Annotated in this window: 95 protein-coding genes, 1 pseudogene and 1 riboswitch; of the genes and pseudogenes, 57 read left to right on the top strand and 39 right to left on the bottom strand. The window is 64.7% G+C overall.

Annotation, left to right across the window (positions count from 1 at the left end):
• Positions 1–96: 96 nt before the first annotated feature.
• Positions 97–10,293, bottom strand: a complete 10,197-nt coding sequence (locus KHN93_RS10940; protein ID WP_211920098.1) for an autotransporter-associated beta strand repeat-containing protein — start codon at positions 10,291–10,293, stop codon at positions 97–99.
• 730 nt (positions 10,294–11,023) lie between these two features.
• Here KHN93_RS10940 and KHN93_RS10935 point away from each other — a divergent pair.
• The gene (locus KHN93_RS10935) at positions 11,024–12,835 is read left to right on the top strand and encodes an EAL domain-containing protein (RefSeq protein WP_104559775.1); all 1,812 of its coding nucleotides are present in this window, start codon (positions 11,024–11,026) and stop codon (positions 12,833–12,835) included.
• 118 nt (positions 12,836–12,953) lie between these two features.
• Here KHN93_RS10935 and KHN93_RS10930 read toward each other — a convergent pair whose 3' ends face one another.
• From KHN93_RS10930 to KHN93_RS10915, 4 genes and pseudogenes are all read right to left on the bottom strand, one after another.
• A complete protein-coding gene (locus KHN93_RS10930) occupies positions 12,954–13,652 on the bottom strand; it encodes a DUF1349 domain-containing protein (protein WP_104559662.1) in 699 nt (232 codons plus the stop codon).
• 134 nt (positions 13,653–13,786) lie between these two features.
• Positions 13,787–14,707, bottom strand: coding sequence for a M14 family metallopeptidase (locus KHN93_RS10925; RefSeq protein ID WP_104559663.1), 921 nt, complete (start codon positions 14,705–14,707; stop codon positions 13,787–13,789).
• A 672-nt stretch (positions 14,708–15,379) separates the two neighbouring features.
• Entirely contained in the window at positions 15,380–15,637 is a 258-nt protein-coding gene (locus KHN93_RS10920) for a KGG domain-containing protein (protein ID WP_104559664.1), read from the bottom strand.
• Positions 15,638–15,964: 327 nt separating this feature from the next.
• Positions 15,965–17,095: pseudogene (locus tag KHN93_RS10915) on the bottom strand (NAD(P)/FAD-dependent oxidoreductase).
• Positions 17,096–17,328: 233 nt separating this feature from the next.
• On the opposite strand from KHN93_RS10915, the gene KHN93_RS10910 reads away from it, so the two are divergent.
• From KHN93_RS10910 to KHN93_RS10885, 6 genes are read left to right on the top strand one after another with little or no spacing between them, the layout of a single operon-like run.
• Positions 17,329–18,513, top strand: coding sequence for a glycosyltransferase family protein (locus tag KHN93_RS10910; protein ID WP_211920097.1), 1,185 nt, complete (start codon positions 17,329–17,331; stop codon positions 18,511–18,513).
• Positions 18,514–18,564: 51 nt separating this feature from the next.
• Entirely contained in the window at positions 18,565–19,338 is a 774-nt protein-coding gene (gene rfbF, locus KHN93_RS10905) for a glucose-1-phosphate cytidylyltransferase (protein ID WP_039527250.1), read from the top strand.
• A gap of 4 nt (positions 19,339–19,342) precedes the next feature.
• Positions 19,343–20,392: an NAD-dependent epimerase/dehydratase family protein gene (locus KHN93_RS10900; RefSeq protein ID WP_212579562.1), complete on the top strand. Its 1,050-nt coding sequence runs from the start codon at positions 19,343–19,345 to the stop codon at positions 20,390–20,392.
• Positions 20,389–20,970, top strand: coding sequence for a dTDP-4-dehydrorhamnose 3,5-epimerase (gene rfbC, locus KHN93_RS10895; protein ID WP_102584521.1), 582 nt, complete (start codon positions 20,389–20,391; stop codon positions 20,968–20,970). Before KHN93_RS10900 ends, rfbC begins: the two co-directional genes overlap by 4 nt.
• Entirely contained in the window at positions 20,967–22,268 is a 1,302-nt protein-coding gene (locus KHN93_RS10890; protein WP_212579561.1) for an NAD(P)H-dependent oxidoreductase, read from the top strand. The genes rfbC and KHN93_RS10890 overlap by 4 nt, the downstream gene beginning before the upstream one ends.
• A 44-nt stretch (positions 22,269–22,312) precedes the next feature.
• On the top strand, positions 22,313–23,356 hold the full coding sequence (locus tag KHN93_RS10885) for an acyltransferase family protein (protein WP_047126609.1): 1,044 nt from the start codon (positions 22,313–22,315) through the stop codon (positions 23,354–23,356).
• A gap of 56 nt (positions 23,357–23,412) precedes the next feature.
• Here KHN93_RS10885 and cobA read toward each other — a convergent pair whose 3' ends face one another.
• From cobA to KHN93_RS10850, 7 genes are all read right to left on the bottom strand, one after another.
• Positions 23,413–24,159, bottom strand: coding sequence for a uroporphyrinogen-III C-methyltransferase (gene cobA / locus KHN93_RS10880; protein ID WP_181142231.1), 747 nt, complete (start codon positions 24,157–24,159; stop codon positions 23,413–23,415).
• A 68-nt stretch (positions 24,160–24,227) separates the two neighbouring features.
• Positions 24,228–27,026: a nitrate reductase gene (locus KHN93_RS10875; RefSeq protein WP_212579560.1), complete on the bottom strand. Its 2,799-nt coding sequence runs from the start codon at positions 27,024–27,026 to the stop codon at positions 24,228–24,230.
• Complete coding sequence (nirD, locus tag KHN93_RS10870) at positions 27,023–27,388, bottom strand: nitrite reductase small subunit NirD (protein WP_039521569.1); 366 nt, start codon at positions 27,386–27,388, stop codon at positions 27,023–27,025. Before nirD ends, KHN93_RS10875 begins: the two co-directional genes overlap by 4 nt.
• Positions 27,385–29,802, bottom strand: coding sequence for a nitrite reductase large subunit NirB (nirB, locus tag KHN93_RS10865; protein WP_244812249.1), 2,418 nt, complete (start codon positions 29,800–29,802; stop codon positions 27,385–27,387). The genes nirD and nirB overlap by 4 nt, the downstream gene beginning before the upstream one ends.
• Positions 29,803–29,860: 58 nt before the next feature.
• Positions 29,861–31,030, bottom strand: a complete 1,170-nt coding sequence (locus KHN93_RS10860) for a nitrate/nitrite transporter (protein ID WP_172837845.1) — start codon at positions 31,028–31,030, stop codon at positions 29,861–29,863.
• Between the two features lie 841 nt (positions 31,031–31,871).
• Positions 31,872–32,942, bottom strand: a complete 1,071-nt coding sequence (locus tag KHN93_RS10855) for a CmpA/NrtA family ABC transporter substrate-binding protein (RefSeq protein WP_047128698.1) — start codon at positions 32,940–32,942, stop codon at positions 31,872–31,874.
• Between the two features lie 4 nt (positions 32,943–32,946).
• Positions 32,947–33,519, bottom strand: coding sequence for an ANTAR domain-containing response regulator (locus KHN93_RS10850; protein ID WP_024940396.1), 573 nt, complete (start codon positions 33,517–33,519; stop codon positions 32,947–32,949).
• 82 nt (positions 33,520–33,601) lie between these two features.
• Here KHN93_RS10850 and KHN93_RS10845 point away from each other — a divergent pair, with 82 nt between their 5' ends.
• Positions 33,602–34,600 (top strand): NAD(P)-dependent oxidoreductase, encoded by a 999-nt coding sequence (locus KHN93_RS10845; protein WP_047128697.1) that lies wholly within the window; start codon positions 33,602–33,604, stop codon positions 34,598–34,600.
• A gap of 27 nt (positions 34,601–34,627) precedes the next feature.
• On the opposite strand, the gene KHN93_RS10840 is transcribed toward KHN93_RS10845, so the two are convergent.
• Genes KHN93_RS10840 through KHN93_RS10830 form a run of 3 tightly spaced genes read right to left on the bottom strand, consistent with a single transcriptional unit; the run spans position 34,628 to position 36,840 of the window.
• Positions 34,628–34,990, bottom strand: coding sequence for a hypothetical protein (locus KHN93_RS10840; protein WP_047128696.1), 363 nt, complete (start codon positions 34,988–34,990; stop codon positions 34,628–34,630).
• Positions 34,974–35,564, bottom strand: a complete 591-nt coding sequence (locus KHN93_RS10835; protein ID WP_212579559.1) for a molybdenum cofactor guanylyltransferase — start codon at positions 35,562–35,564, stop codon at positions 34,974–34,976. The genes KHN93_RS10840 and KHN93_RS10835 overlap by 17 nt, the downstream gene beginning before the upstream one ends.
• Positions 35,565–35,586: 22 nt before the next feature.
• On the bottom strand, positions 35,587–36,840 hold the full coding sequence (locus KHN93_RS10830) for a molybdopterin molybdotransferase MoeA (RefSeq protein ID WP_212579558.1): 1,254 nt from the start codon (positions 36,838–36,840) through the stop codon (positions 35,587–35,589).
• A gap of 211 nt (positions 36,841–37,051) precedes the next feature.
• Between KHN93_RS10830 and KHN93_RS10825 the strand changes: the two genes are divergently transcribed.
• Entirely contained in the window at positions 37,052–37,339 is a 288-nt protein-coding gene (locus KHN93_RS10825) for a PQ-loop domain-containing transporter (protein ID WP_024940800.1), read from the top strand.
• A 10-nt stretch (positions 37,340–37,349) separates the two neighbouring features.
• Here KHN93_RS10825 and xth read toward each other — a convergent pair whose 3' ends face one another.
• Entirely contained in the window at positions 37,350–38,342 is a 993-nt protein-coding gene (gene xth / locus KHN93_RS10820; protein ID WP_104559672.1) for an exodeoxyribonuclease III, read from the bottom strand.
• Between the two features lie 161 nt (positions 38,343–38,503).
• On the opposite strand from xth, the gene KHN93_RS10815 reads away from it, so the two are divergent.
• Positions 38,504–39,256, top strand: coding sequence for an OBAP family protein (locus KHN93_RS10815; RefSeq protein ID WP_102254442.1), 753 nt, complete (start codon positions 38,504–38,506; stop codon positions 39,254–39,256).
• Positions 39,257–39,346: 90 nt separating this feature from the next.
• Here KHN93_RS10815 and KHN93_RS10810 read toward each other — a convergent pair whose 3' ends face one another.
• From KHN93_RS10810 to KHN93_RS10800, 3 genes are all read right to left on the bottom strand, one after another.
• Entirely contained in the window at positions 39,347–39,772 is a 426-nt protein-coding gene (locus tag KHN93_RS10810; protein ID WP_104559673.1) for a hypothetical protein, read from the bottom strand.
• Positions 39,773–39,820: 48 nt separating this feature from the next.
• A complete protein-coding gene (locus tag KHN93_RS10805; RefSeq protein ID WP_104559674.1) occupies positions 39,821–40,399 on the bottom strand; it encodes a DUF4142 domain-containing protein in 579 nt (192 codons plus the stop codon).
• A 549-nt stretch (positions 40,400–40,948) separates the two neighbouring features.
• Positions 40,949–41,164, bottom strand: a complete 216-nt coding sequence (locus KHN93_RS10800) for a hypothetical protein (protein WP_016904861.1) — start codon at positions 41,162–41,164, stop codon at positions 40,949–40,951.
• A gap of 104 nt (positions 41,165–41,268) precedes the next feature.
• Here KHN93_RS10800 and moeB point away from each other — a divergent pair, with 104 nt between their 5' ends.
• Positions 41,269–42,411 carry a molybdopterin-synthase adenylyltransferase MoeB gene (gene moeB, locus KHN93_RS10795; protein WP_104559778.1) on the top strand — a complete coding sequence of 381 codons (1,143 nt, stop codon included), beginning with the start codon at positions 41,269–41,271 and terminating at the stop codon, positions 42,409–42,411.
• Between the two features lie 231 nt (positions 42,412–42,642).
• Here the strand turns inward: moeB and KHN93_RS10790 are convergent, their stop codons facing one another.
• The 8 genes from KHN93_RS10790 to ndk all read right to left on the bottom strand — a co-directional run bounded on the left by KHN93_RS10790 (position 42,643) and on the right by ndk (position 50,679).
• Entirely contained in the window at positions 42,643–43,863 is a 1,221-nt protein-coding gene (locus KHN93_RS10790; protein WP_104559675.1) for a molybdopterin molybdotransferase MoeA, read from the bottom strand.
• Between the two features lie 176 nt (positions 43,864–44,039).
• Positions 44,040–45,437, bottom strand: a complete 1,398-nt coding sequence (gene der, locus KHN93_RS10785; protein ID WP_016904421.1) for a ribosome biogenesis GTPase Der — start codon at positions 45,435–45,437, stop codon at positions 44,040–44,042.
• Between the two features lie 10 nt (positions 45,438–45,447).
• The gene (bamB, locus tag KHN93_RS10780; RefSeq protein WP_212579557.1) at positions 45,448–46,665 is read right to left on the bottom strand and encodes an outer membrane protein assembly factor BamB; all 1,218 of its coding nucleotides are present in this window, start codon (positions 46,663–46,665) and stop codon (positions 45,448–45,450) included.
• Entirely contained in the window at positions 46,665–47,303 is a 639-nt protein-coding gene (locus tag KHN93_RS10775; RefSeq protein WP_212579556.1) for a YfgM family protein, read from the bottom strand. Before KHN93_RS10775 ends, bamB begins: the two co-directional genes overlap by 1 nt.
• A gap of 70 nt (positions 47,304–47,373) precedes the next feature.
• A complete protein-coding gene (locus KHN93_RS10770) occupies positions 47,374–48,234 on the bottom strand; it encodes a RodZ domain-containing protein (protein WP_212579555.1) in 861 nt (286 codons plus the stop codon).
• Entirely contained in the window at positions 48,231–49,019 is a 789-nt protein-coding gene (pilW, locus tag KHN93_RS10765; protein WP_212579634.1) for a type IV pilus biogenesis/stability protein PilW, read from the bottom strand. Before pilW ends, KHN93_RS10770 begins: the two co-directional genes overlap by 4 nt.
• A 10-nt stretch (positions 49,020–49,029) precedes the next feature.
• The gene (gene rlmN / locus KHN93_RS10760; protein ID WP_047125382.1) at positions 49,030–50,235 is read right to left on the bottom strand and encodes a dual-specificity RNA methyltransferase RlmN; all 1,206 of its coding nucleotides are present in this window, start codon (positions 50,233–50,235) and stop codon (positions 49,030–49,032) included.
• An 18-nt stretch (positions 50,236–50,253) separates the two neighbouring features.
• On the bottom strand, positions 50,254–50,679 hold the full coding sequence (ndk, locus tag KHN93_RS10755; RefSeq protein ID WP_024940120.1) for a nucleoside-diphosphate kinase: 426 nt from the start codon (positions 50,677–50,679) through the stop codon (positions 50,254–50,256).
• 217 nt (positions 50,680–50,896) lie between these two features.
• On the opposite strand from ndk, the gene KHN93_RS10750 reads away from it, so the two are divergent.
• From KHN93_RS10750 to KHN93_RS10735, 4 genes are all read left to right on the top strand, one after another.
• Positions 50,897–51,529: a TetR/AcrR family transcriptional regulator gene (locus KHN93_RS10750; protein WP_024940119.1), complete on the top strand. Its 633-nt coding sequence runs from the start codon at positions 50,897–50,899 to the stop codon at positions 51,527–51,529.
• A gap of 25 nt (positions 51,530–51,554) precedes the next feature.
• The gene (locus KHN93_RS10745) at positions 51,555–53,927 is read left to right on the top strand and encodes a 3-hydroxyacyl-CoA dehydrogenase/enoyl-CoA hydratase family protein (RefSeq protein ID WP_039527317.1); all 2,373 of its coding nucleotides are present in this window, start codon (positions 51,555–51,557) and stop codon (positions 53,925–53,927) included.
• Between the two features lie 155 nt (positions 53,928–54,082).
• Positions 54,083–55,288 carry an acetyl-CoA C-acyltransferase gene (locus KHN93_RS10740; protein ID WP_024940117.1) on the top strand — a complete coding sequence of 402 codons (1,206 nt, stop codon included), beginning with the start codon at positions 54,083–54,085 and terminating at the stop codon, positions 55,286–55,288.
• 39 nt (positions 55,289–55,327) lie between these two features.
• Complete coding sequence (locus tag KHN93_RS10735; RefSeq protein WP_155413002.1) at positions 55,328–55,483, top strand: hypothetical protein; 156 nt, start codon at positions 55,328–55,330, stop codon at positions 55,481–55,483.
• Between the two features lie 130 nt (positions 55,484–55,613).
• Here the strand turns inward: KHN93_RS10735 and crcB are convergent, their stop codons facing one another.
• From crcB to KHN93_RS10710, 5 genes are all read right to left on the bottom strand, one after another.
• On the bottom strand, positions 55,614–56,015 hold the full coding sequence (gene crcB, locus KHN93_RS10730; RefSeq protein ID WP_039527322.1) for a fluoride efflux transporter CrcB: 402 nt from the start codon (positions 56,013–56,015) through the stop codon (positions 55,614–55,616).
• A 114-nt stretch (positions 56,016–56,129) separates the two neighbouring features.
• Positions 56,130–56,198, bottom strand: a riboswitch (Fluoride riboswitch).
• A gap of 2 nt (positions 56,199–56,200) precedes the next feature.
• Positions 56,201–57,490 (bottom strand): replication-associated recombination protein A, encoded by a 1,290-nt coding sequence (locus KHN93_RS10725; RefSeq protein ID WP_230582134.1) that lies wholly within the window; start codon positions 57,488–57,490, stop codon positions 56,201–56,203.
• Positions 57,491–57,649: 159 nt separating this feature from the next.
• The gene (gene lolA, locus KHN93_RS10720) at positions 57,650–58,279 is read right to left on the bottom strand and encodes an outer membrane lipoprotein periplasmic chaperone LolA (RefSeq protein ID WP_016901760.1); all 630 of its coding nucleotides are present in this window, start codon (positions 58,277–58,279) and stop codon (positions 57,650–57,652) included.
• 107 nt (positions 58,280–58,386) lie between these two features.
• Complete coding sequence (locus tag KHN93_RS10715) at positions 58,387–60,312, bottom strand: DUF3857 domain-containing transglutaminase family protein (protein ID WP_212579554.1); 1,926 nt, start codon at positions 60,310–60,312, stop codon at positions 58,387–58,389.
• Positions 60,313–60,490: 178 nt separating this feature from the next.
• Positions 60,491–62,848: a DNA translocase FtsK gene (locus tag KHN93_RS10710; protein WP_039521532.1), complete on the bottom strand. Its 2,358-nt coding sequence runs from the start codon at positions 62,846–62,848 to the stop codon at positions 60,491–60,493.
• A gap of 283 nt (positions 62,849–63,131) precedes the next feature.
• Between KHN93_RS10710 and trxB the strand changes: the two genes are divergently transcribed.
• From trxB to infA, 4 genes are all read left to right on the top strand, one after another.
• On the top strand, positions 63,132–64,100 hold the full coding sequence (trxB, locus tag KHN93_RS10705) for a thioredoxin-disulfide reductase (RefSeq protein WP_212579553.1): 969 nt from the start codon (positions 63,132–63,134) through the stop codon (positions 64,098–64,100).
• A gap of 60 nt (positions 64,101–64,160) precedes the next feature.
• Entirely contained in the window at positions 64,161–65,279 is a 1,119-nt protein-coding gene (locus KHN93_RS10700; protein ID WP_212579552.1) for a GNAT family N-acetyltransferase, read from the top strand.
• A gap of 245 nt (positions 65,280–65,524) precedes the next feature.
• Positions 65,525–66,274: a leucyl/phenylalanyl-tRNA--protein transferase gene (gene aat, locus KHN93_RS10695; protein ID WP_212579551.1), complete on the top strand. Its 750-nt coding sequence runs from the start codon at positions 65,525–65,527 to the stop codon at positions 66,272–66,274.
• 80 nt (positions 66,275–66,354) lie between these two features.
• On the top strand, positions 66,355–66,573 hold the full coding sequence (infA, locus tag KHN93_RS10690) for a translation initiation factor IF-1 (RefSeq protein WP_002813418.1): 219 nt from the start codon (positions 66,355–66,357) through the stop codon (positions 66,571–66,573).
• Positions 66,574–66,872: 299 nt separating this feature from the next.
• Here the strand turns inward: infA and clpA are convergent, their stop codons facing one another.
• Positions 66,873–69,155, bottom strand: coding sequence for an ATP-dependent Clp protease ATP-binding subunit ClpA (gene clpA, locus KHN93_RS10685; RefSeq protein WP_016901749.1), 2,283 nt, complete (start codon positions 69,153–69,155; stop codon positions 66,873–66,875).
• Positions 69,156–69,297: 142 nt separating this feature from the next.
• Entirely contained in the window at positions 69,298–69,618 is a 321-nt protein-coding gene (clpS, locus tag KHN93_RS10680; RefSeq protein WP_016901748.1) for an ATP-dependent Clp protease adapter ClpS, read from the bottom strand.
• A 250-nt stretch (positions 69,619–69,868) separates the two neighbouring features.
• Here clpS and KHN93_RS10675 point away from each other — a divergent pair, with 250 nt between their 5' ends.
• The 5 genes from KHN93_RS10675 (at position 69,869) to KHN93_RS10655 (ending at position 73,781) form a co-directional block, all read left to right on the top strand.
• Positions 69,869–70,327 carry an NUDIX hydrolase gene (locus KHN93_RS10675; RefSeq protein WP_104559687.1) on the top strand — a complete coding sequence of 153 codons (459 nt, stop codon included), beginning with the start codon at positions 69,869–69,871 and terminating at the stop codon, positions 70,325–70,327.
• Positions 70,324–71,460, top strand: coding sequence for a tRNA 2-thiouridine(34) synthase MnmA (gene mnmA, locus KHN93_RS10670; RefSeq protein WP_024940109.1), 1,137 nt, complete (start codon positions 70,324–70,326; stop codon positions 71,458–71,460). Before KHN93_RS10675 ends, mnmA begins: the two co-directional genes overlap by 4 nt.
• Complete coding sequence (gene hflD, locus KHN93_RS10665; protein ID WP_024940108.1) at positions 71,460–72,074, top strand: high frequency lysogenization protein HflD; 615 nt, start codon at positions 71,460–71,462, stop codon at positions 72,072–72,074. The genes mnmA and hflD overlap by 1 nt, the downstream gene beginning before the upstream one ends.
• Before the next feature lie 60 nt (positions 72,075–72,134).
• Positions 72,135–73,412: a methyl-accepting chemotaxis protein gene (locus tag KHN93_RS10660; RefSeq protein ID WP_172454375.1), complete on the top strand. Its 1,278-nt coding sequence runs from the start codon at positions 72,135–72,137 to the stop codon at positions 73,410–73,412.
• Between the two features lie 84 nt (positions 73,413–73,496).
• Positions 73,497–73,781 (top strand): hypothetical protein, encoded by a 285-nt coding sequence (locus KHN93_RS10655; protein ID WP_104622660.1) that lies wholly within the window; start codon positions 73,497–73,499, stop codon positions 73,779–73,781.
• Positions 73,782–74,699: 918 nt separating this feature from the next.
• Here the strand turns inward: KHN93_RS10655 and KHN93_RS10650 are convergent.
• Positions 74,700–77,486, bottom strand: a complete 2,787-nt coding sequence (locus tag KHN93_RS10650; RefSeq protein ID WP_181109587.1) for a sensor domain-containing protein — start codon at positions 77,484–77,486, stop codon at positions 74,700–74,702.
• A 120-nt stretch (positions 77,487–77,606) separates the two neighbouring features.
• On the opposite strand from KHN93_RS10650, the gene KHN93_RS10645 reads away from it, so the two are divergent.
• Both KHN93_RS10645 and KHN93_RS10640 read left to right on the top strand, forming a co-directional pair.
• Positions 77,607–79,739 carry a sensor histidine kinase gene (locus KHN93_RS10645; RefSeq protein ID WP_039521515.1) on the top strand — a complete coding sequence of 711 codons (2,133 nt, stop codon included), beginning with the start codon at positions 77,607–77,609 and terminating at the stop codon, positions 79,737–79,739.
• Positions 79,740–79,742: 3 nt separating this feature from the next.
• Positions 79,743–81,464, top strand: coding sequence for an EAL domain-containing protein (locus tag KHN93_RS10640; RefSeq protein ID WP_039521514.1), 1,722 nt, complete (start codon positions 79,743–79,745; stop codon positions 81,462–81,464).
• Between the two features lie 134 nt (positions 81,465–81,598).
• Here the strand turns inward: KHN93_RS10640 and KHN93_RS10635 are convergent, their stop codons facing one another.
• From KHN93_RS10635 to flgA, 4 genes are all read right to left on the bottom strand, one after another.
• A complete protein-coding gene (locus tag KHN93_RS10635; protein ID WP_039527359.1) occupies positions 81,599–82,825 on the bottom strand; it encodes an ATP-binding protein in 1,227 nt (408 codons plus the stop codon).
• Between the two features lie 152 nt (positions 82,826–82,977).
• On the bottom strand, positions 82,978–83,310 hold the full coding sequence (locus tag KHN93_RS10630) for a hypothetical protein (RefSeq protein WP_024939614.1): 333 nt from the start codon (positions 83,308–83,310) through the stop codon (positions 82,978–82,980).
• 15 nt (positions 83,311–83,325) lie between these two features.
• Positions 83,326–83,637, bottom strand: a complete 312-nt coding sequence (gene flgM / locus KHN93_RS10625; RefSeq protein WP_016901729.1) for a flagellar biosynthesis anti-sigma factor FlgM — start codon at positions 83,635–83,637, stop codon at positions 83,326–83,328.
• A 66-nt stretch (positions 83,638–83,703) separates the two neighbouring features.
• A complete protein-coding gene (gene flgA / locus KHN93_RS10620; protein ID WP_039527362.1) occupies positions 83,704–84,348 on the bottom strand; it encodes a flagellar basal body P-ring formation chaperone FlgA in 645 nt (214 codons plus the stop codon).
• 299 nt (positions 84,349–84,647) lie between these two features.
• On the opposite strand from flgA, the gene KHN93_RS10615 reads away from it, so the two are divergent.
• The 31 genes from KHN93_RS10615 to KHN93_RS10465 all read left to right on the top strand — a co-directional run bounded on the left by KHN93_RS10615 (position 84,648) and on the right by KHN93_RS10465 (position 115,302).
• On the top strand, positions 84,648–85,592 hold the full coding sequence (locus KHN93_RS10615; RefSeq protein ID WP_016901727.1) for a chemotaxis protein CheV: 945 nt from the start codon (positions 84,648–84,650) through the stop codon (positions 85,590–85,592).
• 350 nt (positions 85,593–85,942) lie between these two features.
• On the top strand, positions 85,943–86,344 hold the full coding sequence (gene flgB / locus KHN93_RS10610) for a flagellar basal body rod protein FlgB (protein ID WP_024939612.1): 402 nt from the start codon (positions 85,943–85,945) through the stop codon (positions 86,342–86,344).
• Between the two features lie 3 nt (positions 86,345–86,347).
• Positions 86,348–86,755, top strand: a complete 408-nt coding sequence (flgC, locus tag KHN93_RS10605; RefSeq protein ID WP_005914451.1) for a flagellar basal body rod protein FlgC — start codon at positions 86,348–86,350, stop codon at positions 86,753–86,755.
• A 37-nt stretch (positions 86,756–86,792) separates the two neighbouring features.
• A complete protein-coding gene (locus KHN93_RS10600) occupies positions 86,793–87,464 on the top strand; it encodes a flagellar hook assembly protein FlgD (RefSeq protein WP_016901725.1) in 672 nt (223 codons plus the stop codon).
• Between the two features lie 31 nt (positions 87,465–87,495).
• Entirely contained in the window at positions 87,496–88,719 is a 1,224-nt protein-coding gene (gene flgE / locus KHN93_RS10595) for a flagellar hook protein FlgE (RefSeq protein ID WP_104590925.1), read from the top strand.
• Between the two features lie 157 nt (positions 88,720–88,876).
• Positions 88,877–89,632 carry a flagellar basal-body rod protein FlgF gene (flgF, locus tag KHN93_RS10590; protein WP_005921307.1) on the top strand — a complete coding sequence of 252 codons (756 nt, stop codon included), beginning with the start codon at positions 88,877–88,879 and terminating at the stop codon, positions 89,630–89,632.
• Between the two features lie 913 nt (positions 89,633–90,545).
• The gene (gene flgG, locus KHN93_RS10585) at positions 90,546–91,331 is read left to right on the top strand and encodes a flagellar basal-body rod protein FlgG (protein ID WP_016901723.1); all 786 of its coding nucleotides are present in this window, start codon (positions 90,546–90,548) and stop codon (positions 91,329–91,331) included.
• A gap of 38 nt (positions 91,332–91,369) precedes the next feature.
• Positions 91,370–92,062 (top strand): flagellar basal body L-ring protein FlgH, encoded by a 693-nt coding sequence (gene flgH / locus KHN93_RS10580; RefSeq protein ID WP_016901722.1) that lies wholly within the window; start codon positions 91,370–91,372, stop codon positions 92,060–92,062.
• A 10-nt stretch (positions 92,063–92,072) separates the two neighbouring features.
• On the top strand, positions 92,073–93,191 hold the full coding sequence (locus KHN93_RS10575) for a flagellar basal body P-ring protein FlgI (protein WP_039521506.1): 1,119 nt from the start codon (positions 92,073–92,075) through the stop codon (positions 93,189–93,191).
• A 1-nt stretch (position 93,192) separates the two neighbouring features.
• The gene (gene flgJ, locus KHN93_RS10570; RefSeq protein ID WP_212579550.1) at positions 93,193–94,383 is read left to right on the top strand and encodes a flagellar assembly peptidoglycan hydrolase FlgJ; all 1,191 of its coding nucleotides are present in this window, start codon (positions 93,193–93,195) and stop codon (positions 94,381–94,383) included.
• Positions 94,384–94,394: 11 nt separating this feature from the next.
• Complete coding sequence (flgK, locus tag KHN93_RS10565) at positions 94,395–96,269, top strand: flagellar hook-associated protein FlgK (RefSeq protein WP_212579549.1); 1,875 nt, start codon at positions 94,395–94,397, stop codon at positions 96,267–96,269.
• On the top strand, positions 96,269–97,474 hold the full coding sequence (gene flgL, locus KHN93_RS10560) for a flagellar hook-associated protein FlgL (RefSeq protein WP_102254461.1): 1,206 nt from the start codon (positions 96,269–96,271) through the stop codon (positions 97,472–97,474). The genes flgK and flgL overlap by 1 nt, the downstream gene beginning before the upstream one ends.
• Before the next feature lie 317 nt (positions 97,475–97,791).
• Positions 97,792–98,991, top strand: a complete 1,200-nt coding sequence (locus tag KHN93_RS10555) for a flagellin (RefSeq protein ID WP_212579548.1) — start codon at positions 97,792–97,794, stop codon at positions 98,989–98,991.
• 270 nt (positions 98,992–99,261) lie between these two features.
• The gene (fliD, locus tag KHN93_RS10550; protein ID WP_065049301.1) at positions 99,262–100,587 is read left to right on the top strand and encodes a flagellar filament capping protein FliD; all 1,326 of its coding nucleotides are present in this window, start codon (positions 99,262–99,264) and stop codon (positions 100,585–100,587) included.
• A 150-nt stretch (positions 100,588–100,737) separates the two neighbouring features.
• Complete coding sequence (gene fliS, locus KHN93_RS10545) at positions 100,738–101,151, top strand: flagellar export chaperone FliS (protein ID WP_024939606.1); 414 nt, start codon at positions 100,738–100,740, stop codon at positions 101,149–101,151.
• Positions 101,152–101,159: 8 nt separating this feature from the next.
• Positions 101,160–101,453 (top strand): hypothetical protein, encoded by a 294-nt coding sequence (locus tag KHN93_RS10540; RefSeq protein ID WP_039521493.1) that lies wholly within the window; start codon positions 101,160–101,162, stop codon positions 101,451–101,453.
• The gene (locus KHN93_RS10535; RefSeq protein ID WP_212579547.1) at positions 101,453–102,019 is read left to right on the top strand and encodes a PilZ domain-containing protein; all 567 of its coding nucleotides are present in this window, start codon (positions 101,453–101,455) and stop codon (positions 102,017–102,019) included. Before KHN93_RS10540 ends, KHN93_RS10535 begins: the two co-directional genes overlap by 1 nt.
• A gap of 70 nt (positions 102,020–102,089) precedes the next feature.
• Positions 102,090–102,722, top strand: a complete 633-nt coding sequence (locus KHN93_RS10530; RefSeq protein WP_003482986.1) for a response regulator transcription factor — start codon at positions 102,090–102,092, stop codon at positions 102,720–102,722.
• 220 nt (positions 102,723–102,942) lie between these two features.
• Complete coding sequence (gene rpoN, locus KHN93_RS10525) at positions 102,943–104,343, top strand: RNA polymerase factor sigma-54 (RefSeq protein ID WP_212579546.1); 1,401 nt, start codon at positions 102,943–102,945, stop codon at positions 104,341–104,343.
• Between the two features lie 8 nt (positions 104,344–104,351).
• The gene (locus KHN93_RS10520) at positions 104,352–104,735 is read left to right on the top strand and encodes a response regulator (protein WP_016904817.1); all 384 of its coding nucleotides are present in this window, start codon (positions 104,352–104,354) and stop codon (positions 104,733–104,735) included.
• Positions 104,728–106,212, top strand: a complete 1,485-nt coding sequence (locus KHN93_RS10515; protein WP_039515098.1) for a sigma-54 dependent transcriptional regulator — start codon at positions 104,728–104,730, stop codon at positions 106,210–106,212. The genes KHN93_RS10520 and KHN93_RS10515 overlap by 8 nt, the downstream gene beginning before the upstream one ends.
• 118 nt (positions 106,213–106,330) lie before the next feature.
• Positions 106,331–107,440 (top strand): DegT/DnrJ/EryC1/StrS family aminotransferase, encoded by a 1,110-nt coding sequence (locus KHN93_RS10510; protein ID WP_212579545.1) that lies wholly within the window; start codon positions 106,331–106,333, stop codon positions 107,438–107,440.
• Between the two features lie 64 nt (positions 107,441–107,504).
• Positions 107,505–107,726: an acyl carrier protein gene (locus tag KHN93_RS10505; RefSeq protein WP_008575943.1), complete on the top strand. Its 222-nt coding sequence runs from the start codon at positions 107,505–107,507 to the stop codon at positions 107,724–107,726.
• Between the two features lie 4 nt (positions 107,727–107,730).
• Positions 107,731–108,768, top strand: a complete 1,038-nt coding sequence (locus KHN93_RS10500) for a ketoacyl-ACP synthase III (RefSeq protein WP_212579544.1) — start codon at positions 107,731–107,733, stop codon at positions 108,766–108,768.
• A complete protein-coding gene (locus tag KHN93_RS10495; protein ID WP_055826828.1) occupies positions 108,765–109,529 on the top strand; it encodes an SDR family NAD(P)-dependent oxidoreductase in 765 nt (254 codons plus the stop codon). The genes KHN93_RS10500 and KHN93_RS10495 overlap by 4 nt, the downstream gene beginning before the upstream one ends.
• Complete coding sequence (locus KHN93_RS10490; protein WP_104553486.1) at positions 109,526–110,260, top strand: SDR family NAD(P)-dependent oxidoreductase; 735 nt, start codon at positions 109,526–109,528, stop codon at positions 110,258–110,260. Before KHN93_RS10495 ends, KHN93_RS10490 begins: the two co-directional genes overlap by 4 nt.
• Positions 110,257–110,910 (top strand): NeuD/PglB/VioB family sugar acetyltransferase, encoded by a 654-nt coding sequence (locus tag KHN93_RS10485; RefSeq protein WP_008575938.1) that lies wholly within the window; start codon positions 110,257–110,259, stop codon positions 110,908–110,910. Before KHN93_RS10490 ends, KHN93_RS10485 begins: the two co-directional genes overlap by 4 nt.
• A 3-nt stretch (positions 110,911–110,913) precedes the next feature.
• The gene (locus tag KHN93_RS10480; RefSeq protein WP_104559332.1) at positions 110,914–112,059 is read left to right on the top strand and encodes an aromatic ring-hydroxylating oxygenase subunit alpha; all 1,146 of its coding nucleotides are present in this window, start codon (positions 110,914–110,916) and stop codon (positions 112,057–112,059) included.
• A complete protein-coding gene (locus KHN93_RS10475; protein WP_212579543.1) occupies positions 112,049–112,672 on the top strand; it encodes an LbetaH domain-containing protein in 624 nt (207 codons plus the stop codon). Before KHN93_RS10480 ends, KHN93_RS10475 begins: the two co-directional genes overlap by 11 nt.
• Before the next feature lie 14 nt (positions 112,673–112,686).
• Positions 112,687–113,904, top strand: coding sequence for an FkbM family methyltransferase (locus KHN93_RS10470; protein ID WP_104559330.1), 1,218 nt, complete (start codon positions 112,687–112,689; stop codon positions 113,902–113,904).
• A 27-nt stretch (positions 113,905–113,931) separates the two neighbouring features.
• Positions 113,932–115,302 (top strand): polysaccharide pyruvyl transferase family protein, encoded by a 1,371-nt coding sequence (locus KHN93_RS10465; protein WP_104559722.1) that lies wholly within the window; start codon positions 113,932–113,934, stop codon positions 115,300–115,302.
• Positions 115,303–115,343 lie beyond the last annotated feature (41 nt).

Here is a 115,343-nt window from a genome sequence, read left to right as displayed (position 1 = left end):
CCGCACTTGGTCACCACAACCACTGATGCCATGCAGCACTACGCATCAGGCAAAAAAAAGCCCCGGCAATGCCGGGGCTTTTTGGTCTGCGGTGAATCAGAAGCTCCAGCCCCAGGTGACCTGGCCGCCGTACGCGGTCTGGCCATCGCCGTTGAGTCCCTGCAACGACAACGCCATGCGGCTGTTGGGCGAGGTGATCAGGCTGACGCCCAGTTCGCCGACCACCGCGTTCTTCGCCAGTGTGACGCTCTGCACCGAGAACTGCGAGCCGGTGCCGATGAAACCGGCCGACCGCTCCACAGCGCGGTCACCGAACGCATGCCGCCAACCCACCGAGGCGTACACCCCGGCCGCCGCACCCAACTGCCAACGCCCGCGTATGCCCACCGTGCTGGTGGTGTACTCGTCCTTGGCACTGTCCACCGACAGCCCGGCTATGCCGCCGCGCTCGTTGAAGCCATCGGTCTTCAGGTGCGTGTAGTCCGCCGCAACAAACGGGCTGTACACCGCATTGCCGGTGCGCAGATTCCAGGCCGCTTCCAGCGACACGGTGACGGCCTTCGCATCGTAATTGCTGGTCAGCCGCTCTTCGAGCACGCCGGGCAACATCACCCGACGGCTGCTGTCCACGCTGTAATCCGCGTAGTCAACCGCAGCCTGCACAGCGAACGCGGACCAATCGGCCTGGGCATAGACGCCGGCATGGGTGCCATCGATATCGGAACGATCCAAGGATTCGCGCGAGCGGGTTTCGATATCCTGATTACCGACCGCGACACCGACCACGCTGCGCTCGCCGATGCGCCGTTCTGCACCGGCCATGATGCCGTTGTCCTCGCGTCGCACCGAGGCGGTGTTGGCATCTCCATCGACACGATTGGGCAGGCTACGGCCGGTGATCCAGACCGTGGTGTCGCCCACCCGCGCATCCTGGCTGTCGCCACGCAGATGATTGCCGACGCCGCTCAGCAGGAAGCGGCTATCCAGCAAAGCGGTCGCCGTGCTGGCATGGCTTTCGCCCGACAGCGAGGCAAACGCCGTGCTGATCGCTTGCGGTTCGTCGGGCAGACGCACTACCGCTTGGTAGACCGGGCTGGTGGTCGGCAAGCCATCCACCGCAGCTGCGGCGGCCTGCTGGTTGGGCGCGGTGACCGCATCGACCATGGCCACGGTGTTGCGGCCAAACGACACCGACAACGCTGTGGCACTGGCGCTGACATTCGGCGTGACGAAGGCGTAGTCGGAAATGACGTTGGTAAACTGCCCGGTGAGCCCGCCAGCGGCGCTGATGACCGGGATCTCGGTGAACAACGGCAGATCAGTCGCACGCACCAGTTGCAGGGTGCTGCCCGGTGCCAGCGTGGCCGCCCCGCCCACGCTGATCGGTGTCACCGTGCCGCCCGCGCCCGGCGTGACCTGCAGGGTGGAACCATTTGCAAGCGCGGCATTGCCGCCGACGCTGATCGTGCCGGTGGTACCACCGATCGCCACGGTGCCACCGGAGGTCAGGCCGCCGATGCTGCCGCTGCCGGTGAGCGTGCCGCCCGGACCCACCGTGACCGGCCCGCCCAACGCGGCGCCTGGATTGGCAGCATTACCCACACTCAAGGTTCCTGCGGCAATCGTGGTCGGCCCGGTGAAGCCACTGCTGTTGGCGGTGACCAGCAAGGTGCCCACACCATCCTTGAGCAAACTGCCGGTACCCGACAGGATCCCTGCGTAGGTGCCATTGGCGGTTTGCTGGAACACCAGCGCGCTGGCATTGGCGATATTGCCCTGCAGGCTGTCGGTATCGCCAATCAATGTGCCTGCATTGATCGTGGTGCCGCCGAGATAGGCATTGACGCCATCCAGCGTCAACGCGCCCGCGCCGTTCTTGATCAACGTACCGCTGCCGGTGACGTTGCCGGCAAACGTGCCATCGCCGGCCTGGTCGAACACCAGTGTCGCGTTGTCGACGATGTTGCCCTGCAGGCTGGTGGTGTTGCCGATCAGGCTGCCGCTGGCAATGGTGGTGCCACCGCTATAGGTATTGGGCGCAACCAGCGTCAGCGCCCCCGCTCCCTGCTTGACCACACTGCCGGTACCGCTGACTGCACCGGCGAACACACCATCGCTGGCCTGATCGAACACCAACGTGGCGTTGTCGACGATATTGCCCTGCAGGCTGGTGGTGTTGCCGATCAGGCTGCCGGCGCTGATCACGGTGCCGCCGGTATAGGTATTGGGCCCGAGCAATTGCAGCGCGCCGGTGCCGGCCTTCTGCAGCGAGCCGGTGCCGCTGAGCGTGCCGGCATAGACGCCACCGGTGTTCTGGTTGAACACCAGTGCCGCGTTGTTGGCGATATCGCCCTGCAGGCTGCTGGTGTCGCCGATCAAGGTACCGGCCGTGATCGTGGTGCCGCCGGTGTAGCCGTTCGCACCGTTGAGCAATAGTGCGCCGGCGCCATCCTTGATCACGCTGCCGGTGCCGGTGATCGAACCGGTGAACACGCCATCGGCCACCTGGTTGAACGCCAGCGCCGCATTGTCGACGATGGCTCCCTGCAGGCTGGCGCTGTCGCCAACCAGGGTGCCGGCATTGACCGTCGTGCCACCGGTGTAGCTGTTGCTGCCGTCCAGTGTCAGCGTGCCGGTGTTGGTCTTGATCAAGGCGCCACTGCCGCTGATATCGCCAGCAAGCGAGAGGTCTGCCGGGGTGTCGACGCTCAGCGCAGCGCCGAGGACGACCGCATTGCCCACGGTTGCGGCAACAGGGTTGGTCAGCACCGCAGCGCCGACCACCGACAAGCTGCCGGTGCCCAGCGCGTTGTTGCTGCCGATCGACAAGGTGCCATCGCTCAGCGCGGTCCCTCCGGCATAGCTGTTGTTGCCACTGAGCGTGAGCGTGGATGCACCGGTCTTGATCACGCTGCCGGCACCGCTGATGGCGCCAGTCAGGGCGAGATCGTTGCTGCCTAGCAGCGTCATCGCACCGTCGAGCACCACCGCATTGCCCACGGCCAATGCCTGATCGGTATCGAGGCTGGTGCCGGCTGCCGCGGTCAGCGTGCCGGTGCCCAATGCCTGCGCATCGCCCAGCACCAGCGTGCCGCCGCCGAGCGCGGTGCCGCCGGTATAGGTGTTGGCGGCGCTCAGCACCAGCGTACCGGTATCGAGTTTCTGCAGCGTGCCGGTGCCGCCGATGCCGACGTCGATGGTGCCGGTGACGCCAGGGTCGACACGGATGATGGTGGTGGCCGCATTGGCGCTCAATGCACCGGCGCCGGCATCGCCCAGCACATACCCGTCGCTGACGAACTGCATGCCGGTGATGCCTTGCGTGCCCTGCACGCCTACATTGCCCGCGGTGCCGGCGAACACGGCAAAACTGTTCTGCCAGTCGCTGTTGCTCAGCCCATCGATCGAGGTCCAGTTGGTGGGGCCTGCGGCCCAGACGCCTGCGCCGCCATCGATGCTGCCATTGGCAATGGTCTGCGCACCATCCCAGAACTGTACGTTGCTGCCGGGCGCCAGCAGCACCACGTTGACCTGCTGGGCCAGCGCGGTCTGCAGCGTCAGCTGGGTGGGATCGATCGTACCGGGCAATGTGCCGATGCCCAGGCCGTTGTCGGTCAAGCCACCGCTGTAGTCGATCAGGCGATACACGCCGGTGCCGAACCCGCCGATGTCGGTGATGTTGAGCGTGCCGTCCAGGGTGAGATCGCCATTGACCGCCAACACGCCGGTCTGGCTGGGGATGCCCAGGAACGCGTCCAGCGTGGCAGTGGGAGCCAGGCTCAGGCTGCCGGTGGTCAACACTGCGCCACTGGTCACCACCAGACGGCCGCCGTCATTCACCGTGACCGCCGCATCGACCACGCCGCTGCCGCTCAAGCTGGCACCGCTGCCCACGGTCAGGCCGCCTGCACTGGCCAGCGTGCCATCCACGTCCAGCGTGCCGGCGGTGACCTGGGTGGTGCCGCCGAGCGCGCTGGTGCCGGTGAGCTGCAAGGTGCCGGTGCCGACCTTGTCCAGATTGCCTGCATCGCTCAGGCTGCCGGCAAAAGTACTGCCGACGTTGTTGGCGCCAAGCTGTAGCGTGGTGCCGCCCAGCACCGCGACATTGCCCTGCCCGGTCACTGCACCCAGGGCCGCATTGCTGCCGAGCGAGAGCCCGGCACCTGCAGCGACGTCCACGGCACTGGTGTTGCCCAACGCGCCGGGGGCAGCGGTGGCGAGCACGCCGGCCTGCACTGACACCGGGCCGGTGAACGTGTTGCCGCCGGACAAGGTCAAGGTGCCCAGGCCCGTCTTGGTCAAGGCACCCGCGCCACTCAGCACTCCGGTCAGGGCCAGATCGTCCGCGCTGGCAATGGTCAGATCGGCACCGAGATTGACCGCATTGCCCAGTGCCAGCGCAATCGCGTTGCTCAAGGTGGCATTGCCCAGCACCGACAGGCTGCCGACACCGAGCGCGGTGTTGCTGCCAACCGCCAGGGTGCCTGCGTTCAACACGCTGCCGCCGACGTAGCTGTTGGCGCCGTCGAGCGTGAGCGTGGACGCGCCGTTCTTGATCAGACTGCCCGCGCCGCTGATCGGGCCTGACAGGCGCAGGTCGTTGCTGCCGACCAGGTTGAGCGCGCCATCGAGTACCACTGCATTGCCGACCGCCAATGCCTGGTTGCTATCGAGGTTGGTGCCGGTTGCTGCGGTCAGGGTGCCGGTGCCCAGTGCCTGCGCGTCGCCCAGCACCAGGGTGCCGCCGCTGAGGGCGGTGCCGCCGCTATAGCTGTTGGCCGCATCGAGCACCAGCGTGCCGGTGTCGAGCTTTTCCACGCCACCGCTGCCGGAAATGGCGACATCGATGCTGGCGGTTGCACCCGGATCCACACGGATCGCGGTCAACGGCGCAGTCACAGCCAGTCCACCCGCGCCGGCATCGGTCAGCTGATAGCCATCGGTGACGAACTGCAGGCCGCCGATGCTCTGCGTGCCCACCACGCCGACGGCGGCTGCGTTGCCGGCAAAGACCGCAAAATCGCCTTGCCAGGTGCTGTTGGCGCTGCCGTCCTGGCTGGTCCAGTTGGTCGCCGCACCCCAGGTTCCTGCACCGCCGTCGACGGTGCCGTTGGCGGTGGTTTGCACACCATCCCAGAACTGCACGATGCTGCCCGGCGCCGTCACCACCAGGTTGAGTTGCTGGCCGATGGCGGTCTGCAGCGCAAGCTGGCTGATATCTACGCTGCCCGGAAACAGGCCGATCGCCAGACCGTTGTTGGTGAGCAGGCCGGTGTAATCGATCAGCCGGTACACACCCGTGCCGAACCCACCGATGTCGGTGATGTTGAGCGTGCCGTCCAGGGTGAGGTCGCCATTGACCGCGAGCAGCCGCGTATTGCTCGGCGCTGCCAGTGCGACATCCAAAAACGCACCCGGTGCCATGGTCAGACCACCCACGCTGAGCGAGGAGCCACTGGTCAATGCAAGCCGGCCGCCGTCGGCGATGGTCACATTGCTTCCCACGTTGCCGGTGGTGCCGGTGCCGGTCAGCGTGCCGCCCAGCGCCACGTTCAATGCACTGGTGCCCAGGGTGCCGATCACATCCAGGGTACCGCCGCTGACCTGGGTGGCACCGCCGATCGCGCTGTTGCCGAGCAGGCGCACCGTGCCGGCGCCGACCTTGTCCAGATTGCCGCCACCGCCAAGGCTGCCGCCAAAATCGCCACCGCCCAACTGCAGCGTGCCGCCGGCATCGGTGTTGACATTGCCGGCGCCGCTGAGCGCGCTGATCAGACCACCGTTGCTGAGATTCAGCACCGCACCTGCAGCGACATCGACGTTGCTGGCGTTGCCAAGCGAGGCGGCGGTGCTGGCCACCAGCGTGCCGGCCTGGATTGCCAGCGGGCCGGTGTAGCTGTTGCTGCCAGTCAAAGTCAGTGTGCCGGCACCGGTCTTGATCAAGTCGCCTGTACCGCTGATGCTGCCGCTGACCAGCATGTCCGCACCGTTGTCCACGGTGAGCGCTGCGCCAAGTGCGATGTCGTTGCCCAACGCCACCGCAATCGCATTGCTCAGCGTCGCATTGCCGACCACCGACAGGCTGCCGGTGCCGAGTGCATCGTTGGCGCCGACCGCAATGGTGCCGGCCGTCAACGTGGTGCCACCGCTATAGCTGTTGCCCGCGTTGAGCGACAACGTGCTGGCGCCATTCTTGATCAGGCTGCCGGTGCCGGTGATGGCAGCGTTCAAGCCGAGATCGTTGCTGCCGACCAGCGTGAGCTGATCGTTCAACTGCACCGCATTGCCCAGCGTCAGCGCGGCAGCGGCATCCAGTTCGGCAGGGCCGCCGACCAGCAGCGCACCCACGCCCAGCGCAGCGTCGTTGCCGAGCACCACACGCCCCGCATTCAGCGCAACGCCGCCGCTGAAGGTATTGTCATTGGCCAAGGTCAGCGTGGCAGCGCCTTGCTTGTCGAGACTGCCGATACCGCTGACCACGCCGTTGAGCGTGATGTCCTGCGTGCCAGGCAAGGTGAGTGCGCCATTCAAGGCAAGCGCATTGCCCAGCGTCACCGCGGTGCTGGCATCCAGTGTGGTGCCCGCGGCGGCGCTCAGCGTGCCCAAGCCCAGTGCCGTGTCGCTGCCGACCACCACTGCGCCACCCTGCAATTGCAGTCCGCCCGCCCAGGTGTTGTTGCCATTGAGCGTGAGCGTTTGCGTGCCGTTCTTGATCAGGCGACCGGCGCCGTCGACCACGCCATCAAGGGTGAGGTCCTGGCCATCGATGGCGAGTTGACCGGCGACATTGACCGCGTTCTGCAAGGTCACCGCAGTGCTGGCAGTGAGCTGTGTGCCATCAGCAGCGGTGAGCGCGCCGATGCCGAGTGCGCTGTCGCTGCCGACCGACAGGATGCCGGTGTCGAGCAAGGTGCCGCCGGTATAGACATTGTTGCCGGTGAGGGTCAGCGCACCGGCGCCCTGCTTGATCAGGCTGCCTGCGCCACTGACGATGCCGGTGACGCCCAGATCGTTGTTGCCGGTAAGCGAAAGCGCACCGTTGAGCACCACAGCGTTGCCGATCGTGGTCGCGGCGGTGGCCTGCAGCTGCGTGCCATCGGCAGCGGTCAGCGCCCCGGTGCCCAGGGCTGCGCCGTCGCCGATCAGCAGCGCGCCTGCATTGAGATCCACGCCACCTGCAAAACTGTTGGGTCCAGCCAGCGTCAATGCAGCATTGCCGTCCTTGACCACGCCACCCACGCCACTGACCGCACCGGTGAGAGTGAGATCCTGGCTGCCGCCGAGCTGCAGGTCCACTTCCAGCGCAACGTTGTTGGCGAGCACGCGTGCGGCGGTGCTGTCGAGCAGTCCGCCGCCGACGGTCAGGGTGCCAAGACCCAAGGCGGTGTCGCTGCCCAGGATCAGGCTGCCTGCACTCAGGCGCGTGCCGCCGGTGTAGCTGTTGTTGCCGGCCAGGGTCAGGCTGGCGGGGCCCAGCTTGTCCAGGCTGCCCACGCCGGTGATGGCGCCGGTAAGCGTGAGCGCGTTGCTGCCACCCACGTTGACCAGGCCTGCCAACGCAATGGCATTGGCCAGCGTGCTGACAGTTGCATTGTCCAGGGTGGTACCGGCTGCTGCGCTGAGCGCGCCAACACCGAGCGCGGTGTCGCTGCCTACCGTCAGCTTGCCGGCGCTGAGCGTGGTGCCACCGCTGTACAGATTGTTGCCGCTCAGCGTGAGGTCGCCGGTGCCGGATTTGATCAGGCTCCCGGTGCCGCTGATCGCGCCACTCAGTGTCAGTGCTTGCGCCCCGCTGAGTGTCAGCGCACCTGGAGTCAACGCGATCGCGTTGCTCAACGAGGTGGCCGCCGTGTTTTGCAGGGCCGCATTGCCGGTGACGTTCAACGCACCCGTGCCCAGCGCGGTGCCGCTGGCCACCTGCAAGATGCCGGCATTGAGGTTGGTGCCGCCGGCATAGGTGTTCAGGCCACTCAGGGTCAAGCTGCCGGTGCCGAGCTTGTTCAACGCACCGGTGCCGCCAATGGCGCCGGTCAGGTTCAAGGCATTGCCGCTGCTGCCCACGCCCAAGCTACCGGTGAGTGCAATCGTGTTGCCCAGGGTTGCCGCAGCGGTGGCATCCAGCTCGCCGCCGCTTGCGGTCAGGGTGCCGGTGCCCAGTGCCGCGTTCGAGCCCACCACCAGGCGCCCGGTACTCAAGCTGGTGCCACCGGTGTAGGCGTTGTTACCGGTCAGGGTGAGGTCGCCCGCACCGCTCTTGATCAGGCTGCCGCCACCGTTGATGGCACCGCTCAATGTCAGCGCCTGCGCGCCGGTCCAGTTCAAGGGTCCGCCAAGGCTGATGCCGTTGGCCACCGTCAGTGGCGCACTGCTGCTGAGGTTGGACGCGCCGGTGACGTTCAGGCCGCCGCTTCCCAGTGCCAAGGCACTGCCCAATTGCAAGGTGCCCGATGCCAGTGTGGTTCCGCCAGTGAAGGTGTTGGTGCCGTTGAGTGCGAGCGTGCCGGTGCCGGTCTTGTTGACACCACCCGCACCGGCAAGCGTACCGGTCAGGGTCAGCGCATTGCCGCTGGCACCCAGGCCCAGCGTATTGGTCAAGGCAACATTGTTGGCCAGGGTCAGTGGAGCGCTGGTATCCAGCTGCCCACCGGCGGCCGTCACCGTGCCCGCTCCGAGCGCGGTGCTGGTTTCGATCAGCAGCGTCCCCGCACCCAGCGTCGTGCCGCCTGCGTAGGTATTGCTGCCGCCCAGGGTGAGCGTGCCGGTGCCGATCTTGTTCAGCGCGCCGGCGCCGCTGATGCCGCCGCCAAGTCGCAGGTTATTGGCACCGCCGATGCCGATGAAATCGTTGAGCACGAACGCGTTCGGCAAGTCGACTGCCGCACTGGAAAGCACGCTGCCGGCAGATACGTTGACGGTGCCTGTTCCCAGTGCGCCATTGGTGCCAACTGTCACTGAGCCGCCGAGCAGGTTGACGCCACCGCTGAAGGTATTGCTGCCGGTCAGGCCCAACGCACCGGTCCCGGTCTTGGTCAGCGCACCGGTGCCGACGATGGGGCCGGCAACAGTCAGGGCATTGGCGCCCTGCAAGGTCAAGCCACCTGTTCCCAACGTGATGCCGCCGGCAGGCGACAGGCTCAGGCCGGCGGCCGTCGCCTCCAGCGCACCGCCGTTGGCGGTGATGGCAGTGCCTAGCTGCGCAGGATTGGCAAACTGCAGTACGCCGCCATTGAGCGCGCTGCTGCCGAAGTTGCTTCCGCCCCCCACCGACCAGGTGCCGCTGTTGACGCGCAGGCTGCCGAAATTGATGTATTGCGCGGTGCTGAGTGTTCCGACGCCGGTGCTGCCGCTGCCAGTGCCGGTGGCCGAATTCTGCAGGATCAGCGTATTGGTGCCGCCTGCGCCGCCGTCCACCACACCGGTCTGCGCAAAGCTCAGCAAGCCGCCCGGCCCGAGCAGTTCGAGCGCGAGCCCGCCGCCGCTGTTGACGCTGCCGCCAGTCACCGCCGTGAAGCTGTTGGTGCTGCCCGCCCCCATCGACACGCTGCCGTTGATGGTGCCGGCGTTGACGAAGCTGTTGCCGGTGGCCGAACTCTGGAAGCCCACACGCCCGTTGATGGTGCCGGTGTTGACCGCATTGACGGTACCGCCGCCGCTGACTGCAATCACCGGCGTATCCGCACTCAGCACCGACAGGTTCAACAACGCACGGCTATCGATCAGGCCGGCATTGTTGATCTGCACGACGCCATTGCTGGCCGAGGTGATGCCAAGCGCCATGCCGTCGAGATTGAGCAGGTTCGCTCCCAGCAGGCCGCCGGTACCGTAAATCGCGCCGGTGGCGAGATTATTGGCGGTCACAGTGGTGGAACTGGCGTTGCCCATGGTGACGCCGGTGCTCAACACCGACAACAGGCCGAGCACCGAGGGATCGATCGTACCGCTGTTGTTGAGCGTGGCATTGGTGCCACTGAGCGCAATGGCGGTGCCACCCAGCAGCCCGGCGGTCATTTGCGTGCCAGCCGCAACATTGATCGTCAGGTTGTTTGCGTTGCTTGCGAAGCTGTTGCTGGTGATTGGCAGCCCCGTGCAGGTGACGGTTGCACCCGCTGCGGGGAGCGCAGGTGTGCATGCCCCCCAGGCCAGCATCGGTGCGGCGGCTCCCACCGCCAGGACGACCAGGCTCGCCACACTGCGGCGGGTTGAACCGGGCTTGCGCCGCCGACGTACCAGCTCGTGCGTCACCACCCAATTGCCAATCGCCGCGTTCCAGACCAGCGCAAATGCACGATTCATTTTATTCCCCCTGTATCGCCGTGCAGAGACTCACGCACACACACGCGCTCTCCAACAGCAGAAAGTTGATTTACTGTCGAGTCGGTTTAAAACAGCTTTTGCCGTGCCAACCGGTATCGCCTACGGATGAGTACGTTTAATACCATTCCCTGCGGATAATATTGGGAGATTAATAGGCAAAGCGCCATGCATGAAACTGTGCTGAATATAACTAACCACAAAACTATCCATGACACACGTCGAAACTGTCGACTGGTTTGCTCGCGCCTGTCAGTATCATCGCGCCACCTCATGCGGCAGGCGCCACAGATCATGTGCGGCAGGCTTCAAGTAAAAAAATGGCAAAATTCGGCTATAAAGCGGAATATGATTGGATGAGGCCGAATGAGTTAAAGCGATCTGATGCGGTAATCTGGATATTAGCGAACCGAACCATTTCGACTACAACTTTTGTGTGGAATGCTGCGGCGCAGGAATGAACTCCCGATCACTGCAGTGCCGCCAGTTGTTTTAATGAGCCCGCTTTCACTATTAAGACCACCATCAACCGTCGACGCCGCTCATTGATTGCGGTATTTGTATTCTGGCACTCCGCCTGTCCAGTTTATTGTCGCGTTCGATAGCCTGCGGTTGAGTTTATTGAAGAGGCCGGCTTATTCGAAAAGGTTTTAGTGCCCGATGATCGTCACCTGTCGATGACCTCGGTTTGTTTCTAGTAGCCATGCAGTGTGTGATCTTCAACACGGAATCTGACGACATGACGCTTGCTTTGGATACCAAACGGCAGGAACAGCACTTCGACTGGTCGGGTGTGCCGATCGACCTGGGTGGCATGGAGCCGCTCGATCAGATCGCGCGCCTGCTGTGCCATGCACTGGTTGCGCCTGCGGCCGCACTGACCATCGTCGAGGGCGGCCGCGTGCGCGTGCTGGCGGCCCGCGGCATCAGTGCCGCCCACGTCGAACAAGCCATCGAGTTGTGCCGGCATGCATCTACTGCGCCCAACGGCGTGACGGAGCTGATCGAACCTGCCGCCCTTGCCCCGATCCAGCTGGGCGACGCCGCCTTCCCGGGCTTGCCGGCGCGCTTTATTGCCTGCGTTCCGGTGGGTGCACCGCAGACCGGCGTCTCCGGCACCCTGTGCGTGATCGATACGCGCGAGCGTCGCCTGGCCAGCCAGGAACACCAACAGTTGTTGATGTTCGCCAATGTGGCCGCGGCGCAGCTGGAACTGCAATTCGGTGCCGGGCGGCGCGAACCGCACAGCGGCCTGCTCAATGCACGCCAGCTGCAGTCGGACCTGGATGCCCTGGCCTTTGGCAGTCACTGTGTGCCGACCATCGCCGCCTTCATCGAGGTCTACGACACCCAGGCGGCCAATGAAGCACGTCAGGCGCTGGGCATGCAGCCGCTGGAAGAACTGGTGCGCCATGCCAGCTACGTGCTGACGCGCGCACTGCGCGGCAAGGCCACGGTCTATCACGTGGCGCCGATGCGTTTTGCGTTTTTTCTATTGAATTCCGCGCCCGACGAGATGGAAGACCTGTTGCTCGATCTGCGCGACATGTTGCATGCACCGATGGATGCGGCCGGCATCCCCATGTCCTTGACCTTTCATGCCGGTGTGGTGCGCTTTGCACCGCAGCAACCGGACACCAACGATGTCATGCGCAAGGGGCTGGTGGCGCTGGGCGATGCGATCAGCAATCACGCCATCGTGTGCTGGTACAGCGCCTCCCACGACGATGCGATTCAGCGTTCGTACCGGCTGGCACTGGATGCCGAAAAGGCACTGGAAGCCGGCGATTTCCGCCTGGTGTTCCAGCCCCGGATCAATCTTGAAGACTTGTCGGTGACCGGCTTCGAGGCGCTGTTGCGCTGGCGGCACGCCAACCTCGGCCCGATCGGCCCGGATGAATTCATCCCTTTGTTCGAAAAGACCGCCTTGATGTGCACCGTCACCAATTGGGTGATCGAGAACGCGCTGGTGCAGTTGGCCAGCTGGCGTGCGCAGGGGCTGGATTTCTCCATGTCGATCAATCTGTCTTCGCGCGATTTCGGCAACCGCAATCTCGCCGCAGACGTCATCCAACGTTGCAGGGAACTGGCCATTCCCACCCACCGCATCGAGCTGGAGATCACCGAGGGCCGCTGGTTGCGCAGCAATGTCGAGGCCGTGCCCCGGCTGCGCACCCTGCGTGACGCCGGAGTCAGTGTGGCCATCGACGACTTCGGCACCGGCTACAGCAACTTCGGTTACCTCACCGAGCTGCCGGTCAACGTGCTCAAGCTCGATCGCTCGCTGGTGACCGGCATCGCCAACAAGGCCGGCATGCAGCTACGCGCCGAGGCGGTGGTACGCCTGGCCAGTGCACTGGGATATCGCACCGTGGCAGAAGGCATCGAACATGCCGACGAAATTGCGCTGCTGCGCAGCTGGGGATGCGATGAAGCGCAGGGCTATCTGCTGGCCCGGCCGATGGAAGCGGAGCTGGTGGCGGCCTATGTGGCAGGCGCGGTGGCCGAACAGCGCTTGCCGTGATGCGATCTGCCCGAGTAGGCGCGTGCGTCGTCCTTGATCGACTCACACGGCGCCGCCCTCGCCGCCTGCAGTGATACGCGTGGCAACGCAGCGCGCACGCTGCGTTGCCACGCGGCCATCAACTCAGATCGTGCAGGTCCTTGCCCAGCGGCGGACCTAGCGTCCAGTCGGAAAACTGCACCTTCAGCCCGGCACGCTCCGGCGTGCAGCACATCGGCCCGACCTGGTACGCGTCGGCGACGGGGAACGGGCAAAGCCTGACCAGTGGCCAGGTCCGGCCATCGGCCGATACCTGCAGACGCAGGACGCCGTCGGCAACGGTGGCGCGTATCCAGAAATCCTTGGGGTCGGCCTCGTAGGGGCCGGTCGCCCAATCCGAGACCGGGTTGGTCAACACGCTGCTGAGCATGGCACGGCCATCGCTAAGCTCGATGCCCGCCTTGACCCAGTGCTGCTCGTCCACGCGCACCATGATGCCGGCCTGATCGTAGAGCGACTCGTATTGCGCACGTACCCGCAACTGCGCAGTGAAGCGCGCTGCGGCGGTGATACCGAGAAAATGCCCGCTATCGCGCGTAAATCCGTAATGCGTCTTGCGCCAGAAATCGGTGGCCTTGTCGGTGACCACGTCCAAGGTGCCGCCGCTGATTGCGACGGTCCGTGGCCGATTGAGCCAGCTGCCATTCTGCCACTGCGTGTCCTGCGCCATCGTGTTCTCCGTGTTGGGTTGCCTGGCAAGCACACCGCCGCTGATGGCCATTCCCATCGCGCCGCCCAGCAGGCGTCTGCGTGCACCGTCTATCGCATCGTGGGTCATTCAGTGTCGTCCATGCATTTGAAGAACTGCATAGTCTAGCCGCGCGGTGGGTCAAAACGCGTGCGCTTGGGCAGTGCTGCAGATGGCTGGCGTCGCTGCGGCAACAGCTTCAGTGCTGGCACCAACCAATGCTGTCAGCGCTGTGCGAGCGCGTAGTCCAGCGCCGCGCAGATGGCAGCCACCTGCGCGGCGTTGCACTGCGCGGGCGTTGCGCGCGGGCTATCCGGATATACCTCAGTGGTGGTGCGATAACGTGCATCGGTAACGCCCGCGCACAGGCCCAGACGCCGCACCGGGTAGTTGATGACGCCAGGAGCGACCACCGCTGCGCCGATGATCTGGCCGTTCGCGTCGGCAGGTGCGATATGGGTGACCTCGGCGACGGCGGCAATGATTGCCTGCTGGAACTGCGGTTGCGGATCGTCGCTATCGCCCACCAGGTAAAACCCATCCGGAATGCTGCCCGGCACGAAATCGACGCCGTCACGTGCGGCCAGGGCCGGACGAAATTCGCTCTCGTCGCTGTCGGTGGTTTCGTGCAGATCGATATGCACCAGCATCTGTCCGGCCACTGTGGCGACCAGTTGTATCAAGGCCGCCGACTCGGCGGCCGGGCTGTCCGGCCGAAACGCACGATTGGGGTCGATGGCATCGGCATTCCAGCGCTGGACTCGCTCGTAGCCCCACGGATTGACGCAAGGCACCACCAGCAGATTGAGCTTGCCTGCGTAGGCCGCCGCGCGTTGCTGCAGGAACTGCAGCGCGCCCTGCACGCCGCTGGTTTCATAGCCATGCACGCCACCGGTCACAAGCGTGCAAGGCAACGCGGCGTCCCACTGCGCGCTGCGCAGCGCGATCAGCGGATATTGCTCGGCTGCCGCCTGGATCGTCCCGTAATGCACACGCTCATAGCTGGCATCCAGTGCATCGATGACCTGCACCACATCGTCGGCATGACTGCGCTGACGCAGCTGACGTGCCCGCCATGCGGCGCGCTCCGCCTCGCCCCAGGGCTGTTGTGGAGTGCCGATCGGATACGCCATGCGTTCTGTCATTACGGTGCCGTCCATTGAAAGACGGCCAGGGTAAGCGCTACGCACTGGGCGGTCCATTCGGCGGCAGATACGATGATGGTGATGACCCGTAAGGTCGAGCCCGGTTGCTGCTGGCCTTCAAATTTGACTGTCAACAAGGCTGTGTCGACATCGGGCGCAATACCGCCGTGCATAAGGATTGCCGTGACTTCGGCCGCGGTTGGGTCTGCCCCATTCGCTGACCTGGTTTCAATGTTGGGCAGTCGAGGGGGTCAATACAGGCGAGCTGCCATGCAATGGCGTCCCTAAGCCTTCCACCGAACGCGCTTGGCTACTACTCCATCTGCCGGCGTTGCAACTCTGCAGTGGGTGCAAATCCTGCATTCGCTTGAGTCAGTGCACCAAGCAATCGCGAAATATTTCGCTGCAATCGATAGCATGCGTGCAACAACGAGTGAAAAAACTTCCGATCTCGTCGTGATGCATTGCACATCAATATCTTTATCAGGTCTCGTTCAATCCAGGCAACGCGCAAGCAGATCGAAAACAACATGTCGCTGCAATCGATTGTTCCGGACATGCTATCAGCGCTGCGGACAGCTCCGCAAAACGAAGCAGGCCCCGCACATGGCGTGCAGGGCCTGCAGTCCGCTGCAGCAAGAACGGCGCGCCAGATGCGCGCCGCACTCTTGCCTAGACGGCCTCTTCCTGAGGTTTGGCCTGCTTGGAACGCCCACCCTTGCTGCCGATCCGCGACATATGATCGCGATCGCGGCTAACGGCCTGGCCGCCCTTGCGGCCAGCTTCGCGTGCTTCGTCGCTGGTAAATTCGTGCGCGTTGCCGCTGGCATGCGCTGCCTTGCCGCCGCTGCTCGCCAACACGCGGCGCTTTTCAGGATCCAATGCGGCAAAACCGCGCCGGCTACGAGTATTGCTTTGTCCCTCTTCCACTGTGCCTCCTCTCGATGCGTCGATCACGCCACTGGTAGCAGGGGTAACGCAACTATCGTGCCAACCCGTAAAGCCCTGCCAGACGGCGCCACGCCGCACGATGCAGGAAAAAACAGCTGCGCTCGCTGTGCAAATCTTGCACTCCTGCCTTGCGCTGGCTGATGTTGCGCGCGCGACACACCGATAGCGCTACCAACGCAGCCGTACGAACGACGTGCTCGTACGGCCGCCGCCGGAGCATCCAGGCATGCAGCATCGTCAGATCGATCGATGCTTGGCTCGCCCGATGCGTCAGCGAACCGCAACCAGGCGCAAGGTCCGGCGAGGTCAGACCGGCAGCGTAGTGGCGCTGCGCCCGTCAGCCAGCAATGCGGCCACATGCCGCGCAATGCTCAGGCAGCAGGTCAAGCCTGGCGACTCGATCCCGAACAGGTTCACCAGACCGGCGATGCCGTGCATGGACGGACCGTCGATACGGAAATCGGCCGCCGCCTCGCCAGGCCCGCTGATCTTCGGGCGCACACCGCAATAGCCGGGCTGCAATGCGCCGTCCGGCAGGCCAGGCCAGTAACGCCGGATCGCTGCGGCAAAACGCGCGGCATGCGCTGGCTCGCAGTGATAGTCGGGCCGCGCGACCCACTCCACGTCGGGGCCGAAGCGCGCACGCCCGTGCAGATCCAGCGTGAGATGCACACCCAGGCCGCCAGGTTCGGGCATGGGGTAGATCAACTGCTGGAAGGGCGGACGCCCCGCCAGGGTGAAGTAGCTGCCTTTGGCGAAATAGCCGCGCACCTGTGCATGCACAGGCAGACCATCGATCCGCGCGGCCAGTGGCGGCGCACCATGACCGGCCGCGTTCACCAGCCAGGCGCAGGTCAGCCTTGCCGGCGCCTGACCCGCGACGCTCACGCGCAGGCCCTGCGCAAGCGGCTCGACCTGCGTGACTGGTGCGCGCAGCGCCACGGTGGCGCCATGCGCTTCGGCATCGCCCTGCAACGCCAGCATCAGCGCATGGCTGTCGATGATGCCGGTGGCGGTGGACTCCAGCGCCGCCACGCAGCGCAGGGCCGGTTCACGCGCCTGTACCTACGAAGCGTCGAGCGGCAGCAAGCCGTGCGCGCCGCTGGCGATGGCACTGCGGTGCAACTGCTCGAGCTGGTCGCGCTGCGCGTGATCGCAGGCGATGATCAATTTGCCACAGCGCCGATGCGGCACGTGGCGCTGTTCGCAGTACGCATACAACAGCGGGTTGCCGCTGATGCATAGCTGCGCTTTCAAGGAAGCGGCCGGATAGTAGAGCCCGGCATGGATCACCTCGCTGTTACGTGCACTGGTGCCGGTGCCGATGGCGCCTTCGGATTCCAGCACCAGCACCTCGTGCCCTCGCATCGCCAGCTCGCGCGCAATTGCCAGCCCCACCACTCCGGCACCTGTCACGATGCACTCGACGTCTTGCATGGCCGCTCTCACACGATGGCCGATCAGTCTATCCGCACACTAGAACGCGCAGGATTGTCGCGACCGTTATCACTGTTTTCTCACTATCCAGCTCTATATTCAGCTCAAGCCATGACGTAAATCACGTTATTCAACGCCGACAGACGTTTTCCGAATTTTGCGGTGTGCATTCTTCCCCCATCCGAGCGCCCCGTAGCGCCCGGTTCGAAGCGGCAATCACCGAAGGAGTTTGAATGGACGCGACGCGTTCGGTCCTGCTTGCCTCCAATTACGAGGCATGGCCAGAGGCCTTCAATGGGCAGGCATATGCATTGCTCAACGTGGTCCGCAGTCTGGAACACGCGCAGCTGTTGTGCCCGCCCGCGGCTGATTACACCCGCGGGCGCGGCGTCAATCCCGGCGTGTCGTATCTGCTCAACGAACTCAAATACCGCAGTGTCTCTGCACTGCAGCGGCTGAGCGGGCAACCTGCGCTCTCCAACGCACAGCCACGGGCGGTCGAACAGGACTATGACCTGTTCTTCTACGTGTGCCAGTTCCCCCGGGAATTGAGCACGCTGGGGCGCATCAAGGGATGGCGCGAGCGCTGCCGCACCCGCGTGGTGTACCTACTGGAAACCTGGCCGGAATTGCTGGAATCGCAGAAGGCCGAGTTGAAACTGCTGGATCAGTTCGACCATGTGTTCGTGCTCAATGCCAGTTGCGTCGATGCGCTGCGGAGCTATACCAGCACGCCGGTATCGTTTCTGGCCAGCGCCTGCGACACCCTGCTGGCAACGCCACAGCCGCGGCCGCCGCAGCGCTGCATCGACGTAGTCAGCATCGGCCGGCGCATGCCGCAGGTGCACGCGCAGTTGCTTGCGCATGCACAGGCCAACCCGGATTTTTTCTATCTGCACGATGTGCTGCGCGGTGGCGCGGTGCAGGACTGGGCTGCCCATCGGCTGCAGTCGGCAGCCATGATCAAGCGCGCCAAGTTCTTCATGGCGCACGACTTCGTGGTCGATACCCAAGGATTTTTCAAAGGCGTGAAAAAACAGGCGCTGGCAACGCGCTATTTCGAAGGCGCCGCCGGGGGTGCGGTGATTCTGGGCTCCGCACAGGCATGCCCGGAATTTGCCGAGCACTTCGATTGGGAAGATGCAGTGATCGAGCTGCCGGCCGATGGCAAGGAGATTGGCCTGTTCCTGCGCGATCTGGAGCAGCAGACCGACCGACTGGAGTGTGCCCGCCTGCACAACACGGTGCAGTGCCTGCGACGGCACGACTGGGCACATCGGTGGGCGCAGATCCTGCAGACGCTGCAATTGCCGCGCCCGCCACTGATGGCCGAGCGCTTTGCCATGCTCGACAACCTGGCCACGATGGCCGAACAGACCGCCTGCCCGCCGGCGATTGCGCTGAGCATGACCGCCTAGCGCTCCATCGCACTGCGCCGAGTCACCGGCGCGTCAGTTCAAGGAATAGCAATGAAAGCAGTCATTCTGGCGGGCGGCCTGGGAACGCGCATTTCCGAAGAAACCGCCATCCGCCCCAAGCCCATGGTGGAGATCGGCGGCAAGCCGATCCTTTGGCACATCATGAAGATCTACGCACACCACGGCATCCAGGATTTCATCGTCTGTCTGGGCTACCGCGGTGAGGTGATCAAGGATTTCTTCATGAATTACCACATGCGCGAATCCGACGTCACCTGCGACCTCGGCAGCAACACCACCACCTTGCACAACACCCGCGCCGAGCCCTGGCGCGTGACGCTGGTGGATACCGGTGCCCAGACCATGACCGGTGGCCGGTTGCGCCGGGTGCGCGAGCATCTGCGCGACGAGGCGGCGTTCTGCATGACCTATGGCGATGGTGTGGCCGATGTGGACATCACTGCCGCCATCGCACTGCACCAGCGCGAAGGCCGCATGGCCACAGTCACCGCAGTGCAACCGCCCGGCCGCTTTGGCGCGCTGCGTGTGGAAGGCGAACAGGTCACCGGATTCCGCGAGAAACCGCTGGATGGCGACGGCCTGATCAACGGTGGTTTCTTCGTGCTCGACCCGCGCGTGATCGATGTAATCGACGGCGATGCCACCGTGTGGGAGAACAGCCCGCTGGAAACACTGGTCGATCGCGATGAGCTGAGCGTGTATCGCCACGACGGCTTCTGGCAGCCGATGGACACGCTGCGCGACCGCAATCATCTCGAAACCCTCTGGTCGTCCAATCGCGCGCCCTGGCGCGTGTGGGAGTAACAACATGCGTATTCTGATCACCGGCAACATGGGCTACATCGGCCCGGTCGTGGCCGCGCATTTGCGACAGCGCTATCCGCAGGCCTGGTTGGTCGGGCTGGATCGCGGCTGGTTTGCGCATTGCCTGTCCGACCCGCGCCGCCTGCCGGAAGTGGTGCTGGACCAGCAATGGTTCGGCGATGTGCGCGATCTCACCGCGCAGCAATTGCAGGGCTTCGACGCGGTGGTGCACCTGGCGGCGATCTCCAACGATGCGATGGGCAAGCGTTTCGAGCTGGTCACCGATGCAATCAACTGCCGCGCCAGCGTGGCGGTGGCGCAGGTGGCCGCGCAGGCCGGTGTGGGGCACTTCGTGTTTGCCTCCAGCTGCAGCGTGTACGGCGCCGCCGCCGATGGCACGCCACGTTCGGAAACCAGCGCGATCGCGCCGCTGACCGCGTATGCGCATTCCAAGATCGACACCGAACGTGCGCTTGCGCAGCTGGATACCGACATGGTGATCACCTGCCTACGCTTTGCCACCGCCTGCGGTGCCTCGCCGCGTCTGCGGCTGGATCTGGTGCTCAACGATTTCGTCGCCAGCGCGGTGGCCAACGGCACCGTGGAAGTGCTGTCGGACGGCTCGCCATGGCGGCCGTTGATCCATGTGCGCGACATGGCGCGCGCCGTCGACTGGGCATTGCGCCGCACGCCAGCGGCAGGCGGGCAGTTTTTGTTCGTCAATGCCGGCTCGGAGCGCTGGAACGTGCAGATCCGCGATCTTGCCCACGCGGTCGGTGTGGCGATTCCTGCTGCGCATGTTGCGATCTCCACCAGCGCACCCAGCGACAACCGCTCCTATCGCGTGGACTTCTCGCTGTTCGAACGACTGGCGCCGGAACATCAACCGCAGGAAACCCTGCGCTCCACCATCACCGAGCTGCGCGACGATCTGCAGCGCGCCGGGTTCAGCGATGGCGACTTCCGCCAGCGGTCGGACTTCATTCGCCTGCGCATCCTGCAGCAACTGGTCGACACCGGAACCCTGGCAGCGGATCTGAGGGTGGCGGCATGATCTTCCACCCCACTCCGTTGGCGGGTGCGTTCGTGATCGAGCCGGAACAACGTGGCGATGAACGCGGCTGGTTCGCACGGGTATTCTGCACCCAGGAGATGGCGCAGGCCGGCTTGGTCGATCAGTTCGTGCAGGTCAACAATTCGTTCAATGCACAGGCCGGCACCTTGCGCGGCATGCATTACCAATTGCCGCCCGCTGCCGAGGTCAAGATCGTGCGCTGCATCCGTGGTGCGCTGTGGGATGCGATCGTGGATCTGCGCCCGGATTCGCCCACCTACCTGCAGTGGTACGGCACCGAATTGACTGCCGACAATCGCCTGGCGCTGTACGTGCCGCGCGGCTTTGCGCATGGCTTCATCACCTTGCAGCCGCAGACCGAGGCGTTCTATTTCGCCAGTGCGATGTACACGCCGCAGGCCGAGCGCGGCTTGCGCTGGAACGATCCGCGCCTGGGCGTGCAGTGGCCGCTCGAACCACAGCTGGTGTCCGACAAGGATGCCGCGTGGCCGGATTTCAACGAACAACAACACGGCATCCCGACCCTTGCCGGACTCACCCCGCGGGAGCGCGCATGAATATCGATCGTCTATTGCAGGCCCGTGCCGCCGAAGGCCGCCCAGTGCGTGTTGGCCTGTATGGCGCCGGCTTCATGGCGCGTGGCATCGTCAACCAGATCGCACATTCGGTGCCGGGCATGCGGGTGTCGGTGATCTGCAACCGCAGCGTGGACAAGGCGCTGGAAGCCTACCGCCAGGCTGGCCAACACGCACGCGTGGTGGATGGCGCCAGCGAGTTGAAGCGCCAGATCGCTGCCGGCATTCCCGCCGTGACCGATGACCCTGCACTGCTTTACGAATGCGATGTGCTGGACTGCCTGATCGATGCCACCGGCGCCATCGACTATGGTGCGCGCATCAGTCTGGGCGCCATCGCCCACGGCCGCCACATGGTCACCATGAATGCCGAACTCGACGGCACCGTCGGCCCGCTACTCAAGCGCAAGGCCGATGCGGCCGGGGTGATCTTCAGCGCCTGCGATGGCGACCAGCCCGGCGTGCAGATGAACCTGTACCGGTTCGTGCGTTCGATCGGTCTGACCCCGCTGCTGTGCGGCAACATCAAGGGCCTGCAGGACCCGTATCGCACACCGGCGACACAGGCCGGTTTCGCAGCGAAGTGGGGCCAGGACCCGCATATGGTCACCAGTTTTGCTGACGGCACCAAGATCAGCTTCGAACAGGCGATCGTGGCCAATGGCACCGGCATGTCGATCCTGCAGCGCGGCATGACCGGCTATGAGCATCGCGCGCACGTCGACGAACTGACCCGGCGCTACGACATCGAGACCTTGCGTGCGGTGGGCGGCGCGGTGGATTACGTGGTCGGCGCCCTGCCCTCGCCCGGCGTGTTCGTGCTGGCCAGCCACGACGATGCCAGGCAGCAGCACTACCTCAATCTCTACAAGCTCGGCGAAGGCCCGCTCTACAGCTTCTACACCCCGTACCACCTCTGCCACTTCGAAGTCCCGCTGTCGGTGGCGCGGGTGGTGCTGCTGGGCGATGCGGTGCTGCAACCGCTGGGGGCGCCGCTGGTGGAAGTGATAGCCACCGCCAAGCGCGACCTGGCCATTGGCGAAACCATCGACGGACTCGGTGGCTACATGAGCTACGGCCAGTGCGAGCGCGCCGCTATCAGCGCAAACGCCGGGCTGCTGCCGATGGGCGTGGCCGAAGGCTGTGTACTCCGCCATGCGGTGGCCAAGGACCAAGTGCTGACCTACGACGATGTGCAGTTGCCGGCCAACCGCCTGATCGATCGTCTGCGTGCCGAGCAGGCCAGCGTTTTCGCCGACGCTGCGGAACTGGCCGCCTGAGCGCAGGGACATCGGGCGGCGTCCGCGTACCGATGCCGCAGCCGATGGTCGCGCTGCCTGCCCGTCCCGCCATCCGCGTCCTGCAGGCCGGGCGTGCGCTGGCCGCCACGATGGTGGTGCTCAGCCACAGCGTGCTGCCCACCACGCATCTGGTGCAGCGGCTACCCGCGTGGCTGGCCGCAGCGCTGGCGCACGGCTACCTGGGCGTGGACTTCTTCTTCGTGTTGTCGGGCTTCATCATCTACTACGTCAACCATGCCGGCGCGGACACGCCGGGCTGGAGCCGCGATTACGCCAGCAGCCGCATCAGCCGCATCTATCTGCCGTATTGGCCGGTGGGTGTTGCGTTGGCGCTGGCCTATACGCTGCGGCCCAGCCTGGACGATGGCGACATGGGCTGGTCATGGTTTGCCACGCTGACCCTGCTGCCGGTGGGTGGGCAATCCGCGTTGGGCGTGTCGTGGACGCTGAGTTACGAGCTGATGTTCTATGCACTGGCGTGGCTGTTCTTCCGTAGCGGGCACCCGCTGCGCTGCGCGCTGCTCTGGGCCGGCGTGACGCTGCTGTACGCCGCGCTTGGCGCGCCGTTCGCGCAGCCGGTGGAAGTTTCCTGGCGCGCGTTGCTGCTGCATCCCATCACGCTGGAATTCGTGTTCGGCATGCTGGCGGCACGCGCGGTACTGAGCGCTGCAGCATGGACACTGTGGGTCAGCGCTGCAGTCGCGTTCGTGGCATCGGCGTGTTTCGTGCTCGATGGCATGCAACGCGCGCATTCGCCGCTGTTCGGCCTGGCGATCGCTGGCGCAGTGGTCGGCCTGGTGCGCGCGGAATGGCGCGGCTGGCTGCGTATCGGCCCGGTGCTGCTGTTGCTCGGCAATGCGTCGTATGCGATCTACTTGGTGCATATGCCGTTGATGTCGCTGGTGGCACGCACCACGCGACGGATGGGGCCGCTGGCCACCTGGCCGGTGAACCTGCTGCTCAGCGTGAGCGCCGCGCTGCTGCTCGGCGTGATCTATCACCTGTGCTACGAGCGCATCGCGCTGCGGTATGCGCGCCGCGTGCTGGCACGCCGCACGATCCATTGAAGTTTTGCGACCACGCCGCGCGTGGATAGGCGTGCACGGCGCTCGGCAAATTGCGTTCAACCGACCGCCTCCTCCAACAGGATGCCGAAGCGATCGTCGCACTGGGCTGCCGCCTCGGATAAGGCAGCGCCCACCAGCAGCAAGGTCGGCAAGCCCGGCAGCATGCCGGCGGCGGTGAGTCCCAGCTCGCCCAGGGTGGTCAGCCGGCGTTGCTGCTCGGGCCGGGTGGCGGCCTGCACGATGGCCGCCGGCGTGATGGCCGGCAGATGCGCCAGCAACGCGGTGGCCAAGGCATCGGCACGCCGCAGGCCCATGTAGATGCCCAGCGTGGTGCCGCTGGCGGCCAGTGCGCCCCAATTCGGCTCGCCGTGATCGTGCGTATGCGCGGTGACGAAGGTGATGCCGTGGCAATGGCTGCGATGGGTCAGCGACACTTCCAGTGCGGATGCGGCGGCGAATGCGGCACTGACGCCGTTGATGATCTGCACGCCCACACCGGCGCGGCGCAGGAAGCTGATCTCCTCGCCCGCGCGCCCGAACAGCAGTGCCTCGCCGCCTTTGACGCGCACCACGCGCAAGCCCTGCACGGCGTAGCGCCGCATCAGCCGGCAGATGAAGTCCTGCGGCGTCGAGCGGCAGCCACCTCGCTTGCCGACCCTGATCACCCGCGCCTGCGGTGCGAGCTCGACGATCTGCGGGTTGGCCAGATCGTCCAGCAGAAGCACCTGCGCGGCAGCCAGCGCCTTGACCGCCTTGATGGTGAGCAGATCCAGATCGCCGGGGCCGGCGGACAACAACACCACATCACGCGCGCAGGACGGAATGACTGACATGAGCAGGTCTCGCAATATGGGGAGGTCGGGACAGGCACTCAGGCGTGTCGGGGTTGCCGGCACAGCCGGGTGAGTTGCGGAACACAGGAGCCGCAGACCGTGCCGCAGCCCAGGCGTTGTTTGAGCTGGTGCAGGTCGGCGCCGTCGTCGATGGCGGCATGGATCGCAGCAGTCGACACCTGCATGCAGCTGCAGACGATCGGGTCGCTGGGCGCGCCCTGCGTCTGCGCAAACACCGCCAGCCGCGGACCGCGCCAGGGCCGGCCTGCCAATGCGCTGCGCAGCAACGCCTGATTGGCCTCGCTGGGCTGCGCCGCGCTGAGCAGCAGGCCGTCGATATGGCTGTGGCCGTCCTGCATGCGCCAGCCCACACGACGCAGCAGCCCGCGGCGCAGGTCGCGGTACTCCAGCACGTCTGCGCCGGCCGGCAATTGCAATGCGACGATCAGGCGATCGAGCCATTGCGCATCCGGCGCGCGTTCGCAGGCCGCATGCAAGACCGCCCAGTGCCCGCCGGCCTCGGCCAGCGGCTCGGCATGCAGCCGCAGCGATGCATAGCCGCAGTCGCGCAACAGCGGCTGCAGTGCCTGTTGCAAGGCCAACGCATCGCCGCGCCGGGCAGCGAGCAGATGCCAGCCGAACGCCGCCTTCTCCACCCGCACCGCCGCATGCTTGAGCTCGGGCTGCTGTGAGCGCGCATCCACCGCCGGGCTGCTCACTTCGTTGATGCCGCCGCTGGACAGGTGCTGCCCGCTCCAATGCATTGCGGCGAACACGCTGCCCGAGCGCAGCTCGTCGGACAGTTCCAGCGGCAGCACCAGCGCACCGCGCTTGCTGGCGATCTGCACCAGCTCGCCGGCGACCAGGCCGCGCCGCGCTGCGTCGTCCGGATGCATGCACAACGCGGGTTCGGGGCTATGCGCAAACGCTGCCGGCACGCGTCCGCTGCGCGACATGCCATGCCATTGATCGCGCAGGCGGCCGGTCAGCAAGCGCATCGGAAAGCGGGCCGAGGTCGGCTCGGCCACCTTGCGATACGGCGTGGCGTGGAAGCGCGCGCGCCCGTTGCCGGTGGCAAACAGGCCATCGGTATAGCGCCGCACCTGCCCGTGTGCGGCGCCGGCAGGGAACGGCCACTGCTGCGGCCCGTCATCCAGCAGCGGGTAATCCAGCCCGCCGATGTCCAGATCGCGCCCCACCGTCAACGCGCGATGCTCGTCGAAGATCTGCGCGGTGCTGTCGAACCCGAACAGACCTGCATCGCTGGCAGGCGCCAGACGCGCTTCGAGCCGGCGTGCCACTTCGCGGGCGATCCACCAGTCCGCGCGCGCCTGGCCCGGCGCGTCCACCGCCTTGCGCACGCGGGTGATACGGCGCTCGGAGTTGGTCACGGTGCCGTCCTTCTCGCCCCAGCTGGCGGCCGGCAACAGCACGTCGGCGTACGGCACGGTGTCGGTGCCGGAAAACGCGTCCTGCACGATCACCAGTTCGGCCTGTTCCAGTGCGGCGCGAATGCCATCCACCTCCGGCATCGAATGCACGGGGTTGGTGCAGACGATCCACACCGCCTTCAACGTGCCCGCACGCAGACGCTCGAACAACTGCACGGCCGGTGTGCCGGCCGTGGCACTCAGACGGCCGGCGGGCAAATGCCACAGACGTTCCAGTTCCGCACGATCGTCGGCATTGCCGATCTCGCGATGCGCCGCCAGCATCGTCGCCATGCCGCCGACCTCGCGCCCGCCCATCGCATTGGGCTGGCCGGTCAGCGAAAACGGCCCTGCGCCCGGCTTGCCGATCTGCCCCGTCGCCAGATGCAGATTGATCAGGGCCAGATTCTTGTCGGTGCCCTGCGCGGACTGGTTCAGGCCCATGCAGTACAGCGACAACGCCGCCGGGCTGCGTCCAAACCACTCGGCCGCCTGCACCAGGTCCTCGTGCGAGATACCGCAGATCTCGGCGCTCATGCGCGGGGTGTACTCGCGCAGCATGTGCTTGAGGGCGTCGAAATCCTCGGTATGCGCCGCAACGAAACGCGCATCCACCAGACCCTCCCAGATCAGGTGGTGCAGCATGCCGTTGAACAGGGCGACGTCGGTCCCGGGTTCGATCGCCAGGTGCAGGTCGGCCATGGCCGCGGTGTCGGTGCGACGCGGATCGATCACGACCCAGCGAATGGCGGGATTTTTCGCCCGCGCCTCTTCCAGCCGGCGAAACAGCACCGGATGCGCGTACGCCATGTTGCTGCCGGCAAACAGTACCGTCTGTGCCAGCTCCAGATCCTCGTAACAGGTGGGCGGGCCATCGGCGCCCAGCGCCAGCTTGTAGGCGGTGACCGCGCTGGACATGCACAGGCGCGAGTTGGTGTCGATGTTGTTGGTGCCCAGCAGGCCCTTGGCGAGCTTGTTGAAGACGTAATAGTCCTCGGTCAGCAGCTGTCCCGAGAGATAGAACGCCACCGCGTCCGCGCCGTGCTCCTCGATGATCGCCGCCAGCTTGCCGGTGACGTGGTCGAGCGCCTGATCCCAGCTCACCGCCGCCCGCGGTGCCTGCCGATGGCGACGCAGCTCCGGCGCGAGTACGCGCCCCTGCGTACTGGCGGCGGTCTGCGGCAAGGCCAGGCCCTTGCTGCACAACCGGCCATGATTGGCCGGATGCAGCGGGTCGCCTTCGATGCCGACGATGCGTTCGCCATGCGTGTCGTGCTCGCTGTGGATCAGCACCCCGCAGCCCACCCCGCAGTAGCAGCAGGTCGAACGGGTGATGCGATGCATCGGTGCGGATGTGTGCGGCTGCACCGCCGCACCGATCAAAGGTAGCTGCTGGCCGTCGCTCATGCGGCCGGCTCGGCGACTGCATCCGGCAGCGATACCGGCTGCAACACGATCCATACCGCATCGGCTTCCACCTTGACCGGGTAACGCGGCGCGCAGCCCACATCCGGTGCGCAGGCCTGGCCGCTCTGCAAGGCGATCGCCCAGCCATGCAACGGGCAGGTCACCGTTTCGCCGGCCACGATGCCCTGCGACAACGGCCCGCCCTTGTGCGGGCAACGGTCTCGCAACGCAAACACCTGATCGCTGGCGGTGCGGAACAAGGCGATCGGTGCAATGCCCTCGATCTCGAGTACGCGCGCACCCAATGCAGGTAACTCCTGCAGCGCGCACACGCGAATCCACGCGGCCTGTTGCATGCTCATTCCTCCACCGTTGCGACCGGCGCGGCGATGCGCAAGGGTTGGTACTCCTGCCGCCGTTCGCCGGCGATACGCGCCTTCCACGGGTCGACCAGACCTTCCAGCGAGTACAGCAGGCGTTCGTACAACGCACGCCGGTTGGCCGCGTCATCCACCACTTGTGCGCGGATGTAATCCAGCCCCACCCGTGCGATGTAGTGCACGGTGCGATCCAGGTAATACGCCTGCTCGCGATACAGCTGCAGGAACGCACCGGTGTATTCGCGCACTTCCTCGGCGGTGCTCACCTTGACCAGGAAGCGGGCGACCTCGGTCTTGATGCCGCCATTACCTCCCACATGCAGCTCCCACCCCGAATCCACCGCAATGATGCCCACGTCCTTGATGCCGGATTCGGCGCAGTTGCGCGGGCAGCCGGACACCGCCAGCTTGACCTTGTGCGGGCTCCACATATTGGCCAGCATGGTTTCCAGGTCGATGCCCATCTGCGTGCTGTTCTGTGTGCCGAAGCGGCAGAACTCGCTCCCCACGCAGGTCTTCACCGTGCGGATCGACTTGCCGTACGCATGCCCGGACTGCATGCCCAGATCGCGCCAGACATCGACCAGATCTTCCTTCTTGACCCCGAGCAGGTCGATGCGCTGGCCACCGGTCACCTTGACCATCGGCACCGCGTATTTGTCGGCGACATCGGCGATGCGGCGCAGCTCGCCGGCGTTGGTCACCCCGCCCTTCATCTGCGGAATCACCGAGAAGGTGCCGTCCTTCTGGATATTGGCGTGCGCACGTTCGTTGATGAAACGCGACTGTGGATCGTCGATGGCCTCATGCGGCCAGCTCGACAACATGTAGTAGTTGATCGCCGGCCGGCAGGTGGCGCAGCCGTTGGGCGTGCGCCATTCCATGAAGGCATACGCCTGCGCATGGGTCAGCAGCTTGTGTTCGGCAATGGCGCGCCGCACATCGCCATGGCTCAGATCGGTGCAGGCGCAAACTGCCTTGGTTTTCGGCGTTTCCTGGAAGTTGGAGCCCAGGCAGTTCATCAGGATCTGCTCGACCAGGCCGGTACACGACCCGCAGGAACTGGCGGCCTTGGTGTGCTTCTTCACCTCGTCGACGGTGAACAACCCCTGCTCGCTGATGGCTTTGACGATGGTGCCCTTGCACACGCCGTTGCAGCCGCAGACCTCGTCGCTGTCGGCCATCGCACTGGCGCGATCCTGTCCGCCGGTGCCGGCATCGCCTAGCGCGCTTTCGCCGAAGATCAGTTGATCGCGCTGCGCCTGGATCGGCGTGCCGTCCTTGAGCAGCTTGAAGTACCAGCCGCCATCGCTGGTGTCGCCGTACAGGCAGGCGCCGACCAGCACGTCGTCGCGGATCACCAGCTTCTTGTAGACCCCGCCGGCCGGGTCGGACAGCACGATCTCCTCGCAGCCATCGCCGCCCATGAAATCGCCAGCGGAAAACAGATCGATCCCGGTGACCTTGAGCTTGGTCGACGCCACCGAGCCGCGATAGATGCCGATGCCGAACTGCGCCAGGTGATTCGCGCACACCTTGGCCTGCTCGAACAGCGGCGCCACCAGTCCGTAGGCAATGCCACGATGGTTTGCGCATTCGCCCACTGCGTACACGCGTGGGTCGAAGCTTTGCAGGCTGTCGTTGACCACGATGCCGCGCGCGCAGTGGATGCCGGCTTCTTCGGCCAGCCGCGTATTCGGGCGGATGCCCGCTGCCATCACCACCAGATCGGCCGGGATCTCGCTGCCATCGGCGAACTTCACGCCAATCACCTCGCCGTGCGCGTTGCCCAGCACTGCACTGGTCGCCGTGCTGAGCCTGAACTCCAGCCCGCGCGCGCGCAGGGCCTGCTGCAGCAGATTGCCGGCTACCGGATCGAGCTGGCGCTCCAGCAACCACCCGGCCAGATGCACCACGGTCACGTCCATCCCGCGCAGCTTCAGGCCATTGGCCGCTTCCAGCCCAAGCAGACCGCCACCGATCACCACCGCGTGCCGCTTGCTGCGCGCGGTCTCGATCATCGTGCGGGTGTCCTGGATATCGCGGTAGCCGATCACACCCTTCAATTCGTTACCGGGAATCGGCAACACGAACGGCACCGAACCAGTGGCGATCAACAAGCGGTCGTATTCCGCCTCGGTGCCATCGGCGGCGATCACGCGGCGACGTACCCGATCGATGCGGGTGACTTCCTTGTTCAGATACAAGCGGATGCCGTTGTCCTGATACCACTGCAACGGATTGAGCACGATATCGTCGAACTCCTGCTCGCCGGCCAACACCGGCGACAGCAGGATGCGGTTGTAGTTGGGATGCGGCTCGGCCCCGAACACGGTGATCTGGTACATGCCCGGCATCAGCTTGAGCAGTTCCTCCACGGTGCGGATGCCGGCCATGCCATTGCCGATGACGACGAGTCTGGGTTGCTTCATTGCCTGGATTCCTGTCGACATGTCAGACCCGCGCCGCGCCGGCGCTGGACCATTCGCTACGCCACTGTGTCTTGACCCCGGCCAGCAGCGCCCAACCACCGAGTGCGAACGCAGCGAACAACCACATGCCCATCGCATAACTGCCGGTGTGCTGCTTGAGCACGCCCAGGCCCGCAGCCAGCGCAAACCCGCCGATGCCGCCGGCCATGCCGATCAAGCCGGTCATCACGCCGATGTCCTGCGCAAACCGCTGCGGCACCAACTGGAACACCGCGCCATTGCCGGCACCCAGACACAGCAGGGTCAGTACGAACAAGGCCAGCGTCACCATTGCCCCACCCGCGCCGAAGCCTGCGATGCCCACCAGCGCAGCAACCAGCAGATAGACGGTGAGCAAGGCGCGCGTGCCGCCAATGCGGTCCGCAATCACACCACCCAACGGACGCATCACCGAACCCGCCAACACGCAGGCAGCCGTCGCCCATCCTGCAGTACGCGCATCGAAGCCGAACTGGTCGTGGAAGTAGCCGGGCAATGCACTGGCAAACCCGGAAAAACCGCCAAAGGTCACCGAATAGAAAAACATGAAGCGCCATGCGTCGCGATTAGCCACCAACACGCGGCCATAGTCGGACCAGCGCTTGCGCGCGACCGGTACTGGCGCTTCTTTCGCAATCAGGACGAATACGATCAGCGTCAGCAGCAGCGGAATGCACGCCAGCCCGAACACGTTCTGGTAACCGAACGCCAACGCCAACATCGGTGCGAACAACGCCGCCAGCACAGTGCCGGAATTGCCCGCCCCGGCAATTCCCATCGCGGTGCCCTGATGCTCGGGCGGGTACCAGCGCGAGGCCAGCGGCAGCGCAACCGCGAACGAGGCGCCAGCAATGCCGAGCAACACGCCCAGCAACAACACCTGCCCCATGCTGTGCACGCCGAACTGCCAGGCACCAAACAACGAAGCGATCACCGCAACTTGTGCGACAACGCCCGCGCGCTTGGCACCGATACGGTCGGCCAGCATGCCCAGCACCAGCCGCAGCACCGCGCCGCACAGGATCGGCACCGCCACCATCAAGGCACGCTGCTGCGTATCGAGCCCCAGCGACTGCGCAATCGGTACCTGCAGCGGACCGAGCAGATACCACACCATGAAGCTCAGGTCGAAATACAGGAAGGATGCGAACAAGGTGGGCGTGTGCCCGGATCGCCAGAACGAGCGCTGCATAGAGACCTCTTCGAATGCGATGGCCAAAAAAAAACGGCGCCCCTCCGGTAAAACCGGAAGGACGCCGTTGTCCTGGATGCGTGCGGATCGCCGTTGATCCTCTGCATCGTGTTCGTGTTGTTGCAGGTACGCCGTTGTACCTGCACGGAATCACTACGCAATCAACGTGCCAACTTGCTCACCTGAGCATCACGACGATACAAGTCATTGAAAAATAGTGTTTTAGATGCAGCGCGTCCAATTTCACGACAGCCTACCGACACGCCGGTGCAGCTCACCAGTCCCGTCTTTCGTGCAGCCTTGCACCAATAGCGTGCACCCTGTATCGCAGGCTCTGTCGCTTGGCATGACTAACAGCGCCCAACAGAGCTAATACACGGCTGTGCTCGGAAGCCTCATCTAGGACGTGTGCATACCGATCAAATATCTAGGTCAAAAGCCGTGTTAGTCGAGCGCGCGGTGCCCTCGCCGCTTGCGGGACACGCCGTGAATCCGTCCGTGGAGGCTTGGTGGCGGCATTCATGCCGCCACACGGTCCCGCAATCGGCGAGGACGCCACACTAGGAAGTTTGCAGGCTGTTTTATTGAAAACTCTGCACACCGAGCATCCCGACTGGTCCTTGCCCGCCCACCGTCGCGGGACCTTACGCGGCATGGATGCCGCGTAAGAGCTTACAAGGACGTACCTGCAGCGTGTCCCGCGATGGTGGGCGGGCAAGGACCCTGCAACCAAGCCGCAGACCACATGCCTCGCGCCGTTGCCTTTGCCTCGGCTGCCGCATGATCCTCTCGGCATCCGGGCTCAGGGCGTATCGAACAACCGATTGCTGCGGTGGTCGCCCTCGGGGGAAACCACGCCCACGCGTGCGGCAGCGCGCCGATAGTTGTCCAGTCGATGGATGTCGCGCAGCCGCGCGATGTCGTCTTCCTGGATGTCATGCCAGCCCCAGCGCTGGAACTGGGTCAGGAACCACTCGCCGTCTGACAGCCACGGCATGTTGACCGCGCCATCGCGATGGAAGGCCAGCGCTGTCACATCCTTCGCATGTGCCTCGGCTTCGACATCGGCATCCAGACAGGCGGCCAGATGCGCGGCCGACACCCCGATATGCTTCGGCTCGGCCAGCCATTGCGCACATTGCGCCCGATTTGCCGGGTCCGCATCCAGCCAGCGACAGGCATCCAGTACGCAGGCGGTCAGGCGTTCGCTCAACTCGGGTTGCAGCGCGGCGAATTCGCGTCGGCAGGCCAGCACCTTCTCCGGATGGCCGGCCCATAGCTCGCCACTGCGGATCACCCGGCGACCGCTGCCCTGCGCCTGCGCAACCGCAGCCCACGGCTCGCCGGAGCAATAGCCGTCGACCAGTCCACTGGCCAGGGCGTCCGGCATCTGCGGCGGCGGGATGCTGAGCACCTCCACGTCGCGCATCGGGTCCACGCCGCGCGCGGCCAGCCAGTAATAGAGCCACAGCGCATGCGTGCCGGTCGGGAAGGTCTGCGCAAACACGGCGCGGCGGCCCAGGCTGGCCAGCGCCTGCGGCAAGCTCTGCCCCTCTTCCAGGGCCTGCGCAAGCTCAGGCGCCAGCGTAATCGCCTGGCCGTTGTGATTGAGCGTCATCAACAGCGCCATCGGGCATTGCGGCCCGGCAATGCCCAGGTCGATCGCATACACCAGGCTGGCCAGCACATGTGCCGCATCGACCTCGCCGGCCAGCAGACGGTCGCGCACGCCTGCCCAGGAGGCCTGCCGTTGCAAGTCCAGTTGCAGCCCATGGACGCGATCCAGGCCCAGCCGCTGCGCCGCGACCAGGGGCGCGCAATCGATCAGCGGCATGTAGGCCACGCGCAATACGGGGAGGTCGGCTTGGCTCATGTGTTCATCCCAGCAACTCGGCCATGGCCACGATGCGTCGCGCCACTTCGGCCAGTTTGACGCCCTGCTTCATCGCCTGCTGGCGCAGCGCCGCGTAGGCATCGGCCTCGCTCAGGCCGCGTTTTTCCATCAGCAGGCCCTTGGCGCGATCAATCAGCTTGCGGTCCTGCAGCGCCTGCTGCACATCGTCCAGGCGCTTGCGCATGCTGCTCTCCTGCGCAAACCGCGCAAGCGCCACCTGCACGATCGGCGCCAGCCGCGCCGGCGCCAGGCCATCGACCACATAGGCGGTGACGCCGGCGCCGACAGCCGCATGGATCAACGCATCGTCGCCATCGCCGGAAAACATCACCACCGGCCGCGGCGCATGTGCATGCAGCATCGACAGTTGCTCCAGGGTATCGCGCGAGGGCGAGTCGACATCGATCACCACCACATCCGGCTGCTGGCTCTGTACCGCGTGCAGCAATGCACCGACCGAGGCTACATCGTCGAGCACCGTATAACCGGCGCGCGTCAGTGCCTGACGCAGTTCGCCGATCGGCTTTTCGGTATCGTTGACCAGCAAGACACGCATTGGCGGCAGCGAGGCGTGGACGTGGCCTGATGGTGCCATGCAACATGCCGTCGGTGCGAGCCATCCTTTCGGAGTACGTCTGATGCCGTTGTTCCCGCTGTTCGCAAATCTGCAAGCGCGCGCCGTGCTGGTCATCGGCGGTGGCGAGGTCGCCACGCGCAAGGTGCTGGCGCTGCTCAAGGCGGGCGCGCAGATCCGCCTGTATGCGCATGCGCTCTCGCCCGAACTGGCGGAACTGATGCAGGCGGGCCGTTTCGAACAACTGGACGGCGAGTTCGATCCCGCCTGGATCGACGACGTGTGGCTGGTGGTCGCCGCCACCGACGATGGCGAGTTGAATCAACGCGTCGCCGCTGCTGCCGGGGCGCGTCAGCGCCTGGTCAATGTGGTGGACGATGCCGAGTTGTCGACCTATCAGGTGCCGGCCATCGTGGATCGCGACCCGCTGGTCATCGCCATTTCCTCCGCCGGTGCCGCACCGATGCTGGCACGCCGCCTGCGCGAACGGCTGGAACGCGAACTGGATGTCTCGGTCGGCCGCTTCGCCGGCATGTTCGCGCGTCACCGCGAGCGGATCCGCAGCCAGTTCCCCGACATGAACCGGCGCCGGCGCTGGTTCGACCGCGTCATCGACGGCGACGTGCCGCTGCTGCTGCAGGCGGGCAACGACGACGCAGCCGAAGGCGCCTTCATCGCGGCACTGGACGATGCCGGCGCGGTGCCGGTGCGCGGCAGCGTGCAGCTGGTCGGCACCGGCCCGGGCGATCCCGGCCTGCTCACCATCAAGGCGCTGCGTGCGATGAATCTGGCCGACGTCCTGCTGATCGGCGACGACATCCCCGATGCGGTACTGGAACTGGCAAGACGCGATGCCTCACGCCGCGCCTTGCCGCAGCAGGCCGACGCCCAACAGCATCTGGTGCTGGAACTGGCCGCAGAAGGCCTGCATGTGGTCGCGTTGCGCAGTGGCGCCGGTTACAGCGATGCCGATGCTGCGGCCATCGAAGCGGCGCTGCAGGCGCGTGGCCTGGCCTGCGATCGGGTGCCCGGCATTGCTGCGGGGCTTGAAATCAACGCATGAGCGCTGTGCGTGTGCGCTGATGGCACTTCAGGCTTTCGGAAAGCGCTTGCGCGCACTGTCGCGCACATCGATATCGAAGGTCACCTGCAACGCCGTCTGTTCGGCAAGGCCAGCACCGGCATCGAAGCTGAAGCGCAATCCCTCGCGGCTGGGCAATTGCCGTGCATGCTGTTCCAGCGCATCGCGCGGCACCGACAACTGCCAATGCTCGGCAGTGCAATTGCAGGCCGCATCACCGTCGCTCAGGCTGACGCTGTGGCGCAGCAGTCGTGCGCCCTGCCCGCTCGGCAAGCGGCTCAGATTCTCGACCGTGCGCCCGGCAAGCAAGTCGGCCAGTTCGGCTTCGTCGATGCGGAAGCGCAGTTGCTGAGCTTCAATCTGGATTTTCATGAATGAGCTGACTCCATTGCTCGGGCGTGTTGCAATTGACGAACGCGGCGCGTTCGCTGGCGGTGACAGCGATGCGATGGCATTGCAGCGCAGCCTGCAGGGCGCGCAGCGAGCGTAACGAAGCGGGGCCGGCCATCAGCGCAGTGAGCGCCTCACGCACAACGCCATCCACGTACAGGCGCATCGGCAGCATCTGGTCTTCAAAGGTAACGCAGCGCCGATGCGGTGGCGCCAGCAGCCGATCCAGCAATGACCGGGACAGCAGCGGCATGTCGACCGGCACCACCAGTGTCGTTGCATCGGCGAGCTGATCGATCACGCTGGCCAGGCCGCCAAGCGGCCCCAGGTCCGGCTGCGCATCGGCAATCCCGGCGTAGTCCGGGCGATCGCCGCTGATCACCACATTGTGCGCGCCGGCATCGCGCAGCAACGCCTGCATGTGCTCCAGCAATGGACGTCCGCGCCACTGCAGCAGCGCCTTGTCCTGCCCCATCCGCGAGGAACGGCCGCCGGCCAACACCACGCCCGTCCATGCAGGCCTCGCGTTCACGCCGCCTGCTCGCCGGCACGGCATCGCACGGCGTGCAAGTGCAGGTTCATGGCGTAATCGCCGGTGCAGCCGGCTGCAGATGGCCCAGCCCGAACACCTGCGCTGTCGTACCGGGCGCGGCGCCTTCGTCCTGCGGCTCCAGTACCGCCCACGCATTGGCCTGCAACAACGGCGCCACGCGGAACGACTCCTGCTGCGGCAGGATCTGCACGCAGAGCACGCCGGCAGCGCTGCAGGTCAAACGTGCGCGCAGGTGCTGCCGCCACAGCGGTCGTGCCTGCATCGGCGTCTCCAGCGCAACCTGCAAGCCGCGCTCGGCAGGCATGCCAAGCAAACCGCGCAGCGCCGGCTCAACGAAAAAGCGCAGCCCGGCAGCGCTGGCCATCGGATTGCCCGGCAAACCGACATACAGCGCACCGTCTCCGAAGCGCGCCAGCAACACCGGCTTGCCCGGCCGCACCGCAACCTTGTGGAACAGCACCGCCGCGCCATGCCGTGCCAAGGCATCGGGCACGAAATCGTAGCGCCCGCGCGACACCGCACCGGTGCTCAGAATCACCTCAGCGCCCGCATCGCGCGCCTGCCCAAGCGCCAGATCGAAGCCAGCATCGTCATCGCCCACCTGTCCATGCCAGACCAGTTCGGCACCGGCTGCACGCAGCTGGCTGAGCAGATAGCTGCTGGTGCCATCGCGAATCTGGCCAGGCCGCAACGGCTGCGCCGGATCGCCGATCAACTCGCGGCCGGTCGCAATCAAGGCCACACGCGGACGCCGCACCACCTGCACACGCGCACAGCCCAGCCCGGCCAACAGCATCAGGTGCGCGGCGCGCAGCACGGTGCCGGCCTCGATCACGCGATCGTGCAAGGCCACATCTTCCCCACGTCGACGAATATGCTGACCGGCGCGGATATCGGCGCGCAGCCGGATGCGACCGGGCCGCGCGTCATCGTGCGCCAGCACGTCCACCTGCTCGATCGGCACCACGGCATCGGCACCTGCGGGCAAGCCGGCACCGGTCATGATTTCCCACGCGCTGCCCGCCGTGATGCCACCCACATCCTCGCCTGCGGCGACGGCGCCACCGATCACATGTTCGCTGCCGGCGATCGCGCCACGGCCGGCCGTGACCAACGCAAATCCATCCATCGCGCTGTTGTCGAACGCCGGCAACTCGGCCGGGCTCGACAACGCCTGCGCGAGCACACGCCCCTCGGCATCGGCACTGTCCACCCACTCGCCGACAAGCACGGCGATCTGCTGATGGACAATCGCAAGTGCGTCGGCGTAGCTGATCATGAGCAAGGCACGGTCGACCGGTGGATGACCTGGCTAGGATACCGGCCCCCGACGCGGCCGGTACAGGCGCCGCGATCGCGGCATCACCGCATCCTGCTGCATGTGCGCCCTCGTCTCGACCAGTGCGCACGTCGCTTGAAGCCGCTAGAACGCAGCGCCTACACGGCAGATCGCACAGTGACACCCAGTTCCCCCACGGTATTCATGCCGCATGCAACTCGTTGACCTTGTGGGCTGGCTCGCCAGTGCCGTCCTGATTGCCACCTTGATCCGCCAGATCTACAAGCAATGGCGCTCGGATGCGGCACAGGGCGTTTCGCGCTGGCTGTTCATCGGCCAGATCAGCGCCTCGGTGCTGTTCATCCTCTACAGCTACCTGGTCGGCAATGCCGTGTTTATCGTCAGCAACGTGTTAATCCTGCTGACCGCCCTCACCGGGCATGTGCTGCACCGGATCAAGCAGCGTCGGATGGAGCGTCACGCGGGCAGTATCGGCTAGCGCTGCCGCGTCACTCAGCGCTTTTATTCGCCAGCTTGCGCGGTTTGGTGGGTGCGATTGATTTGCTGGCGGCAGACCGCGTTGCGGCCTTTTTCGCCGCAGTCTTGGGCGTTTTCTTCGTCGTGGACTTGCGTGCCGGGCGTGCCTTTGCCACGGCACGCTTTCGTGGCCTGGGCACGGCCTCGGCCTGCGTTGCTGGCTCGGCTACCGCTTCGGGCACACGCACGCTGATCCAGGTCGGCGCATGATCGCTGGCCTTTTCCAGTGCACGTACCCACTTGTCCACGCCGGCGTCCTGCAGCCCGGGCGCCAGGGTGCGATTGAGCAGCAGGTGGTCGATGCGCAAGCCGCGATCGCGCGCAAAATGCTGGCGAAAATAATCCCAGAAGGTGTAAATCGGCGTTTCGCCATGCACTGCAAGCAGGCTGTCGGTCCAGCCCTGCTCGAGCAGGGTCTGGTACGCCTGACGACTCTCCGGCTGCAGCAACGCATCCTTGCGCCAGCCCTTGGGGTCGTAGATGTCGGCATCGGTCGGCACCACGTTGAAATCGCCGATCAGTGCTACCGGGTGCGGCAGGTCCACCAGCGTCCTGGCGTGCCGGATCAGGCGTTGAAACCACGCCAGCTTGTAGTCGAACTTCGGCCCGGGCTGCGGATTGCCATTGGGCAGATACAGGCAGGCCACCACCACCCCGTGAATTGCAGCTTCCAGATAACGACTCTGCGTATCGCCGCGGTCCCACGGCAGCCCGCGACGGATTTCCACCGGATCGGCGCCGCGCGCCAGCAATGCCACACCGTTCCACGACTTCTCGCCTTGCCAGATCACGCCGTAGCCGGCATCGCGGATCGCCTGTTGCGGAAAGGCGTCCTGCGTGGCTTTCAATTCCTGCAAGCCGACGATGTCCGGTTGCTCGCGCTGCAACCATTCCAGCAGATGCGGCAGCCGGCTAGTGATGCCATTGACATTGAATGTCGCGATCTTGCGGGTGGTGGCGGACATGGATGAGCGACCAGGCGTGCGTAGTGAATCAGCATCGCCGTCATGGCATTAAGCAGATGCTCAAGCGAGGTGAAGCTCCGCTGCAGATCGGCGCACGCGCTCACGCCTCGCAGACCATCAGCCTCCGTAGCCTGGCCCCACTATTCATTATTGGAGATCGCATGCGACAGTCCGCACTCTGGATCGCCCTGCTGTGCGCCGGTTGCTCGCGCAGCCCGCCTTCGGTTACCCCACCGGGCGCGCCTGAAAGCGCCAAGACCAATGTGCTGGAAGCCGGCGCCAGGGTCCTGCAACCGACCGGGCCGGTCGGCAAGCTCGACATCTACCTGGTGGGCTTCCATCCGATGAAAGACGCACCAGATGTACAGATGGAAGCGCATCACTACTGCCATCAGGTCAATGAAGACCTGGCGCAATGCGCACTCTACGACGGCAATACCGATCAGGCCAACCTGACCGGCATCGAGTACATCATTTCCGAACAACTGTTCGCGCAGTTGCCGCAGCACGAGCGCAGCTTTTGGCATCCGCACAATGGCGAAATCCTGTCGGGCCAGCTGTCCGCGCCCAACCTGCCGCTGGTCGCAGAGAAAGAACTGATGCGCAGCAAGCTCAACAGCTATGGCAAGACCTGGCACACCTGGCACTCGCGCAACGGCACCGCCGCGGGCGATGCATTGCCGCTGGGCAAGCCGATGCTGGCCTGGTCGTTCAACCGCGATGGCGAGGTCCAGCAACCGCTGATCGATCAGCGCGACAAGCTGGCTACGTTCTCTACTGCGCAACGTCGCGCCAACCGCCAGGACCTGACCCCGCTGGCAAAGCCGCAGCACGGCGTGGATGCCCTGCGGCCGCACTTCGGCAATGCCGAACCGATTTCCGGGGTGGTTGACGCAAGCACCCCATCCGACTGAATCCTCAAAACCTGACCGCCCGTTGCAACTGCAATCGGGCGGCAAGGTATTCGAAGTCCATCGACAAGGTGCAGACAAGCGGACGCGATCTCAAACATCCATACCGTCACGCAGCCGCCGTAACGCCTTGCCCATCCACAGATGCCGGGCACGCTGCAAGCGCTCGACCGATGGCTGAGCGCTCTCCCGCCCATCTGCACCCTGCAGGCTCAACGTGACACAACTGCCCTCGCATGCAGGCGCAGTCTGCACATGCAGCAACACGCCCAGCTGCAGGCCGCGATCGCCATCAACCTGGTAACGCACCGATTCACCCAGGCGCGCCTCACCACGCTGCAACCCGACAACACCGCGCCGACACCAGGTTGCCTGCAGCGCCCAGCGCGATGCATGTCCATCGCCAGCGACCAGCTCCGCCACTCCATGCAGCATGCGGCGCTGCACATTGGCATCGCACCACGCATCCAGGATCTGGTGCGGCTCGGCACGGATGATCAGGCGATGCATCCACAGCATAGGGTCTTCAGCAGCGGCAACCGGTGTTGCCGGCAATCCAGGCATGTCTCAGCGCCCAGCACCCTTGCTACTGGCCTGCAGCGTCTTGGCAGCCGCCAGATGCTCCGCGACATGGCTGCGCGTGGTCTGCAGATGCGCCAGCACCTGTGGCGTCTTGGCCGCAGGAATCAGTTGCTTGTCCAGCGCCGCTAGTGCATCGGTGTGGTCCTTGACCATTGCCGTAACGTAGGCGGTCTCGAAGGCCTTGGTATCGAGCTTCTGCAACATCGCCAGTTCGGTCTTGCCCTTGCTCGTCTGCGCCGTGGCAGCGGCAGCAGACAGGTCCGGCGACCACTTGGCCAGCTTCTGATTGTTGTCGGTATGCTCCTTGACCATCTGCATTGCATAGTCGCGCACGCCACCTTGCACCTGCTTCTGCAGCGCCAGATTGGCCGCACCGATTTCACTGGTATTGATGGCGCTCAGGGTGCCCAGTGCCTCACGCTCCTTCGCGCTTGGGGCGCTATTGCCCGCCTGTTGCTGCGTGGTGGCGGGCATGCCGGCCTGCGTTGCATTCTGCGCATGCGCAGCAGTGGCGATACCTAGACACAGGGTCAGCGCCGCAAACATCGGGTGACGTACTTTCATGTGAATCTCCAGCCAGAAGGTGTGCCTCCATGCTGGACCTCATTGCGTGACCCGATCGTCGTACCGGTGTCGAAAGATGGAGAGGAAACGGTGCTGCAACGCACTACGTTTCACATTGAATGAAGGTGGTATGGCGTCCTTGTTCGGGTCGTCGCAACATACAGGCCGTTGCGTTGCGACACCGGCCTCTGTTACGACAGAACATGGCTCGGACGTCAGACTGCGTTGGAATACCCAGCACTCAGCACCGCCGATGCTGCGGTCAAGCGCTGTACGCGCGTGCACAGCGGGCGTAATGGTGTCTCAGTAGGTCTAGCATTATCACTCTGACCGATCCGCATATCTGCGGAGATGGCCGACCCCGCTGATCGATTACATGCAGCGACTGCGTGCTAGGCAGGATCCCTGTGTGCACCGCTATGCGATGCCAAGGGCAAGCCGGCGCTACCGTAATGCTGCGCCAGCTTGCTGCCGGTCGATGTTATGGATGCGCGGAGTGGGCGCAGGCCACCCACTTGCGGCAACACCCGCGCATCGAAGACTGCTATGTCAGGCGCCGGGATCCGCAGGGCCCAACTGATGCGCCGACAGGATTTCGTCGATGCGTTTGACGATTTGCGCCGCCTGCTCCTGCGACTCTGCGGCAGCAGTGATCTTCTCTGCACGTGCATGGAATACATCCCAGAAATCGTCCGGATGCTGGCGACGAATATCAGGCAATGCATCGGCAAGTTGTTTCAATTGCGCGTCGATATCGGGGGTCATTGAGGGTCTCCTTGTGTGCCCACGCTACCGCCGTGCTGGTGAGCCTGATGCCAACATGACAATCCCGTGCATCGCACGGCCTGTGTTTGCGCGACAATGACGCCATGAGCAGCTACGACATCTCCCCCGCAGACGCCCGCCTGCGCGCCCTGCAAGGCGCCTTGCTGATCGATATCCGGCAGTTGCACGAACGTGCCGGCGGCCAGGCCGAAGGCGCGTTGGCGATTGCGCAACACGATCTGGAAACCGCACCCGCACAGCATCTGTCGGAGCAGGCGCGCGAGATCGTGCTGATCTGCCAGAGCGGCAAGCGCTCGGCACACACGGCGGAGATCCTGCGCGCGCACGGCTATACACAGGTGTCTTCGGTACTCGGTGGCACCGCCGCGTGGACCGGCGCCGGCCTTCCCTTGGTGCGCCCTACCCTGCCGCCCGACGAGCAGGATTTTCTCGAGCGCTATTCGCGCCATCTGCGCCTGCCGCAGGTCGGTCTGGAAGGCCAGCAGCGTCTGGCGCGTTCGCGCGTGTTGCTGGTCGGTGCAGGTGGGCTCGGCTCGCCGGCGGCGTTCTATCTCGCTGCCGCCGGGGTCGGCCACCTGCGGATCGCCGATGACGATGTGGTGGACCGCAGCAATCTGCAGCGCCAGATCCTGCATGTGGAAGACAGCGTCGGCGTTGCCAAGGTCAGCTCGGCCGCGCAGCGCATTGCCGCGCTCAATCCACGCGTGCAGGTCGAAGCGCTGCAGGCACGCGTGACTGCCGGCAATGTCGAAGCCCTGCTGAAGGACGTGGATGTCGTGGTCGACGGCGCCGACAATTTTCCTGCGCGCTATCTGCTCAACGATGCCTGCGTCAAACTCGGCAAACCGCTGGTCTACGGTGCGGTACAGCAGTTCGAAGGGCAATTGAGCGTGTTCGATGCCGGCCGCAAGCGCGGCCATGCACCGTGCTATCGCTGCCTGTTTCCGGAGCCGCCGCCGCCCGAATTCGCCCCCAGCTGCGCCGAGGCCGGCGTGCTGGGCGTGCTGCCCGGGGTGATCGGATTGCTGCAGGCCACCGAGGCGATCAAGTTGCTGCTGGGCATCGGCGATACCCTTACCGGGCGCTTGCTCAGCTTCGATGCATTGGCAATGCGCTTTCGCGAAATCCGGCTGCCGCCCGACCCGCATTGCCCGGTGTGTGCTCCCGGTGCCGCATTCACTGGGTATGCCGACTACGCCGCCTTCTGCGGCAGCACAGTCGGCTGAGAACGGCCTGATCGGTGCTGGTTGCAGCCTCGCGTCCGGACGCCGCGTTCCCGCGTGTGACATGGACGGGGCGGTCTGCCACACCGGGCTGCGCCATCCATGTGGTTGCCATCAGCTCGCGCAGCGTCGGCGTTTAGTGCCGAAGGCGCGAAAGGACCGGCGTGCAGCCGGTAGCGCCCGCCTGGCGGCGAGCGCGGCCCCGCCGGTTGTCGCGCGTGCTGCACCAAACACTCAAAGCGCGTAAGGAATCACCCGCACGATCTCGCCCGCCTCGAAGCGCCGCGCCTGCTCAGGCAACACAATCAAGGCATTGCTGTCGGCCACGCCACGCAGCAGATGCGATGCATCACCACGATGCGGCAACGCCGTCAGACGCCCGTCTTCGCCGCACTCCAGCCGCCCGCGCAGGAACTCCAGGCGCTCGTGGCGTTTTTCCCACGGACTGGCCAAGGCTGCGTGCCACAGCGGGCGCGGCTCGCTACGTCCCTGCAGACCATCCAGCAGCGGCACGCCGTAGGCGATCAGCGTCGCCAGCACCGAGACCGGATTGCCCGGCAGGCCCAGCACCAGGCAGCGGCCGATCTGGCCCAGCACCGCCGGCATGCCCGGGCGCATGCGCACGCGCCAGAAGTGGATGCGGCCCAGTTCGCCGATCAGCTGCGGCAGATAATCCTTTTCCCCCGCCGAGACGCCGCCGCAGGTGATCACCACATCGAAGGCCGCAGCCGCGTCCTCCAGCATGGTGCGGATACGTTGCGGATCGTCCGGCAGGGTCGGCCATGCGGTCGGCGCGTAGCCTAGTGCGCGCAGCTGCGCCATCAGCATGTCGCGGTTGCTGTTGTAGATCTGTCCCGGCCCCAACGGCATGCCCGGCTCCACCAGCTCATCGCCGGTGGGCAGCACCGCAATGGTCGGCCGGGGCGCCACCGCAAGCCGCGACAGACCGAGCGCAGCCGCCAGTCCGATCCGCGCAGGCGTCAACACTTGGCCACTCTGTACCACCAGATCGCCCGCGCGCACGTCACTGCCGGCCTGGCGCACCGCCGCACCCGGCGCAGGCATGCTATGGAAACGCACCACGCCATCGCGTTCCTGCGCATCCTCTTTCGGGATCACCGTATCGGCACCATCGGGCAGCGGCGCACCGGTGGTGATGCGCAGGCATTGGCCGGCGCTCAGCGTGCCGGTCCAACGCTCGCCAGCGAACTGCTCGCCGACCAGTTGCAACGCCGCATCGCCGCCAGCGACATCGGCATGCCGCAACGCGAAGCCGTCCATCGCGCTGTTGGCAAAAGGCGGCAACGCGATCGGTGCGATCAGATCGGCAGCGCTGATCCGCCCGTCGGCACGCGAGGTGGCGATGTTCTCGTCGGGCGGACGGCTGTTGGCGGCGACGGCCTGCAGGATCTGCAGCGCCTGTGCATAGGGAATGCGGGAGGGATAGTCGGTCATGGCACGCAGGATACCAGTGCACCACGACGACTCAGAATGCCAGGCATTGCCACTGCATATGCCAGAAGGAATCACCACACTTTTCTGGCGTAGCTCGCGGCACTCGACCACGGCAGTCGCAGGCGCTGCGGCCACTCCACCTGACGATCATTCGCCAGGCGCGCACCGTTCGCTGCTTACTTGCCCTTGACGTGCTTCATCAACCGCCTTTTGCGCGCCACCTGTCGTTCGGTGAGCGTGTTCTTCTTGCCCTCGTACGGATTGGCACCTTCGCGGAAGATGAAACGCACCGGCGTGCCGACCAGCTTGAAGCGCTTGCGGAAAAAGTTTTCCAGATAACGCTTGTAGGACTCCGGCAGCACCTTCAGGCGCGTGCCGTGCACGATGAAGGTCGGCGGATTTGCGCCACCCGGATGCACGTAACGCAGCTTGGACACGTGGCCACGGATGCTAGGCGGCGGATTGGTCTCGTAGGCGATTTCCAGCGCCTGGTTGACTTCGCTGGTGCTGAACTCGTGCGTGGCCGACGCGTGTGCACGGTGGATCGCCTGAAACAACTCGCGCATGCCCGAGCCGTGCAGCGCGGAAATCCGTACCGCCTCGGCCCAGCTGACAAAGCCCAGCTTGCGCGACAGCAGGTCTTCGGCCTGCGCGCGCTGGTAGTCGCTCTGCCCGTCCCACTTGTTGATCGCCACCACCAGGGCGCGGCCAGCGTCCAGGATAGCGCCCAGAATGGTCGCGTCCTGGTCGGTGACGCCTTCGCCGGCATCGAGCATCAGCACCGCAACCTGGCATTGCTCGATCGCCTGCAGCGTCTTGAACGCGCTGAACTTCTCCACCGCCTCCTCGACCTTGCCGCGGCGACGCAGGCCGGCCGTATCGATCAAGCGGTACTGGCGCCCATCGCGGTCCATGTCCACGGCGATCGAATCGCGCGTGGTGCCCGGCACTTCCGAGGCAATCATGCGTTCTTCGCCGAGCAGGCGATTGACCAGCGTCGACTTGCCCACATTCGGGCGGCCGACGAAGGCGATGCGCACACGCGCCGGGTCGGTATCCAGCAGCTCGCCGGCACCTTCCTCGGGCAGACGTGCGCCGACTTCCTCGAGCAGCTCGTCGATGCCCTGCCGATGCGCGGCAGACAACGCCACCACATCGGAGAACCCGTAGCGCGCAAACTCCGAGCGCACGGTCTCCTCGTCGGTGCCGTCGATCTTGTTGATGACCAGCACGGTCGGCCGCGCCAGCTTGCGCAGCCAGGCCAGGATCTCGTCGTCCAGCGAGGAGGCGCCTTCGCGGCCATCGACCACGAACAGCACCAGATCGGCTTCGCCGGCAGCGGCGCGGGCCTGGCGCGCGGTGGCGCCGGCCAGGCCCTCCTCGTCGCCGGCGATACCGCCGGTATCGACGACGATGAACGGGCGTTCCTCGTCGAGACGACAGACCCCGTAGTTACGGTCGCGGGTGACGCCGGGCTGGTCGTGGACCAGCGCGTCACGGGTGCGCGTCAGCGCATTGAAGATGGTGGACTTGCCGACATTGGGCCGTCCGACCAGGGCGACCAGGGGCAGCATCGCGAAGTCCTTATTGTGCCAACCGGAAGGCGGTGATATCGCCATCGGTGTTTTGTACCAACAGAATGCCGTCCACGACGATCGGCTGCGCCAGCAGCGTGTCGCGTCCAGCGCGAGCGCGCGCGGCCAGTGCACCGTCGCTGAGTTTCAGCCAGTGCAGATAGCCCTTGTAATCGCCGACCACAGCGTAATCGCCCTGGATAGCGACGCCGGTCAGGGAGCGACGCGCCAGCGCGGCCTGCGACCACATCGCCGCACCGCTGCTCTTGTCCAGGCCCCAGACCGAGCCGGCGTTGTCGGACACCACCACCACCGCCGACGACACGCCAACGCCACCGGCGCCGCCGTGATCGCGCGTCCACAGCGGACGGCCGCTCGGGCCTTCCAGTGCGAGGGTTTCGTTCTTGAAGCTGGTCGCATACAGCGTGGTGCCGTCGAGCACCGGGGCACCGTCCACATCGGACATGCGCTCCAGCTCGGTGCGGCCTTCCGGCACGCCGATCGCCTGTTCCCACAACGGGCGGCCGTCCTGCAGCGCCAGGGCGCTCAAGGTGCCGCTGTCGTTGCCGACGAAAAGCACGCCCGGGCCGGTCACGATCGGCGCATTGCCGCGCACCGACAGGGTCGGGCCTTCTTCGGCATGGAACCAGCGGCGCTCGCCGGTAGCCGCGTCGAAGGCACTGACGCGACCATCGTTGCTGCGCACCAACACCAGGTTCTGTGCAATCGCCGGTGCAGCGATGACTTCGTTCGGCACCTTGGCACGCCATTTTTCGGTGCCATCGGCCTGGTTCAGCGCAATCACGTCGCCAGATAGCGTGCCGATCACCACCAGGCCTTCGCCGACGCCAGGGCCACCGGACAGGCGCTGCTTGAACTTGCGATCGTTACGCTCTTCCTTCTTGGGCTTGTATTCCCACACGCGCTTGCCGGTCTGCAGGTCCAGCGCCTGCACGCCGCCGGTAATCGCCGCGGCGTACACCTTGCCATCGGCCACCGCCGGACGTTGGCGCACGCCGATATGGCCTTCGCCCTTGCCCACGCCGTTGGACCAGATCTTGTCGACCTTGACCGACGGCTCGAACTTGACCAGCTCGGCAGGTTCCTGCGCTTTCTTGGCAGCAGCGTCCTTCCCGGCAAACCAGCCCTTGACGGTGCTGCAACCGGCCAGCGACACGCCCATCAGGGCGATCAATGCAATGCGCTTGTACATATCAACCTGCTTCATCAAATCTGCTCCGCCGGATCGGGCACCTTGCCGCCCACATCCATCAGCTTGGTTTCCAGCAAACGGCGCTGCGGCGAGGCCACGTCCACCGTGGTCAGGGCCTTGGCGTAGAGCGCACGCGCCTCATCCGGCTTGCCCTGCACGACCAGCGCATCGGCGCGGATCTCCAGGCTGGTGTGGTCCTGCGCATCGGCCAGCAGCTTGATCGCTTCGTCCGGCTTGCCGCTTTCGGTCAACACACGCGCCAGGCGCTGCTGCACGATCTGCTTGAGCTCGCCTTCGGCAGGCACGTCGCGCAGGGTCTTGATCGCTTCGGCATGCTTGCCGGCATCCACCTGGGCCTTGGCCAGACGCAATGCAGCCAGTTCGGCGTAGACACCGCCCTTGCCATCGTCAAGCGCCACGATGTCCTTGGCCGCCTTGTCCAGGCCCTTGCCCTGGATGGACTTGACCACCGCTTCGTAACGGGTATTGGCTTCCACCGATTGGGTGGCGGTGTGCTTCTGCCACCACTGCCAGCCCAGGATCAGGGCCAGGCCCACCACGACGCCGCCTACCAGCCCTGCGCCATTCTTTCTCAACCAGGAACGAACGCGTTCGCCTTGTTCGTGTTCGTCCAGCAGATCGTCGATCGCCATGCGTACTCTCGCTCCGTCATCCCGGAGGCGCGGAACATCAATAGGGAAAAATGAAAAACCGCAGTCCGCTTCACTCGGAAGCAGGTACCACGGAGCCGTCGGAGGATACCGCAAAACGGGCCACGTTAGCGCGCTGGAACGGTTTCACATCGACGATACTGCCGCCTTGCTGAACCTCTACCGCCGACGCATTACCCAGCACGATGCGACCCACCTGCCCTGGCGAATAACTGCGACGCTCGCCGGCACGCACCAGTGCTTTTTCGACCGCGCTGCCATCCGGTGCCAGAATCTGCACCCAACTGTCGCCGCTGAAACTCAACGACAAACTGCCGCCACTGGCGGCCGACGCTGTAGCGGTCTCGACCTCTGGCGTAGCCCGCGGCACCGGCGTCATCGACGCGATGTACGGCGCCGGCTGCTCGCGCGGCGCACTGGCCGGCTGCGTGGCAGCGTTGGCCGGGGTGCCGGTCCCGGGCGCTTCCGGCATGCTGTCCAGCGATACCGTGCTGGGCGCCTTGCCATCCAGATGCGAACGGGTCGCGTACCACACCGGCACCGCGAACACACCGGTGATCACCACATACATCGCCTTGCGCGCCGTGCTTTCCAGGATGCGCCGCGCCCGCGGCGTATGCGTATGGCTGACCAGCTTGACCGGCTCGATCGGCGCAATCGCCGCTTGCTGCAGCAGCGGCTCCAGGTCTACATGCAGCAAGCGCGCATAGCTGCGCAACTGACCGCGCACGAAGACCGGCGCACCCAGGCGTTGCCACTCTTCCTGCTCCAGCGAGCGCACCACATGCGCCGGCATGCGCAGCTTGCCGGCGACATCGTCCACGCTCAGACCTGCCGCTTCGCGCGCGTCGCGCAAATGCTGTCCGCAGCCCTTTTCCTGCTCAAAAGGGTTCGGATTGGAATCACTGATCACAATGCATTGGCCCCGGGGTTAGCGGTCGCTGCGTCAGGAAATTCCTTGACCAACCGCTGTTGATAACGGCTGGCAGCTACCTTGTCGCCTAGCCCTTGCTCAATCTGAATGGCGAGTTGTAACACGGAAGCGGTTGCCGGTGCAGCCGCAAGCCGTCGTTCAATAAACGCGCGCGCTTCGAAATAATTGCGATTGGTTGCTTCGGAGCGCGCCATCGACTCGAGTGCGTACGGATTCCGCGGATCCAGTTCCAGCGCCTTGCGCAAGTCGCCGGCCGCACGCTGCGGCTGCCCCGCCTTGAGTGCACAGCCACCTGCATTGCCCAACGCGGAGGCTGGCGATGCGTAGTTTCTGTCGGTCAGGGCGCGATCGAACCAGATCAGCGATTCGGCCGGCGAGCCGTTCGCGCACAACCATGCGCCGTAATTGTTCAAGACATCGCCGCGCTGCGGCGCAAGTTCCGCGGCCCGGCGGTATGACGCGCCGGAGCCGGCGACATCGCCCTTGACGCCTTGAATCAGCGCCAATAGACCAGTGGCATCCACCGACTGGGGATCTTTCTTCAGGGCTGCACGGACCTGCTCTTCGGCAGCGGCGTAGTCGCCTGTCTGTAGCCGATTATTGGCCAGGCCGAGCTTCTCCTGCACCGCCAGACGATTCTTTGTCGCGGTGCTGTCGCGGAACGAATGCACCTGCGCGACCTCCTCGACCGTCTGAACCGAGCCCGCCTTGGCATTGCGACCACCGCAGCCGACCGCGCACAGCGCGATCGCCACAGCCGCCATGGCCGCTAGATCACGCTGCCGCATCTCGACCGGCCTGCCCTTCCAGCGTGCGCAGGAAATCCGCCTGACGACGGGTGCGGTCCATGACCTGACCCTTGAGCTGCCCGCAGGCGGCGTCGATATCGTCGCCACGGGTACGCCGGACCATCGTCAGCACTTGCGCGTCGAGCAGGATCTTCTGGAAAGCGCGGATCTCGGTCTCGCCCGAGCGCTCGTAACGCGTGCCCGGGAACGGATTGAATGGGATCAGGTTGACCTTGCCGGCGTCCTTGGACTGCACCGCATTGTCGAACTGACGCATCAACCTGGCCAGCTGGCGCGCATGCTCGGGCTGGTCGTTGATGCCCTTCATCAAGGTGTATTCGAAGGTGACCGAATCGCGCTTCTTGTTGCCGCGCAGATAGCGCGCGCAGGAGTCCATCAGCTCGGCGATCGGGTATTTCTTGTTCAACGGCACCAGGCTTTCGCGCAGCGTGTCGTTGGCCGCGTGCAGCGAGACCGCCAGCGAGACATCGCTTTCGGTCGAGAGCCGGTCGATCATCGGCACCAGGCCCGAAGTCGACAGCGTCACCCGCTTGCTGGCCAGGCCGTAGCCCAGGTCGTCGCGCATCACGCTCATCGCGCGCACGACGTTGTCAAAATTCATCAACGGCTCGCCCATGCCCATCATCACCACGTTGGTGAGGCGGCGTTGCTGGTGCGGCACGTTGCCCAGATGGCGCGCCGCCACCCACACCTGCCCGACGATCTCGGCGGTGGTGAGGTTGCGGTTGAAGCCCTGGGTGGCGGTCGAACAAAAAGTGCAGTTCAGGCCGCAGCCGACCTGGGACGACACACACAGCGTGCCGCGGCCCTTGTCGGGGATGTAGACGGTTTCGATCGCGTTCTTGCCGTCGGTACCCATGGCCAGCAGCCACTTATGGGTCCCGTCGGTGGAGGGCTTGTCGAACACGACATTCGGGACGAGGACCTCGGCGTGCTGGTGCAACTTCGCACGCAGCGCCTTGCCGAGGTCCGTCATCTGATCGAAATCGGTGACGTAGCGATGGTGGATCCACTTCATCACCTGATGGGCACGGTAGCGCGCTTCGCCGAGCGTGTCGGCGAAGAAGCGCTCCAGTCCCTCGCGGTCGAGGTCGAGCAGGTTCTGCTTGCGCAGTTCCGGGGTACGGACGGGGACGTCCTGCAGCACGGAGGGGATCACGACCTCATTCACGATTCGACTCTCTCGGCCTCAGCGCGAGACCACTTCGGTGGCGGCAAAGAAATACGCGACTTCGTTGGCAGCGTTCTCGACCGAGTCCGAGCCGTGGGCGGCGTTGGCATCGATCGAGTCGGCGAAGTCGGCGCGGATGGTGCCCGGCGCAGCGTCCTTGGGATTGGTCGCGCCCAGCAGGTCACGATGTGCGGCAACGGCGTTCTCGCCTTCCAGCGCCTGGATCATCACCGGGCCGGAGATCATGAACTCGACCAGCGCGTTGAAGAACGGACGCTCGCGGTGCACGGCATAGAAGCCTTCGGCTTCGCGACGCGACAGCTGCTTGTACTTGGATGCCACGATCTTCAGGCCGGCCTTTTCGAAACGGCTGTAGATTTCGCCGATGACGTTCTTGGCAACGGCGTCGGGCTTGATGATGGACAGGGTGCGCTCCAGCGCCATGGGAGGATCTCCGTTGGGCGGGCCACTGAAGGCCCGAGATTATCATGAAAAAAACCCGCGTCAAAACGCGGGCTTAGGCTTCTTTGCGATGGTCAATTCTATCTCTTCATCGCTGCGTTTGCACACCGCCCCCTGAATCGTGCTGCGTTGCCGCATGACCGGTGCGCCATCCTGCCCGTAGACTCAAACAATCGTTTGATTGAGTTCCGCCCCGCGCATGCCCAAGCCCGCCCACTTCTCCACCAAGGACCGCATCCTCGGCGCGGCCGAGGAGCTGTTCGCCCAGCATGGCTTCGCCGGAACCTCGCTGCGCCAGCTCACCACCCAGGCCGACGTCAATATCGCGGCGGTCAATTACCACTTCGGTTCCAAGGAAAACCTGGTCAACGAGGTGTTCCGTCGCCGCATGGACGAGATGACCGCCGCGCGCCTGCAACAACTGGAGGCGGCCAGGAAGTCACAGCCGGGCGAACTCACTGCGGTGCTGGCGGCCTTCGTCGAGCCGGCCCTGGCAATGGCGCAGGACCGCCAGAGTGGCGGCGCGTTCGTGCGGGTGATTGCGCGCGCTTATGCCGAAAAGAACGACAACCTGCGCAAGTTCCTGTCCGACCACTACGGGCACGTGCTGCGCGAGTTCGGCAAGGCCATCGCGGCCTGCGTGCCAGGCCTGAGCAAGGAAGAGCTGTACTGGCGCCTGGATTTCCTCGCCGGTGCGCTCACCTATGCGATGGCCGATTTCGGACTGATCAAGCGCCCGGCCGGGGTCAGCGAGGCCGACCACCGCGCGCGCGCCGCGCGCGAACTGATTCGTTTTGCGGAACCCGGTTTCCGTACCCACTCCACACCGTAGTCGCTCACACCAAAGGCTCATCGCTATGTCCAATCCGTTGCTAGTCCGTCGTGCTGCCGTGCTCGGTGCCGGCGTCATGGGCGCGCAGATCGCCGCGCACCTCACCAACGCCGGTGTCGACACCGTGCTGTTCGACCTGCCTGCCAAGGAAGGTCCTGCCGACGGCATCGTGCTCAAGGCGATCGCCAACCTCGGCAAGCTCAGCCCTGCCCCGCTCGCCAGCAAGGCCCTGGCCGAGGCGATCACGCCGGCCAACTATGAAAGCGGTCTGGAGCAGCTGCGCGATTGCGACCTGATTATCGAAGCGATCGCCGAGCGCATGGACTGGAAGCAGGACCTGTACAAGAAGATCGCCCCGTTCGTGGCCGATCACGCCGTGCTGGCCTCCAATACCTCGGGCCTGGGCATCAACAAGCTCTCCGACGTGCTGCCCGAGCAATTGCGCCACCGCTTCTGCGGCGTGCATTTCTTCAATCCGCCGCGCTACATGCACCTGGCCGAACTGATTCCCGCCAAGGGCACCGACAAGGCCGTACTGGAAGGACTGGAAAGCTTCCTGGTCACCACGCTGGGCAAGGGCGTGGTGTATGCGAAGGACACCCCGAACTTCATCGGCAACCGCATCGGCGTGTTCTCGATCCTGTCCACCATCCACCACACCGCCGAGTTCGGGCTGGGCTTCGACGAAGTTGATGCGCTGACCGGCCCGCTGGTCGGGCGCCCCAAGTCGGCGACCTACCGCACCTCGGACGTGGTCGGCCTGGACACCATGGCGCACGTGATCAAGACCATGGGCGACACCCTGCCCGACGATCCGTGGCACCAGTACTTCAAGTCGCCCAAGTGGCTGGAGGCGCTGATCGGCAAGGGCGCGCTCGGCCAGAAGGTCGGTGCCGGCATCTTCCGCAAGGTCGGCAAGGACATCGTGGTGCTGGACCTGCAGAAGCAGGATTACAGAACCGCCGATCGCAGCGCTGCGCCGGAAGTGGCCGAGATCCTCAAGATCAAGAACCCGGCCGAAAAGTTCGCCAAGCTGCGCGAGAGCCAGCACCCGCAGGCGCAGTTCCTGTGGGCCACGTTCCGCGACCTGTTCCACTACAGCGCCTACCACCTGGCCGATATCGCCGAGACCGCGCGCGACGTGGATCTGGCGATCCGCTGGGGCTATGGCTGGTCGCTCGGCCCGTTCGAGACCTGGCAGGCCGCCGGCTGGAAGCAGGTGGCGCAGTGGATTGCCGAAGATATCTCCAACGGCAAGAGCATGAGCAGCGCGCCGTTGCCGAACTGGGTGTTCGACGGCCGCGATGGCGTGCATGCGGCCGAAGGCTCGTACAGCCCAGCGCGCGACGCCAAGCTGCCGCGCTCGGCACTGCCGGTGTACAAGCGCCAGCGCTTCCCCGATCCGCTGCTGGGCGAGCAGTTCTCGCCGGGCGAGACGGTGTTCGAAAACGACGGCGTGCGCATGTGGCATGACGGCGACGACATCGCCGTGGTCAGCTTCAAGACCAAGATGAACACCGTCTCCGATCACGTGCTCAACGGTCTGCAGGAGGTCGTCGGCCGCGCCGAGAAGGACTTCGCCGGGCTGGTGATCTGGCAGCAGAAGGAGCCCTTCTCCGCCGGCGCCGATCTGGCCGGCGCGCTGGGTCTGCTGCAGGCCGGCAAGGTCGATGCATTCGAAGCACTGGTCGCCAACTTCCAGGCCACCAGCCAGCGCATCAAGTACGCGCAGGTGCCGGTGATTTCGGCCGTGCGCGGGCTGGCGCTGGGCGGCGGCTGCGAGTTCCAGATGCACAGCGCCAAGACCGTGGCCTCGCTGGAAAGCTATATCGGTCTGGTCGAAGCCGGCGTCGGCCTGCTGCCAGCTGGTGGCGGCCTGAAGGAAATCGCCGTGCGCGCCTCGCAGGCCGCAGGTCCGGGCGGCGATGTGTTCGCCGAGCTGAAGAAGACCTTCGAAACCATCGCGATGGCCAAGGTGTCCAATTCGGCGGTCAATGCCAAGGAGCTGGGCCTGCTGCGCGCCACCGACAAGGTGGTGTTCAACAGCTTCGAGGCGCTGCACATCGCCAAGGCCGAAGCGCGCGCACTGGCCGAAGGCGGCTACCGCGCCCCGCTGCCGGCACGCCGCATCCAGGTCGCCGGCGACGTCGGCATCGCCACCTTCAAGATGCTGCTGGTCAACATGCTGGAAGGCCGCTTCATCAGCGACTACGACTATGAAATCGCCACCCGCATCGCCACGGTGATGTGCGGCGGCGAAGTCGATCGCGGCGCACTGGTCGACGAAGAATGGCTGCTCAAGCTGGAGCGCAAGCACTTCGTCGAACTGGCCCAGCAGGAAAAGACCCAGGCGCGGATTGGGCACATGCTCAAGACGGGTAAGCCACTCAGGAACTGAGAATCGGGAGTGGGGAATCGGGAATGGGTAAAAGCCCAACCGACTCCCCGCTTCTCCCCACTATTCTGCCGGGTAATGAAAATGGCGAACTCAGGCGAATCCGCACTTGCGATTCCCGACTCCCCATTCTCGATTCCCGGCTATCGGAGATAGCCATGAGCAAACAGATTCAAGAAGCCTACATCGTCGCCGCCACCCGTACGCCGGTCGGCAAGGCGCCCAAGGGCGTGTTCCGCAATACCCGTCCCGACGACATGCTGGCGCACGTGTTGCGTGCGGTGGTGGCGCAGGCGCCAGGCATCGATCTGTCGCGGATCGACGATGCCATCATCGGCTGCGCGATGCCCGAGGGCGAGCAAGGCATGAACGTGGCGCGCATCGGCGTGCTGCTCGCCGGCCTGCCCAATAGCGTGGCCGGCCAGACCATCAATCGTTTCTGTTCGTCCGGCATCCAGGCCGTGGCGATGGCCGCCGACCAGATCCGTCTGGGCAATGCCGACCTGATGCTGGCCGGCGGTACCGAGTCGATGTCGATGGTGCCGATGATGGGCAACAAGGTCGCCATGTCGCCCAACGTCTTTGCCGACGACCATGTCGCGATCGCCTACGGCATGGGCATCACCGCCGAGAAGGTGGCCGAGGAATGGAAGGTCTCGCGCGAGGATCAGGATGCATTCGCGCTCGCTTCGCACCAGAAGGCGATTGCCGCCATTGCCGCCGGCGAATTCCGCGACGAAATCACTCCGTACGAAATCCTCTCGCACCAGCCCGACCTGGCCGGCAATGTCATCGCGCTGCGCAAGCGGCTGGTCGACACCGATGAAGGCCCGCGTCCGGACAGCTCGCTCGAAGGCCTGGCCAAGTTGCGCCCGGTGTTCCGCAACGGCCAGTTCGGCGGCAGCGTCACCGCCGGCAACTCCTCGCAGATGAGCGACGGCGCCGGTGCGGTGCTGCTGGCCTCCGAGCAGGCGATCAAGGATTACGGCCTCACCCCGCTGGCACGCTTTGTCAGCTTCTCGGTGGCCGGCGTGCGTCCGGAGGTGATGGGGATCGGCCCGATCGCGGCAATTCCCAAGGCGCTCAAGCAAGCTGGCCTGACCAAGGACCAGATCGACTGGATCGAGCTCAACGAAGCCTTTGCCGCCCAGGCGTTGGCGGTGATCCGCGACAGCGAACTGGATCCGTCCAAGGTCAACCCGCTCGGCGGCGCCATCGCCCTGGGCCACCCGCTGGGCGCCACCGGTGCGATCCGTGCCGCCACCCTGGTACATGGCCTGCGCCGTCGTCAGCAGAAGTACGGCATGGTCACCATGTGCATCGGCACCGGCATGGGCGCGGCGGGCATCATCGAAGCGCTGTAAGTCATGTACTGCGGGATCGGCCGCCGGGCCGATCTCGCAGTGCCGACCAAGCTGTCGATCAATCAGGGCGTGCGCAAGCACGCCTTTTTTATGCGCCAGTGCAAACGGTCGTCAGCGAATGCCAGCGACATCATGCATCCGTCGGCGCGCCCGACAGGCACGCGGCCAGGCGTCGCGTCCGAGCATGGCTCCTGATGGCACGTTGACCGTCGCCCGGCGGCGCCAACACATGCCAGCCATTCAATCGTCGGCGTGTATCTACGCTCGCAACGTCGCCGCATCCCGGCCTTGGCTTCACTGCCGCGATTACACGGCAGAGCTGCGCCTAACGCGTCACCAGCCACTGGCCGGTACGCGCACCGGCGAACACCAGCGCCAGTCCGGCCACCAGCGTGATGGCCAGATACACGCCGATCATCGCGGACCGATCCGTGCGTGCGAACACCAGGCATTCCATCATCAACGACGAGAACGTGGTCAGCCCGCCGATCACGCCGACGATCAGCAAGGCCCGCAGCGGCCAGCTCGCCGGCCCGCGCGCATCCAGCCAGACCAGCAGCACGCCGGCGACGAACGAGCCGAGCAGATTCACCGTCAGCGTGCCCCACGGAAATCCGTTGCCGAAGCGCTGCAGCAACGAGGCACCGATGGCAAAGCGCAGGCCGGAACCCAGCGCACCGCCGGTCATCGCCAGCAGCAATTGCTGCCACCACACCGGTGCGTTCATGCGCGCACTCTGCAGGCGGCCGAAGGGGGTTTCCACAAGGTGTCGTGCATGGTCGGCATCATCCAGTTCCTGAGCAAGAAAAGATGCCGGGGCACAGACCTGCCGCCCCGGCGAGGGTGGGCAGGCATCATCAGCGCGCAGGGTGCGTGCGGTTCAAGGAGGAATGCCATCTCCTGTGCGGCCGATTATGCCGTGGGCTTGCCGCCCTTGTCAGCCCGCGCCTGTTCGCGCGCGGCGCGCAGGCGGTCGAGCTTTTCCTTGAGCTTGATCTCCAGCCCGCGCGGCACCGGGTTGTAATAGACCCGCTCGCCCATCGCATCCGGAAAGCCGGTCTGGTCCAGCGCGATCCCGCCTTCGGCGTCGTGGTCGTATTGATAGTCCTGCCCGTAGCCCAGCGTCTTCATCAGCTTGGTCGGCGCGTTGCGCAGATGCAGCGGCACCTCCTGCGTGCCGGTGGCGCGCACCTCGGCCTTGGCCTGGTTGAAGGCGGCATAGCCGGCATTGGACTTGGCGGTGCTGGCCAGATACAGCACCAGTTGCGCGAACGCCAGCTCGCCCTCCGGGCTGCCCAGACGCTCGTAGATGTCCCAGGCTTCCAGCGCCATGCTCTGCGCGCGCGGATCGGCCAGGCCGATGTCCTCGATCGCCATGCGGGTCAGCCGCCGCGCCAGATAGGCCGGGTCGCAGCCGCCGTCGAGCATGCGCGTGAGCCAGTACAGCGCGGCATCGGGGTTGGAGCTGCGCACCGATTTGTGCAGCGCCGAAATCTGGTCGTAGAACTGCTCGCCGTTCTTGTCGAAGCGACGCGTGCGGTCGGCCAGCACCTGCAGCAGCGTCTGCGGGGTGATCTCGCCACCCTCGCCGCCTGCCAGTTCCGCGGCGATCTCCAGCAGGGTCAACGCGCGGCGCACGTCGCCGTCGGCCGCGCTGGCAATCTCCAGCAGCGAGGCATCGCTGACCTGGATGCTCTCCTGCCCCAGCCCGCGCTCCGGATCGTGCAGCGCACGTTGCAAGGCCTCGACGATGTCCTGCGGCGAAACGCCTTCCAGCACGTGCACGCGGCAGCGCGACAACAATGCCGAATTCAGTTCGAACGAAGGATTTTCGGTCGTCGCACCGACGAACAGGATCGTGCCGCGCTCGATATGCGGCAGGAACGCATCCTGCTGCGCCTTGTTGAAGCGATGCACCTCATCGACGAACAACACCGTGCGGCGCCCGCCGGCGAAGCGCTGCGCAGCCTCGGCCAGCACCTGGCGCACCTCGGGCAAACCCGACAGCACTGCCGAGATCGCCTTGAATTCGGCGTCGGCGTAATGCGCCAGCAGCAGCGCCAGAGTGGTCTTGCCGCAACCGGGCGGGCCCCACAGGATCATCGAATGCACACGGCCGGATTCCACCGCGCGTCGCAATGCACTGTCGGGCGCGAGCAGTCGCTTCTGCCCGACCATCTCGTCGAGGGTGCGCGGACGCATACGCTCGGCAAGCGGGCGCAGATGCTCGCCGTCTACGCTGAGCAGATCGGCTTCGGGAGTGATGGGGAGCTTGGTTCGTGCCACGCGGCATTGTATCGCGTCAGCCAACGACCTTCTGCGAACACGGCCGTTGGCTGCACGACTCCTGCAAGCAACGGCTTACTGCGCGTCGCCGACCACGTCCACACCCTTGCCCGGCGTGTAGCGGAAGGTGTCGGCCGCGAATGCCGGGTTGCGCTTCCAGCCGCTGAAGCTGATCGCGGTGCGCTGGCCGACCGCATCCACCACTTCCATCCTGGCCAGGCCATCCTTGCCGAACCCCAGCGAGGCCATCTGGAAACTGGCTTCGGTGTCGACCTTGGGCGTCAGCGACAGCCACTGCAGTCCGTCACGTGGCGCCGCTTCTTCGCTGACGTCGTATTGCTTGTCCAGGCGCGCCGGGTCGATCAATGCAACCAGTGGGCTGTTCTGTTCTTCGCTGCCTTGCGCACGCACGGTCACCTGCTCCAGGTCCGGGTCGAACACCCACACCTTCTTGCCGTCGGCCACGATCAGCTGCTTGTAGGGCTTGGCGTATTCCCAACGGAACTGGCGCGGCGCCGACAATGCCACCCGCCCGCTCGCGCGCTCCTTGACCCGGCCGTTGGCATCGGAGACTTGCTGGCTGAACTGCCCGTCCAGGCCTTTCAGGCCGCGCGTGAACGTATCCAGCTCCTGACGCGCACCGGCAAACGCGGTGCCGGCGAACAGAGCGGTGGCGAGAACGGCATAACGGAGCTGGCGATGCATCGCGGTGTTCCAGAAAGGGTATGCGGGAATTCTGATACTTCATGGATGAATGGGCGAGCGCTATCGCACAAGGCGTTCAGATCGCGGCCGCCGCCAGTCAGCCCATCTCACTGCGCCGTCTGCACCCTGGACAGATCGCCGTACACGATCTGCCCGCGAAAGCCGCGCCGCACCTGCTGGTAGAGCTCGCGAAACGCGCGGTAATCCTGCGGCTGACACAGCGCCTGCGGCCCACGCACTGCCGCGCGTTGTAGGCGATGCACCGCCGTCACCGTCTGGCCCTGGCGCGTCCACTCGACCGCGTACTCGCCAGCAGCGTTGCGAAAGCGGCTGCTGCGCGGAATCGCGATGATCGGCACCGTCGCCGGGAAGCTCACCACATAGGTCTCTTCGCGCACGCTGTCGTTGCAGTAGAACGGGGTCAGGTTGTCGTCGGCCGAGGTGGTCGTATAGATGCCTCGGGTGGATTCGGCACCGGGCATATCGGGCAAGGTCATGCCGCCGACCACCGAAAAATCCACCGCATCCTCGGCCTGGAAGGAGTAGCGATAGTTGAACGGCGCATCCAGATCCAGCGGGTCGCCCTGGATCAACAGATCGCCGGTGCCGTCGAAGCCGGACTGCGCAATGATCGACTCCTCGATGCGATTGCGGTTCTGCGCATTGAGCTGCACGAACATCGCACGCAGCCCCACCTCGCCGGTCTGTCCGCTGTCGAGCGTGGTCAGGCCGTGCAGCCCGCCCTGCGGGGTAAAGCGGTACTCGGTACGCGCGACGTAGCGGTTGACCTTGCGGTCGTTGGGCGGGGTATGCGTGACCTTGCCGTCCAGCGTATGCACCACCGGCGCCCCGAGGTCGCCGGCCGGCAACTGGCCGAAGCGCGCATAGGGGTTGGTCGAATCCACATACAGATCGAACGCCGGGATGTAGGTGATGGCGTGATTGAAGCGGCCGAGCACCGGGATCGGCGGCAGCGTCGGCCCGCCTTCGGCACCGATCAGCACGGGGGTGCTGGCGATGCCCTTGGCCGCCAGCAAGGCTTCCAGGATCACGGTGTGATCCTTGCAGTCGCCATAGTGGTTGGCCAGGATGCTGTCGGCGCTGTTGGGCTCCAGCCCACCGTTGCCAAGGTACACCGCCACATAGCGGATATTGCGCGCCACCCACGCGTACAACGCAGCGGCCTGCGCACGCGGTGCGTCGATGCCGCGGGTCACCTCGTCGGCCAGCGACTGGATCGCCGGCGTCACCGCAGCGGCACGGCCACCCTTGACGTGATAGGCCAGCCCCATTTGCGCCCAGCTGTCGAAGGTGCTGGCCATCAAGGTGGGGCTGAACTCCCAGGTCGCCGCGCTCCAGTTCTGGTTCTTCATCGGCGTGGTGCGCTGATAGCGCCACTCCCAGCGCGCCTGATCGCCACGCACCACCGGCCTGGTCCCGCCCTGCAAGCCGCGCACCGACAAATGCATCGGCAATGCCTTCGGCGCCACCAGTGTGACCACCGCATCGTCGTATTGCGCGAACACGCTGAAGGTCTCCCACAGGCTGAAGTAACCGGGGAAGTACGGCGTGTTCTGTGCACGCCGCACGCGATAGACGATGCGCGCGCCCGGCGCCAGATTCGGGAACACCACCACCTTGACCTTGCGGTCGGCATACATCGCCGCCGCTGCGCTGGAATAGCTTTCCTGGGTGTAGATCTTGTCGGGCGCCACGTCCTGGCGTAGCCCTTCGGCGGTGACGGTGTAGGCCTGCAGCACCTCCAGGGTTTCCATCTTCTCGCTGTAGCTCAGCCGCACCTGGCTGAACTGCTCCACCGCCGACTTGGTCTTGAGCAGGATCTCGTACTCGTCGGTTTCCACGCTACTGGCATCGGCACGCACTTCGTAGTCGGCGCGATAGCGCACGAAGCTGTAGTTGGTGTCGGCCTGCGTGCGCGCCGCAGCGGCAGCAGGCGCGGCCTGTTGCTCGGCCTGGGCCAGCAACGGCAATGAGATCAGCAGCAGCAACAGCAACACGGAACGACGCAGCATGGGTCTTGATCGCGGCGGGCCGGAGCGGCCCTCGTGCAACAGGGTAGCCGGTGCGCGCCGCAGCGTCAGGCACCGGCCTCCAACATTGCCGCATCCACGCGTCTACGCATACGCAATCCGGACAAGCCCGGAACGCGGCGCCTACCAAGCCGATACGCGCCGCGTTGCCGGCCGCCGATTACTTGGGCGGCGGCGGCGCCAGCACGGTGCGGTCGCCATTGTGCTCGGGCTGGCTGACCACACCGGCCGCTTCCATCGCTTCGATCAGGCGCGCGGCGCGGTTGTAGCCGATCTTCAAGCGCCGCTGCACGCCGGAGATCGAGGCGCGCCGGGTTTCGGTGACGATGCGCAAGGCCTCGTCGTACAAGGGGTCGGACTCGTCGCCACCGCCACCGCTGCTTTCCGGCAAGCCGGTCGCACCGACCACGGTGCCATCGCCCATGGTCTGCACTTCGTCCAGCACGCCTTCGACGTAGGACACCGGCCCGCTGGCCTTGAGATGCTCGACCACCCGATGCACTTCCTCGTCGCTGACGAAGGCGCCATGCACGCGGTCCGGCAGCGCAGTGCCGGGCGGCAGATATAGCATGTCGCCATTGCCCAGCAGCGCTTCGGCGCCGGACTGATCCAGGATGGTGCGCGAGTCGATCTTGGAGCTGACCTGGAACGCCACGCGGGTCGGGATATTGGCCTTGATCAGGCCGGTGATCACGTCCACCGACGGCCGCTGCGTGGCCAGGATCAGATGGATACCGGCTGCACGCGCCTTCTGCGCCAGGCGCGCGATCAACTCTTCGACCTTCTTGCCGACGATCATCATCATGTCGGCGAATTCGTCGATGAAGATCACGATGAACGGCAGCGTCTCCAGCGGCCGCGGCGCCTCGCCCAGCTCGGGGTTGGGCTTGAACAACGGGTCCATCATCGGCTGGCCGGCGTCGATGGCGTCCTTGATCTTCTTGTTGAAGCCGGCCAGGTTGCGCACGCCCACCGCGCTCATCAGCTTGTAGCGGCGCTCCATCTCGGCCACGCACCAACGCAGGCCGTTGGCGGCCTCCTTCATGTCGGTGACCACCGGCGCCAGCAGATGCGGGATGCCCTGATAGACGCTCAGTTCGAGCATCTTCGGGTCGATCATCAGCATGCGCAGTTCCTTGTGCGAAGCCTTGAACAGCAGGCTCAGCACCATCGCATTGACCGCAACCGACTTGCCCGAGCCGGTGGTACCGGCCACCAGTAAGTGCGGCATGCGCGCCAGGTCGGCCACCGTCGGGCGCCCGGCAATGTCCTTGCCCAGGGCCAGCGTCAGCGGGCTGGCCGACTTGTCGTATTCCTTGGAGCGCAGCAGCTCGGACAGGAAGATCATCTCGCGGGTGACGTTGGGGATTTCCAGGCCGACCACCGACTTGCCCGGGATCACGTCGACCACGCGCACCGACTTGACCGACAGCCCGCGCGCGATGTCCTTGTCCAGCGAGCTGATCTGGCTGACCTTGATGCCGGGTGCGGGCTCGATCTCGAAGCGGGTGATCACCGGGCCCGGATAGGCCCCGACCACCTGCGCCTCGATGCGGAAATCCTTGAGCTTGAACTCGATCTGCCGCGACAGCGTCTCCAGCGTCTCTTCGGAATACCCCTTGGCCTGCGGCTTGGGGTCGTCCAGCAGGGCCAGCGGCGGCAGGTCGGAGCCGTCGGTGCTCACGCCCTGGAACATCGGGATCTGGGTATCGCGCTTGGCGCGCTCGCTCTTCTCCACCACCGGTGCCGGCGGCGGCTCGATCTTGACCGGCTCGCGCTTGGCCTGCTTGACCGCATCGACCTTGCGCACTTCCTCGCGCTCTTCGCGCATCACGCGGGTCTGCTGCCACTCGGTGGCCTGATGGGTCTTGCGCTGCATCAGCGGCCCCAGCGCCAGCACCCAGGTGCCGATGCGCTCCATCACCGCAAACCACGACAGGCCGGTGGCCAGGGTGATCGACACCAGCAGCAGCACCAGCACGAACAGGTTGGCGCCCAAGGCCCCGAACCCGGCGCTCAGCGAATTGCTGACCAACCGCCCCAGTATCCCGCCGGCGGCGGCCACGTCGCCGTTGAACAGGCGCAGATGCAGGAAGCCGGTCGAGGCGATCAGGAAACCCACCATGCCGACCAGCCGCAATGCCGGCCCCAGGTCGGCCTCGGCCTGCCCTTCCTTGTCCATGCCGAACAAGGCGATCCAGGCCACCGCGCCCAGTACCACCGGCAGCAGGAAGGCCACATAACCGAACAACTGCAGCAGCACATCGGCCGTCCAGGCGCCGACGCGGCCGCCCATGTTGTGCACCGGCGCGACCACGCTGCCGGTCTGCGACCAGCCCGGATCGGCGCTGGAATAGGTGAACAGGCTGGCCAGCAGATACAGCAGCAGCGGCGCCACCGCGATCAATGCCAGATCGCGCCAGAGCTTTTGCCGACGCGGATTGTCCGCCACCGCTGTCTTGCGCGAGGACGTCTTGCCCTCAGCGGGCTTGCTGCGTTCGGGAACCTGCTTTGCCACCTGTAGCCAGACCTTAGAAAAATGCTGTTAGTGGTTGATAATAAACGACTGAGGCCACGGTTTCAGCTGTTGCATGCGCCTCGCCTGCCCGGGCATGCGATGGTCAACAAAAAACGCCGCACGGGGCGGCGTCGATTACGCGTACTGGGTGGACCATGCCATCTGCGGTTCAAGCAGTTCCATCGCGCCGCCTTGATTCACCGGGTGGGGACCGCCACTCTATGCCGCCACAGGGGCGCGAATTCACTCGTCTGCCCTGCCAATTCCTAGATCGCGAGTATACATGAGCGCCTCTTCTGCCAGTCCCGCCAAGCATTCCCGCCTGTTGATCCTGGGCTCCGGCCCGGCCGGCTGGACCGCCGCGGTCTACGCCGCCCGCGCCAACCTCAAGCCGGTGGTGATCACCGGCCTGCAGCAAGGCGGCCAGCTGATGACCACCACCGAAGTCGACAACTGGCCGGGCGACCCCCACGGCCTGATGGGCCCGGACCTGATGAGCCGCATGCAGGCGCATGCCGAGCGCTTCGAGACCGAGGTGATCTTCGACCACATCCACACCGCCGACCTGTCGCAGCGCCCGTTCCGGCTGACCGGCGACGGTGCCGAATACACCTGCGACGCACTGATCATCTCCACCGGCGCCACCGCCAAGTACCTGGGCATCCCCAGCGAGGAGGCCTTGAAGGGCCGCGGCGTGTCCGCCTGCGCCACCTGCGATGGGTTCTTCTACAAGGACCAGGACGTGGTAGTGGTCGGCGGCGGCAATACCGCAGTCGAAGAAGCGCTGTACCTGTCCAACATCGCCCGCAAGGTCTACCTGGTGCACCGTCGCGACACGCTGCGCGCCGAAAAGATCATGCAGGACAAGCTGTTCGCCAAGGTCGCCGCCGGCAAGATCGAAACTGTCTGGCACCACGCCATCGATGAAGTGCTGGGCAACGATGCCGGCGTCACCGGCGTGCGGGTCAAGTCCACCCTCGACGGCAGCACCCGCGAGATCGTCGCGCATGGCTTCTTCGTTGCCATCGGCCATCACCCCAACACGCAACTGTTCGACGGCCAGCTGGCGATGAACAACGGCTACCTGGAAATCCGCTCCGGCCTCAACGGCGCGGCGACCGAGACTTCGGTGGCCGGCGTGTTCGCGGCCGGCGACGTCGCCGACCAGCACTACCGCCAGGCGATCACCTCGGCCGGCTTCGGCTGCATGGCCGCGCTGGATGCCGAGCGCTACCTCGACAAGAGCGCCTGAGGTGGCTGCTGACCGCCGGCCGCGCCGCGCGGGCAGCGCCGATACCAGCGGGCCGTGCGCATGAGCGTCACCGCCCGCTGGTGCCGCCGGCTGGACGAGCTTCCGGCCGGTGCCTGGGACGCGCTGCACGACGGCGCGCACCCATTCATTTCTTACGCGTTCCTGGAAGGCCTGGAGCAGGAGGGCTGCCTGCGCCCGGACTGGGGCTGGAACCCGCTGCACCTGACGCTATGGGATGGCGACACGCTGGTCGCCGCCGCACCGGGATACCTGAAGAACAACTCGCATGGCGAGTTCGTGTTCGACCACGCCTGGGCGCATGCCTACGCGCGCTACGGGCAGGAGTACTTCCCCAAGTGGCTGTGCGGCGTGCCCTACTCGCCAGTGACCGGCCCTCGCCTGCTGGGCGCACCGCGCTGGCGCCCGCAGTTGCTCGCGGCGATGCGCACGCTGGTGGAGCGCAGCGGGCTGTCGTCGGCGCACGTCAACTTCCACCCGGCCGACGAAGACACCGCCTTCGACGCCGACTGGCTGGAGCGCAACGATCTGCAGTACCACTGGCACAACGCTAGTGGCTGGAGCGATTTCGAAAGCTTCCTGGCCGCGATGGACCACAAACGGCGCAAGAACATCCGCCAGGAGCGCGCCAAGGTGCAGCGGGCCGGCGTGCAGTTGCGCGTGGTGCATGGCGATGAAGCCAGCGACGCCGACCTGGAAGCGATGTACGGCTTCTATCTCAAGACCTTCAACGAATACGGCAACTCGCCTGCGCTGACGCCGGATTTCCTGCATCACCTGGCCCGGCACCTGCCGCGCCAGCTGGTGATGTTTCTGGCCGAGCTGGATGGGAAACCGATCGCCGGCGCGCTCTGCCTGCGCGGGCGCGACACGCTGTACGGGCGTTACTGGGGCGGCGAAGCCCTTCCGGGGCTGCATTTCGAAACCTGCTACTACCAGGGCATCGAATACTGCCTGCGCGAGGGCCTGGCCCGCTTCGAGCCCGGCGCGCAAGGCGAGCACAAGATCGCGCGCGGCTTCCTGCCGACACTGGTCCGCAGCCGTCACTGGATCGCCGACCCCGGCTTCCGCGAGCCGCTGGCGCAATGGTGCGCCGACGAGCGCCAGGCGGTAGCCCGACATGCACGCGAGCTGTCCGAGCACAGCCCGTTTCGCGACTGAGCCGCGCGGCGGCGACGTAGGGCGTAGCCGCCGCTGATCGCCGGCCGGGCGTATTGGGGACGTCGGAGCAAGGCGGCCAAATCCACCCAGAGAACACTCGTCTGGCGAGTGCGAACTACGCGCCCAGCATCGCGATGCTCGCGGACGCATGCCGCACAGCGTGTCGACCACACCCGCGGTTCGTTGCATGCCGGCGATGATCGACACCCTGGGAGCAGCTGTACGACACGCTCTACACTGCGCGCATGTCCCGCGCCCTTCCCTACCTGCTGGCGGCCGATCCGGCCGCACCGTTTCCGCCGGCCGAGTCCGCGTTGCGCGAGCCGGACGGCCTGCTCGCCATCGGTGGCGACCTGTCGCCGCAGCGCCTGCTCAACGCCTATGCCAGTGGCGTGTTCCCGTGGTTCTCGGAAGGCCAGCCGATTCTGTGGTGGAGCCCGGACCCGCGCACGGTGTTTCGCACCGATGGCGTGCGCCTGTCCTCGCGCTTCCGCCGCCAGCTGCGCAGCAGCCACTGGATCGTGCGTGCCGATACCACCTTCGCGCAGGTGATCGATGCCTGCGCGTCGATTCCGCGTGCCGGCCAGGATGGCACCTGGATCACTACGCCGATGCAGCAGGCCTATCTCGAACTGCATCGGCTGGGCCATGCGCATTCGCTGGAAGTATTCGATGGCACGCGCCTGGTCGGCGGCATCTACGGCGTGGCGGTCGGCCGGATGTTCTTCGGCGAGAGCATGTTCAGTGCCGACAGCGGCGGCTCCAAGGTGGCGCTGGCGGCGCTGGCCGCGCACCTGCACTCCCGCGGCTGGCCATTGCTCGACGCGCAGGTGGAGAATCCGCACCTGATGCGGCTGGGCGCGCAACGCCTGCCACGTGCAGAATTCCTGCAGCAGGTGCGGCTGCAGGTCGACCAAGCGGCAGCACCCGGCAGTTGGTCCGAGCGCTACGGCGAGCGGCCTGCCAGCGCGCTCGCTGAAGTCCGCTTAACATAAAATTTGCACCGCGGGGAGATGGAGCGTAAAATGCTGTCCCTTACGGCCCTCCCGGGCCAGCCGTGATTGCACAGGATTACATGTCGAAAGACGACTCCATTGAATTCGAAGGCAGCGTCAGCGAGACGCTCCCCAACACCACGTTCCGGGTCAAGCTGGAAAACGGGCATGAAATCATCGCCCACATCTCCGGCCGCATGCGCAAGAACTACATCCGCATCCTGACCGGCGACCGGGTCAAAGTTGAGATGACTCCCTACGACCTGACCAAGGGTCGTATTACCTACCGCATGAAGTAAGCGGTTCTGGTGTGAGACGCGAGGCGGCCAATGGCCGCTTTTTGTCGTGGCCGATATTTGTGTATCTGGATCGCAGCGATGATCGGGCGGTGTCGGCTTGCTTCCGCCCTTCGCTGCACCTTGCCTCCAGCGCTTGCGCCTCGATCGCTACATCGCCCAAGGTACGGAAGCGCGCTGTCGCTGCTCCTCGCGAGCCCCGACCGCTCCTCGGCTTCTACCCCCCCCACGGGCCACACGTTCTGGGGGCAAAAAAAAACCGCTCTTTCGAGCGGTTTTTTCGTTTCAGGATCGCAAGGCGATCAGTCGACCGTTGCCGGCAGCAGACGCTCCGGCTCCGGGTGTGCCTCCACCACCAGCTCGCCATCCTTGACGTCGATATTGACCCGCCCACCTTCCACCAGCTTGCCGAACAACAGTTCGTCGGCCAGCGGACGCTTGATCTTCTCCTGGATCACGCGCGACATCGGGCGCGCACCCATCAGCGGATCGAAGCCGTGCTGGGCCAGCCAGTCGCGCGCAGTCGGGGTGGCCGACAGCGAGACGTGCTTTTCCTGCAACAGCATTTCCAGCTCGATGATGAACTTGTCCACCACCCGCAGGATGTGGTCGAAGCCCAACGGCTGGAACTGCACGATCGCATCCAGGCGGTTGCGGAACTCGGGTGTGAACCCGCGACGGATCGACTCCATCGCATCGGTGGAGTGATCCTGCTTGGTGAAGCCGATCGACCGCCGCGAGGCCTGAGTGGCACCGGCATTGGTCGTCATCACCAGGATAACGTTCTTGAAGTTCGCCTCGCGCCCGTTGGTATCGGTGAGGATGCCGCGATCCATGACCTGCAACAGGATGTTGAAGATGTCCGGATGCGCCTTCTCCACCTCGTCCAGCAACAGCACGCAGTGCGGTGTCTTGACGATTTTCTCGGTCAGCAGACCGCCCTGATCGAAGCCGACATAGCCCGGAGGGGCACCGATCAGACGGCTGATCGAATGCGCTTCCATGTACTCGGACATATCGAAGCGCACCAGCTCGATCCCCAGCTGCAGCGCAAGCTGCTTGGTGACCTCGGTCTTGCCGACGCCGGTGGGGCCAGCGAACAGGAAGTTGCCGATCGGCTTTTCCGGATTGGCCAGACCCGAGCGTGCCAGCTTGATCGAGCCGGCCAGCGTCTCGATTGCCGGGTTCTGGCCGAAGATCACCATCTTCAGATTGCGCTCCAGATGCTGCAGCACGTCCTTGTCGGTCGCGCTGACCTGCTTGGCCGGAATCCGCGCCATCTTGGCGACGATGGTCTCGATCTCCTCGATGTCGATCAGCTCCTTGCGCTTGCCTTCCGGCAGCAAACGCTGACGCGCACCGGCCTCGTCGATCACATCGATCGCCTTGTCCGGCAGCAGGCGGTCGCCGATGTGCTTGACCGACAGGTCCACGGCCGCCTGCAGTGCGTCATCGGCATAAGTCACGCCGTGGTGCGCCTCGTACTTGGGCTTGAGACCCTGCAGGATTTCGAAGGTCTCGCCCACGGTCGGCTCGACGATGTCGATCTTCTGGAAGCGACGCGCCAGTGCACGGTCCTTTTCGAAGATGCCGCGGTATTCCTGGAACGTGGTCGAGCCGATGCAGCGCAGCTCGCCAGACGACAACGCCGGTTTGATCAGATTGGACGCATCCATGGTGCCACCCGACGCCGACCCGGCACCGATGATGGTATGGATCTCGTCGATGAACAGCACCGCGTTGGGCACCTTCTTCAGCGCCGCCAGCACGCCCTTGAGGCGCTTTTCGAAGTCGCCACGGTACTTGGTGCCGGCCACAAGCGCGCCCAGGTCCAGCGAGAAGATCACCGCATCGGCCAACACTTCCGGCACGTCGTTGTCGACGATGCGCTTGGCCAGACCTTCGGCAATTGCGGTCTTGCCCACGCCGGCCTCGCCCACGTACAGCGGGTTGTTCTTACGGCGGCGGCACAGCACCTGGATGGTGCGCTCGATTTCATCGCCACGGCCGACCAACGGGTCGATCTTGCCGTTGCGGGCCTGCTCGTTGAGATTGGTGGCGAACTCGGCCAGCGCATCGCCCTTGGCCTCGCCCTCCCCGCCCTCGCTCTTGGGCTCGCCATCGGAGGCGGACGGCTGCTCGCCGTCCTCGCCCAGCTTGGCGATGCCATGCGAGAGGTAATTGACGATATCCAGACGGGTGATGTCCTGCTGGTTCAGGAAGTACACCGCGTGCGAATCCTTCTCGCCGAAGATCGCGACCAGCACGTTGGCGCCGGTGACTTCCTTCTTGCCCGAGGATTGCACGTGATAGACCGCACGCTGCAGCACACGCTGGAAGCCCAGGGTGGGCTGGGTGTCGCGGCCATCGTCTTCGGCCAGGCGCGAGACCGAGGCCTCGATCGCTTGCTCCAGATCGTTGTGCAAACGCACCTGGTCGGCGCCGCAAGCCTTGAGGACGGCCTGGGCGGACGGGTTGTCCAGCAGCGAGAGCAGCAGGTGCTCGACGGTCATGAACTCATGACGCGCCTCGCGTGCTCGCTTGTAGCACTGGCCGATGGTTTGCTCTAGGTCTTTGCTGAACATTGGTAACTCCGAACGGCTGTTGCCAACAATATGCGGCTTTTGTTGGGATTTACCACAACCCTATCGGATAGGCATGTTCAGACGGCGTTAGCATGTGATTGCAGCCACAGTGTTGCGCTGCTGGAATGATCGGATTGATGCCTCAGGTCTGTTCCATCGTGCACAGCAGCGGGTGCTGGTTCATGCGCGAGAATTCATTGACCTGCGCCACCTTGGACTCGGCGACTTCGCGGCTGTAGACCCCGCAAACGCCGCGTCCACGGGTGTGGACATGCAGCATGACCTGCGTGGCCCGTTCCAGATCGAGGTTGAAAAACTGCTGCAGCACCGTCACCACGAAGTCCATCGGGGTGTAGTCGTCGTTCAGCAAAAGCACCTGATAGCGCGGCGGTGGCGCCACTTCAGGCTTGCTGGCTTCGACGGTGAGGCCGTGATCGTGTTCGTGTGAGGTCTTACGAGGCATCCGGGCATTATACGGTTCATCGCCGCACGCATTGGACGATTTACGCCGCGCCCCGCACAATTTGTCTCCGATTCCATGGCTGGCCCTTGATGACCGATTCCCTGACCGCGCGGTTGCTGGCGCCGTCGTTCACTGCCGACTTGTCCAGCTCCGTGTACCTTGCCGGGTCGCAGCGCCGCTTGACCCGGCTTCAGACGGTACGGTTCGCCGCTAGCGCGAGCGCGGCCCCGATCACGCAGGACCCGCAGCGATGAGCGCTTCCGACCAACGCTGGCATCCGGATGTCACCGTGGCCACCGTGGTGGTGCGCGACGGGCGCTTCCTGCAGGTGGAAGAGACCATTGGCGGCAAGCTGTTGTTGAACCAACCTGCCGGGCATCTGGAACCGGATGAGAGCCTGCTCGATGCGGCGGTGCGCGAGACGCTGGAAGAGACCGGCTGGGATGTCCGCCTGACCCACTTCATCGGCACTTATCAGTGGGTCGCCCCGACTGGCCAATGCTTCCTGCGGTTCGCGTTTGTCGCCGAGGCCGTGACCCACCATCCCGAGCGCAACCTGGATACCGGCGTGGTGCGCGCGTTGTGGATGACGCCGGACGAATTGCGCAGCGCGACCGAGCGCCTGCGCAGCCCGCTGGTGTGGGAAGTGGTGGCCGACTATCTGGCCGGCCAGCGTCATCCCCTGGCCTTGGTGCGGCACGTCGCATGAGTACGCCGCGGATCGTTGTGGGGGTCTCCGGCGGTGTGGATTCGTCGGTGGCGGCCTGGCGGCTGGCCCAGCAGGGCGAGTCGATCGCAGGGCTGTTCATGCAGAACTGGGCCGACGACGGCAGCGGCGATTGCCGCGCCGAGGATGACCGCCGCGATGCGGTGGCGGTGTGCGGGGTACTGGGCATCCCGTTCCATTTCCGCGATTTTTCCGGCGAATACTGGAGCGGCGTGTTCGAGCACTTCCTGGCCGAATACGCGGCCGGGCGCACGCCGAACCCGGACGTGCTGTGCAACCGCGAGGTCAAGTTCAAGCATTTTCTGGATGCGGCCCAGGCGCTGGGCGCCGAGCGCATCGCCACCGGCCACTATGCGCGGGTGGCGCACAGCGGCGGGCGCTGGCGCCTGCTGCGCGGCGCCGACCGCAGCAAGGACCAGAGCTACTTCCTGCATCAGCTGGGACAGACGCAACTGGCCGCGACGCTGTTTCCGATCGGCGATATGGAAAAAAGCACGCTGCGCCGGGTCGCCCAGGACGCCGGTCTGCCGACCCATGCCAAGAAGGATTCCACCGGCATCTGCTTCATCGGCGAACGCGATTTTCGCGAGTTTCTGGGCCGTTACCTGCCCGCGCGCAGCGGCGAGATCCGCGACCCGCAGGGGCAGCGCATCGCCGAGCATCCGGGGGTGTTCTATTTCACCCTGGGTCAGCGCGAAGGCCTGAACATCGGTGGCGTGCGTGGGCGTGCCGCCGCGCCGTGGTACGTGGTCGGTAAGGATGTGGCAAGCAACGTGCTGTATGTGGACCAGGACCGCGACAGCCCGCTGCTGCAATCGCGCTGGCTGCAGTCCGAGCAGGCCCATTGGGTCACCGGGGCGCCGCCGGCGCGCAGCTTCGGCTGTACCGCACAGACGCGTTACCGGCAGCCCGACGAGCCGTGCACGGTGGAGGTGCAGGACGATGGCAGCGTGCAGGTACGTTTCGAGCGGCCGCAGCGGGCGGTGACGCCCGGGCAGTCGCTGGTGTTGTACGACGGCGAGGAATGCCTGGGTGGCGCAGTCATTGCCGCCACCGATGCGCCGCTGGAACGCCAACTGGCGGGATCTTCTTTTTCACCTGAGGTAGTGGCTTGATGAGTTCTTCCATGGATCACCGCGTGCTGGCGCTTGCCGGCGTCGCCCAGGCCCTGCAACAGGTGCGGCGGATCGCCGAAACCGGGCATTCGGAGGCTGCGACGGTGCGTACCGCCATGGACAGTGTGTTCCGGGTGGATGCGTCCTCGCCGGAGGCCGTGTACGGCTCGCCAGCGGACCTGGCGCCAGGGCTGCGGCTGCTGCACAACTATTTCCACAACCAGGGCCAGGACGAGGTCCTGCCGCGGCTGGCGCTGGCAGTGCTGCAGCTGGAGCGCCGCTTCGTGCGCGACACCGCCACCGTGGCCACGGTCTCCAATGGCATCGAGGCAGCGGCGCGGCAGGCACACAGCCTGGGCGACAGCGGCCATCCTGACGTGCTGAGTTCGCTGGGCGGGCTGTATGCGCAGACCATCAGCCACCTGCGCCCCAAGGTCATGGTGCAGGGCAATCCGCATTACCTGGGCCAGGCCGGCGTGGTCGCGGAAATCCGCGCGCTGCTGCTGGCCGCGGTCCGCTCGGCCGTGTTGTGGCGGCAGATGGGTGGCAGCCTGTGGGATTTCCTGTTTGCCAAGCGCGCAATGATCGAAGCGGTGGACCGCGCGCTGCGCTAAACCACTGACGATTCCGGTGTGCTACACGCGCTGGCGGTCGCTGGCGCGTGTCAACAAAGCTTGAACGGGCGAGACGATGTGGCGATCGTCGCTAAAGACAAAGGGGGTACGGCCGATACAGCAACCGTGACTCTGCCGAGAACGCCCATGTATTCACGTCCACTTATCCGTCTGGCCGCCCCTTTGGCCCTGACCTTGCTGTTTCCCTTCGCTGTCGGATTCGACTGGCCCGCTTCGGTGCGCTGGGCGATCCTGGCGACCATGACGCTCAGCTGGCTCGGTTTCGCTGCCTGGGTGACCTACTCCCAGTTCCGGCGTAATCCGGACCAGACCCGCATCCTGCGCGAGCAGGACCAACTGCTCAACGAACTGCGTACGTTCGTCAGCAACGAAGTCGACGGTTCGCGCTCGGAAGTCGAGCGTGCCCGCGAACTGATCCGCCAGGCCGTGTCCGGTCTTGGTGGCAGCTTCGAAGCGATGAACCGCAAGTCGCGCCAGCAAAGCCAGGCATTGGCCCGCATCGTCGACCGTGCCGGTGACGACGGCAGCGCCGGTGTTGACGTCGCCCGCTTCGCCCAGCACGCCAGCTCCCGCATGGAGCAACTGGTGGAAGCGCTGGAACAAGTGAGCGGCCAAAGCACCAACACCGTGCATCACATCGATGAGATGGCGCAGCATCTGGATGGCATCTTCGCGCTGCTGGAAGACGTTAAGTCGATCGCCGACCAGACCAACCTGCTGGCCTTGAATGCCGCCATCGAAGCAGCCCGTGCCGGTGAGGCCGGTCGCGGCTTCGCGGTGGTCGCCGACGAGGTGCGCAACCTGTCCGAGCGTTCCACCACCTTCAACGAACAGATCCGCAAGCTGGCGCACAGCTCCAAGGAATCGATCGCCAAGGTGCGTGAAACGGTCTCGCAGCTGGCCTCGCGTCACATGGATCGCTCCCGCGAAGCCCGCCACGAATCGGCGGCGATGCTGGAGAACGTCGCGCAGATCAACGCCTCGCTGGGCGACGGCATGCGCGAAATTTCCGAATGCGCGCGCTCCATCGACGGTAGCGTGGCCGAAGCGGTGCGTGCCCTGCAGTTCGAGGACATCGCCACGCAGACGCTGAGCGGTATCCATACCCACCTCGATCGCCTCACCGCGATCAACCGCGAAGCGGTGGCGCTGCAGGAACTGCTGCATCGCAATGGCGGCGTGTACGACAGCGATCTGGTCGCCGCGCTGGCCAAGGTGTCCAACCGCCTGCGCGACATGCGTGTGGAATGGGAACGCCCGCCGCACAAGCCGGTGGCGCAGCAAGGCATGGGCGCCGGTACGGTCGAGCTGTTCTAAGACCGATGCCACGCACTGTCTGATTTCCGACATTCCCCGGCCTTCCGGGGATTTGTCGTTCCGCAACAACCTGGTATTCCACTGATGACGCTCCTTGCCCCGCCTACCGATGCACCCACGGCCGTGCTGGAATCAGCCGCGCTGGCGGCTGCACACGCCCAGCGCATTGCGCAAAGCGACGCTGCCAGGCCTGCGCTGCGCAGCGTGCGCATGCCGGCCGCGCTGGAACGGCTGGAGCGTGCCGCCCGTGCGGAAGTGCAGGCAATGCTGAACCCGCGCCGCAGCTGCAGCGAAGAAGAACTGCTGTTCGCGACCGTGGCCTGGGATCTGGGTCTGGATGGCGCCGCGGTCGACGTATCCGGACGCTGACGTTTTTGTGCGACAGCGGGGCGTGCCTCGGCAGGCGCCCCGCTGGCTGTATTCACTGCCCGACCTGTGGCGTTTGTGCATCAGTCCGTGCCACCCGGCGTGGCTCCGAACACGCAATGCCGTGCGATTGCAGCACCAGGGTGAGGTCTCCCCTGCCCGTCTGCTCGACGACTTCTACGACACCACGTCGGGTGTAGAGCGCCTAGCTCTGTAGCTTGGCTGCAGGGTCCTTGCCTGCCTACAGTCGCTGGTCACGCCCTGAATCCTTTCCTGAAGTCTCATAAGCGGAATCCATGCCGCACGAGGTCCCGCGATGGGGAGCGGGCCGCGCCGGCAAGACGCTACTTCTGCTCAGAATCGCGGCGTGTACCTTTTCGGTCGTCTGGCGGGTGATGGATCAGGTGTAGAGCGCCTGGCTTTGCAGGTTGGTTGCAGGGCCCTTGTCCGCCCACCATCGCGGGACACGCCGCAAGTACGTCCGTGTAGGCTCTTACGCGGCATCCATGCCGCGTAAGGTCCCGCGACGGTGGGCGGACAAGGACCAGTCGAGATAGTCGGTGCGTGTGGTGCAAGCGACGCGTGACGTGAATTGCATGGATCGCCGTATAGACGATCAGATCCCCGTCGCAAATTGAGCAGCAGAAAAGCATTCAAAATGCAGCCTACAAGCTTTCCATGCTCCTAGCCCAAGCCGAGCAACGGACAAGCTTTTAATAAAGCAGCCGACGAACTCTCTGGTGCGCGACCCTTGCCGGTTGCGGGACCCTAGGCGGCATGGATGCCGCCGAGCAGCCTCCACGGATGGATTCACGGCGTGTCCCGCAAGTGGTGAGGGCATCGCGCCCTCGACTCGTTGAGCTTTTGACTGGCGCATTTCAATAGCCGGGCGGGCGACGCCGGGCGCTGCGACAGCTTGCGTCAGCTGGCGATGACCAGGCGCGCGCCTAGGCGCATGCCGGCTTCGGCTTCGCGCAGCCACTGCGCCATGTCGCGCGGCGACAGCGGCCGCGAATAGAAGTAGCCCTGGATTTCGTCACAGCCCTGCTGGCGCAGCAATGCGTCTTCCTGCACCGTTTCCACGCCTTCGGCGACCACCTGCATACCCAGCGCGTGACCCAGATGCACGATGGCCTGGGTCACTTCGGCGGTGTTGGCGTCGTCGAGCATGCCTTGCACGAAGCTGCGGTCGATCTTCAGACGCTGCACCGGGAAGCGGTTGAGGTAATGCAGGTTGGAGAAACCGGTACCGAAGTCATCCACCGCCAACAGCACACCATTCTGTTCGAACAGCTCGAAGCAGCGGCGCAGCGAGTCGGAATCGCGGATCAAGGCCGATTCGGTCAATTCCAGTTCCAGACGCGATGGCGACCAGCCGTTGTCGCGGCAAATTTCCAGTACGCGCTCGGCAAAACCGCGCTCGCGCAGCTGCACCGCAGACACGTTGACCGCGATGCGGCTGAAATTGAGTCCGGCGCGATCCCAGACCACGGCCTGGCGGCAGGCCTCGCCGATCACCCATTCGCCCAGGCGCACGATCTCGCCACACTCCTCGGCAATCGGAATGAACTCGACCGGGCTGCACTGGCCATGGCCGGGGCGATTCCAGCGCATCAGCGCTTCGATCGCCGGCGAGGATTCACCCACCGTGTTGACCAGCGGCTGATAGACCAGGGTGAACTCTTCGCGTTCCAGCGCACCTTGCAGCGCGTGTTCCAGCTCCAGGCGGCGCTGTGCACGCATCAGCACGTCCTGGCTGTAGTAATGGAAGGTGTTGCGGCCCGATTCCTTGGCTGCATACATCGCCGCATCGGCGGCGCGCAGCAGGCTGTCGAAATCTGACAGGCCCTCGCCCTGCAGCGCGATACCGATGCTGGCACCGAGCTTGAGGGTGACGTGGTCCTTGCGCAGCGGCTCGCCGAGCGCGCTGATCAGCTTGCGCGCTACGTGGCCGGCGTCTTCCGGCTCGGAGAGATCGCGCAGCAGCACGATGAATTCGTCGTCGCTGAAGCGGCCGAACAGGTCGCTGTTGCGCAGATGCTGGTGCAGGCGCGCAGAGGCCAGTTTGAGCAGATTGTCGCCGGTGGCGTGACCGAAGGAATCGTTGATGCTCTTGAAGCCATCCAGATCGATCAGCAGCATCGCCAGCACCTGGCCACGCTCGTGCGCTTCGCGGATCGCGTTCTCTGCCTGCTCGCGCAGCAGGAAGCGGTTCGGCAGACCGGTCAGGCGATCGTAGTGGGCCAGCAGCTCGATGCGCTCGTTGGCTTCGCGCTCGCGGGTGACGTCGCGGAACAAGGCGACGAAACGCGGCGGCAAGCCTTCGCGACGGTCTAGCTCGATCAGCACCTGTACCCAGATCCGCTGGCCGGAGTTGCGGTAGAAACACAGCTCCAGCTGTTCGGGCAGGCCGCCGTCGGAGATACGCAGCAGCGCCGCCTCGAAGGCGTCGCGCGAGTCCTGCGTGTACAGCGACAGCGCCTGCTCCAGGGTGATGTTTTCCTTGCGCAGGCCGTGGATGCGGTAGCACTCCTCGGTCCACTGCATGCGCCGGGTGTCGACCTCGATCTCGCAGCCGCCGATCTTGCCCAGCGCAGACACGCGGTTGAGCAGCTCGGTGCGCCAGCGGATCAATGCATCGGTCTGGCGTTGCTCGGTGACGTTCTGCAACTGGCCGAGCAAACGCACCATGCTGCCGTTGCCATCGAACACCGGCTGCGCCCAGACCCGCAGGTGATGCGGATTGACGTCGCCAAGCCCATTGATTTCCAGCTCGAAATGCACCGGCAGGCCTTCGTGCTTGATCTTGCGCCAGGCGCTGCGCAGATGCGCAACCGACGGCCGGCCCAGCAGGCGCAGGATGTCGCGAATGCCCTGCAGGCGCTGCTGGGTCACGCCGAGCTGCTGCAGGAAATCCGGCGACACCCACAGCGCGTCGTTGAGCGTGTCCCAGCTCCAGCTGCCCATGCTGGCGATGCGCTGGGCCTCTTCGAGCTGGGCCTGCTGCTCGCGCAGCTGCTGCTCGAGCAACTTGTGGTGGTGCACATCGGTATGCGTGCCGACCATGCGCAGCGGGCGGCCGTCGGCGGTCCGCGACACCACGCGGCCGCGATCCAGGATCCAGCGCCACTGGCCGTCGTGCTGACGCAGACGGAATTCGGCCGTATAGGTATCGGTGCGCCCGTCCAGGTGCGCCTGCACGGCAGCACTGACCAGCGCATGGTCGTCGGGATGGATCAGCCCGGACAACGCGGTGAGATTGTTCGGCAGCGGCTGCTCGGAATAACCGAGCATGCGGGTCCAGCGCTCGGAGCGGTAGACCACATCGGCTGGAATGTCCCAGTCCCACAGTCCGTGATCGGCGCTGTCCAGGCCCATTTCCCAGCGGCTGGTACCGTCGGCACCCATCGGCTCGGGAATGCTCAAGGTGAAGGCCATGACCTGGCCGTGTTCGTCGCTGACCGCGCGCAGCCAGCCTTCCAGACGCCCGCCACCGGTACCCGGCAGCACGCAGGCGGCCATGCCGCCGCTATTGGCTACCTGGACGCGACTGCTTTCCAGGACTTCGGCATAGGCGCCAAGGGTGGACGGCAATCCCAGCGATTGCGCAACGCGGTTGGCCGCCAGAGGCTGGCCATGCGCATCCAACAACACCACCGCCGAGGTCAGCGGGTGCTGCAGCATGCTTGCAATGACGCCTGAGTCCACTCTGGAACACTCCGAAGAATCGACCCCGGCCTTCGGAGTCGCAATGGATAACGGCCGTTTCCTGGATTAGTTGAGGCGCGTGTTTCGGGCCCGACCGAACCGGGACGAGTTGCGGCTAAGATGGTTGCATCGCCAGCACCAAAGGTCGTCCGCGGACCCATGCCTCATCCTGTCGCCGCGCCCGCGTTTTCGTCCGCTCCCGTGTCCCGTCTTCGCCTCGCCGAGCGCCTGCAACAAGGTCTGTGGACCCTGACCGGGCTGTATTTGCTGGTCGGCGTGATCTGGCTGCTGCTGGGCAACCGGCTGCTGCACCTGGCCGGCGCCGCCATGCCGGAGCGCTGGTCGGACGCCAGCTTCCTGCTGGTGTCGAGCGTGGTGATCCACCTGGTGCTGCGCCGTTTCGTGGCGCTGATCGTGGAAGAGCACGCGCAACTGGCGCAATCGGAGGCGGTGCTGCAGGCCAAGTTCCTGGCCCTGCCCAGCCCGGCGCTGATCTACGACCTGGCCACGCTGCGCATCCTGGATGCCAACCCGGCAGCGCTGGAATTCTTCGGCTGGGAACGCGACGAATTCCTGCAGCAGACGCTGCAGGCGATCTGGCCCAACGCCGACGGCGCGCGCCTGGAAGAAATCATCGCCCAGATCCGCGCCAAGGGCGACGCCACCTGCACCCTGCACGAGGATCTGCTGACCCGCAGCGGCCCGCGCCATGTCGAGATCCGCAGCAACCAGCTGCATCTGGCCAGCGGCCCTGCCCGTCTGGTGGTCACCGTGGACCGCAGCGAGGAACGCCAGGCACAGCATCTGCGTGACGAGGCGCTGCAGCGGCTGGAAGAGGCGCAGAGCATCGCGCGGCTTGGCTCATGGCAGCTGGATCGCGCGACCGGATTGGGGCGCTACTCGCCGGCGGTGTACCGCCTGCTCGGCCGCAGCGTGCCGATGCATCGGCGCGAACATCGGCTGGAAGAACTGTTGACCGCCTCGGACACCGCCACCCAGGCGCGGATCGAACGCATGATCGAGGACATGTGCACCGGTGGCGAGGTGCAGATCGACGTGCTGCTTCCGCTGACCGGCGGCGATTCGCAACCGCGCACGGTGCATCTGCGCGCCGAAAGCGTCACCAACCCGAACGGCGCCCGGCATATCCATGGCACGCTGCAGGACGTCAGCGAGCGCGAGCAGTCGCGCCGCTTGCTGCGCGAGCGCGAGGAGCAGTTCCGCGAGCTGGTCAGGGTGCTGCCCGATGGCGTGCTGATCCTGGCCGACGAGCACGTGATGTATGCCAATGCCGCCGGATCGGTGCAGTTCGGTTTCCAGGGCGAAACCATCCTGGGCGAGCCGCTGCAGACGCTGGTCGGTGACAGTGATCTGCCCGTGGTGCGCGAGTACCTGCGCGCGGGCAGCGATCGCAACGAGCCGGTGTCCAGCGCACGGGCGATGCGTCGCCGCGATGGCAGCACCTTCTATGCCGGCCTGTCGGCCGGCGATATCCGCTATGGCGGACGCAGCTGCAAGTTGCTGGTGGTGCGCGACCTGAGCGAACCCGAACGCATGCGCGATGCGCTGGCCGAGAGCAACGCCGAGTTGCAGGCAATGGCTAAGCGCCTGTTCTCGCTGCAGGAAGACGAACGCCGCGCGATCTCGCGCGATCTGCACGACGACATCGGCCAGGCCATCACGGCGATGAAGCTGTCCGCGCATGCGGCGCTGGACGAGCCGGATCCTGACGCGCGCCGCGAAGACCTGCTGGAAGTGGTGTCGCTGGCCGACAGCACCGTGACCAAGCTGCGTAACCTGTCGATGCTGTTGCGTCCGCCGCAGCTGGATGCGCTGGGCCTGGAAGCGGCGCTGCGTTGGCAGGCCTCGATGCTGTTTCGTGCATCGCCGGTGCGGCTGGAGCTGGATATCCAGGCACTGGACGTGCGCCCGGGCAACGAGATCGAGCAGGCGTGCTTCCGGATTGCGCAGGAAAGCCTGACCAACGCGCTGCGCCACGCCTGCGCGGGCGAAGTGCACATGCGGCTGTACTCGATCGACAGCGAGAGCTTTCGCCTGGAAGTCAGCGACGACGGCGATGGCTTCGAACCGGAAGGCCCGCGTGGGCTCGGGCTGATCGTGATGCGTGAGCGTGCGCAAACCGTCGGCGGTGCGCTCGCGATAGAATCAGCACCCGGAGCAGGCACGCGCGTGACGTTGCGCCTGCCCTATCACCCGGTCGGCGAGCCCGTCCACGACGATGGTGGACGTTAAGTCATGTGGAGCCCCGTAATCCCGCCCGGACTGGAAATCGTCAAACCCACCCGCCTGGGCGCGGGCAATCCCGAACTGCTGCATCTGGTGGACGCTGCCGCATCCGGCGGCCCGCCGTTGATGGTGTTCCACATCGATATCGATCACTTCGCCTCGATCAACGAGAACATGAGCGCCGAAGTCGGCGATCAGGCGCTGACGCTGGTGGCGCGCCGGCTGCAGGATTTTCTTGGCGCGCGCGGCAAGTTGTGGCGTCACGGCAGCGATGAAATGGTGGTGGTGGCGGTGCGTCGCGAAGACACCCCGCTGCCGGAGGATTTTGCCGAAGAGATCCGCCAGCAGCTGGAACTGCCGCTGTCGGTGCTGCCGTACACCTTGTTCATGACCGGCAAGGTCGGCATCAGCCTGTGCCCGGAACACTCGACCTCGCTGTCGATCCTGCTCGACTACGCCGAAGAAGCCAGCTACCAGGCCGCACGCGAAGGCGGCAATACGGTGCGGCTGTACACGCGCAACTCGACCACCAATGCGCATAGCGAAAGCATCATTGCGCGGCAGATCGTCGATGCGATCCCGCATGGCGAACTGCGCCTGCGCTACCAGCCGCTGGTGAGTGCACGCGACGGCCGCATCGTCGGCATGGAAGCGCTGCTGCGCTGGCAGTCGCCCACCCTGGGCATGCTGGTGCCGGAGCGCTTCATGCGCACTGCCGAGCGCCTGGGGGTGATCGTGCAGATCGGCGAATGGGTGCTGCAGAACGCGGTGCGCCAGGCGCGGCTGTGGCGCGACCAGGGCTTTGACGATTTCAGCATCGCGGTCAACGTGTCCACGCTGCAGTTGTTGCGCCCGGGTTTCTTCAACGAAGTGATGGCGATGCTGCAGACCGCCGGCGTGCCGGCGCAGTTCGTCACGCTGGAGATCAACGAAAGCGCGTTGACCAACAACGTCAACTTCGTCCACGAGACGATGGCCAACCTGCGCAACGAAGGCATCAGCCTGAGCCTGGACAACTTCGGTACCGGCGATTCCAGCCTGAGCGCGCTGGTGCGCTATCCGGTGGACCGGCTGAAGATCGATCGCAGCTTCATCAAGAGCGCGCCGGCCGGCAGCCGCGAGGCGGCGATTGCCCGCGCGATCATCGCGATGGGCCACCAGCTCGGCATGACGGTGATCGCCAACGGCGTGGAATCGCAGGCGCAACTGGGCTTTTTGCGGCGCAACGATTGCGACATCTTCCAGGGCTATCTGTTCGGCGAACCGATGTCGGCCGAGTCGGCCGGCATGGCGTTACGCCGCCGCTACCTGCGCCCGGAATCGTTCGCCGAAAGCCGCCCCGACCGCACGCTGCTGCTGCTGGACGACGAAGAGAACGTGCTGCGCTCGCTGGTGCGCCTGTTCCGCCGCGATGGCTACCGCATCCTGGCCGCCGGCAACGTGCGCGACGCCTTCGACCTGCTCGCCACCAACGACGTGCAGGTGATCCTGTCGGACCAGCGCATGAGCGACATGAGCGGCACCGAGTTCCTGGGCCGGGTCAAGATGCTCTACCCCGATACCGTGCGCCTGGTGCTGTCCGGCTACACCGACCTGGCCACGGTCACCGAAGCGATCAACCGCGGTGCGATCTACCGCTTCCTGACCAAGCCCTGGAACGACGACGAACTGCGCGAGCACATTCGTCAGGCATTTCGCACGCATGATGAGCTGCGTAACGGCCGGGAATAGGGAATCGGGAATGGAGAATTGGTAGAGCAGATCTGTACCGCTTGATTCTCCGCGTGCCAACTCGTGCCTCAAAACCAAAGCACCAGCGCATGCCGCTTTACCGATTCCCGATTCCCCACTCCCGATTCCCAGCGCTACCGCGGCTGCCGCACCGGCAGCACGATCCGGAAACTGGCGCCCTGCCCCGGGACGCTTTCGACGTCGATGCGGCCATGGTGCTTGTTGATGATGCCGTAGGAGATCGACAGGCCCAGGCCGGTGCCGCTGCCGACCGGCTTGGTGGTGAAGAACGGGTCGAAGATGCGTTGCAGCAGGTCCGGGGCGATGCCGGCGCCGCTGTCCTGGAACTGGATCCAGACATTCTCGGTCTCGTCGCGGCCGGTGGTGACGGTGATCGTGCCACGCTCGACGATCGCCTGGCCGGCGTTGAGCAGCATGTTCATGTAGACCTGGTTGAGCTCGGACGGCAGGCATTCCACCAACGGTAGCTCGGCGTAATTGCGCTCCAGCGTGACCTTGTACTTGAGCTCGTTCCAGATGATGTTGATCGTGGATTCGAGACCGGCATGCAGGTCGACCATCTTCCACGACTCGGACCGGTCCGAGTACGAGAAGTCCTTGAGGTCGCGCACGATGCGGGTGACCCGCTCGATGCCCTCGCGCGATTCGGCCATCAACTGCGGCAGGTCGCGGCTGATGAAGTCGATGTCGGCGCGGTTGCGGATCTCGTCGATCTCCGGAATCAGCGCCTTCGGATCCGGCGCCTGCAGTGCGCGCTCATAGGCTTCGATCAGCGTGAACAGGCTGCGCAGGTATTCCTGCAGGCTGCCGAGATTGGAGTGCACATAGCCGATCGGGTTGTTGATTTCGTGCGCCACGCCGGCGGCCAGCTGGCCGATGGAGGCCATCTTTTCCGACTGCAGCAGCTTGTCCTGCGCGCCGTTCAAACGCAGGTAGGCCTGGCGCAGTTCGGCATGGCGCTGCTGCAGCTCGCGCTCGTAGTCCTGCTGGCCTTCGATGTTGTGGAACAGCGCCAGGAAGTGCCCGACGCCCTGCTCCTCGTTGTAGTACAGATGCGCGATGACCACGCGATCAGCCACCGGCAGGCTGCCGGTCCAGCTGCCCTTGCTGCGCGCCTGATTGAGCGCATCCGACGGCAGCACCTGCGAGATCCGCTCGCCGAGATTGCGGTCGTCGGCAGGATCTTCCTTGCACAGGCTCTGGCGGGCGATGGCGTTGGCCAGGATCAGCTGCCCGTCGGCGCGGAACAGCAGCACGCCTTCGAGCATCTGGTCGCCAAAGGCGCGCAGCATGGTCGAGGACGGTAACAGGGTTTGATTGAGAAAAAACTTGGCAGTCACGGGACAGGGCGGCGTAGAGGACGCTTCAATATACGCCGAACCGCCCAGGCCTCGTATTGCGCGGGGCCATGCTCTTGCACGCCGGGCAGCTCAAAGCTGCGCCGCAAACACCTGGTCCAGCCTGCGCGTGCGCTCGGGCACGCTGCGGTGCTTCAGGCCACTGCCAACGAACGACCGCCGCGCAGCACGCTCGATTGGCCCTTGGCGTCGTAGGACGGCGCACTCTCGGTGCGGCCCAAATGACGCAGTGCCCAGTTCACTTCGCGACGCCGGCGTGCCAGCAGCGCGCCGTTGGCGCGATTGGCTTCGGCCAGTTCACGCAGCCGCTCTTCTTCGCCCTGGGGCATTGCCGCTTCCAGCGCGCGCAGTGCCGACAGCTTGTCCTGCGTATGGCGCATCAACCCATCGATGTCGTTCTCGAGTAATGCCTGGCGTTCGCCGGCCAGCGCATCGCTGAGACGTTGCAGGAACTCGTTCACGTTCATCCTTTGAGTCGGGGATTAACCCGCCAGTTGCTGATTCAGATCCATCATGCGGCTGGCGATGGCATCCGGGTTGATGGAGTAGCTGCCGTTCTGCAACGCATCCTTCACTGCCTGGACGCGACCGGTGTCGATCGCCGAGGACTGCGACAGCGTGCGCTGCAGGTTCTGCAGGTTGGTCGCCTCACCGGTCAGCTTGACGCTGTCGGTCGGCGGCAATGCGGCGATCGGGGACGCGCGATCTTCACCGGCCGAAGCGATCTTGCTGCTCGTGGCCGCGGTGCGAAGGGTTGCAGCGGTCGGTAGATTGCCTTCGATTTTCTGGCTCATGTCGGGAACTCCTCTACAGGTCGTAGGGGATAACGGCATGCCAAAAAAAAACTTTATAGCGATTTTCTATCTGGACACCACAACGGTCCCGCTCGCTTCGACGATCCCCTGCACCACCCGGCGCGAAGAGGAATTTTCCACCGAAACCCGCTCGTTCTCGCCGGCATCGGACAGCGCGCGACCGCTCATGCGCACCTCCAGACCGCCATTGCGCGACACCAGCGGCACGGTGTCGCCGCGCCGGACCAGCCGCTGCGTGACCAGATCGTTGGCCGACAGCAGCGAGCCGGCCGGCAGGATGCGCCGGGCGGTCTTGCCCACCGCCGCCACCGGATCGGCCAGCACCGCACCGACGATGCGCGCGGCATCACGCTTCTCGATACTGATATCGGCCAGCGAAATGACTTCTCCAGCGCTGATGCCGCGACGCAACACCAACACGTCCTGGTTGCGGCGCACCTTCAGCGGTACGAACAGGCGCCAGCCGGCCGGCTGTGGGCAGGCCACTTCCACCGTATTGGTGCCGGTCGGCTGCGCCTGCAGCGCGATCGGACAGGCCGGCATGCGCAAGCCCGGGTCGAGCGTGGCCTCGGCCTCGGCATCCGGGCCAACGGTGGCCAGCGCCGCAGCGCGGATGGAATCGACAGACTGATAGCTCTGGGCCCAGGCCGGAGCGGCAGCCAACAAGATGACAAGCAGGAGCAGGCGCATGGGACCAGATCCGGAGGGAGACGGAACAGGCAGTGCAAGAGGCGTGCCTGTTTTTTTGAATCGGGATTCGGGATTGGGGAATCGGTCGGGGGCTGAGCCTTGATCGGTCTTCGCTGCTGATGTGCGATTTCCTTAGTGAACACCGTAGGTACGTCACAGCAGGGTCCTTCGCCTCGGGCTTGCTGCAAAAAGCCCTCCGCTTTTGCGATTCCCCATTCCCGACTCCCAATTCCCGACAGCGCCCCACACCAACCTTAAAACCGCTCAAGTTTTCCGAGGGCGCTGTCGATATCTGCCCCATGACCCACGATCTGCTCAACCGCATCGACCAGCGCACGCGTCTGGCTGGCCACAACCGACTGGCCCTGCTGCTGTTCCGGCTGGGCGGGCGCCAGCTTTTTGGCGTCAACGTGTTCAAGGTGCAGGAGGTGCTGCGCCGCCCGGAGCTGTTCCAGGTTCCCGGCCTGCCGACCGAGTTCGCCGGCGTGGCCGACGTGCGCGGGCGCTCGGTGCCGGTGCTGGACCTGGGCCTGGCGATCGGCCACCCGGAGCGCGACGCGCACTCGGAAAACGGCCCCGGCTACCTGGTGGTGGCCGAATTCAACCGCTCGGTCCAGGGCTTTCTGGTCAGCGGCGTGGAGCGCATCGTCAATATTGCGGTGGAAGACATCCACCCGCCGCCGGAACTGGGCGCCGAAGCCACTTATTTGACGGCGGTGACGCGCTTCCAGGGCGAGTTGATTCAGGTCATCGACGTGGAAAGCGTGCTCGCCGACATCGCCAAGGTCAGCAAGGACGTGCAGCTGGATCCCTCGCTGCAGCTGGTCGCCTACGACCGGCAGTTCCAGGTACTGGTGGTGGACGACTCGCGCGTGGCGCGTCAGCAGATCCGCAGCGTGCTCGACCAGCTCGGCGTCTCGGCAACCTTGTTGTCCGACGGCCGCCAGGCGCTGGACCACCTCTTGCAGGTGGCTGCATCAGGCGAGAATCCGGCCGACCGCTATGCGATGGTCATCTCCGACATCGAAATGCCGGCCATGGACGGCTACACGCTGACGACGGAAATCCGGCGCACGCCGGGCCTGCAAGGCCTGTACGTGCTGCTGCACACCTCGCTGTCGGGCGTGTTCAACAACGCCATGGTCGAGCAGGTGGGCGCCAATGCCTTCGTGGCCAAGTACAGTGCCCACGAGCTGGCCGACTACGTGCTGGCGCGCCTGAAAGTGGTCGCCGAAGCGGCCTGAGCAGGCCAGGCGGCTGCCGGGTCGAAGCCGATGGCAGCGACAAGGCGCTGCGCCGGGCTTCCAAGAGCCCGGCAGCATTGAAGTTGGGGCGGTGTGCGTCAGCCCGCTTTTAAACTGACATCCGCTGACGCCGGACGTGGCCGGAACGCGCCTCGGTTAATGCCGAATCTTTTGGCCTGGCGCGCCTGAGTGAAGCAGCGCCGCGACGGATACGATGTCTATCGCGCCCCCCGGACGGCCAAGCTGCCGCTCGTCGGCAGCTCCGATCACTCTGCGCGTTCCGCGGCCCGCACCACCTCGATTGGCACAAACATTGCTTTCTCCCTGGTAACACTTCGCGGGAGAGCACCGTGTCCAATTCCATCTCGTCCTTTCTAGGCATCCACGGCGATGCTCTGCCGCTACGCGAGCAGCGCATGAAGCTCATTGCCAGCAATCTGAGCAATGTGGACACCCCTGGCTACAAGGCAAAGGATCTGAATTTCGAGGCGGCGCTCAAATCGGCCGAAGGCGTGCGCGACGGCACCCTGCTGCAGACCACCGACGCCAAGCATTACGAGATCGGCAGCAGTGCCGGGCTCAACCCGTTCCAGATCACCCGCGAATCCGACCAGCCCAGCCTGGACGGCAATACCGTCGATCCCGATGCCGAACGTGCTGCCTACGGCCGCGCCGCGCTGGAATACCGCGCCTCGCTGAGCTTCCTCGAATCCAAGGTGCGCTCGATGCTCACCGCGATCACCGGCCAATAAGTCATGAGCAATCTACCCATCTTCGATGTGGCCGGCTCGGCGCTGCACGCGCAGTCGGTCCGCCTGAGCACCATCGCCTCCAACCTGGCCAATGCCGACTCCGTCGCTGGCTCGGCCGAGGCGACCTACAAGCCGATCGAGCCGATCTTCCAGGCCCAGCAAAGTCGCCAGGACCCCAGTCTGACCTCGGTGAACGTCAAGGAGATCACCACCACCAACGCGCCGCCGATCCGTCGCTACGAGCCCGGCCATCCGCTGGCCGATGCCGATGGCTACGTGTTCTCGCCGGACGTGGACCCGGTCTCGCAGATGGTCAACATGATCTCGGCCTCACGCAACTACCAGGCCGGCGTGGAAATGCTCAACACCGCCAAGGAACTGGCGCTCGCCACCCTGACCATGGGTCGCTGACCCTCCTAGCTGACCCTTCCCTTACGGACCCTTTCACATGAGCACGATCGGTAGTGACCTCTACACCAGCCTCGGGCTGACCTCCAGCAGCGCCACAGCGACCAAGAAGAAGGAGGAATCGCTCGGCCAGGCCGACTTCCTCAAGTTGATGACCGAGCAGCTGCAGCACCAGGACCCGCTCAAACCAATGGAAAACAGCGCGTTTCTGGGCCAGCTGGCGCAGTTCTCCACCGTGCAGGGCATCGGCGACCTCAATACCAAGGTCAGCAGCTTCTCGGCAGCGCAGAGCAGCGATCAGGTGCTCAAGGGCGCCTCGCTGGTCGGGCACAACGTGCTGGTGCCCTCCGCACAGCTCGCCATCGATGCCACCAATTCGGCCAAGGGCGTGGTCGCCGCGACCTCGGCCGGCACCGTCAATTTCGAAATCACCGATGCCAACGGCGCCTTCGTCAAACAGCTCAGCGTGCCGGCCAGCGCCGCCGGTGAAGTGTCGTTTGCCTGGGACGGCACCGATGCCAACGGCAACCGCATGGCCGCCGGCAAGTACGGCGTGACCGCCACCCAGACCGACACCGCCGGTTCCAAAAGCAAGTTGTCCACCTATGTCGACGCGCCGGTGGACAGCGTCACGATCGGCTCGGACGGCCTGTATCTCAACCTGACCGGGCTAGGCACTTCCCCGCTCGCCAACGTGCTCCGCGTCAGCTGAGCCGGCAACCGACACTCAAAGGACCTCATCCATGGCTTTCAATACCTCGTTGTCCGGCATCAACGCAGCCAATGCCGATCTGAACGTCACCTCCAACAACATCGCCAACGTCAACACGACCGGTTTCAAGGAATCGCGTGCCGAGTTTGCCGACATGTTCCAGAGCACCAGCTACGGCCTGTCGCGCAACGCGGTGGGTTCGGGCGTGCGCGTCAGCAATGTGGCGCAGCAGTTCTCGCAGGGCAATATCGATCCGACCGGGCGCAGCCTGGACCTGGCCGTCTCCGGCGAAGGCTTCTTCACCGTGACCTCCAACGGCGCCAAGATGTACACCCGCGCCGGCAACTTCCAGACCGATGCCAACGGCTACGTGATCAATCCGCAGGGCGCGCGCCTGCAGGTCTTCGCCCCCAACCCGAGCGGCAACGGCTTCGACGTCGGCCGCCTGTCGGACCTGCAGCTGCTGACCACCGACAGCCCGCCCAAGTCGACCTCCACGGTCAACCTGGCCTTCACCCTGCCGGGCAATGCCACCGCCCCGTCGGTGACCCCGTTCAGCCCGGCTGACGACAAGACCTACAGCCACTCCACCGGCGGCATCAACGTCTACGATTCGCTGGGCGTCAGCCATGTGCAGACCTCCTACTTCGTCAAGACCGCCAACCCGAACGAGTGGCAGGTGCACAACTACGTGGACGGTGCCGCGGTCGGCGCGCCCACCACGCTGCAGTTCTCCGATACCGGCGCGTTGACCACCCCGGCCAACGGCATCATCACGATGGACCCGTTCACCCCGAGCACCGGCGCCGGCGTGCTGAGCATGCAGCTCAACGTCAGTGGCTCGACCCAGTACGGCGAAGCCTTCGCGCTGCGTGATACCCGCCAGGACGGCTATGCCAGCGGTAAGCTCAACGAGATCAGCATCGACACCAGCGGCGTGGTGTTCGCGCGCTACTCCAACGGCGCCGACAAGCCGCTGGGTCAGGTCGCGCTGAGCACCTTCGTCAACCCGCAGGGCCTGCAATCGCAGGGCAACAACATGTGGGCCGAAAGCTACACCTCCGGTGCCGCCCGCACCGGCGCGCCGGACACCTCGGACCTGGGCCAGATCGAATCCGGCTCGCTGGAATCCTCCACGGTGGACCTGACCGAGCAGCTGGTGAACATGATCGTGGCCCAGCGCAACTTCCAGGCCAACTCGCAGATGATCTCGACCCAGGATCAGGTCACGCAGACGATCATCAATATTCGTTAACGGCTGGGAATCGGGATTGGGGAATAGGGAATCGTAAGAGCTGGTATTGCGTGTATCGGATGCCGGCCTTGCTTCCCTCTTCCAGTCTCCAGCAATCCCGCCTTTGCGATTCCCGATTCCCGATTCCCGACTCTCCATTCCCCAATCCCGGTGCCTCATGGACAAAGCTCTCTACGTTGCGATGACCGGTGCCCGCGCCTCCCTGCAGGCGCAGGGCACCGTGTCGCACAATCTCGCCAACGTCGATACGGTGGGGTTCAAGGCTGCGTTGGCCAATACCGAGGCGTTCAAGATCCAGGGCAAGGGCTATCCGTCGCGGATCGATGCGCTGCATGTGGACCAGGGCTTCGACCGCAGCCAGGGCCACCAGAAGGTCACCGGCAACCCGCTGGACGTGTCGCTGCAGCAGGACCGCTGGCTGGCGGTGCAGTCGCCCGACGGCAGCGAGGCCTACACCCGCAACGGCGAGTTGGCACTCACCGCCAACGGCCAGTTGGTGACCGCCAATGGGCATGCGGTGTTGGATGAGGGCGGCAATCCGATGACGATCCCGCCGCACCAGGCGATGGAGATCGGCAGCGACGGCAGCATCTCGATCATTCCGCAGGGCGAAGGCCCGCAGACCATGGCCATCGTCGGCAAGATGAAGGTGGTCGATGCCCCCGCCGACCGTTTGACGCGGCGCCCGGACGGGCTGATGCGTAACACCAGCACCGACCCGGCGCAGGCGTTTGCGGTGGCCACCGGCAAGACCATCAACAGCGGCATGCTGGAGGGCAGCAACGTGGACGCCGCCGGCGCGCTGGTGGAGATGATCCAGCTGCAGCGGCAGTTCGAAATGCAGGTCAAGATCATCAAGAACGGCGACGACAACGCGCAGTCGGCCAATTCGCTGCTGCGGGTCAGCGGCTAAGCGCCACTGGCGCCCACTGCCGCACCGCCGGTTGGCTTGCCGCGCTGCCGAGCACCTGGCGGCCGCCCGGGGGATGTGGCTCGCGCGCGAAGTGACATGTCGTTTGACTCTGACTCCTGCGGTCTTGCAGGTGGTTTGTACGCGCTTGACGCTGACTACCGGCCAGGTGTGTGCGGTTGGCACTGCTGTTGATCTGGGCCTTCGCTGCAGAGCGGCTGGTTTGTGCCTTGGCTGCAGGGCCCTTGCCCGCCCACCCTCGCGGGACACGCCGCAAGTACGTCCATGTAGGCTCTTACGCGGCATCCATGCCGCGTAAGGTCCCGCGACGGTGGGCGGGCAAGGACCAGGCGAGATAGTCGGTACGCAGGATTGCGAGCAGAGCATGCGGTGTGTTGCTTGGATCGCATCGCTTCCGATCCGCTTCCCGATTCAACCCGAGCAACAAGCAGCTTTTCACACGACCACCGATTCACTCCCAGGTGCGGTGGCCTCGCCGATTGCGGGACCGTGTGGCGGCATGGATGCCGCCACCGAGCCCCCAGGGATGGGTTCACGGCGTGTCCCGCGAGCGGTGAGGCCACCGCGCGCTCGACCAACCAGCCTGTTGACTGCGTCGCAATGCCAGCCGGCAAATCCCGAGAACCCTTCTGCACGCAGCGCCAAGGGTTCACACCTCGCCGAACACATCGCTGACCGGCGACCGATCTGCCGCACCTGATCTGCCGCGCAGGTTTCCACCGCTTCGGCCTAGCCGCCGCCTGTCCGCCGCCATCCCTGCCCCGTGCAGGCTGTCGCGCCCGCTTCGCGTGATCCAGTGCACAGCCGGCAAAAATCCGACGCGGGTTTGGCACGGCACGTGCATATACCCACCCGTACCCGGAACACATCCCCGGGTCTAACGAGGAATCGGGTCATGAATCAGGCTTTGTGGGTCGCCAAAACCGGACTGGATGCGCAGCAGACGCGCATGTCGGTCATTTCCAACAACCTGGCCAATACCAATACCACCGGCTTCAAGCGCGATCGTGCGGCGTTCGAAGACCTGTTGTACCAACAGGTGCGTGCGCCGGGCGGTTCCACCTCCGCGCAGACGCAGCTGCCGACCGGCCTGCAGCTGGGTACCGGCGTGCGGGTGGTCTCCACCTTCAAGGGCTTCGACCAGGGCAGCCAGCAGCAGACCGGCCGCGCGCTCGACGTGATGGTCAACGGCCGCGGCTTCTTCGAAGTGCAGATGCCTGACGGCACCTCGGCCTATACCCGCGACGGCACCTTCCAGATCAATGCGCAGGGCGAGCTGGTCACCAACAGCGGCTACCCGCTGCAGCCGGGCATCCAGATCCCCGAAGGCGCGCAGTCGCTGACCATCGGCAACGACGGCACCATCAGCGTGACGCTGGCCGGCCAGGCCGCCGCGCAGGAAATCGGCGCGTTGACGCTGACCGACTTCATCAACCCCTCGGGCCTGCAGTCCAAGGGCGAGAACCTGTTTGTCGAAACCACCGCCTCCGGCCCTGCTCAGAACGGCACCCCCGGCCTCAACGGCCTGGGCAACACCGTGCAGGGCGCGCTGGAAGGCAGCAATGTCAACACGGTGGAAGAACTGGTGAGCATGATCGAAACGCAGCGCGCCTACGAAATGAATGCCAAGGCGATCTCCACCACCGACTCGATGCTCGGTTACTTGAACAACAACGTCTGATCGGCCCGCCGGTCACTGCCCTCTCAGGAATCCACGCCATGTCCCGCCTGCCTTCTCTCTCCTCCCTGTGCCTCGCCATTGCCTGCAGCGCGCTGCTGGGCGGCTGCGTGGCGGCCGGCGATGTGCGGCCGTTCGCCGAACTGGCGCCGATCGTGCCGGTGGTCGCGCCGGTGGCGCAGCCCACCGCCGGGGCGATCTACGCCGCCGGCCCGAGCCTGAACCTGTACGGCGACCGCCGCGCCCGCGATGTCGGCGATCTGCTGACGGTGAACCTGGTGGAAAGCACCACCGCCTCGTCCACCGCCAATACCAGCATCAGCAAGAAGGACGCGACCACCATGGCCGCGCCGACGCTGCTGGGTGCGCCGCTCACCGTCGGTGGCTTGAACGTACTGCAGAACTCGTTGAGCGGCGATCGCAGCTTCGACGGCAAGGGCAACACCGCGCAAAGCAACCGCATGCAGGGCAGCGTCACCGTCACGGTGATGCAGCGCCTGCCCAACGGCAATCTGGTGATTCAGGGGCAGAAGAACCTGCGCCTGACCCAGGGCGACGAACTGGTGCAGGTGCAAGGCATCGTGCGCGCCGCCGACATCGCCCCGGACAACACCGTGCCCTCGAGCAAGGTGGCCGACGCCCGCATCGCCTACGGCGGCCGCGGCGCGATCGCGCAGTCCAACGCGATGGGCTGGCTGAGCCGCTTCTTCAATTCCCGTCTGTCGCCCTACTGAGCCTGCGACCATGAATCTGTCTTCCCTGCCCTTCCGTCTGCTGGCCGCCGCTGTGGCGGTCTGCGCGATCGCCGCGCCGGCCTCGGCCGAGCGCATCAAGGATCTTGCCCAGGTCGGCGGCGTGCGCGGCAACGCGCTGGTCGGTTACGGCCTGGTGGTCGGCCTGGACGGCAGCGGCGACCGCACCAGCCAGGCGCCCTTCACCGTGCAGAGCCTGAAGAACCTGCTCGGCGAGCTGGGCGTCAATGTTCCGGCGAACGTCAATCCGCAGCTGAAAAACGTCGCGGCCGTGGCCATCCATGCCGAACTGCCGCCGTTTGCCAAACCCGGCCAGCCGATCGACATCACCGTGTCCTCGATCGCCAACGCGGTGTCGCTGCGTGGCGGTTCGCTGCTGATGGCACCGCTGAAGGGCGCCGACGGCCAGGTCTATGCGATGGCGCAGGGCAACCTGGTGGTCGGTGGCTTCGGCGCGCAGGGCAAGGACGGCTCGCGGGTGTCGGTCAACATTCCCAGCGTCGGCCGCATCCCCAACGGCGCCACCGTCGAACGTGCGTTGCCGGACGTGTTTGCCGGCAGCGGCGAGATCACCCTCAACCTGCACCAGAACGACTTCACCACCGTCTCGCGCATGGTCGCGGCGATCGACAGCAGCTTCGGCGCCGGCACCGCACGTGCGGTGGACGGCGTGACCGTGGCAGTGCGCTCGCCGACCGATCCTGGCGCGCGTATCGGCCTGCTGTCGCGGCTGGAAAATGTCGAACTCTCTCCGGGCGATGCCCCGGCCAAGGTGGTGGTCAACGCACGTACCGGCACCGTGGTGATCGGCCAGCTGGTGCGGGTGATGCCGGCGGCGATCGCGCATGGCTCGCTCACCGTGACCATCAGCGAGAACACCAACGTCAGCCAGCCGGGCGCCTTCAGTGGCGGCCGCACCGCGGTAACCCCGCAGTCGACGATCACCGCCACCTCCGAAGGCAGCCGCATGTTCAAGTTCGAAGGCGGCACCACGCTCGATCAGATCGTGCGTGCGGTCAACGAAGTGGGCGCCGCTCCCGGCGACCTGGTGGCCATCCTGGAAGCGCTCAAGCAAGCCGGTGCGCTCACGGCGGAGCTGGAGGTGATCTGACATGCGTATCGCAGCCTCGCCCATTGATCTCAACCCGAGCACCAAGGCCGATCCCGCCAAGATCGACAAGGTCTCACGTCAGCTCGAAGGACAGTTCGCGCAGATGCTGGTCAAGAGCATGCGCGATGCAAGCTCTGGCGACCCGATGTTCCCGGGCGAAAACCAGATGTTCCGCGAGATGTACGACCAGCAGATGGCCAAGGCGCTGACCGATGGCAAGGGGCTGGGCCTGTCGGCGATGATCTCCAAGCAGCTGAGCGGCGACACCGGCGGCCCGGCGTTGAACACCTCGCTGAGCACCGCCGACGCCGCCAAGGCGTATTCGCTGGTGGCCGGCAAGCGCGATGCCTCGTTGCCGCTGCCCGCCCGCGACGGCGCGGCAGGCGGCGTCGGTGCAGCGATCGGTACAGCTGTCGGCACCGCTGCAGGCATCGGCGCAGGCGGCCTGGGCGGCATCGGCATGAGCCAGGTGCTGGATCTGATCGCCGGGCGCACCGGCAGCAGCGATGCCGGCAGCGACGATGCGGCCGCGCTGAGCTGGCCCTCGGCCAACGATCGCTGGAGCGATGTGGCGGCCAGCGATGCCGCCGATGCCAACGCCGCGGTCAATGCGAGCGCGGCGAGCAGCGCCGCCGCCAGCCTGGGCGAGCGTACCCCGGAAGGCTTCGTCGCCAAGATCTGGACGCATGCGCAGAAGGCCGCGCGCGAACTGGGCGTGGATCCGCGTGCATTGGTCGCGCAGGCTGCGTTGGAAACCGGCTGGGGCCGGCGCGGCATCGGCAATGGCGGCGACTCCAACAACCTGTTCGGCATCAAGGCCACCGGCTGGAGCGGTGACAAGGTCACCACCGGCACCCACGAATACGTCAATGGCGTCAAGACCACCGAAACCGCCGATTTCCGTGCCTACGGCTCGGCCGAGGAGAGTTTTGCCGACTACGTGCGGCTGCTGAAGAACAACAGTCGCTACCAGCCCGCGCTGCAGGCCGGCACCGATATCAAGGGTTTTGCACGCGGCTTGCAACAGGCCGGATACGCCACCGATCCGGGCTACGCAGCCAAGATCGCGGCGATCGCCAACGGTCCGACCATCGACCGTGCGGTAGCCGCGATCGGCAACGCGGCGGCCGACCTGTCCAACCGCTATGCCAGCACCGCCGAGCCTGCTGGGCTCGGCACCATTCGTCGTTGAGGTAAACGCCCATGTCCATCATGTCCACCGGGACCAGTGCGCTGATCGCCTTCCAACGGGCGTTGTCGACCGTTAGCCATAACGTCGCCAACATCAATACCGAAGGCTACAGCCGCCAACGTGTGGAATTTGCAACGCGCACGCCCACCGACATGGGCTACGCGTTCGTGGGCAATGGCGCCAAGATCACCGACGTGAGCCGGGTGGCAGACCAGCTGGCCACCTCGCGCCTGCTCGACAGCGGCGGCGAGCTGTCGCGGCTGCAGCAGCTGTCCTCGCTGTCCAACCGCGTCGACAGCCTCTACTCCAACACCGCCACCAACGTGGCCGGGCTGTGGTCGAACTTCTTCGACTCCACCAGCGCGGTCTCGTCCAATGCCTCGTCCACCGCCGAGCGGCAGAGCATGCTCGACAGCGGCAACTCGCTGGCCACGCGCTTCAAGCAGCTCAACGGGCAGATGGACAGCCTGAGCAATGAGGTCAACAGCGGCCTGACCTCCGCGGTGGACGAGGTCAATCGCCTGACCCAGCAGATCGCCAAGATCAACGGCACCATCGGCAACAGCATCGACAGCGCTTCGCCGGACATGCTCGACCAGCGCGACGCGCTAGTGAGCAAGCTGGTCGGCTACACCGGCGGCACTGCGGTGATGCAGGACGGCGGCTTCATGAACGTTTTCACCTCCGGCGGCCAGGCCCTGGTGGTGGGAACCACCTCGTCCAAGCTGACCACCGTCGCCGACCCGTATCAGCCGAGCAAGCTGCAGGTGGCGATGCAGACCCAGGGCCAGAATGTCAGCCTCAGCGCCAGCTCGCTGGGCGGGCAGATCGGCGGGCTGCTGGAGTTCCGCAGCAGCGTGCTAGAGCCGACCCAGGCCGAACTCGGTCGCCTGGCCGTGGGCATGGCCAGCACCTTCAACGCCGGTCACGCGCAAGGCATGGACCTGTATGGCGCGATGGGCGGCAATTTCTTCAACATCGGCTCGCCCACCACCGCCGCCAACCCCGCCAACACCGGCAGCGCGTCGCTGAGCGCCAGCTTCAGCAACATGGCGGCGGTGGATGGGCAGAACGTCACGCTCAGCTTCGACGGCACTGCGTGGAAGGCCACCAATGCCAGCACCGGCTCGGCGGTGCCGCTCAGCGGCACCGGCACCCCGGCCAATCCGCTGGTGCTCAACGGCGTCAGCCTGGTGGTCGGCGGCACGCCGGCCAACGGCGACAAGTTCCTGCTGCAGCCCACCGCCGGGCTGGCCGGCACCCTGTCGGTGGCCATCACCGACCCCTCGCGGATTGCCGCAGCCACCCCGGTCAAGGCCTCCGCCACGGTCGCCAACCTGGGCACCGGCAAGATCAGCGACGTCAAGGTCACCAATGCGCAGAATCCGGCGCTGCTGACCCCGGCGTCGGTGGAGTTCATCGACGCCAACCAGTACACCATCGACGGCGCCGGCCCGTTCGCCTATACCGCGGGGCAGACCATCAGCGCCAACGGCTGGAGCTTTGCGCTGGACGGCGCGCCCAAGGCCGGCGACACCTTCGGCGTCGGCCCCACCGGCGCCGGCTCCAGCGACAACGGCAACGCCAAGTTGCTGGCCAATCTCGACGATGCCAAGGCGCTCAGCGGCGGCACGGTCACGCTCAACGGCGCGCTGTCGGGCCTGACCACCTCGGTTGGCTCGGCCGCGCGTGCGGCCAGTTATGCCTCGGACGCACAGAAGGTCATCAACGACCAGGCGCAGGCCAGCCGCGACTCGATTTCCGGCGTCAACCTCGATGAGGAAGCCGCCAACATGCTGAAGCTGCAGCAGGCCTACCAGGCCGCCGCACAGATGATCTCCACCGCCGACACCATCTTCCAAGCCATCCTGGGTGCCGTACGCTGATGACCGACCGTATCTCCACCAGCATGATGTACAGCCAGTCGGTGTCGTCGATGACGGCCAAGCAGTCCCGGCTAAACCAGATCCAGGCCCAGCTCACCAGCGGGCAGCGCCTGGTCACCGCCAAGGACGACCCGGTCGCCGCCGGCACTGCGGTCGGCCTGGATCGCGCACTGGCCGCGATCACCCGATTTGGCGAGAACGCCAACAACGTGCAGAACCGCCTTGGCCTGCAGGAAAACGCCCTGTCGCAGGCCGGCGACAAAATGGCGCGCGTCACCGAATTGGCGGTGCAGGCCAACAACTCCTCGCTCAGCCCCGACGACCGCAAGGCAATCGCCTCGGAACTGACCGCCCTGCGCGACAGCATGGTCAGCCTGGCCAACAGCACCGACGGCACCGGGCGCTACCTGTTCGGCGGCACCGCCGATGGCAGCGCGCCGTTCATCAAGAGCAGCGGCGGCGTCACCTACAACGGCGACCAGACCCAGAAACAGGTCGAAGTGGCGCCGGACACCTTCGTCAGCGACACCCTGCCCGGCAGCGAAATCTTCATGCGTATCCGCACCGGCGACGGCACCGTGGATGCGCACCCCAACACTGCCAACACCGGCACCGGGCTGCTGCTGGACTTCAGCCGCGATGCCAGCACCGGCAGCTGGAACGGCGGCAGCTACAGCGTGCAGTTCACCGCCGCCGACACCTACGAGGTGCGCGACAGCACCAATACGGTGGTCGGTACCGGCACCTACAAGGATGGCGAGGACATCAACGCGGCCGGCGTGCGCATGCGCATCAGCGGTGCACCGGCGGTGGGCGACAGTTTCCAGATCGGCGCCTCCACCACCAAGGACGTGTTCTCCACCATCGACGACCTGGTCGGCGCGCTCAACTCCGACACGCTGACCCAGCCGCAGAAGGCGGCGATGATCAACACGCTGCAGTCGTCGATGCGCGACATCGCACAGGCCTCGTCGAAGATGATCGATGCGCGCGCCTCCGGCGGCGCGCAGCTGTCGGCGATCGACAACGCCAACTCCCTGCTCGAGTCCAACGAGGTCACCCTCAAGACCACCCTGTCGTCGATCCGCGATCTGGATTACGCCTCGGCGCTTGGGCAGTACGAACTGGAGAAGGCCTCGTTGCAGGCCGCTCAAACGATTTTTCAGCAGATGCAGTCGTCGTCGTTGTTCAACCTGATCCGCTGATTTTCAGCAGAAAACCCACTTTTTCTGCACTCCTGCGCGCGAGTACCTGCGCAGGCCGACGGAGTTTATTCGTCGAAAGTTATACCAACGCTAAAGATCTACGGGGTGCTGCCGAATAAACCAAACCCCTTGATACACAACGCTTCCGTATTTCGTCCCGCAGCAGAAAGACAGTAAAAAAACACTGGATTTCGCTAAAGGTTCCCGACGCAACGCCGTTATTCATCTCAGCAGCGGCAACGGCCAACTTGATGGCCCCCCTGCGGAGGCTCCGGGCAAGTCCCCCTTGCCGGAAAAATCGCTTAGGAGAAATCAAAATGGCACAGGTAATCAACACCAACGTAATGTCGCTGAACGCTCAGCGGAACCTCAACACCAGCAGCGCGAGCATGTCGACGAGCATCCAGCGTCTGTCCTCGGGTCTGCGCATCAACAGCGCCAAGGACGACGCCGCAGGTCTGGCGATCTCCGAGCGCTTCACCACGCAGATCCGCGGCCTGGACGTTGCCTCGCGCAACGCCAACGACGGTATCTCGCTGGCCCAGACCGCCGAAGGCGCGATGGTCGAAATCGGCAGCAACCTGCAGCGTATCCGCGAGCTGTCGGTGCAGTCGTCCAACGCCACCAACTCGCCGACCGACCGTGACGCGCTGAACTCCGAAGTCAAGCAGCTCACCGCCGAAATCGACCGCGTCGCCAACCAGACCAACTTCAACGGCACCAAGCTGTTGAACGGCGACTTCTCCGGCGCGCTGTTCCAGGTCGGCGCCGACGCCGGCCAGACCATCGGCATCAACAGCATCGTTGACGCCAATGTCGATTCGCTGGGCAAGGCCAACTTCGCTGCCGCCGTTTCCGGCGCTGGCGTGACCGGCACCTCCACCGCATCCGGCTCGATCAGCGGCATGAGCCTGACGTTCAAGGACGCCAGCGGCGCGGCCAAGAGCGTCACCATCGCAGACGTCAAGATCGGCGTCGGCGAGAGCGCTGCCGACGTCAACAAGAAGGTGGCTGCGGCGATCAACGACAAGCTCGACCAGACCGGCATGTACGCCTCGATCAAGACCGACGGTACGGTGCAGATCGAATCGCTGAAGGCTGGCCAGGACTTCACCTCGCTGACCGCCGGTACCTCCAGCGCCGCAGGCATCACCGTCGGCGCCGGCATCACCACCGCCTCGGCCGCTTCCGGCTCCACCGCCTCGACCCTGAGCACCCTGGACATCTCCACGTTCTCCGGCGCACAGAAGGCCCTGGAAATCGTCGACAAGGCGCTGACCGCGGTCAACTCCTCGCGCGCCGACATGGGTGCGGTGCAGAACCGCTTCACCTCCACCATCGCCAACCTGAGCGCAACCTCGGAAAACCTGTCGGCTTCGCGTAGCCGTATCCGCGACACCGACTACGCCAAGGAAACCGCCGAGCTGACCCGCACGCAGATCCTGCAGCAGGCCGGTACCGCGATGCTGGCCCAGGCCAAGTCGGTTCCGCAGAACGTGCTGAGCCTGCTGCAGTAATCGGCAGCGCTTCGCAGCAAGTCAAGAGCCCCTCTTCGGAGGGGCTTTTTTTGTGGCCGCAGATCTCCTTCGCCCGAGATTTGGCGCGAACGCGCAGCACGCTTTCCTGGCGCGGGTTTTTTGACGCGGCCCGCCGGCATGGAAATTGCATTACCCCAGCTCGTGAGCGAAACGGGTTGCTGCCGCTAAAGTCCTGGCGGATGCGGCCGATACCCGTCTCGTAATCCCATGCGTCCATCCTTGCTTGGACGCCCAGACGAGGAATGCAACATGGCATCGGTGATCAGCACTTCCGGCTCCGGTCTGGACATCCCAACTGTGGTGTCCACCCTGGTTTCCCGGCAGAAAGACCCGGAGCAGGCGCGCATCAACAAGGCCGGGAGCGCCGCGACCACGCAGCTGTCGGCGATCAGCCAGATCAAGAGCAGCATGACCACGCTCAAGTCTGCGCTGGACAAGGTCATCAGCAGCGCCGACACCAACGCCTACAAGGCGACGGTACCGACCGATGCCGGCTTCACCGCCACCACCACCAGCTCGGCCGCGCCGGGCAACTATTCGGTGGAAGTGGTCTCGCTGGCCAGCGCGCAAAAGCTCGCCTCCGGCGCGTTCGTCGCCGATGCCACTGTCGGCAGCGGCACGCTGACGATCGGGTATGGCGAGAAAAAAATCACCGTGGACATCAGCGGCACCGACAAGCTCACCGACATCGCCGCCGCCATCAACAAGGCGGCCGGTGGCAAGGGCGTCACCGCCAGCGTGGTGACCGCCAACGACGGCCAGCACCTGGTGTTCAACGCGATCGACACCGGTACCAAGGGCGCATTGACCGTCAGCGCCAGCGACCCGAGCCTGAGCAGCCTCACCTATGGCCCCGGCGTCAGCGGCGGCCTGACCCAGTCCGTGGCCGCGACCGATGCGCTGGTGCGCGTGGACGGCTTCGAACGCACCTCCAGTTCCAACACCGTCACCGACATCGTGCCGGGCGTGGTGCTCAACCTCACCAAGGCCGCCGAAGGCACCAAGGTCACATTGGGCGTTGCGGCCGACACCAGCGGCCTCAAGGCCAATCTGACCGCGTACGCCGCCGCCTACAACACCGCCAACACCTTGCTGGCCAAGAGCAGCGCCTACGACCCCACCACCAAGACCGCCGCTGCGTTGACCGGCGACTCGCTGGTGCGCGGCCTGCAGCAGCAGCTGCGCGGCCAGGTCAGCGGCAACCTCACCGAACTCAAGTCGCTCGGCCTGACCATCGACAAGGATGGCGTGATGAGCTTCGATGGCGGCAAGTTCGACACCGCCATCGCCGCCGACGGCGGTGCCGCCGCCGAGGTGCTCGGCAAGGACAGCAAGTTCGGCTCGGCCATGACCAAGCTGCTCGACAGCAACGTCAACGCCAACAACGGCACCCTGACCCTGCGCTCGGACAGCCTGAACAAGCAGATCAAGGGCTACGAGGATGACCTGGATGACCTCGACGCGCGCATGACCAAGCTCAGCGATCGCTACACCGCGCAGTTCACCGCGATGGAAACCATGATCAGCAAGCTGCAGAGCAGCACCAGTTCGCTCAGCGGACTGCTGACGAGCTGATTTCCGTGATGAGGATCCTCAAGTCCCGCAATGGTCTTGCCGATACAAGAAGGGCCTATCGTGATTTCGGCCTTGCCTTCCGGCAGGAGCGTCGTCGCAGGAGCGCAGCGCTCCGGGACCAACGAAGGTCAGCCCATTGAGGAGTCATCCATGTACGGTTCCAATCGTCAGTATGCCGAGCAATACCGCAAGGTCGGCGTGTCCACCAGCGTGACCGAAGCCGACCCGCACAAGCTGGTGTCGCTGCTGTTCGCCGGCGCCTGCCAGCGCATCCGTCTGGCCCAGGCCTGCCTGGCGCAGGGCGACCAGGCGCGCAAGGGCAAGGCCATCGGCGAAGCCTGCGCGATCGTCGGTCACTTGAACGGCTCGCTCGATCACGAAGCCGGTGGCGAGATCGCTGGTAACCTGTCGGCGCTCTACGACTACGTGATGCAGCGGCTGACTGCCGCCAACCTGCACAACGACGAAACCGCGTTGACCGAAGCGCTGGATCTGCTCAGCGAAATCGACTCGGCGTGGAATTCCATTCCCCTGGACCAACGCGGCCTTTCCGCCGCTTCGTGAGTCATACCATGCATAGCGCGCAGAGCCTTCAAGCCGAAATTGCCGACATCCGCCTGGCCATGGCGCAGGAGGAATTCGAGGTGATGCCGTTCATGCTGGATGCCCACGATCTGCACCTGCGCGAGTACGCGCAGCAGGCGGACCTGAGTCAGGACCGCGACGCGTTGCAGACGCTGCAGGCGATGCAGCAGGACCTGATGCGGATGATGCTCGAGCGTCGACGCAAGCTGCTGGATCTGATCCGCGCGCAGCGCACGTCCTCTACGGCCAGCCGCGCCTACGCACGGATCGGACGGATCTGATGTCCGCGCTCGGCACACTCGCGCCATCGGCCGATGCCGCGCTGTTCGCCGACACGCTCAGCTGCGAAGTGCGCCTGCCGGCCGGCTTCCGTGCCGGCAGCGACGCCGGCTCGCACAGCGCCGCAGAAACCCTGCTGCGCAGCCTGGGCCAGGTGGAAGACCTGCGCAGCGAAGACACCAGCGAAGACCGTGGCGAGCTGCCGCTGCTGGTGCAGCGCATGGACGCCAAGCTCGACCTGATGCTGGCCCTGATCGGCCGCCTGGTGCAAAAAGGCGACACCGGACTGATCCAGGCGAACGTGCACTGGTCGGTGCGCGGAATCCGCCTGAGCTGCGCAAGCAGCCACCCGCCGGGCACCCTGGGCAGCGTTTGCCTGCAACCCTCCGACTGGCTTCCTGAACTGGTACAGCTTCCTGCCGAGGTCCTGGCAAGCGCAAGCGATGGCCACGATCACTGGCTATGGCTGCGGTTTGCGCCGCTTTCCCCAGGCTTGCAGGAGGCGCTGGAACGTCATCTGTTCCGTCTGCATCGCCGTCAGATCGCCGACGCCCGCCGCCAGCGCTGATAGCGCCTGTTGGCGCGGGGCGCCGGGTCGGCTAAGGTGCCCTTTACTGAAAAAAGGTCTCTTCTGCGCCGTGCGAGTCATCATCGTCGACGATCACACCCTTGTCCGTGCCGGCCTGTCCAGGCTGCTGCAAACCTTCGCCGGCATCGATGTCGTGGGTGAGGCCAGCAATGCACAGCAAGCCCTGGACATGACATCCCTGCACCGGCCTGATCTGGTGTTGATGGATCTGTCCCTGCCCGGCCGCAGCGGCCTGGATGCCATGACCGATGTGTTGCGCGCGGCGCCGCGCACGCATGTGGTGATGATGTCGATGCACGACGACCCGGTGCACGTGCGCGATGCACTCGATCGCGGTGCGGTCGGCTTCGTGGTCAAGGATGCGGCGCCGCTCGAGCTGGAATTGGCATTGCGTGCAGCGGCGGCGGGCCAGGTGTTCCTGAGCCCGCAGATTTCGTCCAAGATGATCGCGCCGATGCTGGGCCGCGAAAAACCGGTCGGTATCGCCGCCTTGTCGCCGCGCCAGCGCGAGATCCTGCGCGAGATCGGCCGCGGCCAGAGCAACAAGGAAATCGCCGCCGACCTCGGCATCAGCGTCAAGACGGTGGAGACCCATCGCGCGCGCATGATGGAGTCGCTCGGTTGCCGGCGTGCCAACGACCTGGTGTTGCTGGCCGCCAAGCATCACAACGAACTGGTCTGAGCAAACCGCTGCGCCGACCGAAAATGGCCGCCAGCGACGAAAACAGTGACGGGATTCCGGCGGGCACGCTTGAGTCCGTATTGAACGTCAGGGAATTCCCCACACCCTGTCAGGAAAATCACGAATTGCCTCACGCGATTCCCTGATTAGAAACCCGTCGCCTTGTCCTGCAAGATGCGTTCCATCGCTGCCACGTGCGGCGCCTTCCGGAAGCGCTTCGATGAAGACGACCATTTCCGCCCAGCTTGGCCAGCAACTGCACCTGACCCCGCAGTTGCTGCAGTCGATCCGTCTGTTGCAATTGGACGGCATGCAGTTGGAACTGGAAATCCGTCGCGCGCTGGAAACCAACCCGCTGCTGGAACTGGAAGAACTGGCCGACAGCGACGCTGTCGCGACCAGCGACGATGGCGCTTCCGATGTCGCCGCCTTCGACGAACTGCCGGAAAGCACGATGTGGGACGTGCAGAGCAGCAGCTGGAACGGCGACGACGACGACCGCATGCAGCGCGTGGCAGCCGGCGAATCCACCGACCCGCACGTGCGCATCCTGCGCGATCTGGCGCTGGACCTGGACGAGGCCGCATTGGGGGCCGCCGCGTTCTGGCTGGAGCAGACCGACGACGCCGGCTACCTGAGCGAGGCCCTGGCGACGCTGCAGCAGCTTGGCGCCACCCGTCTTGGTATGACCATGCAGGCAGTGGAAGCGGTCCGTCAGCGCCTGCTGCACGGCGACCCGGCCGGCCTGGCCGCCTGCGACCTGCGCGAGTGCCTGCAGGCCCAGCTGGGCGCCCTGCCCGGCCGCGTGCCGGCGCGCCATCTGGCCGCGCGCATCCTTGCCGGCGACCTGGACCTGCTGGCCAGCCACGACTATCCGGTGCTGGCACGCGCACACGATGCCGAAGTGGACGATGTGCGCGAAGCGGTACGGCTGATCCTGTCGCTCCAGCCGCGCCCCGGCGATGACCTGTTGCAGGAGAGCAACGCCAGTGTGATTCCCGACGTGCTCGCCTGGCATGCCGATGGCAGCTGGCGGGTGGCCTTGAACCCGGCCACCACCCATCGGGTGAGTATCAACCCGGTGCATGAGCGCGCACTGGCCGAGGCCGGCGACGCCGCCCAGCCGCTGCGCGACATGCTGCAGGAAGCGCGCTGGCTGACCCGCGGCCTGTCGATGCGCTACGAGACCCTGCTGCGCGCCACGCGCGCCATCGTCGAACGCCAGGCCACCTTCCTGGTGCGCGGCGAAGAAGCGATGGCACCGCTGACGCTGAAGGAAATTGCCGATGAGATCGGCATGCACGAATCGACGATTTCGCGCATTACCACCGGCAAATACATCCAGACCCCGCGCGGCACCTTCGAGCTCAAGCACTTCTTTGCCGTGCGCCTGGAAGGCGCCAGCGTTTCAGGCCAGGCGGTCAAGGCGATGGTGCGGCGACTGATCGAAAGCGAGCCGGCCGGGCGGCCGCTGGCCGACGAAGCCATCGCCGGGCTGTTGTCGCGCCAGGGCGTTAATATTGCCCGTCGCACTGTGGCCAAGTACCGCGAACAACTCGACATCGCCCCGGCACGCGAGCGCCGCCGCATCAACAAACCGCTGCTTGCCCGGGCAGGATAAGGATTACTATGAGCAAACTCACCGTGCTGCTGGTCGACGACCACGAGGGCTTCATCAACGCTGCGATGCGTCATTTTCGCAAAGTGGAGTGGCTCGATATCGTGGGCAGTGCCGCCAATGGACTGGAAGCGATCGAGCGCTCTGAGTCGCTGCGCCCCAATGTCGTGCTGATGGACCTGGCCATGCCGGAGATGGGCGGGCTGCAGGCAACGCGTCTGATCAAGACGCAGGACGATCCGCCGTATATTGTCATCGCGAGCCACTTCGACGATGCAGAGCATCGTGAACATGCTCTTCGCGCGGGTGCTGACAATTTTGTTAGCAAGCTGTCCTATATCCAGGAAGTCATGCCAATCCTGGAGGGCCTGACGGAAGGAGCCAGGAATGAGTGAGTCCCGCATTCTGTTGATCGACAGCGATGCCGTGCGCGCCGAGCGCACGGTCTCGCTGCTCGAGTTCATGGACTTCAATCCCCGCTGGGTCACTGACGGCGCTGACATCAATCCTGGCCGCCATCGCCACGACGAATGGATGGCGGTGATGGTGGGCTCGGCGCAGGACGCTGCACAGGCCGACAAGTTCTTCGACTGGCTGGCCGATGCCAAGCTGCCGCCACCGGTGCTGCTGATGGAAGGCAGCCCGAGCGCGTTTGCGCAGGCCCATGGCCTGCACGAAGCCAATGTCTGGACGCTGGACACCCCGCTGCGGCATACGCAGCTGGAAGCCCTGCTGCGCCGTGCCAGCCTCAAACGCCTGGACGCCGAGCACCAGGCCGGCGTGCAGCAGGACACCGGCCCGACCGGCAACAGCGAGGCGGTGACCCGCTTGCGCCGCTTGATCGACCAGGTGGCTGCCTTCGACACCACGGTGCTGGTGCTGGGCGAATCGGGCACCGGCAAGGAGGTCGTCGCGCGCGCCATCCACCAGCATTCGCCACGGCGCGACGGGCCGTTCGTGGCGATCAACTGCGGCGCGATCCCGCCGGATCTGCTGGAAAGCGAGCTGTTCGGTCACGAAAAAGGCGCCTTCACCGGCGCGCTGAGCACCCGCAAGGGCCGCTTCGAAATGGCCGAGGGCGGCACCCTGCTGCTGGACGAGATCGGCGACATGAGCCTGCCGATGCAGGTCAAGCTGCTGCGCGTGCTGCAGGAGCGCAGCTTCGAGCGCGTCGGTGGTGGCCAGACCATCCGTTGCAACGTGCGCGTGATCGCCGCGACCCACCGCAACCTTGAAACCCGCATCAGCGACGGCCAGTTCCGCGAGGACCTGTTCTATCGTCTCAACGTATTCCCGATCGAGATGCCGGCGCTGCGCGAACGTGTCGACGACCTGGCCATGCTGGTGCAGACCATTGCCGGGCAGCTGGCACGCACTGGACGCGGCGAAGTGCGCTTTGCCGACGAAGCCCTGCAGGCGCTGCGCAGCTACGACTGGCCGGGTAACGTGCGCGAGCTGACCAACCTGGTCGAGCGCCTGGCGGTGCTGCATCCGGGCGGACTGGTGCGCGTGCAGGACCTGCCGGCGCGCTACCGCGGTGATTTTGCCGCGGCCGTGCCGGTCGAGCTTGCGCCTGAGCCGGCGCTGGTTGCCGCCCCCGTCGAGGACATCGCGCTGCCGGGCAATGTGGTGACCCTGCCATCCACGCCAGCCGATGCCGAGCCGGCGACCAGCTCCAGCCTGCCCGACGATGGCATCGACCTGCGTGGCCACATGGCCAACATCGAGCTGGCACTGATCAACGAGGCGCTGGAACGCACCCAGGGCGTGGTGGCGCATGCAGCGCAGCTGCTCGGCCTGCGCCGCACCACGCTGGTGGAAAAGCTGCGCAAGTACGGCATCGATCGCGAGCAGACCGAGCTGGCGAACTGAGCGGGCCGGCATCCCGGCCCGGCTTGCTGGCATAGCGCTTGCTTCAGCAGGATTGCCCCGTCCGCAGCCGCCGGCTGCGGCGGAATCCCGACATTCACCAGCACCTGCCGAGGCATTGATGCCCATCCCTGTCACCAGTCCGCTGCTGCCGCCGCTGGAAGAATTTCTGCCCTATCTGGAGCAGATCTGGTCCAGCCGCATTCTCAGCAATGGCGGTGACATGCATCACGCGCTCGAACGCGCGTTGTGCGAGTACCTGGGTGTGCCGCACCTGGCCTTGCTGACCAACGGCACCACCGCGTTGATCACCGCGCTGCAGGCGCTGCGCATCACTGGGGAAGTGATCACCACGCCCTACTCGTTCGTGGCCACTGCGCATTCGCTGCTGTGGAAAAGCATCACGCCGGTGTTTGTGGATATCGACCCGGTGACGCTCAACATGGATCCGTCCAAGATCGAAGCGGCCATCACCCCGCAGACCACCGCCATCATGCCGGTGCATTGCTACGGCACCGCCTGCGATACCGCTGCGATCACGCGCATCGCCGACATCTACAACCTCAAGGTGATCTACGACGCGGCGCATGCCTTCGGCGTGCGCGATGAGGGTGGCTCGATCCTGCGCCATGGCGACCTGAGCGTGTTGAGCTTCCATGCCACCAAGGTGTTCAACACCTTCGAAGGTGGCGCCATCGTCTGCCCGGACGAAAGAACCTATCAGCGCATCGGGCATCTGAAGAATTTCGGCTTCGTCGATGAGACCACGGTGGTGGCGCCGGGCATCAACGGCAAGATGAATGAGATCAGCGCGGCCTTCGGCTTGCTGCAGCTCAAGCACATCGATCACGCCATCGCCCAGCGCAGCGCCATCGATGCGCAGTATCGGCAACGATTGAGCGATGTTCGCGGCGTGCGCTGCGTGGCACGGCCCGATCACGCCAATGCCAACTACGCATACTTTCCGATCCTGGTGCAGGACGACTACCCACTGTCGCGCGATGCGCTGTACCAATTGATGCGCGAGCACGGCATCCTGGTGCGGCGGTACTTCTATCCGTTGATCAGCGATTTCCCGATGTATCGCGCCCTGCCCTCCTCGGCGCCGGCATGGCTGCAGGTCGCGCGCTCGGTGGCCGCACAGGTACTGTGTCTGCCGATCTTTCCTGGCCTGACCCGCGACCAGGTCGATACCATTGCCGATCTGATCGCCGGCGCACACGCAACATGATCGCAACACGCTGCACCTGCATTTCAGACTCCCATCTCTTCAACAGGCAACCAGGCGAGCTCGCATGACCCAGGCAACATTTATCGAGAACTTCCTCTCCGCCACCGACTTCCAGGAGCCGGTGGAGGTCACCATGGACACCGCACTGGCCGACTTGCCTGAGTGGGATTCGCTCTCCGCGTTGGGGGTAATCGTCATGTTCGACGTGGATTACGGAAAGGTCATTACCGGCGAAGATCTCAAGAACTGCGCCACCTTAAACGATCTTCACAAACTGCTGGGGTAAAGCCATGGGACTGTCCACTCTTAGCAATGTCCGTTTTGCGGGCATGGCGAGTTGCGTGCCCAAGCGGATCATTTCCAACCTGACCGATTGCCCGCCGAAGATGCGCTCAGAACGCGAGCGTCTGGTGCGTAACATCGGCATCGAGTTTCGTCGCATTTGCCCAAGCTGGCAGACATTTTCCGATTTGGCGCTCATCTCTGCGGAAAAGCTGCTTGCAGAGCTGCAATGGGATAAGGAAGAAATCGATGCACTGATTGTCGTGACGCAATCACCCGACTACCCCATCCCGGCCACGGCCATCATCATGCAGCACCGGCTGCAATTGCCGCAGACCGCTATCGCCTTTGATGTCAATCTCGGCTGTTCCGGCTATCCCTTTGGCCTACACCTGGTGGGAAGCATGATTGCGGCGGGCACCATCAAAAAGGCGCTTCTGCTGGTCGGCGACCGCTCGGCCACGCTTCTGGACCCATTGTTCTCCGACGCGGGCACCGCCACGGCGCTGGAGTTCGACAAGAATGCACCACCCATGCATTTCGATTTGAACAGCGACGGTAGCGGCTACCGAGCCATCATGTTGCCCATAGGCGGACATCGTGAGCCTTACGGCCCCCAACATATCTCTCCTACACGTGACGAGAACGGTGTGCTGCATTGGCCGGGTGAACTCATTCTGGATGGCCCTGCCGTATTGAGTTTCTCGACCCAGCGAGTACCTCCAGCGGTGGAAAGATTGCTTGAGTATTCTGGTGTTGATAAGGACAGCGTTGATTTTTTCGTTTTCCATCAGGCCAACAAGATGATCAACGAAACCATCCGCAAGAAGTTGGCGCTGCCGACGGAGAAAGTTCCGTCAACCTTGCGAGACTTCGGCAATACCAGTGGCGCCTCCCTGCCCGTCACCATGACCGTCCGCCTGAACGATACGCTGATCAATGCCAAGCACCGACTGTTGCTTGCCGGCTTCGGTATCGGCTTGTCGTGGGGCACGGCGATCGTGGACGTCGAAAACGCGGCTTTTCCGGCACTGATCGAAGCATGAACGCCGAGCGTGATCCGTTTTCCCTAGAAGGCAAGCGCGTCCTGGTGACTGGTGCTTCATCGGGTATTGGTCGTCAAATTGCAATCACTTGCTCACAGATGGGAGCGAGCGTTGTCATCACCGGACGCAACACCGAGCGCTTGCAAGCCACATTCAACCAACTGGACGGCCAAGGCCACACGCAAGTGGTGGCGGACTTGGCGGTACAGGAGGGTATTGACCACGTGGTGGCTGCGAGCGGTGTCATCAACGGCTTGGCGCACGCAGCTGGCATGTCCAAGCTGACCCCCTTTCGAATGATCGGTCAAGCGCACCTGGACGAGACATTTGCAAGCAACACCTACGCACCCATGCTACTGACGCGAGGCCTATTGGCGAAGAAGCAGATCGCGCCGGGCGGATCCCTGCTATTCATTGCCTCAATTGCCTCGCATATCGGCCCACTGGCAAGCAGCGCATACGCTGCCAGCAAAAGCGCCCTGCTGGGCATGATGCGCTCGCTTGGCATGGAAGTAGCAAAGCAAGGCATGCGCGCCAACTGCATTGCACCGGGTTATGTACGCACTCCCTTGCTGGATGGCTTGCAGGGAAGCGGCGGCAATATGGACAGCCTGTTTGAATTGACGCCACTTGGCATGGGCGAGCCGGAAGACGTGGCTTATGCAGCAGTGTTCTATCTTTCCGATGCCAGCCGCTGGATCACGCGCAACCACTTCATTCTTGATGGCGGTTTTTCTGTACCGATGGACATCTACGCATGACCAACGCGGCGCAACGCGCTTTTTCACTGGATGGCAAGACCATTTTGGTCACAGGCGCTTCATCGGGCATCGGCAGGCAAATCGCTGTTTCCTGCGCGCGGCGTGGGGCGCGCCTGGTCATCACCGGGCGGGATGCAGAACGCCTGCAGGAAACCTACAACTTGTTGAATGGCCAAGGCCACGTTCAAGTGCTGGCCGACCTGACCGAAGCCGAAGGCCGTGAACGACTAGTACAGGGCATTTCCAGCCTAGATGGCTTGGTCCACTGCGCTGGCAGGCAGCGCTTGAGCCCTATCAGGCAGTTGACCGAGAAGCTCATGACCGATGTCTATGCGGTAAATTTCCTGGCCCCTGTCATGCTCACCCAGCGGCTGTTGCAGGCCAACGCTCTTGCGCCTCAAAGTTCCATCGTCTTCATGCTTTCCACTGCGGCCCATATCGGCACACCCGGGGTAGGACCGTATTCGGCCATGAAGTCAGCCCTGCTCGGCATCATTCGCTGCCTTTCCATGGAGCAGGCCAAACGCAAGATACGGGTCAATGGCATGTCTCCCTCTGCGGTCATAACGCCCATTTGGGACGCAACCCATCTGGAAGCACAGCGAAAACGCCACCCGCTCGGTTTGGGCACCTCAGAGGACGTAGCGAACGCTGCGATCTATCTCTTGTCCGATGCCAGCCGCTGGGTAACCGGGACCAGTTTGGTAATGGACGGTGGGTCTGTCCTATGACCTATTCCGTGCTCATCGTCGGGGCAGGCGGCTGGGGCCGGGAGGTTCTTGAGCAAATGCAAGGTGATATTGCACATCGCAAGGAATGGGAAGTCACCGGATTCCTGGACAGCCGCGAGCATATTCTCGATGGCTTCGATACCGGGGTACCCATCGTCGGTGACCCTTTGACATACGTGCCGCGTGGCAACGAGGCTTTTGTCTGCGCGCAAGGCGACCCATTGGAACGGCATAAATACATTCAACCGCTGCTTGCAAAGGGGGCCGCGTTCATCCCAATCTGCACCGAGGCGCACCTCAGTCGCCGCGTGCGTCTGGGCACAGGTTGCTTTCTCGGCAACCAGGTACACGTTGGCCCCGATGTGTGGATCGGGGATTTTGCCAATCTGCTCACTTGGTCGGTGATTGGACACGATGTCCGCATTGGCAATTATGCTCATGTGGGTGCACAGGTTTTCATGGGAGGCGGTGTGCAGATAGGCGACTTCGCAGTCGTGCACCCACGTGCCACCCTAGTACCTGGCGTCAAGGTAGGTGAGCACGCTGTCGTCGGCACCGGTGCGGTCGTGCTGAAGGATGTGCCGGCAGGCGCCACGGTGTTTGGCAATCCGGCCAAGATCGTATTCCACAAGAACATCAAGATGGACTGATCCATGCGCTCCAGGATGCACCCCAAGTATTACTTGTCGCAGGAAATCTTTGACTGCGAACAGCGCAAGATCTTCCGTAGGGTCTGGTTGTTCGCAGGACTCAAAACGCTGCTGAAGGATCACAATTGCTTTATCACACGCAAGATCGCGGGTGTTCCTCTGGTGATCCAGAACTTCCACGGGCAAATCCGTGCGTTCGAGAACGTCTGCCTCCACCGCAGTGCACTGATTCAAACCGCTGCTCTCGGTTGCCGGCCTTTGGTGTGCCCCTACCACGCCTGGAGTTACGACGAACAAGGCCGGGTAAAGAACATCCCGGACTGCGATGCGATCTACCACCTGGACAATAGTGAAAAGGCCAACTTGAAGCTGCGCGAATTCTCGCTGCGCGCCATCGGCAACCTGTTGTTCGTCAACCTCGATCCAGACCCCATGCCAATCGAGGAGCAGTTTTCGGCAGACTTCATCGCCTTACTGGAAAGTAGTTCCAACGCCTATGACACTGAGGTCATGGTGACCACATGGCATGGCCGGTACAACTGGAAGCTGGCCTACGAGAATCTGCGGGACGCCAACCACCCGCGCTTTGTCCACCCCAAGACCCTGGCCAAAAGCGTCAACTTCACTCCCCAGGTAAACGAGGAACAAGCCAAGGAGTCCATGGAGGCCTTGCAGGACACGTCGCCCGTAGCGCTGAGGCGCGAGATGCGCCGCTTCAGTTTCGGCGGCCCGGAAGCCACCATCCCCAACCTTAAGCATTTCGGCTGGCACGCTAAAGTGGAACGCTGGGGCAAGCAGGACGCCTACTTTAACTGGCTTGCCTTCCCGAATTTGCATATCGCCAGCGCCAACGGGGGCTATTCCTTCACTCTGGAACACCACATCCCCGTCGCACCGGACCGGACCGACCTGGAAATCTATTGGTTCAGCGCGCGCAAGAAACAGCCTTACGGTTCTTCCAGCCAAGTGTTGCTTGCGCAGATGCACGGCAGCAAGGTGGTAGTGGGAGAAGACGTGGACATCATGGAGCGGGTGCAGGCGGCACTGCATATAGACGCCCCGCTACCCACCCAGGGAGCCTATGAATCAATGAATCGCCTGGTTGAGCGCTGGTACACGGTGCTGATGGAGACCGAACATGAGATCTAGGTGGATCATCGGCGGCAGCGAATACCTCGATCTGGCCTTTCATGCCTGGAAGCACGCGCGTCAGGACGAGACGGTCATCAGGATCGATGTACCACAGGACTCGGAACACGAATTCGATCTGGACGTGCTGGATGGACTGAATCCGACCGACGGGGCCATGTTCGTGGCTTTCGACGAACGCTTCGGCAACTTCAAGCGCATGGAACTGATGCAGGCAGCGATGGAGCGTGGCTTCAAGCTCGAACCCTTCATCCACCCGAGCGCAGCCATCGGCTCTGACACGGCCATTGGTCTCAACGCATTCGTGGGTGCCAATGCTGTCGTTGGGCACGGGTGCAGGATCGACTACAACACCGTCATCCACGCCGGCACGCACCTGGGACCCGCATGCCGCGTTAAATCGTCATGCTGGATAGAGAATGGTGTGCAAATCGGCGCGGGCGTCGAGATCGGCGGCAACAGCATCTTGCGTACCGGCGCCATCGTGCGCGCAGGCATCAAGGTGGGCCGAAGCTGCGAACTTGGCTGGCCACGTGTCTACTGCGAGGACGTGCTGGCCAAGACCTATTTCCACGCCCGCTACGACACTCCAATCCATGTTTATGAAGCCTGAGCCGGGGACCAATCATGCAAACCGCTATCCAATTCAAACTAAATATTGACCCGCAGGCATCGGAAGAGACGTTTCAGGTCGCCGCCGAGGGCCTGACTGGTGATCCGATGTTCGGTATTCCCGAGGACGTTCGCCACCTCATTGCCAAATTTGGCGACGAAGTCAAGGTGATCGTTTTAGGAACCGGGGGGTTCGGCGCGCACTTGCTGAACCTGAAGCAGGACCGGCACTGCAATGTGATCGCCTCGGTGGACGACTTCCGCTATCACTCCGGTGCGCTGTATTACGGCACTCCGATCATCTCGACGGACAGGTTCATCGAACTGGCCAAGTCTGGCGACATCATCGCCCTCAACACCTGCCGATATGACGGACCCAAGCGATTTTTTGACCAGGTCTGCAGGCAGCACGGGATTGCTCATATCAACTTTGAACAGGCCGTTCGCGCTTTCGGTCTACAGGGGCGTGTAGATTTCCGGGTGGACGATTGGGGACGGGAGATCGTGCGCAACATTCCCAGGTTTCAGCGCCTGGCAGAACGCTTTTCCGATGCCTATTCGGCACAAACCCTGTTCTCTGTCCTCAACTTCCACCTGACCTGTGACCCCGAGTACTACCACGAAATCGAACGCCCCTACACCACGTTGTACTTCCGCTCCGGCCTGCTGCAATTCGGTAGCGGAGAAAAGATGGTTGATTGCGGCGCCTCGATTGGCGAGTCGCTCGCAGGCCTGATTGGCGCCACCAAAGGCCAATTCTCGCGTTCTTGGATGATTGAACCCGATCGGATCAACGTCGGCACACTCAAGAACGTACTGCGCCGCTACGAAGGCACAGCTCTGGCGTCCAGAATCAGTCTGCATGACTGCGGCGTAGGCCAGACAACAGGCAGGGTCCCATTCAATCATGAGGGTGGCCACGGCGGCTTCGTCAAGCCTTCGAGTGAGGATTGCGAACCGGCAGACATGATCGACGTATGTTGCATCGACGATGTCATCGACGATGCACCCACCTTCATCAAAATGGACATCGAGGGGTCGGAGCTTTCGGCACTGAAAGGTGCGCAGAATGCGATTGTTCAGTGCAAGCCCAAGATGGCGATCTCCGCCTACCACAGAGCTACCGACCTGCTAGATCTAAGCGATTTTGCCCTATCTCTGAACCCGGATTACAGGATCGGCCTGCGCCATCACACGCCGGATCGCTGGGATACCTGCCTTTATTTTTATTAACGCTCTGCCTTAAAAATGAGCGGATCGATGACTGACCCAAGCAAGATTTTCCTTTTCAACTCAGCCCTTCCTGAATCCCTGGAAATGTCGGATTTCCTGAAAGGCATGGGGCCGTCCCAAGACAATGTCAGAGGCCAGAATATAGGAAACGGCTATATCGCCTACGGCTTTTTGAAAGCGCTGTTCGGGCGCCCGGTGAAAGTTGACCACATCTCTAACGCGCTTGAGGCAAAGCTCTCCGATCAACTTGCAGAAGAGATCAACCAAAAATATTCGCATCTTGTCTGGACGATGAAGGATGACATCCGGGAGGACTTCTCGGGCCTCCCTATTGAGAGAATCACGCACTTTCTTGAAAAAATCACGATCCCGATCGTGCCGGTGAGCCTTTGCGCGAACTCATTCAACGGCTACGACCCGAACCTGGCCGAGCGCCTCAGCCCCAATCAAAAGCGAAATTTCTCCCTTCTCTCTGAAAAGTCCAAGCTAATTGGTGTTCGCGGAAATTATTCCGCCGAGATCCTGAATAGCCTTGGCATAAAGAACGTCAGAGTGATTGGCTGCCCGAGCTATTTCGAGAACGGACCCACCCGGGATCTGCAAAAAAAGCCGTGGGATGCGGACAAGGTCATCACTACGGCCACATTCTTCAATTCCGGGCTGCCGAGGACATCCCATCTGCTGCAGGATGAATTGTATTTCATCAACTTGCTCTATCTTGAAAAAGCGCTGCCATCGACCCGCAACATCACAGCGCAACCTTTCAATCTCAACGAAATACCCACGTCCTTCCAACTATTGGCCAAGGCCATGGCTGGACGGCTGGAATTTTTCTCTGATTACAGCCGATGGGCCACGTTCTTCAAAAGCAACAACCATTGCCTCACGATTGGAACCCGACTTCACTCCGGAATTCTCTCGATTAATAGCGGCGTCCCCGCCATTGTGACCAACCCGGATTCCAGGGCCAGGGAAACTTGCGAATACCTCCGCATCCCTTATGACCCTACCATTCACAGCCGAAGCAACATCCGTGAAGTTTTCGAGAACCTCGACCTCTCTGAAATGAACGACGCTTACCCGGTTTTGCACAAGGAATTTCTTGATTTTCTCGACGCAGTCGGCCTTGTTCCTTGCACTGTGCCTCATGACAAACCCTGCTTTGAATTTCCGGATCTAAAGAAAAGCACTAGCCCCTCGGTTGCAGCTGAGCTACATGAAGCCTACACCGAACTCGTAGAGAATCTGGACCGCGAAGTCGTTGTTCGGAGAGAGCATGGCGGAGAGATGTCTCGGCGCTTGGTAGATAAATTCCAACTCCTTAGACGGCGCTATCCAGGGCTGACGCGCAAGGAGTATTTGGATTATCTCAGCCGATCTACGGGTAAAGCCACGTGAAATCGAATCTAGTCAGCATCGTCATGCCGACCTACAAGCCA

This window comes from Xanthomonas arboricola pv. juglandis (assembly GCF_905367715.1).
In the GTDB taxonomy this organism is placed as follows: Bacteria; Pseudomonadota; Gammaproteobacteria; order Xanthomonadales; family Xanthomonadaceae; genus Xanthomonas; species Xanthomonas arboricola.
Note: the sequence above shows the minus strand (reverse complement) of the source record. Positions and strands in the feature narration are given on the sequence as shown.

Coding starts and splice junctions, on each gene's coding strand:
- KHN93_RS10940 (WP_211920098.1), bottom strand. CDS start 10,293: ATGAATCGTGCATTTGCGCTGGTCTGGAACGCGGCGATTGGCAATTGG.
- KHN93_RS10930 (WP_104559662.1), bottom strand. CDS start 13,652: ATGACCCACGATGCGATAGACGGTGCACGCAGACGCCTGCTGGGCGGC.
- KHN93_RS10925 (WP_104559663.1), bottom strand. CDS start 14,707: ATGACAGAACGCATGGCGTATCCGATCGGCACTCCACAACAGCCCTGG.
- KHN93_RS10910 (WP_211920097.1), top strand. CDS start 17,329: ATGGACGCGACGCGTTCGGTCCTGCTTGCCTCCAATTACGAGGCATGG.
- rfbF (WP_039527250.1), top strand. CDS start 18,565: ATGAAAGCAGTCATTCTGGCGGGCGGCCTGGGAACGCGCATTTCCGAA.
- KHN93_RS10900 (WP_212579562.1), top strand. CDS start 19,343: ATGCGTATTCTGATCACCGGCAACATGGGCTACATCGGCCCGGTCGTG.
- rfbC (WP_102584521.1), top strand. CDS start 20,389: ATGATCTTCCACCCCACTCCGTTGGCGGGTGCGTTCGTGATCGAGCCG.
- KHN93_RS10890 (WP_212579561.1), top strand. CDS start 20,967: ATGAATATCGATCGTCTATTGCAGGCCCGTGCCGCCGAAGGCCGCCCA.
- KHN93_RS10885 (WP_047126609.1), top strand. CDS start 22,313: ATGGTCGCGCTGCCTGCCCGTCCCGCCATCCGCGTCCTGCAGGCCGGG.
- KHN93_RS10875 (WP_212579560.1), bottom strand. CDS start 27,026: ATGAGCGACGGCCAGCAGCTACCTTTGATCGGTGCGGCGGTGCAGCCG.
- nirD (WP_039521569.1), bottom strand. CDS start 27,388: ATGAGCATGCAACAGGCCGCGTGGATTCGCGTGTGCGCGCTGCAGGAG.
- nirB (WP_244812249.1), bottom strand. CDS start 29,802: ATGGCCGGCATCCGCACCGTGGAGGAACTGCTCAAGCTGATGCCGGGC.
- KHN93_RS10855 (WP_047128698.1), bottom strand. CDS start 32,942: ATGAGCCAAGCCGACCTCCCCGTATTGCGCGTGGCCTACATGCCGCTG.
- KHN93_RS10850 (WP_024940396.1), bottom strand. CDS start 33,519: ATGCGTGTCTTGCTGGTCAACGATACCGAAAAGCCGATCGGCGAACTG.
- KHN93_RS10845 (WP_047128697.1), top strand. CDS start 33,602: ATGCCGTTGTTCCCGCTGTTCGCAAATCTGCAAGCGCGCGCCGTGCTG.
- KHN93_RS10840 (WP_047128696.1), bottom strand. CDS start 34,990: ATGAAAATCCAGATTGAAGCTCAGCAACTGCGCTTCCGCATCGACGAA.
- KHN93_RS10835 (WP_212579559.1), bottom strand. CDS start 35,564: ATGCCGTGCCGGCGAGCAGGCGGCGTGAACGCGAGGCCTGCATGGACG.
- KHN93_RS10830 (WP_212579558.1), bottom strand. CDS start 36,840: ATGATCAGCTACGCCGACGCACTTGCGATTGTCCATCAGCAGATCGCC.
- KHN93_RS10825 (WP_024940800.1), top strand. CDS start 37,052: ATGCAACTCGTTGACCTTGTGGGCTGGCTCGCCAGTGCCGTCCTGATT.
- xth (WP_104559672.1), bottom strand. CDS start 38,342: ATGTCCGCCACCACCCGCAAGATCGCGACATTCAATGTCAATGGCATC.
- KHN93_RS10815 (WP_102254442.1), top strand. CDS start 38,504: ATGCGACAGTCCGCACTCTGGATCGCCCTGCTGTGCGCCGGTTGCTCG.
- KHN93_RS10810 (WP_104559673.1), bottom strand. CDS start 39,772: ATGCTGTGGATGCATCGCCTGATCATCCGTGCCGAGCCGCACCAGATC.
- KHN93_RS10805 (WP_104559674.1), bottom strand. CDS start 40,399: ATGAAAGTACGTCACCCGATGTTTGCGGCGCTGACCCTGTGTCTAGGT.
- KHN93_RS10800 (WP_016904861.1), bottom strand. CDS start 41,164: ATGACCCCCGATATCGACGCGCAATTGAAACAACTTGCCGATGCATTG.
- moeB (WP_104559778.1), top strand. CDS start 41,269: ATGAGCAGCTACGACATCTCCCCCGCAGACGCCCGCCTGCGCGCCCTG.
- KHN93_RS10790 (WP_104559675.1), bottom strand. CDS start 43,863: ATGACCGACTATCCCTCCCGCATTCCCTATGCACAGGCGCTGCAGATC.
- der (WP_016904421.1), bottom strand. CDS start 45,437: ATGCTGCCCCTGGTCGCCCTGGTCGGACGGCCCAATGTCGGCAAGTCC.
- bamB (WP_212579557.1), bottom strand. CDS start 46,665: ATGAAGCAGGTTGATATGTACAAGCGCATTGCATTGATCGCCCTGATG.
- KHN93_RS10775 (WP_212579556.1), bottom strand. CDS start 47,303: ATGGCGATCGACGATCTGCTGGACGAACACGAACAAGGCGAACGCGTT.
- pilW (WP_212579634.1), bottom strand. CDS start 49,019: ATGGCGGCTGTGGCGATCGCGCTGTGCGCGGTCGGCTGCGGTGGTCGC.
- ndk (WP_024940120.1), bottom strand. CDS start 50,679: ATGGCGCTGGAGCGCACCCTGTCCATCATCAAGCCCGACGCCGTTGCC.
- KHN93_RS10750 (WP_024940119.1), top strand. CDS start 50,897: ATGCCCAAGCCCGCCCACTTCTCCACCAAGGACCGCATCCTCGGCGCG.
- KHN93_RS10745 (WP_039527317.1), top strand. CDS start 51,555: ATGTCCAATCCGTTGCTAGTCCGTCGTGCTGCCGTGCTCGGTGCCGGC.
- KHN93_RS10740 (WP_024940117.1), top strand. CDS start 54,083: ATGAGCAAACAGATTCAAGAAGCCTACATCGTCGCCGCCACCCGTACG.
- crcB (WP_039527322.1), bottom strand. CDS start 56,015: ATGAACGCACCGGTGTGGTGGCAGCAATTGCTGCTGGCGATGACCGGC.
- KHN93_RS10725 (WP_230582134.1), bottom strand. CDS start 57,490: ATGCGTCCGCGCACCCTCGACGAGATGGTCGGGCAGAAGCGACTGCTC.
- lolA (WP_016901760.1), bottom strand. CDS start 58,279: ATGCATCGCCAGCTCCGTTATGCCGTTCTCGCCACCGCTCTGTTCGCC.
- KHN93_RS10715 (WP_212579554.1), bottom strand. CDS start 60,312: ATGCTGCGTCGTTCCGTGTTGCTGTTGCTGCTGCTGATCTCATTGCCG.
- trxB (WP_212579553.1), top strand. CDS start 63,132: ATGAGCGCCTCTTCTGCCAGTCCCGCCAAGCATTCCCGCCTGTTGATC.
- KHN93_RS10700 (WP_212579552.1), top strand. CDS start 64,161: ATGAGCGTCACCGCCCGCTGGTGCCGCCGGCTGGACGAGCTTCCGGCC.
- aat (WP_212579551.1), top strand. CDS start 65,525: ATGTCCCGCGCCCTTCCCTACCTGCTGGCGGCCGATCCGGCCGCACCG.
- infA (WP_002813418.1), top strand. CDS start 66,355: ATGTCGAAAGACGACTCCATTGAATTCGAAGGCAGCGTCAGCGAGACG.
- clpA (WP_016901749.1), bottom strand. CDS start 69,155: ATGTTCAGCAAAGACCTAGAGCAAACCATCGGCCAGTGCTACAAGCGA.
- clpS (WP_016901748.1), bottom strand. CDS start 69,618: ATGCCTCGTAAGACCTCACACGAACACGATCACGGCCTCACCGTCGAA.
- KHN93_RS10675 (WP_104559687.1), top strand. CDS start 69,869: ATGAGCGCTTCCGACCAACGCTGGCATCCGGATGTCACCGTGGCCACC.
- mnmA (WP_024940109.1), top strand. CDS start 70,324: ATGAGTACGCCGCGGATCGTTGTGGGGGTCTCCGGCGGTGTGGATTCG.
- hflD (WP_024940108.1), top strand. CDS start 71,460: ATGAGTTCTTCCATGGATCACCGCGTGCTGGCGCTTGCCGGCGTCGCC.
- KHN93_RS10655 (WP_104622660.1), top strand. CDS start 73,497: ATGACGCTCCTTGCCCCGCCTACCGATGCACCCACGGCCGTGCTGGAA.
- KHN93_RS10645 (WP_039521515.1), top strand. CDS start 77,607: ATGGTTGCATCGCCAGCACCAAAGGTCGTCCGCGGACCCATGCCTCAT.
- KHN93_RS10640 (WP_039521514.1), top strand. CDS start 79,743: ATGTGGAGCCCCGTAATCCCGCCCGGACTGGAAATCGTCAAACCCACC.
- KHN93_RS10630 (WP_024939614.1), bottom strand. CDS start 83,310: ATGAACGTGAACGAGTTCCTGCAACGTCTCAGCGATGCGCTGGCCGGC.
- flgM (WP_016901729.1), bottom strand. CDS start 83,637: ATGAGCCAGAAAATCGAAGGCAATCTACCGACCGCTGCAACCCTTCGC.
- flgA (WP_039527362.1), bottom strand. CDS start 84,348: ATGCGCCTGCTCCTGCTTGTCATCTTGTTGGCTGCCGCTCCGGCCTGG.
- KHN93_RS10615 (WP_016901727.1), top strand. CDS start 84,648: ATGACCCACGATCTGCTCAACCGCATCGACCAGCGCACGCGTCTGGCT.
- flgC (WP_005914451.1), top strand. CDS start 86,348: ATGAGCAATCTACCCATCTTCGATGTGGCCGGCTCGGCGCTGCACGCG.
- KHN93_RS10600 (WP_016901725.1), top strand. CDS start 86,793: ATGAGCACGATCGGTAGTGACCTCTACACCAGCCTCGGGCTGACCTCC.
- flgE (WP_104590925.1), top strand. CDS start 87,496: ATGGCTTTCAATACCTCGTTGTCCGGCATCAACGCAGCCAATGCCGAT.
- flgF (WP_005921307.1), top strand. CDS start 88,877: ATGGACAAAGCTCTCTACGTTGCGATGACCGGTGCCCGCGCCTCCCTG.
- flgG (WP_016901723.1), top strand. CDS start 90,546: ATGAATCAGGCTTTGTGGGTCGCCAAAACCGGACTGGATGCGCAGCAG.
- flgH (WP_016901722.1), top strand. CDS start 91,370: ATGTCCCGCCTGCCTTCTCTCTCCTCCCTGTGCCTCGCCATTGCCTGC.
- KHN93_RS10575 (WP_039521506.1), top strand. CDS start 92,073: ATGAATCTGTCTTCCCTGCCCTTCCGTCTGCTGGCCGCCGCTGTGGCG.
- flgJ (WP_212579550.1), top strand. CDS start 93,193: ATGCGTATCGCAGCCTCGCCCATTGATCTCAACCCGAGCACCAAGGCC.
- flgK (WP_212579549.1), top strand. CDS start 94,395: ATGTCCATCATGTCCACCGGGACCAGTGCGCTGATCGCCTTCCAACGG.
- flgL (WP_102254461.1), top strand. CDS start 96,269: ATGACCGACCGTATCTCCACCAGCATGATGTACAGCCAGTCGGTGTCG.
- KHN93_RS10555 (WP_212579548.1), top strand. CDS start 97,792: ATGGCACAGGTAATCAACACCAACGTAATGTCGCTGAACGCTCAGCGG.
- fliD (WP_065049301.1), top strand. CDS start 99,262: ATGGCATCGGTGATCAGCACTTCCGGCTCCGGTCTGGACATCCCAACT.
- fliS (WP_024939606.1), top strand. CDS start 100,738: ATGTACGGTTCCAATCGTCAGTATGCCGAGCAATACCGCAAGGTCGGC.
- KHN93_RS10540 (WP_039521493.1), top strand. CDS start 101,160: ATGCATAGCGCGCAGAGCCTTCAAGCCGAAATTGCCGACATCCGCCTG.
- KHN93_RS10535 (WP_212579547.1), top strand. CDS start 101,453: ATGTCCGCGCTCGGCACACTCGCGCCATCGGCCGATGCCGCGCTGTTC.
- rpoN (WP_212579546.1), top strand. CDS start 102,943: ATGAAGACGACCATTTCCGCCCAGCTTGGCCAGCAACTGCACCTGACC.
- KHN93_RS10520 (WP_016904817.1), top strand. CDS start 104,352: ATGAGCAAACTCACCGTGCTGCTGGTCGACGACCACGAGGGCTTCATC.
- KHN93_RS10515 (WP_039515098.1), top strand. CDS start 104,728: ATGAGTGAGTCCCGCATTCTGTTGATCGACAGCGATGCCGTGCGCGCC.
- KHN93_RS10510 (WP_212579545.1), top strand. CDS start 106,331: ATGCCCATCCCTGTCACCAGTCCGCTGCTGCCGCCGCTGGAAGAATTT.
- KHN93_RS10505 (WP_008575943.1), top strand. CDS start 107,505: ATGACCCAGGCAACATTTATCGAGAACTTCCTCTCCGCCACCGACTTC.
- KHN93_RS10500 (WP_212579544.1), top strand. CDS start 107,731: ATGGGACTGTCCACTCTTAGCAATGTCCGTTTTGCGGGCATGGCGAGT.
- KHN93_RS10495 (WP_055826828.1), top strand. CDS start 108,765: ATGAACGCCGAGCGTGATCCGTTTTCCCTAGAAGGCAAGCGCGTCCTG.
- KHN93_RS10490 (WP_104553486.1), top strand. CDS start 109,526: ATGACCAACGCGGCGCAACGCGCTTTTTCACTGGATGGCAAGACCATT.
- KHN93_RS10485 (WP_008575938.1), top strand. CDS start 110,257: ATGACCTATTCCGTGCTCATCGTCGGGGCAGGCGGCTGGGGCCGGGAG.
- KHN93_RS10480 (WP_104559332.1), top strand. CDS start 110,914: ATGCGCTCCAGGATGCACCCCAAGTATTACTTGTCGCAGGAAATCTTT.
- KHN93_RS10475 (WP_212579543.1), top strand. CDS start 112,049: ATGAGATCTAGGTGGATCATCGGCGGCAGCGAATACCTCGATCTGGCC.
- KHN93_RS10470 (WP_104559330.1), top strand. CDS start 112,687: ATGCAAACCGCTATCCAATTCAAACTAAATATTGACCCGCAGGCATCG.
- KHN93_RS10465 (WP_104559722.1), top strand. CDS start 113,932: ATGACTGACCCAAGCAAGATTTTCCTTTTCAACTCAGCCCTTCCTGAA.